The organism is Arthrobacter humicola (assembly GCF_022803015.1).
Taxonomy (GTDB): Bacteria; Actinomycetota; Actinomycetes; order Actinomycetales; family Micrococcaceae; genus Arthrobacter; species Arthrobacter humicola_A.
In genome coordinates this window covers 1-115343 of record NZ_JAFKON010000007.1, presented here as the reverse complement: position 1 = coordinate 115343, position 115343 = coordinate 1, and the positions used below count along the sequence as shown (strand labels likewise).

Sequence of the window (115343 nt, the reverse complement as noted above, 5' to 3'; positions counted from 1 at the left end):
CAGTTGGGTTGCCGACGCGCTGAGCTGGCTCGCGTTCAGATGCAGTGCGCCGCTGAACGGCACAAACGGCAGGGGAACGGTGAGGCGGACGGTGACTGTCACCGCCGAGCCGGGAGCCAGGCAATCGGCAGGCTCGCAGCGGGTGTCGACGGTGGCGTTTCCCGCCGGCTGGCCGTAATCGGCGAGCGCCAGCAGCACGGCTTGCTCTGCCGCTGCCCGGCCGCTTGCCGCGTCCGGCTGGGCCACGTAGACCTTGGCGGCCTGGTCGGCGGCGCCCACGACTGCGAACGACCCGCCCTGGATCTGGCCCACGGTGATGATGAAGTACACCAGCGGCACCATCAGCAGCGCGGACAAGAAGACGAACTCGACCACGGCACTCCCCTGTTCCGGTGAGGCGGCGTGCTCCGGCCATTCAACGCTGGATTGCCGCATGGCCCTTCACCTCCAAGAGCGCCCGGGGACCGATGAAGCCGATGACCGGCAGGGGTGCCCGGACGGTCACCTCGAGTGTGCGGATGCCCTGGAACGTCGATTCGCTTGTCCCCACATCCCGCGCGAAATCCGCGTTGAGCGCCGCCGTGATCAGCTGGACAGTCCGTTCCTTGGCGTCCCCGTCGTTGCGGTCGGCCAACGTGCCGTATCTGGCGCCCGAGGCGGCGGCGTCGATCAGCGTATTCCGGACGTGAAGTACCAGGGTGAGCTGCACGATCGCGAGGAAGAGCAAGGTGAGCAACGCACCGATCAGCACGAAGTCCACCACTGCAGCGCCCCGCTCTACGCCTTTGCGGTTTTCCCCGCTATCGATCTGGCGCCCGGTCCCCCCGCCCTGGGCTGCCATTGCCTACTGTCCGACCTTGTCCATGGCCTGGTTGAAGAGTCCCTCAAGCGCAGGACCGGCGAGGGCGAGAAGGGCGGCCACGAGGACTGCCGACATGAGGGTGATCATGACCCAGCCGGGGACGTCCCCGCGCTGGGGATGGGCGGTACCCACGTCAGAGTGGTCCCCCGCCCGCGCTTGCGACGGAGCAGACCACCAAGTCAACATGCTGAGCGCGCAGGCCGCCACTGCAGCCCGGGTTCCGAAGTTCTTCATCGTGTCCTCTTTCCTGGTTCTCTGGTTCTCTGTTTGCTGGTTTTCTGTTGTTCCGGAGTCCTGTTTTTGGATCTGATGGTTCGTGACGTGTCGCCGGCAGATCGTGCACCGTGTGCCCCTGGCTGGCCGGCCGGCTGCAGGGCGTCCTTCGTATCCTGTTCCCTCCTCGTACGACTTTTCTTGAGTCCTGCCCGTGCCGGCCGGTGGGCAGCCGCCGGCTGTCCGTCGTCGTCGTTCGCCAGGTACCTAGAGTCCGAGACTGATGGCGGCCAGACCGGGGAAGACGGCGAAGATGACCGTGAGCGGAAGGACGCCAAAGACCAGCGGCACCATCATGCCGATTTCCTTCTTGCCGGCGGACTCCATGAGCTCCCTCTTGGCTGTGTCCCGGACATCCTGTGCCTGCGCCCGGAGGACGTCGGCGAGGGGTGTTCCACGTTCGACGGCCACGATCATCCCGTCCACGAAACGGAGCAACGGTCCTTGATCAGTCCTGGACGAGAACTCGTGGAGGGCCTCCACGAGGGGCTTGCCGGACCTGGTCTCGGCGAGGACACGGCCGAATTCCTGCGAGAGCTCACCCCGCGCGCTGCGGCAGACCCTGTCCAGGGCACCGGTGGCACTTTCGCCGGCGCTGACGGCCAGGGCCATGAGTTCGGCGATGCTCGGAAACTCCGCCATCATCCGCGCCTCCCGTTTCTTGATGTGCGCGCCCAACAGGTAGTCCCGGAGCAGGAACCCGCCGACGGCGCTGCCCACGACGGCCACGACGGCGACGAACGGGCTGAAGCGGCCGATCGAGCAGGCGAGCGCCACAACGCCGACGGCGAGGACGAAGCCGCCGGCCGCCCAGAGGAGTTGCTCAGCCCGGAAGTCCAAGGCTGTTTTGGCGCTGCCGGCGCGGGCGAGCCTGCGGTTTAACGCCGTCGCGCCAAGGTTGATCCGGCCCAGGGACCTGGCACCGTCTCGGAACGCCGGGCGGAGGATCCGTTCGAGCGGCCCAAACGGTGTGACATTCCGCGGGACGGTGCGCAAAAGCCGGGATTCGAGGTTGTGGGTTCTCAGCTGCGGTTCGATACGTTCGACGAACGTCGTTGGGCGCATAAAGGGGAGCCGGACGAGGAACAGCCACAGGCCCGCCCCGAGCACGGCCCCGCACACCGTGGCGCCGGCCATCAGGCCGGTCATCGGAGGACCCGCTGTTCTTCCGGCAGCGCCCCGATACGCAGCATGATGGCGTAGGACAGCAGGGAGACGGCAAGGCCGCCCAAAAGGACGGCAGCGCCGAGCGGGGTGTTATACGCCATCACAGCCTCAGGACGGCTGGCCAGCAACACCAGGACAATCCAGGGCGCAGCGACGGCGAGGCGTGCGGCGTTGACGGTCCAGGATTGCCTTGCCTCCAGCTCACTCCGGGTCCTGGCGCTTTCCCGCAGGAACTCCGCGAGGGTGCCCAGCAGCCTCCCGAGGTCCGAACCGCCCACCTCCCGGGTGAGCCGGAGGGCCTCGACGATCCGGTCCGCCACGGGATCGGCCAGACGGTCCTTGAGCCGGGTGAGTGAGGGATCGAACTGGCCTCCCGACCGGTAGTCGGAGCCAAAGTCCACAAACACGTGGCGAAGCTCCACGGGGCCCTTGTCGCCCAGCTGGATAAGAGCCTCTGGCAGCGACAGGCCGGCCCTGATGGCTGAGCGCAAATGATCAACGACGTCGGGCCAGAGCTGGCGGAGGACAGCCGTGCGCTTTCTGGCACGCCACCGGACCATCGCCATCGGCAGCCAGCCGCCAAAGAGGCCAAAGCATCCCGAGATCGGCCATGACCCGGTAACTGCGAAGAACGCGAGCGTTGTGAAGGCCCCGAGTCCAAGGCACGAGGCGAGCAGCCCTGCCGCGCTGACCTTTTCGATGCCCGCCGACCGCAGGAGGTCCTCAAGCCGGCTGGTCCGGGGCCTGCGCCGCCCGCTCTCAGGCGTCTCCCACGCGGACCACCAGATCAGCAGGAGGCCGGCGCCGCCCAGCATCCCGACCAGCGGCGCCATCACCGCTGCTCCAGCAGCGCAGCGACGTCGTACCCGGATCGGGCAAACTTTTCCGCGGCGGGCATGGAGTTGGCCTTGGGCAGAAGCTGCCCGTCCGACATCGTGAACACCATGGATGACTCGATGATCCCGTTTTCCACCCGGCGGCCCAGGGACAGGATCTCGGTGACCTGTCGCCGCCCGCTGGTGTGCCTGCTGCAATGGACCACCAGATCGATGCAGGACGCGACGGTGGGCACTACGAACGCGCTGGAGATGTTGTCGCCGGCGAGCAGCGGCAGCGTGCAGATTTTCGTCACGGCATCATGGGCGGAGTTCGCATGCACGGTGCACATTCCGGGAAGGCCGGAATTCAAAGCGATGAGCATGTCCAGGCTCTCGGCCTCCCGGACTTCCCCGACCACCATCCGGTCCGGCCGCATGCGCAGGGCCTCCTTGACCAGGCGGCGCAGCGGAATCTCCCCCTGCCCCTCCAGGTTCGGCTGACGGCACTGAAGACCGACGACGTCGCGGAGCGGCAACTGCAGTTCAAAGATTTCCTCCACCGTGATGACCCGTTCGCGGGTGCCGATGCTGGCGGCGAGGCAGTTGAGCATGGTGGTTTTGCCCGCCTGGGTGGCGCCCGAGACCAGGATGTTGAGGCCGCTGGCGACGGCCGCGCCGAGGAACCTGGCCGCCTGCGGGGTGAGCGTTCCCAGCTCCACCAGGTGCTCGAGCCGGCTGGCTTTGACGACGAACTTGCGGATGTTGATTGCCCAGTGACGCCGGGTGACGTCCGGGATCACGACGTGCAGCCTGGAGCCGTCCGGGAGCGCCGCGTCCACGAACGGCGAGGACATGTCCAGGCGCCGGCCTGAGCTCTTCAACATCCGTTCCACAAGGTCCCGGACTTGCTGGTCCGTCAGCGAAACGGAGGTCAGTTCCGATTCGCCGTTGCGCGCCACATAGATTTCATTCGGCGCATTGAGCCAGATTTCCTCGATGCCCGGATCGTCGAGGAGAGGCTGGAGCGCACCAAAGCCCGCCACAGCGTCGAAGACGAATCTCCGGGCCGACTCCAACGGGCCCAGCGGGGGCAGCGGCGCCAGGAGGGCCCGTTCGTCGTAGTCGCTGACAGCCGCCTCGACCAGGCGCCGGACTTCGCCGGACTCCCGCAGGGGGTCAAGGCCCCGCCGGCGGATCAGCTCACGGACCTCGTCCTCAACAATGCGTACAGCCTCCACCTGGACCCCCATATGACTGCCGCCCCGGTGCCGGCGCGATGGGGTTAAAACTAGGGGCGGGCAACCGGTCCGGCAAGGGGTGCCGTGGGTGCATGTGGATAACCGCTTGGTTTCAACATGACAACTTTCACTTTGGTAACTCTTGAATCACTGGTCTCAGATGTCGGCCGATGTTAGGGTGAGCGCGTTAAGTCAGACATTCTCTCAGCCCGGCCAGCTCTCTTCGTAGCCCCTCGGGCGCGAGACCGTGTGGCGCGGCTCCCACAGCGTGCCATTGCCCCGGAGCGGAACATGAAGCGCACCCTTTATCCCCCCACCAGCCACCGATGCCGCCGGGCAGGGGCCATTCTCCTCGCCGCCACCCTGCTGGCCATCACCGGCGTTCCGTCGCCGGCAACCGCCGTCGAGCAGCCGGCCACGCCCCCGGCGTCTGCCACCCCTTCTGCCAGCCCGTCGCCGACGGCCACGAGCACCGTGCCGGCGGCATCCGCAACGGCCCGCCCGGCCCCCACGGCACCTGCACCGGCCGCCCCGGCGCCGGCACCGACCGCAACGCAGGCAGCGACCGCAACCCAGGCGGCGGCACAGTCCGCGGCGCCGGCAGGCGGCGTCAAGGACCGGGCGGCCATGGCCGCGGCGGTCGGCCCCGGTGGCGCCGAGATGGGCCAGCGCTCCGCCCGGGTCAGCGTTCCGTCGCCACTTCTGAAGGCGACCACCGAGTCCGCCGCCATTGAATCGCTCACCACGCAGGGCACGTGGTCGCCGTCGTACGGGGTCAAAGGCCTGGACGTCAGCGGCCACCAGACCAGCGTCAACTGGCAAAGCCAGTGGAACATGGGGGCCCGCTTCGCCTACGTCAAGGCCAGCGAAGGAAACTACTTCACCAATGATTCCTTCGGCGCCCAGTACGACGGCGCCCGCAGCGTCGGGATGATCCGGGGCGCCTACCACTTCGCGATCCCGAACTGGTCATCGGGAGCCGACCAGGCACGCTTCTTCGTCCAGAACGGCGGCGGCTGGAGTGCCGACGGCCGGACCATGCCCCCGGTCCTCGACTTCGAATTCAACCCTTACGCCGGCCGAACCATCAACGGCTTCTACTTCGGCAACACCTGCTACGGCATGTCCCCTTCGCAGCTGACGTCCTGGGTGCGCGACTTCGGGAACACCATGCGGGCCCTCACGGGCCGCCTTCCCGTCATCTACACCAACACGTCGTGGTGGAACCAGTGCACGGCCAACGCGGCGGGCTTCGGCGACTACCCGCTGTGGGTCGCGTCCTACCCGCTCTCCGCCACGGACAACGCCGGGCCCGTCCCCTCCAGCTGGAGCGTTTTCAGCATGTGGCAATACAGCAGCACCGGGCCGTTCGTGGGTGACTCCAATATCTGGAACGGCGACTATGCCTCACTCCAGCGCTTCGCCGGGACGCCGCTGCCCACCGGGTCCTTCGACGACCTCTCCGTAACCCGCGACGGCGCCGCGGTCTCCCTGCGCGCCCGGGGCTGGTCGGCAGACCTGGCGAGGACGTCGTCCTCGATCCAGACCCACATTTACGTGACTGATCCGTCCGGGACCACGAAGGGCTACGCCTGGCAGGCCAACCAGCCCCGGCCCGATGTTGACCAGGCCCTCGGCTACGGTCCGTTGCACGGCTTCGACGGCACGGTCCGGATCACGGCTTCGGGCACGTACAAGGTCTGTGCCTACGCCATCGGGTCCTTCGGCAACACACTCCTGGACTGCAAGTCCATCCGGGCCACCGGGGTGGAGGCACCGACGGGGTCCTTCGACAGCTTCGGCCAGGTCCGCACGGCAGACAAGGTCACCCTGCAGCTCAAGGGCTGGGCAGCCGACCTCGCCAACCCCTCGGCCTCCAGCTATGCCGACGCCTACGTCACCGACCCGGCCGGGAAAACCACCGGGTACCGGATGACGGCCAACGTCGCACGGAAGGATGTCGCGGACGCGACGGGCCTGGGGCTGGCCCACGGCTTCGACTACCAGGTCAAAGCCACCGTTCCGGGATCGTACCGTGCGTGCGTCTACGGGATCGGGCGAAACGCCAACGTGCTGCTGTCCTGCAAGACCACAAACGTCGAGGCCAACCCCGCACCCTTCGGCTCCTACGATTCGGTGTCCCTCACCCAGGCGCCCAACGCCGCGAACTTCCAGGTGAGCGGGTGGGCACTGGATCCGGTGCAGCCAGGCAAGAGCGTGCCCGTGCACGTCTACGTCCAGTCGCCGAACGGAACCAACCCCGGCTACGCCTTCACCGCGAACCGCCCGCGTCCGGACGTCAACGCCGCGCTGCAGACGGTCGGTGACCACGGATTCCAGGTCTCGGTCCCGCTGACCCGGGCCGGGAAGTACACCGTGTGCGCCTATGCCATCGGCATCGCCCCGGTCACGGCCGGCAACACCCTGCTGGGCTGCAAGTCCATCAGCGCGGCCCCGACCCCCGCCACCATGGGTTACCTGGATGCGGCCTCGATCCAGGTCGCCAGCGGCAAAGCCTCCATCAAGGCCTCCGGCTGGACCCTGGATCCGTCCTTCCCCGCCTCATCGATCCCGGACCACGTCTACGTGACCTCGCCTGACGGGATCCGGAAGGGGTACGCCTTCATGGCCGACCAGAAGCGCCCGGACGTCAACCGGGCCCTCGACACGGTCGGAAACCACGGCTTCACGTCATCGGTCCCCATCACCCAGCGCGGCCAGTACCGGGTGTGCGCCTACGGCGTCGCGGTCTCGATGCTGAGCCTGAACAATTCCCTGCTGGGGTGCCAAACGCTCACCTATTAGCGGCCCTGGCTGACGCCGGACCACGCACAACGCAGACCGGCCCCCGCACATGCGGGGGCCGGTCTGCGTTGTGGTGCCTGGGGCTGACCGTTAAGGACCGTTAAATCAGGAACCGAGGTAGTCGCTCAGCCGCTCCGCCGCGGAAGGAACGGTGAACCCGGTCGCCTTGATCTTGTCCAGGTTAAGGGCGCTGTTCAGCGGCCGCGGCGAGACGGCCTTGCCCTTGAAGTACTCCTCGGTGCTCACACCGGTCACGGCCTCCCGCGGCTTTCCGGAGAGTTCGTAGACGTCCGCGGCGATGTCCGCCCAGGACTGCTGCTCGCCGTCGTTGCTGAGGTTGTAGACGCCGTACTCGGCGCCCGATTCCAGCAGGTGCCGGATGCCGGCGGCGATGTCTTCGGTGAAGCTCAGCCGCCCGATCTGGTCATCAACCACCGACGGTTCGATGCCGCGCTCGGCCAGCGAGGCCATGGTGCGGACAAAGTTGTTGCCCTCGCCGATCACCCAGCTCGTGCGCACAATGTAGTGCCGGGGCACCACACTGACGACGGCGTCGCCCGCGGCTTTGGTCTGGCCGTAGACGCCCAGCGGCGCCACCGGCTCCGATTCGTCGTGCGTGGCGCGCGTGCCGTCGAAGACATAGTCCGAGGACACGTGCACCAGGGTGAGGTCGTGTTCGACGGCGGTGCGGGCCAGCCGCGTCACGGCCGTGACGTTGACCGCCCAGGCGGCCGCGCGGCCCTCGGCCGACTCGGCAGCATCCACGGCGGTGTAGGCCGCGGTGTTGATGATCGTGGAGTAGTTCTTCCAGTTCCGTCCGGCGAAGGCCTCCTCGCTGCCGAGGTCAAACTCGTCCCGGCCGGCAAACTCAACGGACGGGTCGCCGTCGTACTGCCGGCGCAGCGCCTTGCCGAGCTGGCCGTTGGCGCCGACCACGAGGACCTTCTTCGGCGGCATCGGCGTGACGTCCGCCAGGCGCGGGTGCGCCTTGTCCTTGTCCGAGAGCTCGGCCTGGCCCAGCGGCACCGGCCAGCTGATGGCCGCGGTCTCGTCGGCGAGGTTCAGGAACGTGTACTGGCCCTGGGCGTCGGCGGACCAGTGGTCGTTGACGAGGTACGTGTAGGCGGTGTTGTCCTCCAGCGTCTGGAAGGCGTTCCCCACCCCGCGGGGAATGAAGATGGCCTGGCTGGGGTCCATCTCGGCGGTGAACACGGCGCCGAAGGTCGGGCCTTCGCGCAGGTCCACCCAGGCGCCGAAAATCCTGCCGGTGGCCACGGAGATGAACTTGTCCCACGGCTCGGCATGGATGCCGCGGGTGGTGCCGGCGGATTCGTTGAACGAGATGTTGTTCTGCACCGGACGGAAGTCGGGCAGGCCAAGCGCCACCATCTTTTCCCGCTGCCAGTTCTCCTTGAACCAGCCCCGGTTGTCACCGTGGACCGGAAGGTCGTAGAGGACGACGCCGGGGATCGGGGTTTCGTGCGCTGTGAGCTTCTTCGAGAACTCGATCGACATAATCTACTGGCCTTGTTCCTTGTACTTCGCTTCCGTGGCGGCCTTCTGGGGCCGCCACCAGTCCTCGTTGTTCCGGTACCAGGCGATGGTGTCTTCGATGCCGGCCTCGAAGTTGGAGAACTGCGGCTTCCAGCCGAGTTCCTCGCGCAGCTTGGAGGAGTCGATGGCGTACCGCATGTCGTGGCCGGGCCGGTCCACCACGTGCTCGTACGCGTCCGGCGCCTGGCCCATGTGCTTGAGGATCAGTTCGACGACGTCCTTGTTGTTCTTCTCGCCGTCGGCGCCGATCAGGTAGGTCTCCCCGATCCGGCCCCCGGCGATGATCGCCAGGACAGCGGACGAGTGGTCGTTGGCGTGGATCCAGTCACGGACGTTCTCGCCCTTGCCGTACAGCTTGGGACGGATGCCGTCGATCACGTTGGTGATCTGGCGCGGGATGAACTTCTCCACATGCTGGTACGGACCGTAGTTGTTGGAGCAGTTGCTGATGGTTGCCTGCAGGCCGAAGGACCGCACCCAGGCGCGGACCAGCAGATCCGAGCCCGCTTTGGTGGAGGAATACGGGCTGGAGGGGTTGTAGGGCGTGCTCTCGGTGAACCGCTCCGGGTCATCGAGTTCGAGATCGCCGTAGACCTCGTCGGTGGAGATGTGGTGGAAGCGCTTGTTGTGCTTCCGTGCGGCCTCGATCAGGGTGTAGGTCCCGATGATGTTGGTGTCCAGGAACGGGCGCGGATCGTGCAGCGAGTTGTCGTTGTGGGATTCCGCGGCGTAGTGCACCACGACGTCGGACCCGGCAACCAGGCGCTCCACCACGGCGGCGTCGCAGATGTCGCCCTGCACCAGCGTGAACCGGTCTGCAGGCAGGCCCGCCAGCGACTCCACATTGCCCGCGTAGGTGAGCTTGTCGAGGACCGTGACGTGGTGGTCGGTGTTCTCCAGTACGTAGTGGACGAAATTGGAGCCGATGAAGCCGGCGCCGCCGGTGACGAGGAGTTTCTGCATGAGGCCAGCTTACCGAAAGGCCGTTGCCTGCTCAGACCCGCCGGCGGGTCCTCCGGAGGGCTTCGACCATGAGCCGGACCAGCATCACGCGGGCCGCGACGATCTTCGGCAGCGACCGCAGGCCGGCCGGCGTCTGGTTCGATTCGTGGATCCGGCGGTAAATGGTCGACTCGTCAAGGTGGGTTATCGATCCGGCGACATTGCCGCAGATGGCCAGCCAGAGATCGTGTGATTCCCGGACGTAAGCAGGAATCGGGGTGAAGCAGCGGGCAGCCTCCCGGCGGAAGGCCATGCCGCAGCCGTAGTACGCCCGGTACCCGATCAGGATGGCGAACAAGTTTGCCACGTGCCGCCGCGAGTCCGCGGACTTCAGCCGCGGAATCCAGGGCCGGTTTCCGCCGCCCAGCATGTCGAAATTGCTGGCGACCACCATAGAACCGGACAAGGCAGCGAGCATCAGCTCCAGCCGGCCCGGAATCCAGACATCGTCCTGGTCGGACAGGAACACGTACTCCCCCCGGCTCAGCCGGATCGCTTCCTCGAAGCTGCGCACGTACCCCCGGTTGACAGGCGAGCGGACGAGCCGGATCCGCGGATCCTCGATCCCCTCCACGATCGCGGCAGTCTCGTCGGGGGACGCATCATCGACCACGACGAGCTCGTCGTCGGGACCCAACTCGGCGAGGATGGACGCTATCTGCTCCCGGACAAAGGCCGCACCCTTGTAGGTGGCCATGCACACGCTGGCCCTGATCTTCGGCACGCCGGGGCCATTCTCGTCGTTCATGCGAACCACTCTAGGCGACTCCCGGGCCAGGGGCCGGTGCGGGGCAATCGCGTATCATCGTTAGGTCAAGCCCCCCCAGCACGAGGACCGTACCGCATGAGACCCGTTCTGTTCAGGCTTGCAGGCTTCACCCTGTTGCCGCTGCTGGCGCTGGTCCTGCCGTTCCTGCTCCTCCCGGTCGTTTCGCGGGTGGTGGGGGCCGCCGGCTGGTCCAGCATCACCTCCGGCCAAGCCATTGGCATCTTTGCGTCGACCATCATTCTCTGGAGCTGGAACATCTCGGGCCCGGTCGAGATTGCCCGTGCCGGCGCCTTCCCGCTGCGGGCGGCACTTTATTCCAGGAGCGTCCGTTCCCGGATCCTGCTCGCGGTCCTCGTCCTGCCCGTCATGAGCGTGATCGTCGCGCTCGTGGCCCGGGAGGGTTTCCGCCTCGATGCCATCACCATGGCCTGGGCCACGGCGCTGACCGGTTTCTCGCCCGCGTGGTACGGCATCGGCACCGGCCAGCCCCGGATCCTCGCCGTCTACGACACCCTCCCCCGCTTCTTTGCGGCCATCATCAGCGCCCCGGTCATCCTGCTCACCGGACAAGTCTGGACGTACGGGCTGGTCTCGGTCCTTACGACGCTCGTGGCATTGATCGCATTCCACCGCCGGTTCGGCGAACCCCGGACCTGGCTGCCCCGGAGCCCGCGGACCGTCGTGCGGGAGATCGTGCCCACCGCGGGCACGGCCGGCATCAACTTCACGGGAAGCGCCTACGGCTCGTCCCCGGTTCCGATCGCCACCGCGACGGTGCCATCGGCCGCTGCCACGGCCGGTTTCGCCTCGGCGGACGCCATCTACCGCCTGGGGCTCTTCACGATTGTGGCGCTCGGCAACACGTTCCAGGGCTGGACCCTGGAACACGATGCCGCCAACCCGCGCCGCCGCCACTTCGCGGCCATGGCTGCCCACGCGGCCCTGGGGCTCGCGGGCGGGATCTTCCTCACACTGTTCGGCCCGTGGGTCTCCGGCGTGATGTTCGGCGAAGCTGTCCGCGCGGACACCCTGACCTGCCTGTTCTACGGGGTGTCCTTCTTCTTCATCTCTTCATCAACGCCCCTGATCCGGAATGTGCTGATCCCCGCCCAGCGCCAGAAGTCGGTGCTGATGTGGACCGCGGTTTCCGCCGTCGTCGGCGTGCTGCTCATGGTGGCGGCCGGGCTGGCGGCCAACGTTCCCGGCATCGCCCTGGGCATGGCCGTGAGCGAGGCCCTCCTGTTCCTGGGCCTGCTGCGCCCTTCCCTCCGGATCCTGCCCGCGGGCGCCCGCGGCCGGGGCCGGAAGGTAGGATCAGCAGCGTGATCGCCAGATGCCCACGGCCGGTCGCCGCCGTCATCACCGCATTCCCCCGGATGATCACGAATCCCGAACTGGACGCCGCCCACTCCGTCAGCCGCCTCCGCGCCGTTGATATATTGGAGAACTATGAAAATTCTTGACTCGACCCGTGTGCTGGTCATAATGCCGGCGTGGAACGAAGCCGAGTCCGTGGGGAATACCGTCCGGGAAGTGCTGAGCGTCGGCCGGCCCTACGATGTCCTGGTGGTCAATGATGGCTCTGCGGATGCCACCGCCGCGGTCGCGAAAGACGCTGGCGCCACCGTCCTGACACTGCCGTTCAACCTGGGGGTCGGCGGTGCCATGAGGGCAGGCTTCAAGTACGCCCAGCGCCTCGGTTACCAGCGCGTGATCCAGGTGGACGCCGACGGACAGCACGATCCCCGCAATATCCACGAGGTCCTGGCAGGCCTGGAGCACGCGGACATCTCCATCGGTGCCCGCTTTGCCGACCGCGGCGATTATTCGGTCAGCGGCCCGCGCAAGTGGGCCATGCAGCTCCTCGCCAAGGTCATCTCAGGACTGGCCAAGACCCGGCTCACGGACGTGACCAGCGGCTTCCGGGCCGCGAACGGGCGCGCCATCAACCAGTATCTGGACCACTACCCTGCGGAGTATCTGGGTGACACCATCGACTCCCTGGTGGTGGCGATCCGCTCCGGCTGCCGGGTGACCCAGGTCCCGGTGGAAATGCGCCCGCGCCAAGGCGGGACTCCCAGCCACAACCCCGTCAAGTCCGCCGTCTACCTGGGCCGGTCCGTCTTCGCCCTCATGTTCGCGCTGACCCGTAAGCGGTCCACCATTTCCGACCCCGCGCTGGCCCCCAAAGGAGCCGTCTAATGGGCAACTGGCCCGCCTTTTTCCTTGCCCTGGCGATCGTCGGCGTCGTCTTCGAGATGCTCCGCCGAAAGAAGCTTCGCGAGAAATACGCAGCACTCTGGCTCTTCGTGGGCATCGGCACGCTGGTTCTGGCCGCGTTTCCGAGCCTGCTGACGATCGTGGCCGAACGCGTCGGCGTCCAGCTGCCGTCCAATCTGCTGTTCATCATCAGCATCCTGCTGCTGCTCGGTGTCTGCCTGCACTTGTCCTGGGAGCTGTCCGTGGTCGAGGACGAGACCCGCACCCTCGCGGAGGAAGTGGCCATCCTCCGGACCATGGTCGAGGACATGTCCTCCCGGGACGGCGACGCTCCGGCGACGCCGACGACGAAGTAGGAGGCCCCGGTGGCACTGGACATCTTTATCCCCTATTGGGGCGACGTTAACTACATGAAACTGGCCGTCGACAGCGTCCTGGCCCAGACCAGCCCGGACTGGCGCCTGACGGTGGTTGACGACGCCTACCCGGGCGACGACGTCAGACGCTACGTCGAGGCCGCGGACGATCCCCGGATCACGTATATCCGCAAGGATAAGAACGAGGGCATCACCGAGAACTTCAGGACCTGCGTCTCGCTGGCCAGCCAGGACGTCCTGGTGGTCATGGGATGCGACGACCTTCTGCTGCCGAACTTCGTGGACGTCGTGCTGCGCGCCCACGCCGAATTCCCCGACGCCTGGATTATCCAGCCCGGCGTCCAGATCATCGACGAGGACGGCAAACCCTCCGTTCCCCTGGTGGACATCGTCAAGCAGCGGCTGGTCAAACCGCGCGGCACCGGGTCCCGGCTCGTGGGCGGCGAGCGGCTGGCGGTCAGCCTCCTGCACGGCGACTGGCTCTACTGGCCCTCCCTGGCCTTCCGCCGCGACCGGATCCGGGACTACGACTTCCGTGACGGTTTCCCCGTCATCCAGGATCTCGCCCTCGTCATGGACATGGTGCTTGGCGGGGCCGAGCTGCTGATCGTCCCGGATATCTGCTTCGAATACCGCCGGCACACTCACAGCGCGTCGTCCGCGAAACTCGTCGACGGGTCCCGGTTCGTCGGTGAACGCGACTTCTTCGACCTGGCCGCGGCGCTGTGCACGGCGAAGGGCTGGCGCAAGGCGGCCCGGGCCGCCCGGCTGCGGCTCACGTCCCGGGCGCACGCACTCCTGATCCTCGCCGGCACGCTCCGGCAAAGTGCCTCCGGAACGCTCGGCATCCTCCTGCGGCATTCCTTCGGAAAGTGAGCGAACCCCACGTGACCGGCGAATCCCCCGTCCCTGCCACGGGCGCCACCGGCGTCACCGGCGTCGTCACCGCGTTCCGGCCGACGGCTGCGCTGATCGGCAACGTCGAATCGCTGCGGGAGCAGGTGGACGCCGTCGTGGTGGTTGACGACGGCGGCGGCCCCGGCTTCGAGCCGATCTTCGCCGCGCTGGCCGCGGCCGGCGCAGAAGTGGTGCGCCTCCCGGAGAACGCCGGTATCGGCGCCGCCCTGAACGCCGGCATCCGCACGGCACGCCGGCACGGCAACCCGGAATACGTCCTGACCGTGGACCAGGACTCCCTGCTGCCCGCCGGTTATGTGCAGGCGCTGCGCCGTGCCGCCGCGGACGCGCGGGCCGCCGGCGTCGAACCCGGCCTCATCTCCCCGTCCAGGATCCACGGAAACCCGGTGCTGCGCGCCGGGACCCGGAACGGCGTCGCCCTGGGCCGGGAGCCGATCCAGTCGGGCCTCCTGATCCCGGCCGGCACGCTGGACGTCCTTGGCGGGTTCTGGGAAGAGCTCTTCATCGACCTGGTCGACACCGAGTACTATTACCGCGCACTCGCCGCGGGCCTGCCCACCGTCCTCGCGGCGGCGGAGTTCGACCACTCCCTGGGAACGATGGTGGAGGCCAAGGTGTTTGGCCGGCCAGTCCCGGCGGGCGGCCGCCCGCTGCAGGTTCGCACCGCCGCGACCTGGCGCTACTACTACATCTTCAGGAACCGCCTCGTCACGGGCCGCCGGTACGCGGTCCGGTATCCCGCCTGGGTGGCTGGCGGGATATGGGGCGATCTGCGGCACCTGCTGATCGTGACCCTGCTGGCGCCCGGCCGCACCGCCCGGCTCGGCTCGGCGCTCCGCGGCACCGCCGACGGCCTCCGCGGCCGGACCGGGCGCCGGCACTCGGCCTGACACCACCGGGCACGCGGGCCAGCAGGCCGTCCACGGGTTTGGCCGAGTGCAGACCGGTAGGAGAGGATGTATACCATGCGCGGAATAATTCTTGCCGGTGGGACCGGCTCTCGTCTCCATCCCATCACCCACGGCATCAGCAAGCAGCTCGTCCCGGTATACGACAAGCCGATGATCTACTACCCGCTGTCGACGCTGATCCTGGCCGGCATCCGGGACATCCTGATCATCACCACCCCGCATGACGCCGAGCAGTTCAAGCGCCTCCTCGGCGACGGTTCGCAGTTCGGCGTCAACCTCAGCTACGTCCAGCAGGCCTCCCCCGACGGCCTGGCGCAGGCCTTCATCCTCGGCGAGGAGCACATCGGCAACGAGACCGTTGCCCTGGTGCTGGGTGACAACATCTTCTACGGCCAGGGGATGGGCACCCAGCTGCGCAAGCATGAAAACATCGACGGCGGCGCCGTCTTCGGCTACTGGGTCAAGAACCCCAAAGCCTACGGTGTCGTGGAGTTCGACGACGCCGGCCAGGCCGTCTCGCTGGAGGAAAAGCCGGAGCGGCCCAAGTCCCACTACGCCGTGCCCGGCCTGTACTTCTACGACAACGACGTCGTCGGGATCGCCAAGGACCTGAAGCCCTCGCCCCGCGGCGAGCTGGAAATCACCGACGTCAACCGGACCTACCTCGAGAGGGGCAAGCTCCGCGTCGAAATCCTGCCCCGCGGCACGGCCTGGCTGGACACCGGAACCTTCGATGACCTCAACGACGCGTCGAACTTCATCCGGACGGTCGAGAACCGGCAGGGCCTGAAGATCGGCGCCCCGGAGGAGATCGCCTGGCGCCAGGGCTTCCTGAGCGACGATGAACTCCGCCAGCGCGCCGAGCCGCTGGTCAAGAGCGGGTACGGCGCGTACCTCCTCGAACTCCTGGAGCCGTAACCCTTCATGTGGATGTCCGTCTTACCGCAGGTCCTGATCGCCTGCGCTGTCCTGGTCCTGCCCGGGCTGATCATCTCCGTTGCACTGCGATTCAGGGGCTTCAGCGCCCTGGCGCTTGCCCCCGCTTTGAGCGTGGGTGTTGTGGTCATCACCTCCACGTTGGCCCCGTTCCTGAAGGTGAGGTTCGGGCTGCTCCCCGTGGCCGTGGTGGCGGTGGCTCTGTCCCTGCTCGGTTTGTGGGCGGCGCGGTTCCGTCCCTCCGGCCCGGCCGCAACCGGTCTGAATCCGTTGCGGGTGCCGGACGTCCGCGGCGACCTCGCGGCGCTGGCCGGAGCCGTCATCGCCGGCGGGCTCCTCGCCGTCCACACCGTCCATCTGATCGGCAGCCCGCAGGCAATTTCCCAGACTTATGACGCCGTCTTCCACCTGAATTCGGTCAGGTTTGCCCTGGATACCGGCCAGGCGTCGTCATTGACCCTGGGTGCGATGACCGGCGGCGGGGCCTACCCGGCCGGCTGGAACGCTGTAGCCACCCTCGTCGCCATGGCAACGGGCGCGAGCGTCCCGCTCGCCGTCAATATCACCAGCATCGTCCTTGCGGCCGTGTTCTGGCCGTTGGGATGCCTCCTGTTGGCGCGGTCAGTGGTGGGAGGACGCCCGGCCGCGCTGGTCGCCGCAGGCATTGCGGCGGCGTCGCTGGGTGCCTTCCCCCTGCTCATGATGGACTTTGGGGTCCTGTATCCCAACCTGCTGGCCATTAGCGTGTTGCCCTCCAGCGTCGCCCTGGCAGCGGCGTGTGCCGGGTTGACGCCCGGACTTGTCCGCCGCGATCTCGCCTCGATACTTGCCCTGCTGCTGGCGCTCACCGGCCTGATTGTCGCCCATCCCACGACGTTCATGGCCTGGCTGACGTGGACGCTGCCCATGGTGGTGACGCTGGTGTGGCGCTCTGCCGCCGCCCTTCGGCGGAAGCAGGCCCGCGCCCGCTCGTACGTCTTGAGGCTGGCGTTGCCGGTCGCCGGGTACGCCGTCGCATTCGACCTGCTGTGGACCAATCTGCGCCCACCCCCCGAGGCTTCGTTCTGGGGCCCGTACCAGAGCATTCCTAAGGCCATTGGCGAAGCCGTCACCATCTCCCCCGATGGCCTGGCACTGGCCTGGCTCGTCGCCCCCCTGGTATTCCTCGGCCTCTGGGCGTGCTTCCAGGACCGCTGGCAGCGCGTGTGGATCGCTGCCGTCTTCGCCTTGTTCACCTATCTGTTCGTTGTGGTCTCCGGCTTTACCAAGTCAGAAACCCGGGACGTCCTCACCGGCGTCTGGTACAACGACAGCTACCGGATTGCCGCCCTGCTGCCGCTGGTTGCGGTCCTGCTGGTCGCCGTCGGCATTGACTGGGCAGGGCGCCGCGTCCTGGCGATGCGCGGCCGGTCCAAGGCCCTCGCGGTGGCCCTTGACGGCTCTCCGCGCTGGGGGCGCGCCGGAACCGCGGCCTACCGGACCGTAGGCATCGCCGCCGTCGTGCTGGCCGCTATCGCCCTGGGACAGCAGGGCGGCCTGGAGTTGGAGGTTGAGCAGGGCTCGAGGAACTACAGGCTCGCCGCCGATTCGCCGCTGGTCTCCACCGACGAGCTCCAGCTCATGAAGCGCCTGCCCCAGACTGTCCCCGATAATGCCCTGCTGATCGACAATCCCTATACCGGTGCGGCGCTGTCCTACGCGCTGGGTGAGCGGAAGTCGGCCCAGCTGCATGTCATGAGCTACGTCTCCCCGGATGTGAAGCGGATCTACGATTCGATGGGCAACGTGACGACGGACGCCAGCGTCTGCCAGGCAGTCCGCGCGGCGAATGCCTTCTACATCCTGGACTTCGGTCCGGTCGAAGTCCACGGCGGAGACCACACTCCCCCCGGGCTGCGCAACCTCGCAGCGAACCCCGGCGTGCAGCTCATTGACAGCCAGGGCGAGGCGAAGCTCTACAAGGTCACCGCCTGCGGGAACTGAACCCCCGGCGTGCCGCAGGCTGCGGGGCAAGGTGCCGCAGCCTGCAGCGGCACCTTGCCCGAAGGCTGCTCCGGTCCCTGGGCCGTGGGCCCGCGGCCCGCGGGACAGGTTCCGCAGCCGCTGCCTAAAAGCTGAGCTGCCGGGCCAGCGCCGGTGCCAGCGTCTTGGCGAAGGTGTTGGTCATATGGTTGTCCCGGTATACGAGCACGTTGCCGATCACGGCCGGGCAGATCCCCTGCCGGCAAAAATAGGCGGACATATCCAGAACCTCGACGCCGGGCACCCGCGCTCCGGCCAGCTGCAGGGGGTCTGCGGCGGTGCCGGCGTCGGATACGGTGAACTGGCACGCGGGCGAGCCCGGTCCATTGGCCTGGACGCAGTCCGGTACCGAAAATTCCGGATACGGCGTGTCGGGCACGACGGCCACACGGATCCCGGCTTCCCGGAGCGGCTTCAGGAGCTGGACATAGCCGTTGACGAGTTCTTCCGGGCTGGCCCACGTCCATTTGAGGGCTTCGCGGTAGCCGGCCGGCGCCATTCCCGATACCACCACCAACTGTGGACGCAGCGTCAGGATGCGCTGCAACGTGGCTTTGTTCTGTTCGGAGCAACCGCGGTACACAGTGGTGCCATTGGCGGCCGGCGCTGCCGTGAAGGGGCATCCGTTCCGGACCATGGCCTGTACTGTCCAGCCCCCGCCTGCGCCGGCAATCACGAGCGGATCCACATACTGCGCGGCGTGTGAGTCCCCGACGACGACCACCGTCTGGGTGGCGTCCGGCGCGCCGAAAACGCATTGGTCAACCCCGGTGACGGCCGGGTTGAACTTTCCGCACGTCTCCGTCCAGGTCAGTGGCACATCCTTCACGGCGACGGCGGGATCGGGCCGGACGGGCAGGCCGTCGGGGACGGCGGCGGGCCGGACGGGATCAAACGCCGTCGCGCCGGGATAGTCGCGCAGGTTCATGGCCGCGTTCAGCTGCTGCGACTTGGCTTCCACGACGCCCCACGGCACCGCCGCTGCCAGCGTCGACGCCACGATCAGTCCTGCTGCCAGGACGAAGGCATTCCGGCGCAGCAATCCCCACCGTCCAGGCGGCGATCCTTGGGCGGATGGGGTTCCGTGCCGGAACTTCTGCTCGACGAGGTGGTAGGAGGCGACCGCCAGGGCCAGGCTGATGGCCACCATGGCGGTTCCCTGGATGACGCCCGGAACCCGCCCGAGGTGGAAGACGTAGATCACGACGACGGGCCAATGCCACAGGTACAGGGAATATGAGAGATCGCCGATGTAGGTCACTGGCCGCAGGCTGAGGACCCGGCTTGCCGAGTAACCGGCAGGGCTGCCCGGAGTGGCCGGTTCGGCCGCCGGCGAACCGGCGGCGAGCAGCAGCAATGTCCCCGCGACGGGCAGGAGGGCGATGCTGCCCGGGAAGTCCATCGCAACGGAGAGTGCCATCGCGGAAAAGACGATCACACCAAGGCCGATCCAACCCGAAAGCCACGCCCGCACCGGGCCCAGGCACAATTTGGGAATCAGCAAGGCGCCGATGCCCCCGGCGCCCAGCTCCCAGATCCGCGTGGTGGTCGCAAAGTACGCCATGTCGTGCTGGGAGGACGAGAAGGCGACGCTGTGGACGAAGGACGCCAGCGACACCACCGCCAGGATCCACAAGGAGACGGTTTCGATCCGTAAGCGCCGTTTCACAGTGACGGCCACTCCCGCCAGCAGGATGACGGGAATGATCAGGTAGAACTGCTCTTCCACGGCCAGGGACCAGAAGTGCTGCACCGGAGACACCAGGGCGGTCGCCGCGGCGTAACTGTCCACGCTGAAGGCCTGGTTCCAGTTCTGCACTTGCAGGGCGGACATGATGACGTCCAGGGAAATGGACTGCCAACGGTTCTGCGGCAGCAGGACCACGGCGCCCAGCATGGTCGCCAGCAGAACCGTGGTGGCAGCCGGCAACAGGCGCCTGATCCGTTTCGCGTAGAAATTAGAGAGCCGGATGTGTCCGGTACGCGCCAGTTCCTGGACGAGCGATCCCACGATCAGGAAGCCGGAGATGACGAAAAAGACGTCGACCCCGACAAAACCGCCGGGGAGAATACCGGGCCAGACGTGATAGATGATCACCATGCCCACCGCCAGGGTGCGCAGCCCCTGGATGTCCAGTCGCCGGCCGTTCCTTCCCGCGCTGGTAACACCCTTGTTGCTGGCGGGTCTGGGCCGCTCGGGGGAGCCCTGGGGCTGGGGCAGGACAGCCGCCGACGGCTCAGAGGTCACGGTTCTCTTTCGGTTTTCAAACAACGTCATCGTTAATTTGCACTGGGTGCGCTTGCCCGGAACCTGTTGGGACCATGTCCAGTGGACATGGTCCCAACAGATGCGCTGCCGTTACCGGTTGCGGTACCGCCTACGCCCGGAGGCGGGCAACGGCCTCATGAATAGGTCCGTCGAATAATACGTTGCCATGCTCGAGATAGACACCCCGGGAACAGATGCGCGACACCAGGTCAAGGTCGTGGCTGACAACCACCAGCGTCTTGCCCTGCTGGGCCAGTTCCTGAATCTTGGCTATGCACTTGCGCTGGAACGGCTCATCACCGACGGCGAGGATTTCGTCGATCAGGAAGACCTCGGGATCAGTGTGGACTGCCACGGAAAACGCCAGGCGCAGGTACATGCCGGACGAATAGAACTTGACTTCCGTGTCGATGAATTCGCCGATCTCGGAGAATTCGATGATCGCGTCGAAGCGTTCGTTGATCTGCTTCTCCGTCATCCCCAGGATCGCTCCATTGAGGTACACATTGTCGCGGCCGGACAGGTCAGGATGGAAACCCGCCCCGACCTCGATCAGCCCGGCCACGCGGCCGCGTGTATAGACGCTGCCGGAATCCGGGAGCATCACGCCGGAGATGTGCTTGAGCAGGGTGGACTTGCCGGAGCCGTTGAGGCCGAGCAGCGCCACGGTCTCCCCCGTCTCCACCATCAGGGAGACGTCCTTCAGGGCGTGGAACTTCTTGGAAAGATCACCCTTGCGGCCCTTCACGAGCCAGACAACCGCCTCCTTGATGGAACGGGTGTGGCGGAGCACGAACTCCTTGCTGACATTGGACACTTCAATCGCGTTGGCCATTTAGAGCTCCTGGGCAAAGCGGCCTTCAAGCCGCCGAAAAGTTAGCTGTCCCAGTGCCAGGACCACCAGCGAGATGATCATGCCGACCGGCAGCCACAGGCTGAACAGGTTCGGCGGCATCGCGGCGGAACCGTCAGTTGTGGGGTACCAGAAGGCATAGTGGAACAACTCGACGCCGACCGTGATGGGGTTTGCCTGGTAGAGGGCGAAGAGCCCGGGTCCCAGCTTTGCTTCCACCATGGTCCAGGAGTACATGACGGGCGATGCCCAGGTCGCCACCATCAGGAGCATGTCAACGAGGTTTTCCGAATCACGGAAGTACACGTTGGCGGCCCCGAACAACAGCCCGAGCCCGGTGGCCAGGAAGCCAACAATGGCGAATCCGCCTACCGCCGCCAGGAGCTGGAAGGCGTCCGGGTGCCACCCGGCGACGACGCATCCGATCACCAGGACAACGAGCTGGGGGAAGAAATGCACGGCCGAGACCCAGACCGACGCCACCGGAAACAGCTCCCGGGGAAGATAGATCTTCTTAATCAGGTTGCCGTTGTTCACGATCGATCGCGCGGAGTTCCCGAGGGCTTCAGAGAAGAAGTTGATCAGCACGATTCCGGAGAAGAGATACACGGCATAGTTCGAGAGGCCGTCCGGGTTCCGTGCACTGCGTTCCAGGCCCAGGAAGACGCCCAGGGCCACATAGAACACGAGGAACTGCACAGCGGGCTTCACATAGGACCAGAGGAGTCCCAGAACGGAGCCGCGGTAGCGGACTTTCAGTTCCTTGCGGACCAGCAGTTTCAGCAGAAAACTGGACTGGCGAAGATCCCGAAATCCACCACCGAGCCCCGGGCGGGTCAATTCCCCGGAAATCGTGGTTGTCACGCTATTTCACTTCGCTCTGGGTGTGTTCTTCGAAGATCTTCTTCCAGGAATCCAGGGACGTGAGCTCCGGCATCGCCGCCTTGTACTGCTTGCTCAGCGACTGCCAGTCCTTGAGCAGGGCAGCGTGCAGGCGGCTGCTCTCGGTGAGCATTTCCCTCACGCGCTTGGGGTCCCGCTTGTACCAGGAAGCGCCGGTTCCCTCGGCGTTGGAGACGATGGCGCTGTCGAACTGCGCGATCCGCCACCAGCGGTTGTCCTGGTGCGCAATGTTGGTCTGCGGGCGTTCCGCACTCGTCTTGGTGACCGGGCGGAACAACTGGCGTGCGACCGTCTTGGCGGCCCAGGGAAGGAGGGTGACCCTGGACGGCTGCGACACGCCGTGCCCGCGGCGCGGCGGCTTGTCCATCTTGGGCGTCGGGAAATCGTCCGCGTCGGCCTGGAAAATCGAGTCCGAGTAGCCGGCCATCATCTTCCGGATCTCGGGCAGCTTCGAGGGCAGCAGGTCCGGCAGGTCGGTCGGGCCCTTGAGGACATCCTCAAGCGCCCAGCCGCGGCCGTGCGCGGTCGCGTACTGCATCGACACGAGGTGCTTGATGTCCGCATACTGCGATTCGCGCACCACGCGGCCGCCGTGCTCGTAGGGGCTGTGCAGCAACGCCGCCACGATCCGGTTGCGGGCGTGGAAGTAGGCCTGCCAGCCCACGAGGTCGTCCTTGTCGATCCAGGAAACATGCCATACGGCCGAACCCGGCAGGGAAACTGTCGGGAAGCCGTGCGCCTTGGCGCGCAGCCCGTATTCCGAGTCGTCCCACTTGATGAAGAGCGGAAGCGAGAGGCCGATTTCCCGGATAACCGAGGTCGGGATCAGACACATCCACCAGCCGTTGTAGTCCACATCGCAGCGGCGATGCAGCCAGGAGGTCTGGCGCAGGTTCGAGGACAGGAAATCATGCCCAAGGACCATGTCCTCGCTCGGCAATGACGGCTGGAAGCGGTAGGGGTTGACCACCTCGCCGAACGTGTGGAGAACCGTCCGGTTGTAGAGGTCGAACATGTGGCCGCCGACGATCGTCGGCGTCTTGCAGCGGTCCGCGAACGTGAGCAGGCGGATGATGCTTTCAGGCTCAACCACGATGTCGTCGTCCATGAGCAGGACGTAGTCACTGCCGTTTTCGACGGCCTCGAACATGCCCCGGGCAAAGCCGCCGGAGCCGCCGAGGTTCGACTGGTTGATGATCCGCAGCTTGCCGCCAAGAGATTCACGGACTTCGGCGAAACCGTCCGCGTCCTCAACCTTCTGCGTGCCCTGGTCAACCAGCAGGATCTCCTGGACATGCTTGAGGGCATCGGGGTTCTCGGCCAGCAGCCGAAGATTGTTGAGGCAGAAGTCGGTCTTGTTCAGCGTCGTGATCTGCAAGGTGACAGACCCGGGCGTGCTCTCAACAGCGGGGCCCTGCCATTCGGCGTCGACCATGACAAGCGGTTCGGAGCCCGCCACGAGGTCGAACCAGTACCAGCCGCCGTCGCCGAAGGGCGCAAGGGACAGCTCAAAGGTGTTCTCCGCCGAGCCCTCGACGCGCCGCGTGTCGACGCGCTGCAGGGACCCGCGGGCGTTGGACTTGTAGACGATGACGGATCCGGCGCCCTGGGTGCGGACCTGAAGCCGGACCTTGTCCACCGACGTCCAGCGCCGCCAGTAGCTCGCCGGGAAGGCGTTGAAGTAGCTGCCGAACGATACCCGCTCCCCCGAACGGACCTTGGTGGAGCTGCGGGACAGGAAGTCTTCAACGTGGGCTTCCTTGGTGGAGCTGCTGAAGGACTGTGCCCGGGCCTTCTTGCCGTCGCCGCTGCCGACCGTAGGAAGCTGGATGCCGGTCGCGGTACCCATGTCCATGTACAGGGGAACCGTGTCCATCTGGCTGGCGTTGGGCAGGATGACCCGCTGCAGGGTGTCCCACTGCTGGGCGGAATCTACCTGGTTGTCGGTTGCGGCGCTCATGCGTCCACTCCTCCGCTTTCAATCTTTGCGCCGCCTTCGAAATGCGGGCGGATCTTGTTGTCGAACATGGTCAGGGCCGAGCCGATCGCCATGTGCATGTCCAGGTACTTATAGGTACCAAGGCGGCCGCCGAAGAGGACATCCTGCTCGGCCGCGGCCAGGTCGCGGTACTTCAGGAGCCGATCGCGGTCCGTAGGCGTGTTGATCGGGTAGTAGGGCTCGTCGCCCTTCTCCGCGGCACGGGAGAACTCGCGCATAATGACGGTCTTCTCCGTCTGGTAGTCGCGCTCCGGGTGGAAATGGCGCGGCTCGATAATGCGGGTGTACGCAACGTCTTCGTCGTTGTAGTTCACTACCGACGTGCCCTGGAAGTCCCCGACGTCGAGCACTTCTTCTTCGAAGTCGATGGTGCGCCAGGACAGATCGCCTTCGGCGTAGTCGAAGTAGCGGTCAACAGGCCCGGTGTAGACGACCGGGACGTTGCCGACCACCTTGCCCTTGCTGTACTCGTGGGACTCATCGAAGAAGTCCGTGTTGAGCCGCACCTCGATGTTGGGGTGTTCGGCCATCTTCTCGATCCACGCCGTGTAGCCGTTGGTCGGAAGGCCCTCGTACTTGTCGTTGAAGTACCGGTTGTCGTAGTTGTAGCGCACCGGAAGGCGGGAGATGATGCCCGCGGGCAGGTCCTTCGGATCCGTCTGCCACTGCTTGCCGGTGTAGTGCTTGATGAACGCCTCGTAGAGCGGGCGGCCGATCAGCTGGATGCCCTTGTCGTTCAGGTTCTGCGGATCGGTGCCGGCCAGTTCGCCGGCCTGCTCCTTGATCAGTTCCTGGGCCTGCCCGGGGGTGAGGTTGGCCCGGAAGAACTGGTTGATCGTGGCCAGGTTGATGGGCAGGGAGTAGACCTCGCCCTTGTGCACGCCGTAGACCTTGTGGACGTAGTTCGTGAACGTCGTGAAGCGGTTCACGTACTCCCACACGCGGTCGTTGGACGTGTGGAAGAGGTGGGCACCGTAGCGGTGCACCTCAATGCCGGTCTGCTCTTCCTTTTCGCTGTAGGCGTTGCCGCCAATGTGGTGCCGGCGGTCGATGACGACTACCTTCAAGCCCAGCTCAGTGGCGGCCTGTTCTGCGATTGTCAGGCCGAAAAAGCCCGACCCTACGATGACGAGGTCAGCGGTCACAAACTCTCCTGGTTCGAATGCGGGCAGCGCAATGTTGTGCATTGTCTGCTGGTCTAGCCTACCTGAGACCCTGTGGGTACCGGCGAATCGCGGCTGGCCCAGCGATCAGATGCCACCCCCGTCACGGGTCCGGGAGCCCCGCATGGCGGGGGCAGCGGCGCCGCTCCGAAGCGTTTTCCACATGGATCATTTTCCCCGGCACTGCCGGGCCGGAGTCTCCCTACTGTGGAACCGGACCCGTGGAACAGGACCCGTGGAACCGGACGGCCGCTCGGAAAGGATGCCGCGGATGATTTACCACTGCACTCTCGCGCCCAGCAGCCTGATGCAGCGCGCCCCCGCAGCCGGTACGACGCCGGACGGGCAGCTCATTGAGCTCTCCGTCGAGGTCCCCGACCCGTGCCCGGGCGCGGACCTGGAGGCTGCCGTCGCCCGGCGCTACGGGACCGGTGAGCTGTCGGTCCGGGGAGCTCCGGTCGCCGTCATGACCGTTGGCGTGCCTCCCCTGGTCCAGGGTGCTGTGCTGGTTGAGGGTGCTGGGCTCGTGACGGGATCGGGCGCGGCATTCCGCTCCGGGCCGGGCCAACGGCACGCTGCCACGTTGCTGCTCGCCGTGGACAGCGGTCCCGGCGCGGGCACGCTTGTCGCCCTGCGGCGGGGAAGGTTCCGGATCGGACGCGCCGGCACCGAGGTCGTGATCCCTGATGCCGCGCTCTCCCGGGAGCACGCGCGCCTGGACGTGGCGGACTCGGACGTCACGATCATGGACCTCGGCAGTGCGAACGGCACCAGCGTCGATGGCCGGAGCGTGCGAAAGGCCCCGGTGACCACGGCGTCCTCGATCCGCTGCGGCGACTCCACTATCTCGCTCCGGCTCTGGCCATCGGGTGTGCCCCGTGCTGCCCCGGACGCCGTGACGTCGCTGGCAGGCTCCAGCGTGGCCGCGCCGCTGGTCGTCCGCGGCACCGCCGCCCCAGGCCACCGGGCCGCCATGGCGCTGGCCGCGGTGTTGCCGCTCCTGGTCGGCGTCGGCCTGGCATTTCTCACCGGCATGTGGATGTTCTTGGCCTTCACCGCAGTCTCTGGCGTGTCCGTCCTGGTCCCGTTTCTTTCGGGCCGCCGCCAGCGCCGCGAGTTCCAGGCCGCTGTGGCGGGGGCCGCCCTGCAGGACAGGGAACGACGCCGGCACGCCGCACCCTCCGCGGCTGACCTGACCATTGGTTGCGCGGCTGCGGTGCCCCCCACAGCCCGTGCGCCTGGCGGGGAGCCGCCGGACATCTGCCTGCGGCTCGGGCTGGCGGAACAGAGCGCGAACATCCGGCCCGAACCACCCGACGCCGGCTTTCGGCCACCGCCGCTCGGCCAGGTGCCCCTGACCTTGGACCCGGTCCCGGCGGTGTTGACCGTCCACGGCCCCGCGCCCGCGACGGCCGGACTGATGCGCTCGTTCATCCTGCAACTGGCCGCCTATCCCCTGGCGGAGAGCACCCGACTGCTGTTGCATGGCCCGGCGGACACGGTGCCGTTGCCGGCGCGCTTCCTGCCCGGCGTCACACTGTCCGCGAACGACGCCACCACTGCGGCCGTGCTGGCCGGCGATCCCGGCGGCCCCGGCGGTTCAGGCGGCCCCGGCAGTCCCGGCAGTCCCGGCGGCCCCGGCGGCCCTGGCGGTCCCGGCGATCCAGGCGGACCAGGCGATCCAGGCGGACCAGGCGGTCCTCCGGTTCATGGCGAAGGATTCGACCGCGGTGTCCTCATTCTTTGGAACACTCCGGCGCAGTCAGGTGCCGCGCCCGGTCCGGGCGCTGCTGGAGCCGGCCCGCCATTCAGGGCAATGGCGGCGGCGCACGGATGGAGGGTGATCGAGTGCTCGCCGGAGCCCGGTTCCGGCGTACACCCTGGCATTGTCCTCGGCCGGCGCGGCGCCCTGATCAGGCCTGGGTCCCCGCCCGTGGACTTCGTGCCGGATCTGGTCCCGGCCGAGGTCTTTGACCGCTTTTGCCGTGGGTTCAGTGCCGCACGGCGTACGCCGGCGACTCCCCCGCCGGTCATCCCGCATCATTGCAGCCTGTCAGACGTCCTTCCCCTCGCTGCACAGGACATTTCCCGGCGCTGGTCCCGGAGCGGCGCGGAGGCCGGGCTGGGTACGCCCGTCGGCGCAGCGGTCCGGGGTGCCGTGCGGATCGACCTGAAGGCTGACGGTCCGCACTTCCTGGTCGCGGGGACCACGGGTTCCGGAAAGTCGGAGTTCTTGCGGACTCTTGCCGCCGGCCTCGCGGCCAGCCATCCGCCGGACCGGGTCAACCTGCTCTTCATAGATTTCAAGGGCGGCTCCGGCTTGGGCCCACTCACCGGCCTCCCGCACTGCGTCGGCATGCTGACCGATCTGGGCGCTGCGCAGGTAGAGCGCACATTGGTTTCCCTGCGGGCCGAGGTCCGCAGGAGGGAGGAACTGCTCGCCCGGGCCAATGCCCCGGATCTCGCGGCCTACGAGGCGTCACCGGCCGCCGGACCGCCAGTCCCCTCTCTGGTCATCATCGTTGACGAGTTCAGGATCCTGGTGGACGAAGCGCCCGGCGCCCTCGCCGAGCTTATGAGAATTGCCGCCATCGGCCGGTCACTGGGGATACACCTCATCATGGCCACCCAGCGCCCGCAGGGAGCCCTGAACGCCGACATCAGGGCCAACGTCACCACATGCATCGCGCTCCGGGTCCAGTCCGGCCCCGAATCCTATGACGTGATGGGCTCCGGGCTCGCGGCCGCGATTCCCATCGCACGCCCCGGGCGGGCATTCCTGATCCGCGGTGCGCAAGCTCCGGAGGAATTCCAGACGGCCACCCTGACGCCCCGGGCCGACCCGCGGTCACCCGGGACGGTCACGGTTCGCACGGCCACGGACGAGCTGACCCGGCCACCGGCAGCCGCCGGTTTCCGGGCCGACGGCTCCACCGGACGCGAAGCAGACGACGGCGCGGTCCTGGCACCGCTTCCGGCTCCGGCCCTGACTCCGGCCTTGGCTCCGGCGCAGGGTGCGGCGGCGCTGATCGACGCCGCTGCGGCCGTGTGGCAGGGTCTCGGCACACGAAGGCCCCGTCGGCCGGTGGCAGATCCGCTGCCCGCCCTGCTGCCGCACCCAGGTTCCGGGCCCGCTGGGCGGTACATAGTCCGGCTGGGGCGGGTGGACCTGCCGGAACTCCAACGCGTCACGGAGCTGGGCTGGAGTCCCGCCGGCCATGGGCATCTGGGCCTTGTCGGCGCTGAAACCCGCGCCGGGGACCGAATATTGGCCCTCGCAGTTGAGCAGCTTCTGGCCGGCAGGGTGGAGTCGCACCTGTACATACTTGACGCCGCCGGCGCCTTCAGCGGCACCGCAGCGGAATCCCGGGTCGGCGCCGTAGCCGGCCTGCACGAAGTGCGCCGGGCTGCCAGGGTGCTGCGGCGGGTCGCCGAAGAAGCCACGTCACGGCTGGGTGCCCCTGCGGGCCGGCCGCGGCCCGGGCTGGTTCTGGTGGTCAGCGGCTGGGGCGCCTGGGTTTCGGCATTCCGGTCCGGGCCGCTGGCCTGGGCAGAAGACCTCGTTCACGACATCGTGCGGGACGGTTCCCTGGCAGGGATCACTGTCCTCGTCTCCGGCGGGCGTGAGCTGGTGACCGCGAGGTTCTTCGCTGGCCTGCCCAACCGGATTTTCTTCCCTTTAGGCTCTACCGACGAAGGCCGCCTCGCATGGCCGCGGCTTCCGGCGCTGGAACCGGTCCCCGGCCGCGTGGCCGTGTTCGGCGCCTTCGTTCCCACGCCTCTTGCGACCGGGCACGCCGCCCAGCTGTTCGAACCAGCGGCCGCTGGCGGGCCGCGTCCCACGAGTGGGGCCGTGTCGACGAGGCCCTTCCGGGTGGACGCGCTGCCCGGGTCGGTGACCGTGGACGAGGTGCTGGCCCGGTGCGGCTCCGGTCCAGGGCGGAGGACTCGTGGGCCTGCTGCCGGGCCCGGCGCCATGCCCGGCCCGGCGGATGTCCCGGTCCCGGCGGTTGCTTTGGTCCTCGGGGTCGGCGGCGACGAACTGCGGCCGCAGGGGATTCAGTTGCCCTCCGGCGGCGTTCTCGCGGTCCTCGGCGGCCCCGGCTCGGGAAAAAGCACGCTGCTGGCTGCACTGCCGGGGATGAATCCTGCTTGCGCCTGGCTCGCGCCACGGCCGGGAACCGCATCCGGCCAGTACTGGTCCGGGCTCCACGCCAGCGCACTCGCGGGCACCTTGGACCGGACAGCGATTGCGCTCGCAGACGACGCCGATCTGCTCTCACCCGAGGCCAACAGGGCCTTGACGTCCCTGAACAGCCTGGGCTGGAGGGTGATCCTCACCGCGGGATTTGGCCCGGGCTTTGGGCAACGGGTGGATCTCGCTGCCATCGCGCGCGGCCAGGGGCGGGCGGTCCTGATACGTCCGCGGGGGTTCATGGACAGTGAGCCGTTCGGGGTCCGGTTCGAACCGGAGCACAGTCCTCCGCCGGGACGCGCCGTCGTCATTTCCGACGGCCGCGCGACGCCGGTCCAGCTGGCCGCGCTCCGCCCGGCCGTCCGCCCGGAACTCCTCCGCGCCGACGGCGGCCCGGACCACATCTCCCCCGGGCGGCACGCCGCACGGGACGGACCTCTACAGGGCGGGAGGGGCTCCGGCTGCCCGTGAGGCGAACGCTATGACCCGCTTGTCGAACAGAAGCACGATCGCCGTCACAGCGGGGACCAGCATGGTCAGTCCGGCCAACGGATAGCCGCCGGTCAGGGTGGGGAAGCCAATGGTCAGCACGAAGATTTGGGCCACGAGGGCACCGGCCCGCGGCCAGCGGAACCCCCGCAGCAGGAAGCGGGCGACGGCAAAGAGCCACACGGAGAAGGCCAGCAGCAGGCAGAGCGTAAAGAGGGCACCCCAAAAAGAGAGTACCGGCGCCCCGGTCAGAAGCTGTGTCCCGTACCAGACGGCCGCCACGAGCAGCGCCGTGGCTTCCAGTGCCACGACCACGGCGATGACAACAATTCCCCGGGGCCGCACAGGGCCACCGCCAGGGGCTACGCCCGGATTCGGCAGCGAATTTGCTTCAGGAGGCCCGCCGGCATTTTCAGGGAGACTCTCACCGGGGGTTTCGCGGGGATTCTCACCGGGGTATTCGCCGGCATTTTCACGGGGATCTTCAGGGTTCACAGGGGGCCTTGACACACTGGCACACTACCGGACATAGTCGACTAGATGTGAGGACGCCGCCACTGAATGTGATGCATCGCTCACGGTCTCGAGGCATCTTGGCCTCTATTACCCCTTGTTTACACAGCGTTAACATGACACGCTTAATCCAGATGACCGAGGGGGCCCCAATGGGCCCTTTTCTTATGAAGCCTCTAGTGAATAATTTCACAAAGGCATTTAACGAGTTCCCAGGAATGGAGTGACTGATCAGCATGGATTGGCGTAACCGCGCAGCCTGCCTTGACAAGGACCCGGAGCTGTTCTTCCCCGTAGGAAACACCGGCCCTGCCCTCCTGCAGATCGAGGAAGCGAAAAGTGTTTGCCGGCGCTGCCCGGTCGTGGACACCTGCCTGCAGTGGGCGTTGGAGTCCGGCCAGGATGCCGGAGTGTGGGGCGGCATGAGCGAGGACGAGCGCCGCGCCCTCAAGCGCCGCGCAGCAAGGGCACGGCGCGCCTCCTGATTCTGCTGCCCAAGCACCGATAGCTACGGTGCCGGCAACGATCGCACGACCCTGCAGCAATGGCCGCGGACCCACAGGTCCGCGGCCATTGCCCGTTTAAGCCGGTGCGCCCGGCATCAGTGCCCCCGGCGTCAGGCTGTCAGCGCGGCGTCAGGCTCAGGACAATCTGGACGGCGGTTCCCCCGCCGTCCCTTCCCTGCCAGTGGATGGTGCCACCAAGTTCACTCATGACCAGCGTGCGGACAATCTGCAGGCCCAGGCCCTCGACATACGGCGTGTCCGGCAGTCCGACGCCGTCGTCCTCCACCGTCACGGTAAGAAGTTCATCCCCGTCCTCGCTCTCCGACCGGTCGGCGACGAGCCAGACGGTACCGGTGCGCCCCTCCAGCCCGTGCTCGACGGCGTTCGTGACCAGCTCGTTGATGACCAGGGCCAACGGGGTGGCGAAGTCGCTCGGCAGTTCGCCGAAGAGGCCGGAACGCTGTGTCTTGACCTGCTGCGAGGGCGAGGCGACCTCGGCAGAGAGCCTGAACTGGCGGCCGATGAGTTCGTCAAAATCGACGCTCTGGGTCAGGCCCTGCGAGAGCGTCTCATGCACGAGGGCAATGGTCGCCACCCGTCGCATGGCCTGCTCGAGCCCCTGTTTGGCCTCGTCGCTGACCATGCGCCGCGACTGCATCCGCAAGAGGGCGGCGACAGTCTGCAGATTGTTCTTCACCCGGTGATGGATTTCGCGGATCGTGGCGTCCTTGGTGACCAGCTCCATCTCCCGGCGGCGCAGCTCCGAGACGTCCCGGCACAAGACCAGGGCGCCGAACCGCTGCTGCTCGTCGCGCAGCGGGATCGCGCGCAGCGAAAGACTCACGCCGCGTGACTCGATTTCACTGCGCCACGGCATCCGGCCCGTGACGACGAGCGGCAGGGTTTCATCGACCATGCGCCGGTCCCGCAGAAGCCCGGCGGTGACCTCGGCGAGGGACCGGCCCTCGAGGGACTCGCCGTCGCCGAGGCGGCGGAACGCGGAGACCCCGTTGGGGCTGGCATACTGCACGATCCCCTCGGCGTCGAGCCTGATCAAACCGTCACCCACACGGGGCGCGCCGCGGCGCGAGCCTGTGGGCGACGCGAAGTCCGGCCACAGGCCCAGGGTGCCCATGCGCAGCAAATCGTAGGCGCATTGCCGGTAGGTGAGCTCGAGCCGGGACGGCATCCGCGAACTCGACAGGTCCATATGGGAGGTCACGATCGCCAGGGTGCGGCCGTTGCGGACCATCGGGACCGCCTCGACCCGCAGGGCCATGTCGCTGCTCCAGTTGGTCTCGTTGGAGCGTTCGATCGCGCGGCTCTCCCACGCCTTGTCGACCAGCGGCTGCAGGTCCGACCGGATCCCCTCCCCCACGAAGTCGGCGTGGAACACCGTGTGCGTGGTGGAGGGGCGGACGTGGGCCAGTGCCACATAGCCGAACTCCGGGTGCGGAAACCACAGGGCCAGGTCGGCGAACGCGAGGTCGGCGACCATCTGCCAGTCGCCGACCAGGAGATGCAGCCATTCGGCATCCCCCGGGCCAAAATCAGCATGTTCCCTGATTGGGTCCGTAAAGATTGCCACAGCACCTCCATTTGCGACGCCAGGGACGGCTGCCCCTTAGCGTCGGACGATTGACCTCAAGAGCCTCAATGCTACCGACAGTGAGGCCATGTCGTCCGCCTCGAGCGCATTGACCTCGTCAAACATTGACTTCGCCCGGCCCAGCTGCTCCGCGTTCTGGCCCTCCCAGACAGCAAGACGCTCCTCGGCGGGAGTCCCGGCCGGGGTGCACTCCAGCACGGCCGTCGTCATGTCCGAGACGGTGGAGTAGAGGTCATCGCGAAGGGCTGCGCGGGCCAGGGCCTGCCAGCGGTCCTCCCTCGGCAGCTTGGTGATGCGTTCGAGCAGGGAATCTGCATGGAAGCGGTTGAAGACCGTGTAGTACACGTGGGCAATATCGGCCACGGATTCCTTGCTGCCGTGGACGATCTTGGCGATGTCCAGGAGCACGAAGCTCTCGAACAGTTCCGCCCAGCGGTGGGCCAGGTCTTCCGGAAGGTCCCAGCTGCGCGCCTTCTCCAGCCATTCGGCCACGCGGGCGCGGTCGTCGCCCCGGAGGTAGTCGAGCAGCCGGGCCCGCATGGGATCCATCAGCGGCTTGAATTCGGCCACGATCTCGGCGATCGGACGGGACGCCGAGCCTTGGCCGAGGAGCCACCGGACGGCGCGGTCCAGCAGCCGCCGGATGTCCAGGTGGACGGTGCTCCAGTGTTCAGTCGGGAACGACGCCGGCAGTTCGTTGAGTTCCTTGACCATGATGTCCAGCTCGTAGACCTCGCGGAGGGCCACGAACGCCTTGGCGACGGCGGCCTCCGTGGCCGAGGTTTCCTCGATGGCACGGAAGGCGAAGGTGATGCCGCCGAGGTTGATCATGTCGTTGGCAACCACGGTCGCGATGATCTCCCGACGCAGCGGGTGGGTGTCCAGTTCGGCGTCGAACCTCTCCCGCAGCTGCTCCGGGAAGTAGGCCCGCAGCGTCATGCGGAACCACGGGTCATCGGCGAGGTCGCTGTCGCGCAAAGCCGTGGCAAGTTCGATCTTGGCGTAGGCGGCCAGGACCGACAGCTCCGGAGAGGTCAGCCCCTGGCCCTGTTCCAGGCGCTCGCGCAGCGTGTCCGTGGTGGGCAGGGCCTCGAGGTCCCGCTTGAGGTCCGCCGACTTTTCCAGCCAGTCCATGAGCCGTTCGTAGCTCGGGCTCCATTCGGAGACACGCATCCGGTCGTTGAGGAGCAGGATGTTCTGGTCGATGTTGTCCTCAAGCACCAGCCGGCCGACCTCGTCGGTCATCGAGGCCAGGAAGTCCGCACGCTCGGCGGGCTCAAGCTTGCCTGCCGCTACCATCCGGTCCACGAAGATCTTGATGTTGACCTCGTGGTCCGAGCAGTCGACGCCGGCCGAGTTGTCGATCGCGTCCGTGTTGAGGATGACGCCCTGCAGCGCGGCCTCGATGCGTCCGCGCTGGGTCATCCCCAGGTTTCCGCCCTCCCCAACCACCTTGACCCGCAGTTCGCGGCCGTCAACGCGGATGGAGTCATTGGCCTTGTCGCCGACCTCGGCATTCGTTTCGGTGCTGGCCTTGACGTAGGTGCCGATGCCGCCGTTGTAAAGCAGATCGGCCGGGGCTAGGAGGATGGCGCGCAGGAGCTCCGGCGGGCTCAGTTCCGTGGTGCCCTCCGGGAGGCCGAGGGCGGTACGGACCTGCGCGGACACGGGGATCGACTTGGCCTGCCGGGCAAAGACGCCGCCGCCTTCGCTGATGAGCGACTTGTCGTAGTCATCCCAGGAGGACCGGGGCAGTTCAAAGAGCCTCTGGCGTTCCGCGTAGGACGTTGCCTCGTTAGGGGTGGGGTCGAGGAAGATGTGCCGGTGGTCGAAGGCAGCCAGCAGGCGGATGTGCTTGGAGAGCAGCATGCCGTTGCCGAACACGTCGCCGGACATGTCACCGACGCCCACCACGGTGAAGGGCTCGGCCTGGGTGTCGAGGTCCAGTTCGCTGAAGTGGCGCTTGACCGACTCCCACGCGCCGCGGGCGGTGATGCCCATGGCCTTGTGGTCGTAGCCGACGGAGCCGCCGGAGGCGAAGGCGTCCCCGAGCCAGAAGCCGTATTCGCCGGCCAGACCGTTGGCGATGTCGGAGAAGGACGCCGTCCCCTTGTCGGCCGCGACCACAAGGTAGGAATCGTCGTCGTCATGGCGCACGACGTCGGCCGGGGGCCGGACGGTTTCGCCCTCGGGCGTCACGATCAGGTTGTCCGTGATGTCCAGGAGTCCGCGGATGAACGTTTTGTAGCTCTCAACACCTTCGGCCATCCAGGCGCTGCGGTCTGCCGCGGGGTCCGGGAGCTGCTTGGCGTAGAAGCCGCCCTTGGCGCCCGTCGGAACAATGACGGCGTTCTTGACGGTCTGCGCCTTCACCAGGCCCAGGATTTCCGTGCGGAAGTCCTCGCGCCGGTCCGACCAGCGCAGGCCGCCGCGGGCCACCTTGCCGAAGCGCAGGTGCACGCCCTCGACCCGGGGAGAGTAGACCCAGATCTCGAACATCGGCCGCGGGAAGGGCAGGCCCTCGATCAGGGACGGATCCAGTTTGAAGCTCATGTGGGGCTTGTTCTGGAAGTAGTTCGTGCGGAGCGTGGCCTGGATCAGGTTCTTGAACGTGCGCAGCAGGCGGTCGGCATCGAGGGTCGCGACCTGCTCGATCGCTGCATCCAGTCCGGCGAGGACCTCTACCTCCCTGAGCACGCGGCCGGAGTCACTGAGCGCCGGGTCGAACCGGGCAGTGAACAGGGCGCTGAGTCCCCGGGTGACGTCCGGGTTCGCCAGCAGGGTGTCAGCCAGGAACCCGAAGGAGTTGGTGTTGCCCATTTGCCGCATGTACTTGGCGTAAGCGCGCAGTACGACAACCTGGCGCCAGTGCATGCCCTCCCGCAGTACCAGCCGGTCGAAGCTGTCGGATTCCACGGCGCCGGTCACGGCGGCGCCGAAGAACTCGCCCAGCAACTGTCCGGTGGCCTGGGGATCCACGCCGGCGGGGTACTTGAGGCCGAGGTCGTAGAGGAAGAAGTCCCGGTGATCCGCGGTCTCGATCTCGAACGGGCGCTCGTCCAGGACCTCGAGCCCGAGGTTGTGGAAGTACGGCAGGATCTGGCTCAGGCTCTTCGGCTCCAGCATGTAGAGCTTGACCCGGGCGTCCTCTTCCAGTGTGGCTCCGGCGCCGTCGGGGAGGTACACGTGGACGCCGGGGTGCTCCTTGACGGCTTCGCCGGCCCGTTCGGCCGCGGCACCGTACTTTTCGAAGCGGTCGATGTCCTGCAGCGCGTCTTCGATCTCGTAGTCCACCCGGTACCCGGCCGGGAACGCCTCGGCCCAGACCGCTGCCAGTTCCTTGGCGCCGTCGCCGCGGGCGCGCAGAACTTCGGAAATGCCTTCGCCCCAGGAACGGGCGGCCCGGACCAGGCGCTTCTCCAGTTCGTCGCTGTTGACGTTGCTGACGTCGGCGTCCTTGGGCAGCCGGATCCGGAAGAAGAGGCGGGCCAGAGCGGACTCTGTCATGCGCGCCTCGTAGTCGATGGAGACGGCGTTGAAGGTCTCCCGCAGTTCCTGCTCAATGCGCAGGCGGACGTTGGTGGTGTAGCGGTCGCGGGGCAGGTAGACGACGGCGGACATGAAGCGGCCGTAGATGTCGGGGCGGAGGAAGAGCCGCGTCCGGCGGCGTTCCTGCAGCCGCTGGATGCCGGTGGCGATGGCGGCGAGGTCCGGGATTTCGATCTGGAAGAGCTCATCGCGCGGATAGGTTTCAAGGATGCCGAGGAGGTCCTTGCCCGAGTGCGAGTCCGGCGGGAAGCCGGCGTCGCTGAGAACAGCGGCGACTTTCTCCCGGACTACGGGGATATCGCGGACGGAACCGGCGTAGGCGGTCGTGGCGAACAGGCCGATGAAGCGGCGTTCGCCGTTGACGTTGCCGGCGGCGTCGAAGCTTTTAACGCCGATGTAATCCAGGTACGCCGGGCGGTGCACGGTAGAGCGGGAGTTCGCCTTCGTGATCACGAGCGCGCGCTTCTCGCGGGCCTTCTTCCTGCCGGCCTCGGTGAGGTGCTGGACCTGGCGGGTGTCCGCACCGGCGCGGAGCAGGCCGAGGCCGCTTTCCTCGCGCAGTTCCAGGACATCCTCGCCGGATTCGTTGACGAGGTCGTATTCGCGGTAACCGAGGAAGGTGAAGTTCCCGTCATCGAGCCAGCGGAGCAGGTCCTGGGCCTGGCGCAGCTCGGCAATCTGCGCTCGGTTGGCCACCCGGTCCAGATCCGCGGAAATTTCAAGGGCTTTCGTGCGCATCTTCGGCCAGTCTTCGACGGCGGCGCGGACGTCGCCAAGCACGCGGGAGATTCCCTTGACCAGCTCCGCGCGCTTCTCCTCGTCGACGAGGTCGATCTCGACGGCGATCCAGGATTCCATGTGCGAGGCGTTGTCGCCCTCGGCGATCAGGTGGGAGAGGTTCGGCATGGCCGCCGTGTCACCGCTGGAGATGCCCAGGTGGGAGGGGACGCGGGCCACCTTGACGAGGTTGCCGGTCTCCCGGTTGCGGGTCACTACGAAAAGTGGGTGCAGCACGAGGTGGATGGGCGCGTTCTGCCGGACCAGTTCGGCGTTGACGGAGTCCACGAGGAAGGGCATATCGTCGGTGACGATGTACAGGACGCTGCAGTCTGCCTCGTCACGAAGGGCGATGTTTGCGATGCCTGGCTTCCGCGTCGCCGCGATTTGGCGGTGGGTTTCGGTCCTTGCCGTCAGGACTTCCTGGGGATAGGCCCGGAAATCCTCCTCCGCGAGGTGCTCGTAGTAATCCCCGAGGTAGCTTTCGCTGCTACCGATCGAGACGGGCTGATCCTCCACGCTGGACCCAGACGACATCGAAACGCCTCCATAAAAGAAGTTCACAGCCGCCTCTTTGCGGCCCTTACGTTGACCCTAACCCTTTGCCCGGCGTCGTGCTGTAGAAGAAAAGACAAAGGATTTCTTATTTCGCTGGGCAGGTGCACAAACCAAAATGGCGATCGCGTGCCTCAACTCGGATTCAGGGGCGGATTCGAGCAAAAGTGCCCCGGACAGGAGGGCGGCGTCGCTCGCCGCGGGGTCGGAGGGCAGGAACGCCGACAACGGCGCCGAGGGGCCGTACCGCTCCCAGGCGGCCCGCAGCTGGCGCTCGGGCGAGCGCCCAACCGCGGAGGTCCTGACCTTGTTCAGGACCACTTGCGGCGCCGCCTGCGGGACGGCCGCCTGAAGCTCGGCGAGGCCGCGGACGAGCCTCGGCACCCCGATGGAGTCCGCCGCCCCGACGGCAAAGACCGTGTCGGCCAGCTCCAGGCTTCGCAGGGTCGCGGCGTTTCGGTGCGGCGCGCCACTGTCAAAGCCAAGCTCGTCATCGGCTTCGAGGCAGAAGCCGGTGTCCACGACAGTGACATCCGCAATCTCCCGGGCCCGCTCCAGCACCAGCGTGAGGGCCGCGGCGCGCAGTTCCGTCCAGCGGTCCGCCCGCGTAATCCCGGTGAGCACCCGCAGCGCGCCGGCCTTGGTCGGCACGGTCGTGGCGATCCTGAGCAGGGCCTCGGCGTCAAGCAAGCCCTGGTCTGCCAGCCGGCAGGCCTGGGCCAGCCCGGCGGCCTCGTCAAGCAGACCCAGGAGGGCGGCCACGCTGGCACCATAGCTGTCGGCGTCGACCAGCAGCACGGAATGGCCTTCCGCGGCCAGCTCCCCGGCGATGTTGGCGGCCACCAGGGTCCGGCCCGGCGCCCCGGCCGGACCCCAGACCGCAATGATCCGGCCCTTCGCGCCTGGGCTTGCGGTGACGGTTTGCGCCCCGGAAGACCGCGGCACCTGCCCTGCGGCGGCGACGGACGCGGCGCTGTCACCCGCGGCCGGCCCCGGCCCCGCTCCGGTGCCACTGAGCTGCGCCACCGCTGCGGAAATCCGCGCCGCCAGGGCCGCGGCGTCAACGGCCCGGGCTTCCGCTGCCACGCCAATGGTCCGCAGGCGGACAGTTTCCTCCGGATTGTCGGTCAAGGCGATGACGACGACGCCGACGGCGGACAGCCGGTCCACCAGCGAGGCCGTCAGCTCTTCGCTGCCGGCCGCTACGACGGCGGCGCGGGCCAACCCGCTCTGGCAGGCGGCCAGCAGTTCCGCCAGCTCGCTGCACCGCCGGACAACGGACACGGGCCCGTGCAGCCGCTCCAGTCCGCCGACCAGGTCATCGCGGGAGTCCCCCACAGTCACCACGGGAATGCTCATCGCGAGGTACCGCCCGGGTTCCACACGACCGCGATCTTTGCTTTGTTGGCCTGGGCCCCCAGCAACTTGGGCATCTGGGCGTCGGGGACGAGCACCATGACCACCGTGGAACGGGAGGAGCCCAGGGCTGTGCTGCCCGGGGTGATCTGGGCAATTTCGGCGCCGGAGAGGAGCAGGGAGGGCTCGCTGAAGCCGTTGCGGGTATCCGGCAAGGCCACCCAGACATCCACGCGCGAGCCCGCCACGGCCTGGGCGGGAAGGGTCTCCTCGACGGTGACGGAAACGGGCTTGCGGTCCAGCCCGTCGAGCTGCCCGACACTCTCACGCGGCAGCAGCTGGTCCTTGCCGATCCGCTGCACGGCCACAAGTCCGGCATCCAGGCCGGACTCCGGGGTCAGGTATCGCTGTTCCACCTCGCCGAGCCGCACCTTGACCCGGTGCAGCTTGTCGGTTGTCAGCGTCTCACCGACGGCGATCGGCTCCCGCGCTGCGTACGCTTCCGTGGTCTGGTCCGCGGCACCGACCAGCGAGACCACGCCGACCACGGATGCCAGGACCAGCAGGATTCCGACGAGGAGCCGGGGGTCTTTCCAGGACGGCCTTTTCAAACGGGCCCCTTCGGCTGCCGCGCTTCCACTCATGCGTCCGCTCCCCCTGTCGTCGCCGTCCATTCCCGGATGCCGGGCACCCCCATTGTTGCGCCCGGGCCGCCCGGGTGGAAGATCCGGGGCCAAACAGGCACAAACTGTGGATAACGGCACCAGTAGGCCCCAACGGTGGCAAAATGGATTCATGCCCCGATTCCTGACTCTCGCTGACGTTGCCGAGCAGCTCCAGATCAACTCTCCGGCCGCCTACGCGCTCGTTCGCAGCGGCGAGCTGAAGGCAATCCAGGTGGGCGGACGCGGCCAGTGGCGCGTCGAGGAAAAGATGCTCGAGCAGTACATCCAGGAGCGCTATGCCGAGGCCAGCCGCATGATCGAAGAGGCCAAGGCGAAGTCCGCCGGAAGCTGAACCCGGCGGGCTGATTAGCCGCCCGCGGCAGCAACGGACCTGATGCCCGCGAGGGCGCCGAAGGGGATGGCAATCACCTGCCGGGCGTTCGCTGGAGGCCGTTCCCGGCCGTCCCGTGTCACGGCCAGGTCCAGGAAGTCCCTGCCGACCGTGTCAATGATGCCGTGGAGCCCCGCGTCTGCCCTCCCGTGACCGGCAAATATCGTCACCCGTGCACGGTTCCTGGCGAGTCCCCGGAGGGCGCTGCCCAAACCGAGCCGCCGGCGGACGATTGACGGTTCGGAGACCGCCACCCGCGAAAGACCCCCGTAGTGCGCGGCCGCGGCGTAGGGAATGAGTACCTGATGTTTGGGCTCATCAAGGACCAGGGCCTCGCTGCCCGCGTGGCTCAGCACTCCCTCGAACGCCCGCCCCGAGGACAAATGCACGCGGATACTGAGCCCGAGGGACCCGCGGAGCCGGTCCGCGAGCTGCACTCCCGCAGAGTCCACGAGTGCACGCTCGGCTATTTCAGCCTCTAATTCCAGCCGCTGGCGGGCGGCCAACTGTGCCTCCATGTCCTCAAACAACGCGTCCCACCGCATGGCGCCAGCGTAGGCGGCCCTCCCGCACTGGTCAATCCGAGGCCTCCCCTATCCACAGGCTCCGGCTGCGTCTAGACAAACCGAGCACAACAGGATCAGACTTCGTTAAACAGACTACAAAGTTATCAAATGACATCAAACACCATCAAACGATATTAATTTCGACTGGAGGAACAACCCATGGACCGGACAGCGACGCCGCAACCCGGGGACCGGCCCCTGCCCGTCCCCCTGCCGAGACAAACAGTTCGGGCCGACGCCGCCATGGCCGCCGCCATCCTGCTGCTCGGGATCTTCCTCGCAGCTACGGGAAGTTTCCTGATTCAGCGCTGGCAGTCCGGCTCGGCACACCGGCAGTCGCTGTCCTTCGAGGACCAGCTCGGGATCGTGGCAAATACGTCCGGGCTGATTGTCATCACCTGGTGGGTGATGTCGCTCGCTTTCGCCGTCGCGGCGGCACTGCTGGACCGCCTCGGCAGGACGCGCGCGGCGGCCGCCACGGCCCGGTTCAGCCCGGCGTTCATGCGGCGGCTGGTGCTCGCCGCCGTCGGACTGCAGCTGCTGACGGCGCCGCTGGCCAGCGCGGCCACTGCGCCTGGCGGGTCCGGACCGGAAAGACCCGGTCCGGCAGCGGTATCGGCATCCTGGACTCCGTCACCCGGGGAGGCCTTGGCACCTGAGCCACAAGGGCCGGGAGCCGGTTCCGCGCTGGATCCGCGGTGGAAGCCGCTGAGCCCGATCGTGGATGCCGGGCCCCTGGCCGCACGCCATGTGCGCACACAGGACTTCCCCGGCGCCCGCAGGGAGGTCACGGTCCGGTCCGGCGATTCGCTGTGGAGCATCGCCGCGGCGGCGCTGGGGCCGTTGGCTTCCGACGCCGACATCGCCAGAGAGTGGCCCCGGCTCTATGCGGGCAACCGCGACGCTATCGGAGCCGACCCGCACTTCCTGCGGCCCGGACAGGTCCTGGTCCTCCCGCCGCCGCGCTAGGGGGCCGCCGCACCACACGCCGGGCCGCAACTCCGGCCCCACCCCGGCCCACCGAAGGCCACAGGACAAGCCGGTCGGAAGATTCGCCCGGTTCCAGCCACCCGCATCAGCCGCAAGCCACCCGCACCAGCCATCAGCAAAGGAACCGACATGAACGCAGTCACCGGGATCCGCTCAGCCGCGGCGACCCCCGTCCCGCACGCCCCCGCCCTCCGGGTTGTGTCCGGCACGGCAACACCACAGGCCAACCACGCCACTGCGGCCCCACCGCCGCTGCGCGTTGTTGACGAGGCCCGCGAGATTTGTGCGATTTCCCGGAGCACCGTGCAGGCGGCGATCGAAGTGCTGGCCGGGACGAGGCCCGCACAGCAGCTCTCCCGGCGCCTGGACCCGCGCTGCCTGGCGGCCCTGCAGCACCGAGCCGCATTGACCCGCCGGGTTGCCTCCGGCAGCTCGCCAACGGCAGGCAGGCTGCACCGCAACCCGTCCGTCAGGTCCGTCCGGGCCTGCCGCGTGTCAGATGACGTCTACGAGGCCAGCGCGGTGGTGGTCGAGGAATCACGGGTTCGCGCGGTCGCGCTGCGGCTGGAGCGCGGCACGGCGGCCTGGCGCGTCACCGTGCTGGAGATTGGCTGAACGGCACGGCCGCAGGCACAAAACAGGCAGAGAGTCCGCACAAAACAAGCAGGGAGTCCGCAGAAAGCCGGCAAAAGAGAAAAGAGAGGCAGAGAACCGGCAGAAGCCAGTAGCCGGCCGAAGGCAGGAACCTGCGGAACCGGGCCCGGTCTGCAAGGGAATGCCCGGCATGTAAGGGAAAGGAGGCGCAAACACGGGAGGACCGGAGCAAATGCTCCGGTCCTCCCGTGTTGGCTTCGTGCCTAGCGCCGCTTCTTCTTCGCAGCGCGGCGGCCGATGTCCTGCGCCGCGGCCTTGGCCGGGTTTCCCGAACGTCCGGAGACCTTCGCCTCGATCCGGGTCTGGGCGGCACCGTCCTCGCCAGGGGCGGTGTACTGCAGCTGCGCGGGTTTCTCCGGGGCTTCGAGCCCGGCAGCATGGATCTGCGGCTCGTGGTGTTCGGTGTGCTGGCCCTCGGCGTCCGCCACCACAACGTCTTCGGCCGGCGTCACTTCGACGTCGAGGTTGAACAGGAAGCCGACGCTCTCCTCGCGGATGGCCTCCATCATGGCTTGGAACATGATAAAGCCCTCGCGCTGGTACTCGACCAGAGGGTCACGCTGGGCCATGGCGCGCAGCCCGATGCCCTCCTTGAGGTAGTCCATCTCGTAGAGGTGTTCCTGCCACTTGCGCCCGATGACGGAAAGGACCACCCGGCGCTCGAGTTCGCGCATGCTCTCGGAGCCAATCGCCTGCTCCCTGGCCTGGTAGACCAGACGGGCATCGGAAAGGATCTCTTCCCGGAGGAACTCGGTCGTGATCCGGGACTTGCCGCCGGCCTCGTCAATGACGTCGCGCGGGGTGAAGCTCACGGGGTACAGGGTCTTGAGGTTGGACCACAGGAGGTTGAAGTCCCAGTCATCGCCGGTGCCCTCGGCTGTGGCTTCGTCGATGAAGGCGTTGATGGTGTCTTCCAGGAAGTACTGGACCTTCTCGTGGAGGTCATCGCCTTCGAGGATGCGGCGCCGGTCACCGTAGATCGCCTCGCGCTGGCGGTTCAGGACGTCGTCGTACTTCAGCACGTTCTTGCGCTGTTCGGCGTTGCGGCCTTCCACCTGGCCCTGGGCCGAGGCGATGGCACGCGAGACGAGCTTGGATTCGAGTGCGACGTCGTCGGGCACCGAGCTGTTCATGAGCCGCTCGGCCGCGCCGGAGTTGAACAGGCGCATCAGGTCATCGGTCAGGGAGAGGTAGAACCGGGACTCGCCGGGGTCGCCCTGGCGTCCGGAACGGCCGCGGAGCTGGTTGTCGATGCGGCGGGACTCGTGCCGTTCGGTGCCGAGCACGTAGAGTCCGCCCAGGTTCAGGACTTCCTCATGTTCGTCCTTGACGGACTGCTTGGCGGATTCGAACACCTCGGGCCACGCGGCCTCGTATTCCTCGGAGTTCTCCTCCGGGTCCAGGCCGCGCTTGGCCATTTCGGCGACGGCGGTGAATTCCGCGTTGCCGCCGAGCATGATGTCGGTACCGCGGCCGGCCATGTTGGTCGCGACCGTGACGGCGGCCTTGCGGCCTGCCTGGGCCACGATGGACGCTTCACGGGCATGGTTCTTGGCGTTCAGGACCTCGTGCCGGACGCCTTCCTTGGCCAGCAGCCGGGAGAGGTATTCGCTCTTCTCGACGCTGGTGGTGCCGACGAGGACAGGCTGGCCGTTTTCGTGGCGTTCGGCGATGTCCTTGACGACTGCGTCGAATTTGACGGTCTCGTTCTTGTAGACGAGGTCGGCCTGGTCGATCCGTGTCATGTCGCGGTTGGTCGGGATGGCGACGACGCCGAGCTTGTAGGTGCTCATGAACTCGGCGGCCTCAGTCTCGGCCGTGCCGGTCATGCCCGCAAGCTTGTCGTACATGCGGAAGTAGTTCTGCAGCGTCACGGTGGCGAGCGTCTGGTTCTCGGCCTTGATCTCGACGCCTTCCTTGGCTTCGATGGCCTGGTGCATGCCTTCGTTGTAGCGGCGGCCGGCGAGAATGCGGCCGGTGTGCTCATCGACGATCAGCACCTCGCCGTCGAGGATGACATAGTCCTTGTCGCGCTTGAACAGCTCCTTGGCCTTGATGGCGTTGTTCAGGAAGCCGATCAGGGGCGTGTTGGCGGACTCGTAGAGGTTGTGGATGCCGAGGTAGTCCTCGACCTTTTCAATGCCGGCCTCGAGGACACCGACGGTGCGCTTCTTCTCATCGACTTCGTAGTCGGTCTCGGCCTGCAGGCGTGTGACCACCTTGGCGAATTCGCTGTACCAGCGGTTGGTGTCCCCCTGGGCCGGACCGGAGATGATGAGCGGCGTGCGGGCCTCGTCGATGAGGATCGAGTCCACTTCGTCGACGATGGCGAAATGGTGGCCGCGCTGGACCAGTTCCGAGCTGTCCCACGCCATGTTGTCGCGCAGGTAGTCGAAGCCGAATTCGTTGTTCGTTCCGTACGTGATGTCCGCGGCGTACTGTTCGCGGCGCAGCGCAGGGTCCTGGTTGGACAGGATGCAGCCGCTGGTGAGGCCGAGGAAGCGGTAGACGCGGCCCATGAGGTCTGACTGGTATTCGGCGAGGTAGTCGTTCACGGTGACGACGTGGACGCCCTTGCCGGTGAGGGCGTTGAGGTAGGCCGGAGCGGTGGCCACCAGGGTCTTGCCTTCACCGGTCTTCATTTCCGCGATGTTGCCCAGGTGCAGGGCGGCGCCGCCCATGAGCTGGACATCGAAGTGGCGCATGCCGAGGGTACGGGACGAGGCCTCGCGCACGGCCGCGAACGCTTCGGGCAGCAGATCGTCGAGCTTCTCGCCGGCCTGGTGGCGTTCGCGCAGCCGGTCAGTTTCTTCACGGAGCTCGGCGTCCGTGAAGGTCTGGAAGGAGCTCTCCAGGGCATTGATGGAATCGGCATAGTTCCGCAGTTGCCGCAGGGTTTTTTTGTCACCCGTGCGGAGAAGTTTTTCGATAAGTGATGCCACGTGAAGTTGCTCCCAGTCTCAAGCTGCCGAATTCTGGCGTGTTTAGTCTACGGGAGAGACGCAAGGCCGGTGGCGCCTGTTCCCTCACAGCGGATAGTGCGGTTTACCGGGCAGCCACGGCTTCGGCGAGCGCCGGTGCAAGGTTCCCCATTGGCGAGACAACTACGTCGTCCAGTCCCAGCCACTCTGCCATGAGCTGCAGTTCCGCGGCGAGTTCGACGGCGGTGTCCTCCGGCGCGCCGGGTTCGGCATGGGCGGCCCTGGCCAGGAGCCGCCCGCCGGCCCGGTCCGCTTTGAGGTCGACCCGTGCGACGATCGCGTCGCGGAGCAGGAACGGCAGGACGTAGTAGCCGTACTTCCGCTTCGGCTCGGGAGTGTAGATCTCGATCCGGTAGTGGAACCCGAAGAGCTCCTCGAGCCTCCGGCGTTCGAACACGAGGGAGTCGAAGGGGCTCAGGAGCGCCCGTCCGGTGGCCGAGCGCGGCAGTTTCGCCTCCACGTGGCGGTACAGGGGCCGGTCCCAGCCGGATACCGTGACCGGCTGCAGCCGGCCGCTGTCCACGAGGTTCCGGACGGCGACGGCGGCGTCCTTCTGCGGTGTCCGGAAATAGTCGGCGAAGCATCGCACAGTCCCGATACCGTGGGCCTGTGCCGCGGCGTCGATCAGCCGGTCCATGGCCGCGGCCGCATCCGGTTCGGGTGCCGCCGCCTCCTTGCCCGGTCCGGGGAGCACCCGGGCGGTGAGGGCGTAGCGCCGTTCGAAGGAGTCGGTCCGCGAGGATGCGGACACAAGTCCCTCTTCGAAGAGATGTTCCAGCACCCTTTTGACGGCGTTCCAGTTCCAGCCCCAGTTGTCCCGCTGCTGGTCTTCCACGTGCCCGAGCCGGGCTGTCAGTTCGGCGGCGGTCAGCGGCTTCCCGACGGCCAGGGTGTCCAGGACTTTGGCCGCCACCCCGTTGCGCAGTTCGGGGTCCATCGCGTGCGCGCCCACCCATTTGCGGCTCTGCCACTGCACGAGATCGTGGAAGTGGTCCGGGCGGATGAAGCAGGCTTCGTGGGCCCAGTACTCCATCATCCGGCGCGGGTGGGTCCCCGCCATGCGCGCCAGGATAGTGCGGTCGTAGTTGCCGAGCCGGGAGAAGAAGGGCAGGAAGTGGCTGCGGGACACCACATTGACGGAGTCGATCTGAACCAGGTGCAGCCGGGCAAAGGTACGGCCCACCGCCCGTGCACTCACGGGTCCGGTGGGCCGTTCCTTCTCCAGTCCCTGGGCTGCCAACGCGATCCGCCGTGCCTGTGCCAGGCTCAGCGATGCTTGCACGTTAGTCCCTTCGTCGGAAAAGTCTGCACCAGCTTATGCGCTGGCGGGCTCATCCTCTGAACGGTAGGCCAGGATTTTGTCTTCCAGACTCGAATGTCCGGGCTCGCACGTCTGGTCCAGGGAGATGACCCCGTAGGTCCAGCCGTCACGGCGGTAGACGACCGACGGCGCCTTGGTCTCCTTGTCCACGAAAAGATAGAAGTCGTGACCCACAAGTTCCATGTTGTCGACGGCGTCATCGAGGGTGAGCTGGGACGCGGCGAACACCTTCCGGCGGATCAGTACAGGCGAGTCGCCGGCCGGAATGTCGTTCTCGACCTCATACGGCGACTTCTCTGCCGCCGTCGCCTGGGTCTCCTGCTGCTGCGCCGCCTCCACATAGAGGGGTTCGCTGGGGCTGGCCGGCTCCAGGGCTGCCGTCGCCTCGGTGACGGACTTCGGGGTATGCCGGCCGTGGTGGACCTTTCTGCGGTCCCTGGCCCTGCGCAGGCGTTCAAGAAGCTTGTTGTAAGCGAGATCGAACGCGGCGAACTTGTCGGCGGCACTCGCTTCAGCGCGGATTACTGGGCCGCGTCCCAGGACTGTCAACTCAACCGTGAGCGATTCGGCGGTCTGGCGGGCTTTGGTCTCTTTGGTGACCTTCGCGTCTACCCTCTGGACCTTGTCTCCCAACGACGCGATCTTTGAGATCTTGTCGTCGGCATATTCGCGGAACCGGTCTGAGACCGTCAAGTTGCGTCCGCTGATCATGAACTCCATGGTGCCCTCCAAATGACTTCGGTGACACGACGGCGGTACTTCCCGGGGGCCGATCTGACTGACAGTCGAGCCCCTTTCCGAGCCGCTATCGACAGGTACATCTGTTCTTGGTACCCATGTTCGACGTTAGTTCATAGACACCTGTTATTCATCCTTTTACGGTTTATTTTTTTAGCTCCCACCGATCATCCGCGCCGCCGCGGGGGTGGCGGCGCGGACATCGGTGGCGGCCGGCGGGCGTGTCGCGGCCAGCACAACGGCGCCGCTGACAATGGCCCCCGCGGCCCGGAGCGCACGGGCCGCCTCCGCCAGGGTGGCGCCGGTGGTCAGCACGTCATCGACGATGATGCAGGCACGTCCTTCGACCCGCGCAGGCCACGGACCGGACCTGGCCCGCATGGATCCGCGCACGCGCCGGGCGCGCTCACCCCGGCCCAGTCCCTTCTGTCCGCCGGACAGGGAGCCGGCCCCTGTGGGGCCGTCCCGCAACCGGCCCCACAGGGGCAAAGCCGGGGGTTTCGTGTTCCGCGCGGGCGGCACGGATTTCCGCAGCGCGTCCGCGACGGTGAGCCCTGGGATTTCATCGCCGCGGACGAGCCGACGGAGCAGGACATGGACGGGGCTGAAGCCCCGCCTGCGGTAAGCGGCGGCGTTCGTGGGTACGGGGACGAGGACGAGTCCCTGCCCGGGCCCGGACGCGGCGTGGAGGGCGCGCGCCAGGCCCCGGGCCAGTTCGGCGCCCAGCCGGGCCTGCCCATGGCTTTTGAAGGACAGCAGGCACTGCGCCAGCTCGGCCCGGTATGCGCCAGCCGCCACCACGGGCAGCAGCACGGAGCCGTCCATGTCAATCAGGGCCGGAGCCTGGGCCTCTGCCCGGAACGGCCTGAGCGTCAACAGGCGCAGCTTACGGGAGCACGCGCCGCAGAGTGCCGAGTCCTCCGCCCCGCAGCAGACGCAGTCCACTGGAATGGCCAGGGCGAGCACCTCAGCCGCCGCTTCGGCTGTCCGGTCGCCCAGCCTCGCCAGCGGCCGCGCGTAGCTCCCGCGGTGTCTCGCCGCCCTGGCCGTGGCCGGGGCAAGGTCAGGGTCCGCTGCCGGGACCGGGGTGGTGTGGCTGCCCATCCTCCGATCCTGGACCGGGTGCGCCCCCGGTAGTAACCCGGCGTGCCGCTATGTGGACAACACCATGGCCGGAACCTTCACCGGACCCGGGTGACGGCGGCACCGCCGTCGTCCGAGGGGGCGCCGGTCAGCCCGGGAACGAGGGGGCGCCGGTCAGCCGTCGTCCGAGGGAGCGCCGGTCAGCCGGGGAACGAGGGGTCGATGGGGCCCTTGAGCTGCGGTGACCAGCCGTTGCCCAGCCGCTGGAAGATCCCTTCGGCGGATTGGCCGTAGATCTCGGCCGGTCCGTTGCCTGCGCTGAGGGCCGTCAGCCCGGGCCACGGCGCCAGCTGCTGCGGCTGCGCCGAGGTCAGCGACAACAGCTCGGGGGTGACGGCATCGCTGGCGGAGGCCTTCATGACCGCGACGGTGGTGTCATCCACCCAGACCCCTTGGTCCGGATCCTGGGGAGTCAGGAGGGTCAGGGGCACGGTCAGGTCCCTCGGGGTGCCGTCCGCGTTCCGGATGATCCCGGTGATCTGGACCTTGCTCTTGCCGTTCTGCTGCGAAATGACGAGGGCCCGCGTGCCGTCCCGGGAAATCCGGAACTCCTTCACCGTCCGGCCCGAGAGCCATCCCGGCGACAGGGTCACGGTGGGTACGCTGGCGGTCTCCGCCACACCGACCGGCCGGTAGGCCACCACCTCGGTGGCGCCGCCGGCACCCGGCCCGGCGGTCCAGACCCAGTCATAGCGGCCGAACGAAGGCCGGGACAGCGCGGCCCGCGTGGTCAGCGCCCGGGCGGGCTGGCCCGGAACGATCGAGTACAGCGTGGTGCGGGCGGCGTTGAGGAACGCGGCGGCCTGCGACTCGGTGGACTCCGCAGGCGCCCGGGGTGAGAGGGCTGCGACGGACCGGACGTCCGGGAGCGGTGAAATCCTGTTGTTTTCGTACCGGACCAGGTCATTGTTGCTGACGGCGATCTGGTAGGCGGGGACGCTTTCGTCCTGGACCGGAGGCAGGACCGTGCCGTTGTCCTCGACGCGCACCAGGTCCTGATTGGCCCGGAGCTCAACGTTGATCACATCCGGCTGGCTGCGGAACGTCAGGGCAAGCTGCGTCTGCATCCGCAGCCGGTCCTCGTTGGAGGCCTCGACCAGGTCCTTGGCGGTGAGATCCACCTGCGCGGCGCCGGATACCACGGGCACTGATTCGCGGGCCAGCTTGATGCCTGAAGGGAACGCGCTGACGACGGCGCCCTTGAGGTAGGGGGCGGGTCCGCCCAGGAGCGCGCTCGTCATGGCTTTGACGGTCTTCTTGCGGATGAACCACCGGACGTCGGGCACCGCGTAGGTGAACGTGGGGTCGTAGAAGTAGATCGGGAACGCGCCGTAAATGACCTTGAACGTTTCTTCCGGAATGGCCGTGCCGTCCGGAAGATCGGAGATTCGCCACTCGCCGTCCACCTGGGTCACGGTGACGGGTATGTTTTCGGTGGTGCCCTCGGGAAGCTGCGTGGCCACGCCGTCGGCGTCCACCGAATAGGCGAGGTCGAGCTGGTAGTTGAAGACATTTTCGACGCCGGTGGCCACCACCGTGGCCTTGCGGAACACGAGCGCCCGCTGGTCCGGCTTCCACGTCACCGACGAACCCTGGGTGAGGTACTGCCGGGCCACGGCGTAGTCGTCCTCGTAGCCGCTGCCGGCGAGGTAGAAGTCTTCGATCACCGCTTCGGGTCCGGCGCCGGGACGCGGCGCGGCCGGAAAGAAGACCGGGGCGTTGGGGTTTCCCGCACTCTCGTCCGTGCTCTTGCCTACCGGCCCCGAGCGCGGAATCTGGGCGCACGAGGTCAACAGAAGCAGGATGAGCGCCAGCAGCGCGGCCCCCACGCGGGTAAACCGGCCCGAAACCCCACTCATGCCCTGCCCTCCGTCCCGGTCCCCCGGGGGCCGGCCGAGCCGCCGTCCGGGATAGCCCCGCCGGCGGCACCGCTGCCGCCGTCGTCAGAAAAGTCGTCATCGAAGCCGTCTGAGAATCCGTCTGCGGAACCCTCAACACCGGTCCCGCGGCCCGCGGTCCGGAGCGGGTCCAGCAACACCACGGTGCGCTGGCGGCCTGCCTCGGGGAGCCCGACGTTGACCGGTTCGAGCTGGAGCGGGGACCTGGTGATCGGCTCGTCGCGGCGCAGGGGAAGGGTCAGGCGGAAGTTCGACCCTTGTCCCTTGCTCCCCCAGGCCTGCAGCCAGCCGTCGTGGAGCTTGGTGTCCTCGGCGGCAATGGACAGTCCCAGCCCGCTGCCGCCCGTGGTGCGGGCCCGGGCCGGATCGGCGCGCCAGAAGCGGTCGAAGACGCGCGCCGCCTCAGCCGGGGTCATACCGATTCCGTGATCCCGTACGGCCACGGCCACGGCGGTGCCGCTGGCGGCCACGGAAACGTTGACCGGTCGGCCCTCGCCGTGTTCGAGGGCGTTCAGGATCAGGTTGCGCAGGATCCGGTCGATCCTGCGGTCGTCCATGTCGACAATGACGCTGCCGGCCGGGGCGTTGAGGGTGACGGCGGACCCGTATTCGGCCGCGACGGGCGCCACCCCCTCGATGACATGCGCGACAAGCTGGACGATGTCGGTGGGCTCGGCGTCCAGGGTGGCGGCACCGGCGTCAAAGCGGGAGATTTCCAGCAGGTCCGCCAGGAGCGACTGGAAGCGTTCCACCTGGTTGTAGAGCAGCTCCGCGGAGCGCTTGTTGATGGGGTCGAAGTCCTCGCGGGCGTCATAAAGGACTTCGGCGGCCATGCGCACCGTGGTGAGCGGGGTGCGGAGCTCGTGGGAGACATCGGAGACGAACCGCTGCTGCATCTGGGACAGCGTGGCCAGCTGGGTGATTTGTTCCTGGAGGCTTGCGGCCATGTGGTTGAACGAGGCGCCCAGGCGGGCAACCTCGTCCTCGCCTTTGACCACCATGCGCTCCTGCAGCTGGCCGGCGGCGAGCTTCTCGGAGACGACGGCGGCATGGCTGACCGGGCTGACCACGTTGCGGGTCACATACCAGGCGACGCCGCCGATCATGAGCACCAGCAGCGCGCCGCCGGCCAGCAGGACATTCTGGATCTCGTCGAGGGTCTTCTGCGCCGTGTTGAGGTCGTAGATGAGGTAGAGCTCATAGACGGTGCCGTTGAAGGTCACCTTGTTGCCGACGGCGATGCCGGGCCGGTCTTCGGTCCCTACCGGGAACTGGGTGGACGCCCAGTACTGGTCCTTGCCCGACTCCTGCACAGCCTTGCGCAGGTCCGGGGGGATGACGCCGATGGTGAGTTGGTCCGAGGCCCGGGATTCAACCCAACGGTTGCGGGGCTTGGTCTGCTCCGGCATGGCCTCGAAGACGTAGCGCCGCTGGATCACGGATCCGCGGCCTTCGACCGCGTTCAGGGTGTCATAGACCAGGGTGATGACGCTCGACTGGTCGGTGACCTGGGCACCGTCGAACGTGTCCTGGACCTGCTTGACGTTGTACCGCGTCTCCGATTCGGCCTGGGCGAGCCGCTCCTGGAACAGGTTGTTGGCGATCTGGTTGGACAGGTAGGCGCCCACCACCGCGAACGAGCCCATGGCAAGCATCAGCGTGGTCAGGACCGTCCGGAACTGCAGCGAACGCCGCCACTTCCGCTGTACAGCCCGGAGCAGGTACAGGATGCCGGGCCACAGGCGCTGCATCCCCGTGCGGACCAGCCGCGCGACCCGGACGCCAACGATCCTCGCGCGTTTGGCCCACAAGCGGGTCCGGAAGGCCAGACGCCGCCACGGGCCCGGCCCGCCGCGGGGCGTTTCGGGCGCGCGGGGCACGGACGTCTCTGGCGATGACGCCGCAGATGACTCGGCCGGCGACGCGGATAACTCGGCCGATGACGCCACGGACGACTCAGCCGGCGACGCGGCTGACTCGGCCGATGGTGCGGCTGACTCGGCCGGTGCCGCGGTATCCGTTGCTATGGACTGCCGGACACTGCGGTCCGCAGGCTCAGGAACCTGCTTTATAGCCGACACCACGGACCGTCAATACAACTTCGGGGGCTTCCGGGTCGCGTTCGATCTTGGACCTCAACCGCTGGACATGGACATTGACCAGCCGGGTGTCGGCGGCGTGCCGGTAGCCCCAGACCTGCTCCAGGAGCAGTTCGCGCGTGAACACCTGCCACGGCTTGCGGGCCAGGGCGACGAGGAGGTCGAATTCCAGCGGCGTCAAGGAGATCCGGTCGTTGCCGCGGCTGACCAGGTGGCCGGCCACGTCGATCGTGACATCGGCGATCCGCAGGGTTTCCGGTGCCTTTTGGTCACCCGGGCGGAGCCTGGCCCGGACCCGGGCGACGAGCTCGGCGGGTTTGAACGGCTTGGGCACATAGTCATCGGCACCGGACTCGAGGCCGCGGACCACATCCGAAGTATCCGCCTTGGCCGTGAGCATCACGATCGGGACGTCGGACTCGGCACGGACCTGGCGGCAGACCTCAATGCCGTCCATCCCCGGAAGCATGAGGTCGAGCAGGACGAGGTCGGGCTTGGAGGAGCGGAACACGTCCAGCGCCTGTGCGCCGTCCGCGCAGAAGACGGGTTCGAAGCCGTCATTGCGCAGCACAATACCGATCATCTCGGCCAGAGCCTCGTCATCATCCACTACCAGAATGCGTGCCTTCATAGTTATATATTCCCCCATTGAATTGGCTTTGTCGTATCGGGCGGCCCACCGGCATGGTGGAACCGGGCCTGCCACCGCCGCCGGAACCGGCCCGGAACCGGCCCGGAACCGCGCCGATGCATGGGACGCTGTGACAATTGCCGCGTTGTCCTGCATGCTGTGGACAGGCCCAGTGAACCGGCCCGGACCGCAGGAGGAACCCGTGAACACCCCGATCTACCAGCGAGCCCTGGGCAGCGACTTTGCCCGACTGCAGCCGGAGCTTCAAGAATACTTTGCTTTGGCACCGGGATCCGGCCACTACGGCGTCGGCGAGGGGGTGTTCGACGTCGTCGGCTGCCGGCAGGCCTGGCTGCGTCCCCTGCTGCGGCTCACCACCGGCGAGCAGGCCTTCTTCCCCGAGTACGGCGAGGGCGTCCGCTTCCGGATCGAGAACCACGCCCACCTGGACCCGTTCGGCAGGTCCAGCCTGACGGCCCGCCGGGAAATCTTCTTCCCGGGCACCACCCGGCTGTTCCAGGACACGACCAGCTTTGATGACGGCGGGCCTGATAACGGCGGGCGTGGGCCCGGGCTCGTGGATTACGTGGGCCGGCACCGGCGGCTCGTCACCGACCTCAATCTCAGCGTCACGCCGGAGGGCCGGCTGCGCGGCGTGTCCGAGGCGTCGCGGCTGTTCCTGGGACCGCTCCGGGTTCCGCTGCCGGCGGCCCTCGACGCCAAGGCCTACGCCGAGCAGTGGTGGGAGCCGCAGCACGGCGGCAGGCACCGGATCCAGGTCAAGGTGATCCAGCCCCAGCTTGGTCTGGTGCTGGTCTACGCCGGCCATTTCGACTACCGGCTCGAGCCCTACCCCGGCGGTATTGCGGCGCCGGGCTACCTGCCAGGGCACGCCCGACCGGACGCCTGGGAAAGCAGGGTCTGACCGGGGCCCGCAGGGGCACAGCGGGGGCACCGCGGGCCCGGTTGCGCCCCGGCCGCCGGCGGCCGAAGGTGCCGCGCTAGCCGAGGGCGAGCTGGTTGAGCCCGTCCGCCACCTGGGTCAGCCGGGTCAGGACCGCCGCCGCAGTCGCGGGTGAGTGCCGCGCCAGGCCCTCCGACGGCGTGACCCGGAGCGCCCCCAGCGTGGACGCGGGCAGACCCAGCTGCCGCCATGGGCGCCAGACGTTTTCCACGACGTCGCGGACCCTTGGCAGCGACGCGGCAGGATCAGCCACGTCCAGCGCGCCGGCCCAGAGCCGCTTGCCGGCCTCCACCGCGCCGGCGAGTTGTTCCCACTGGCGCGAGGTCAGGGCCCGAAGCGGCACGGCGATTCCATCCGCGCCTGCCGCCAGGATCCGCTCGAACGGCGCCTCGACCTCGGAGACGGCCACAACGGTCTCGACGGCGCCCGCGGCCCGGAGCGCGTCGATCACCAATTGCCAGGACTCGGTCACTTCCCGGCCCGGCACCGAACGCAGGGTCCGGTAACCGCTGGCGGTGGGAATGGTGCCGGCCAGCACCGACGCAATTTCAGGTTCATCAATCTGGACGACGATCCGGGCACCGGGGGCAGCCGCCGCCACCCGCTTGAGGTAGCCTTCCACGCCCGCTGCGAGCGAATCCGCGATGTCCCGGCGGGCACCGTAGTCGATCAGGGCCCGCTCGCCGTTGTGCAGGTGCAGCCCGGCGGCAAGGCTGAGCGGCCCGCGCAGCTGGATCTTGATATCGTCCGACGGTACTTCCTCGACGCCGATCACGTCCGCCAGGATGTTGATGTCGGTGGACAGGGCCGACTTGGCCCGCTGCAGGTCCTTGCCGGGCCGGTCCACGAACCGCCATCCATGCGGCTGGACGTCGACAGCTAGTTCCACGAGCAAAGAGGCGGTCCGGCCCAGGGAATCGGAGCCGACGCCGCGATCGGGAAGCTCGGCGAGGAACGGCAGGTGCGGGCTGCCCAGTTCACCGCGGATGATCCGGGCGGCCTCGGCCGGGTCCTCGCCCGGCCAGGGGCCAAGGGCGGTCGCGGTCACCTGGCCCGGTGCGGGCGCGTCTGGTGCTGCCATGGCTAGGCGTCTGCGGCGCGGGCGGCGTCCGCGGAGCCGGAGGCCTGGGCGGCCTGGTGGTCCTCGGCGATGGCCTCGTGGTGGCGGATGACCTCGCCGATGATGAAGTTCAGGAATTTCTCCGCGAAGGCCGGGTCCAAGTGGGCTTCGGCGGCGAGGTGCCGCAGCCGGGCGATCTGCGCCGTTTCGCGGCCCGGGTCCCCGGCGGGAAGTTGGTGCGCGGCCTTGAGGAAGCCGACCTTCTGGGTGGCTTTGAAGCGTTCGGCGAGGAGGAAGACCAAGGTGGCATCGATGTTGTCGATGCTGGAGCGGATTGACAGCAACTCCGCCATGACCGCGGGATCCACGGAACCGGCCAGGGAGCTTGCCGCCGGGTCGTAGGAATCGGTTTCGGGAAGAGTGGGGTTCTGCTCGGTCATTGACCCAGTCTAGGGGTTCGGCGGCCAATGCCTTCCGCTGTTAAGCACCGTTGCAGGCACCCGCGGAGACACCAATGGGCATGCACACCGTTCGTGGTGAACGGTGGGCATGCCCATTGGCTGTGGCCCTGCCGGAGCCCAGGCCGGCGCAGGATCGGGCCGCGCCGCATCGGGCAGGTGCCCGTTCCGGCGGTTAGCTGTGGAGCACGGCCTTGAACGCCTCGCGGCGCCTGGCCTGTTCGTCGGGGTCGGGAACAGGCAGGGAGGCGATGAGTTTCTTCGTGTAGTCGTGCTGCGGGTTGCCCATCACCTGGTTGCCGAGGCCCTGCTCCACCATCTTGCCCTTGTAGAGCACGCCGACCCAGTGGGCGAGCATGTCCACCACGGCGAGGTCGTGGCTGATGAACAGGCACGCGAAGCCGAACTCCTGCTGGATCTCCTTGAACAGCTCCAGCACAACGGCCTGCACGGACACGTCCAGGGCCGAGGTCGGCTCGTCGGCGATGAGCAGCTTCGGGTTCAGGATGAGCGCCCGCGCCAGCGAGGCGCGCTGGCGCTGCCCGCCGGAGAGTTCGTGCGGGAACCGGTCAGCGTACGACGCCGGCAGCTGCACGGACTCGAGCAGTTCGCCGACCTTCTTGCGTGCCTCGGCCGCGGTCGGGTTGGAGTGGATGATCAGCGGTTCCGCCACGCAGTCGCCGATGGTCAGCTGCGGGTTGAACGAGGCCGCCGGGTCCTGGAACACGAAGCCGATCTCCTTGCGGAGCGGCTTGAAGGTGCGCTCCTTGAAGTTCAGCATCTCGTAGCCCAGCACATTCAGGCTGCCGCCCGTGGTGCGGTTCAGGCCGGCGATTGCCCGGCCGATGGTGGTTTTGCCGGAGCCGGACTCCCCCACGAGGCCGAAGACTTCGCCTTCGGACACGGTGAAGCTGACGCCGTCGACGGCCTTGAACGCCGGGCTGCCGAGCCGCCCCGGATACTCGATGGTCAGGTTCTTTGCCTCGACCAGCACTTTGCCGCCCTGGTGGGCGCGTTCGACCATGCCCTCCGAGGCGGAGTTGCGGCCCAGGTGCGGGACGGCGGCGAGGAGCTTCTTGGTGTAGTCCTCCCTGGGCTCGGCGAACAGCACCCTTGAGGATGCCTCCTCCACGACGTCGCCCTGGTACATGACCACGACGCGGTCGGCGAGGTCGGCGACGACGCCCATGTTGTGCGTAATCAGCACGATGGAGGTCCCGTAGTTGTCGCGCAAGTCCCGCAGCAGTTCAAGGATCTCGGCCTGCACGGTGACATCCAGGGCGGTCGTGGGCTCGTCGGCCACGATGAGGCCAGGGTTCAGGGCCAGCGCCGCGGCAATCACGACGCGCTGTTTCTGGCCGCCCGAGAACTGGTGCGGATAGTAGTTGACCCGCGTTTCCGGGTCCGGGATGCCAACTTTGCGGAGGGCGTCAATTGCCCGCACCTTGGCCTCCTTGGCCGAGACCTTGCTGCGGCCGCCGCTGCCGGCGTGTGCGCGGATGCCCTCGGCAATCTGCCACCCCACGGTGAAGACCGGGTTGAGGGCGGTGGATGGCTCCTGGAACACCATGGCCACGTCGCGGCCCCGGATCTCCCGCAGCTTGGCTTCGCTGACGCTGATGACGTTGTTGCCGTTGATCAGGACAGCGCCTTGGCTGATGGCAGTCTCCGGCAGAAGTCCCAGGATGGTCTTGGCCGTCACGGTCTTGCCGGATCCCGACTCGCCAACAATGGCGACGACTTCGCCGGGGTTGACCTGGAGGCTCACGTCCTTGACGGCATACACATCCCCGGCGTCGGTGGCGAAGGTGACTTTGAGCCGGTCGATGTCAAGGACCGGGCCTGCGCCTGCGCCGGGCTTGTCGATGTTGGTGGTCATGGAAGTCTCACTTCTGCTTCTGCTTCGGGTGCGGCTTGGGTGCCGGCGGTGGAGTCTGGTCCGCCCTTGCCTGCCACGGCCTTCTTGCGGCCCCGCAGGCGGGGATCGTTGAGGTCGTTGATGCTCTCACCGACGAGGGTCAGCCCAAGCACGGTCAGGACGATCGCCGTACCGGGGTAGACACCGGTCCACCAGATGCCCGAGGAGGCATCTGCAATGGCCTTGTTCAGGTCATAGCCCCACTCGGCGGCGGAGGTCGGTTCGATGCCGAACCCCAGGAAGCCGAGGCCCGCCAGGGTCAGGATGGCCTCGGACGCGTTCAGTGTGAAAATCAGCGGCAGCGTGCGGGTTGCGTTCTTGAAGATGTGCCGGCCCATGATGCGGATGCTGGAGGCACCCACCACCTTGGCTGATTCGACGTACGGCTCCGCCTTCAGCCGGATGGTTTCGGCACGGATGACCCGGAAGTACTGCGGGACGAACACCACCGAGATGGAGATGGAGCAGGCGACAATGCCTCCCCAGAAACTGGACTGCCCGTGGCTGATGACGATTGACATCACGATGGCCAGGAGCAGTGACGGGAAAGCGTAGATCGCATCGGCGATCACCACGAACACCCGGTCCAGCCAGCCGCCGAAGTAGCCGCTGACGAGGCCGAGGGCTACGCCGAGGAAGATCGACATCGCGACGGCCACGATGATCACCACGGCGGCCGTCTGGGCACCCCAGAGCACCCGGGAATAGACGTCATAGCCACCAACCGTGGTGCCCCAGATGTGGGCCGGGCTGGGGGGCTGCTGTGTCGGGAAGGGACCGGCGGCGTCGCTGAGCTGGGCAAACCCGTAGGGCGCGATCCACGGCGCAAACACGGCGACGAGCAGGAAGAGGGCGGCCAGCACCATGCCCGTGACGAGCATGCCGCGTTGCAGCCCGACGCTCGAGCGGAAATGCGAGATCACCGGCAGCCGGTAAATGAGGGGCTGCTTGCGCCCGCTTACTTTGGTTGCATTCATGGCTAGTACCTCACTCGCGGGTCGATCAGGGCTGCGACGACGTCCACGATGAAGTTCGTGACGGCAACGATGACCGCCAGCATCACGACGATTCCCTGGACGGCGACGAAGTCGCGGGCGTTCAGGTATTGCACCAGCTGGTAGCCGAGGCCCTTCCACTCGAAGGTGGACTCCGTGAGGACGGCGCCGCCGAGCAGGAGGGCAATCTGGAGCCCCATGACAGTGATGATCGGGATGAGGGCAGGCTTGTAGGCATGCTTGGTCACGAGCCGGTAATTACTGACGCCACGGGACCTGCCGGCCTCGACGTAATCCTTGCCGAGCGTGCCGATGACGTTGGTGCGGACCAGCCGCAGGAAGACCCCTGCCGTCAGCAGCCCGAGGGTGAGTGCGGGGAGAACCGAATGGGCCGCGACATCGCCGAACGCGGCCATGTTGCCGCTGCGCAAGGCATCGAGCCAGTAGATCCCGGTCGGTGCGGCCAGGCTTCCCATGGCCAGTTCGGTCCTGGTGGAGGCCCGTCCTGCGACGGGCAGCCAGCCCAGCCAGACGGAGAAGGCCAGCTTCATCAGCAGGCCGGCGAAGAACACCGGGGTCGCGTAGCAGAGGATGGCGAAGAACCGCAGGAATGCGTCCGGGGCCTTGTCGCGCCGGTAGGCCGCGATCAGCCCGAGCGGGATGCCGACCAACAGCGCCACGATAAGGGCATTGATGGCCAGTTCCAGGGTTGCCGTGCCAAACGTGATGATCATTTCGACCACAGGGCGGCGGTCCGTGATGGTGGTGCCGAAGTTGCCGGTCGCCACCTGGCCAACGTATTCGAGGTACTGCACGAGGATCGGGCGGTCGTAGCCGGCGTCGTGGATGCGCTGCGCGAGCGCCTCCGGCGGAAGCCTGCCGCCCTGGGCTGCAGTGATGGGGTCGCCGATGACCCGCATCAGGAAGAAGACCAAAGTCACCAGAATGAAAATGGTCGGAATGATCAGGAAGAACCGGATCAGGATGTAGGTCCCCAAGCCCCCACCCGAGGATTTTTTCTTGGACGGAAGAAGTCCGTCGGCGTCGTTTAGCGGCGCCTCAGTCAATGTTGTCATTGGTACCTAAGATTGTGCTGTCGCGGCCTTGGGCGGGCCGGCGTGAACTGCAGGATGCGGCAATGACCAGCAAAGGCGGGGCGCCTCGAGGGCGCCCCGCCTCGCAGGCTGGTCAGGACAGCAGGGCTGCAGCCTTACTTGGAAATAGTTCCCAAACGGAACTTGAAGGAGGCATCGAGGGTGGAATCGACACCCTTGACACCGCTGCCGGAAATGGCAACCTGCGCGCCCTGGAGCAACGGAAGCGTGGAGATGTCCTTGGCGAGGGCATTCTGCGCATCCTTGATCGTGGACTCGCGTTCAGTCTTATCGACGGTGGTGAGCTGCTTGCTGATCAGGTCGTTGACGGTGGGGTTGTTGTAGTGGTTCTTCAGGAAGCCGCCCTCCGGGAAGAACGGGGTCAGGTAGTTGTCGGCGTCACTGAAGTCGGGGAACCAGCCAAACTGGAACAGCGGGTATTCGTCGGCGCGGCTGGCCTTGCTGTAGGTGACCCATTCCGTGGACTGCAGGTTGACCTTGAACAAACCGGACTTCTCCAGCTGGTCCTTGATCATGGCGTACTCATCGCCGGAGGACTTGCCGTAGTGGTCCGGGTTGTACTGAAGGTTCATCGAGACAGGGGTCGTCACACCGGCGTCGGCCAGGACCTTCTTGGCCTTGTCCAGGCTCGGCTTGCCGGCGTCGCCGTAAGCGTCCTTGAACGATTCGTTGGCGCCCAGGAAGCCGTTGGGAACGTTGGAGTACAGCGGCAGGTAGGTGCCCTTGTAGACCTGGTCCGCGATGGACCGCCGGTCAACGAGGTTCGCGATGGCCTGGCGGACGGCGAGCGCCTTGGCCGGATCGGCGTCGGCAGCCTTGGCACCGAACGGCATCGTGTCGAAGTTGAACGTGATGTAGCGGATTTCGCCGCCGGGGCCAACGTTGACCTTGACCTTGGAGTCCTTCTTGAGGTCATCGACGTCGGTGGCGCTCAGGCTGCGGTTCGCGACGTCGATGTTGCCCTGCTGGATGTCCAGCTTCATGTTGGTGGGGTCGGCGTAGTACTTGATCGTGGCGGCGTCGTTGGCCGGCTTGCCGAGAACCCCCTGGTAGTCAGGGAATGCCTTGAAGCTGACCAGCTCGTTCTTCTTGTACGTGTCGATCACGTACTGGCCGTAGAACGCCTTGGCCTTGACGATCGAGTCGTCGTCAAGCAGTTTGTCGGCCGGGAAGACTTCATCGTCTACGATCGGCGCGGCGGGGCTGCTGAGGATCTGAGCGAAGGTCTGGTCGTTCGCCTGCTTCAGCTTGAAGACCACGGTGTTGGCATCGGGGGCGGTGATGCTTTCGATGTTGGTCAGCAGGCTCGCGGGACCGGCGGGATCGTTGATCTTGGTCTGCCGGTCGAAGGAGAACTTGACGTCCTTGGAGTCGAGCGTGTGGCCGTTGGCCCACTTGAGGCCCGGCTTGAGCTTGACCGTGTACTCGTTCGGCGAGGTGAAGGACGCGGACTCGGCCAGGTCCGGCACGGGATCTGCGCTGCCGGGCTTCGAGTTGAGGAGGAAGGAGTAGATCTGGTTCATCACCATGAACGAACCGTTGTCATACGCGCCCGCCGGATCCAAGGCAGTGACCTTGTCCGTGGTGCCGTAGGCGATCGGACCGCTCGCTGCGGCTGATGACCCGCCAGCGCCCCCGGTCGGCCCTGTGCAGGCCGTCAGTGCAAAGGCGGAAACCCCGGCCAGCGCGATGACGCTGTGCCAGGCCTTTTTGTTCATTGCCATCTGTGAACTTTCTGTTCGATGCGTTCTAGCGCAGCCCGAAGTGAAACGACTGACTCGTCGGGCGGCACGCTTTGCTGATTCCTAGATTCAACCAGACGATCATTCGGTGAAACGTTGCATTTTGTGAGTTGAGACACAAAATTTACACGATTCGAAGGTTTCTCTCATTTTCTGCAGGATTCCGCCCGGATCTTCGGCAGGGTCCTGCGCATCCGGGCGCCGTGGACGGCCGGGTAGTCTGACGACGACGGAGGGTACAGACGACGAAGGGCCCCGCCAACTGGCGGGACCCTTTGCTGGAGTCGGTGGGGCGGGCGGCTAGAGCGCGGCCCTCTGCAGCGAGCGCGCGGCATCGATCGTGGCCTGGCCGAGCACGCGGCTGCCCTGGTAGAGCACCACCGTCTGGCCGGGGGCCACGCCGCGCAGGGGCTCGGTGAGGGTGACCACAAGCTCGTTGTCCGCCATGTGTGCGCGGGCAGGGACGGGGTCGCCGTGGGCGCGGACCTGGGCGTAGCAGTCAAACTCTTCGCCGGTCGCCACCTCGGCGATGGGCAGCCCCGCCCAGGAGACCTTGATGCCTCGGATTTCGTCGATGGCGAGCAGGGCCTCCGGTCCCACCACCACCTTGTTCTCCTTGGGCCGGATCTCCAGCACGAACCTCGGCTTGCCGTCCGCGGCCGGGGTGCCGAGCTTCAGCCCGCGGCGCTGGCCCACGGTGAACGCGTTGGCGCCCGGGTGCTCGCCGACCTTCGCGCCGGATTCGTCCACGATGTCCCCCGTGGTCATTTCAATCTTCTCGGCGAGCCAGCCGGCGGTGTCGCCGTCGGGAATGAAACAGATGTCGTGGCTGTCCGGCTTGTTCGCCACTGAGAGGCCGCGGCGCTCCGCCTCCGCGCGGACCTCGGCCTTGGACGGCGTCTCGGCCAGCGGGAACATCGAGTGCTTGAGCTGTTCGTGGGTCAGCACCCCCAGCACATAGCTCTGGTCCTTGGCCCAGTCCGCAGCGCGGTGCAGTTCGGGGTTGCCGTCCGCGTCCGTGATGACCTTCGCGTAGTGGCCGGTGCACACGGCATCGAAGCCCAGGGCGATGGCCTTCTCCAGCAGGGCGGCGAACTTGATCCGCTCGTTGCAGCGCATGCAGGGATTGGGGGTGCGGCCTGCGGCGTACTCATCGATGAAGTCCTGGACGACATCTTCCTTGAACCGTTCGGAAAAGTCCCAGACGTAGTACGGGATCCCGAGGATGTCGCACGCACGCCAGGCGTCGCGGGAGTCCTCGATCGTGCAGCAGCCGCGGCTGCCGGTTCGCAGGGTGCCCGGCATCCGGGACAGCGCGAGGTGGACGCCGACGACGTCGTGCCCCGCCTCGACGGCGCGGGCGGCGGCAACGGCGGAATCGACGCCGCCACTCATGGCTGCAAGAACTCGCATACTGGCTTTCTCTAGGGTTCGGGGGGTCACAGGCTCCAGGGCTGCTGTTCGCAGCTGCGGTGCTGCCGGGCTTTCACTGCTGGGTTGAACCGCAGTGCTACTGCTGGTCCCTGGAAATAGCACAATGCCTGCCCCGCCATTCTATCGCCACGCCGATTCCTCCCCAAAAGGCCTTGACGGGACCGCCTCCCCCTTCTAGCGTCAGGACAAGCGGTTTTAGAAAACGGAAGCGCGCCGACGCGGGAATCGAGCGGACATGGCTGTCGGGAACATCGTGATCGTGGGCGGCGGGCTGGCCGGCGCCACCGCCGCCAAAACATTGCGGGCGGAGGGTTTCAGCGGTCCGGTGGTGCTGGTGGCCGCCGAGTCCCACCAGCCGTACCTGCGCCCGCCGCTGTCCAAGGAGTACCTGCTGGGCAAGGCCGGCGACGACGCCCTGCCGGTGGTGCCCGAGGACTGGTACGACGCGAACGACGTCGACCTCCGGCTCGGCGTCCAGGTCACGGCGCTGGACCCGGCTGCCCGCGCCGTGGTTCTGGATGACGGGCGGCGGCTGGAGTACGGCTCACTCCTGCTTGCCACGGGAGCGCGGCCCAGGACCATCCCGCTGCCCGGCAGCGGGCTCGAGGGCGTCAGCACGTTCCGGACGGTCGAAGACAGCCGGCGTCTGCACGCCCGCCTCGCCGGCGGCGGTTTGCACGTGGTCATGGTCGGGTCCGGCTGGATCGGGATGGAACTGGCCGCTGCCGCCAGCACCTTTGGAAACACCGTCACCCTGATGGGGCTGGAGGACGTGCCGCTGGGCGCGGCGATTGGCCCGGACCTGGGCGGCTTCTTCCGCGGGCTGCACGAGGCCCACGGGGTACGGTTCAGGCTTCCGGCGTCCGCTGCCGAGATTCAGGGGTGGTTTGGACGGGCGACGGCGGTGGTCACCGACTCGGGCGAAGTCCTGCCCGCCGACCTCGTGGTCATCGCCGTCGGCGTTGTGCCGGAGGTCGGTCTGGCCGAGGCGGCCGGGCTCGGGATCCGCAACGGCATCCTCACCGACGCGTCGCTGCGGACCTCGGCGCCCGGGATCTTCGCCGCCGGCGACGTCGCCAACGCCCTGCACCCGTTCACCGGGGAACACCACCGCAGCGAGCATTGGTCCAATGCCCTGAATGGCGGCAAGGTGGCAGCCAAGGCGATGCTCGGCCTCGACGCCACGCTGGACAGCATCCCGTACTTCTACACGGACCAGTACGACGTCAGCATGGAGTACTCGGGCTTCCCGACGCTCGTTGCCGGCCCGCCGGTCATCCGCGGCTCGCTTGCGGACAAGGAGTTCATTGCCTTCTGGCAGCGAGAAGGCCAGGTGATCGCCGGAATGAATGTCAACTGGCCCCGGGCCGCCAAGCCGCAGAAGGCGATCAAGGCGCTCATCAATGCCCGCACCGCCGTGAGCCCGGGCCTGCTTGCCGACTCCTCGGTACCCCTGGATCAGCTCCTGGATTAGCTACTGGATCAGCTCCTGGATTAGCTCCCTGCGGGGGCTTGACGGGCGGCCTCGCGCGCGACCGTTCCGGCGGTCTGGATGCTGGACTCGTGCCCGGCCATGCCGGCCTGTCGGGCCCGGGCGTAGGCGCCCGGCAACGCCGCGAGGAGGGCATCGACGTCGGCGTCGGTTGAGGAATGCCCGAGCGTAAAGCGCTGCGCCCCCCTCGCCGTGTCCTCGTCCAGGCCCATCGCCAGCAGCACATGGGAGGGCCTCGGAACACCTGCGGTGCAGGCGGAGCCCGTGGAGGATTCGACGCCGGCGAGGTCCAGCAGGAACAGCAGCGAGTCCCCTTCGCAGCCGGGGAACGTGAAATGCGCATTGCCGGGCAACCGCCCGGGGCCCGGGGCGCCCCGCAGGACGGCTTCGGGGACGGCCGCACGGACCCCCTCGATCAGCCGGTCGCGAAGGGCCGCGATCCTGGCGGCTTCCTTGGGGAGTCCCGCGGCAACGGCGTCGGCGGCCGCGGCAAACGCGGCGATCGAGGCGGTGTCCAGCGTCCCGGAGCGGACGTCGCGTTCCTGCCCGCCGCCATGCTGGACCGGGGTCAGCTTCACCGCCCGGCCCAGGATCAGCGCGCCCACGCCGACCGGTCCGCCGATCTTGTGCCCGGAGACGGACATGGCGTCCAGGCCCGTCCCGCGGAAGTCAACGGGCAGGGAGCCGAAGGCCTGGACGGCGTCGGAGTGGACGGGTACGCCGGCGGCGTGTGCCAGTTCCACAACCCGGGCGACGGGCTGGATGGTGCCGACCTCGTTGTTGGCCCACATGAGGCTCACCAGTGCGATCGAGCCCGGATCCCGGGACAGCTCGGCTTCGAGCACGGCCAGGTCCACGACGCCCGCGTCATCCACGGGGAGCCAGCACACTTCGGCGCCTTCATGCCGTTCGAGCCATTCGACGGTGTCCAGCACCGCGTGGTGTTCGACGGCGGAACAGAGGATACGGGTCCGCGCCGGGTCCTCGGCACGGCGGGCCCAGTACAGGCCCTTGACCGCCAGGTTGTCCGCCTCGGTCCCGCCGGAGGTGAAGATGACCTCCGAGGGATGGGCGCCGGCGGCCGCAGCGAGCACTTCCCGCGCGTCCTCCACGGAGCGCCGGGCACGGCGGCCCGATCCATGCAGCGAGGACGGGTTGCCGGTCCGGGCCAGTTCGCGCGTCAGTGCGGCCAGCGCTTCCGGGGCGAGGGTGGTGGTGGCGGCGTGATCGAGGTAGGCAGGCACAGCCCAATTCTACCTGCGCGCGCCCGGGCCGCCGCGGCGCCAGGGCGAAGGCACAGTGTCAGGGCAAAGGCACGGTGTCAGGGCGAAGGCACCAGCCTGAGGCACAGTGAAGAGCCCGGTGACGGGCACGGGGCTGGTGTACATTCAAGCGGTGAAAGCGCCCCTCTGCCTTGTGCTGGCCACCTTGTTCTGGTCCGGCAATTTCGTCGTCGGACAGGCCGCCAGAGCCTCCATGACCCCGTTGGACCTGACCTTCTGGCGCTGGAGCCTGGCCGCCGTGCCGCTGCTGGTCCTGGCCCACCTCATCGAACGGCCCGACTGGGGTGCGGTGCTGCGCCGCTGGCCCGTGCTTCTGCTGCTGAGTGTCCTGGGCATGAGCGGCTACACGCTGCTGCTCTACGGCGCGCTCGGATTCACGTCCGCGATGAACGCCTCGCTGGTGACGGCCGCAAACCCGGCCCTCATTGTGGTCATGGCGATCGTCCTGCTCGGTGAGAAGACCACACGGCTGGGCTGGCTCGGCATCTGCCTGGGCCTGCTGGGTGTGCTGCTGGTCCTGACCCAGGGCGAGCTGGCCCGCGTGGTCAGCCTCGCCATCAACACCGGTGAGCTCATGATGATCGGCGCGATCATCGTCTGGGGCTTCTACACCATCGTTGCCCGCCGGCTGGCCGTGCCGCCCATCGCGGCCACAGCGGTGCAGGTGGTGATCGCAACCGTGACGCTGGCGCCGTTTGCACTCGCCATGAACGTGCGTTTTCCCGACACCGCGGCCGAAGGCTGGTCGATGGCGTATATCGCCCTGTTCCCGTCCCTTGGTTCCTATCTCCTCTGGAATCTGGCGCTGAAAACCACCCCGTCCGGGACCGCCGGAAACTACCTCAACCTGATGGTGGTCTTCACCGCGATCATCACCGTGCTGCTCGGGACCCCGCTCACCCTCGTGCAGATCCTGGGCGGCCTCCTGGTGATCGCCGGCGTGCTGCTGACCGGAATCAAGGGCCAGGCCCGCAACGCCGGCCACCCCAGCGGCAGGGCCCAAACCGGACCGGCCGCCGCCGCTTCAGGCAGGCAGGGTCACTCAGGCAGCCCGGTCACGATGGAAGAATACGGGCACAGCACTGCCCGGGCCGCGCGCCGCCGTGCTCCCTGAGATCTTCAATGGCGAGCGCTTCGATCCGGCCCGGTTCGATCCCCAGGGCCATTGAGGCCCCGCCGAGAAAAGCTCCGTTCATGGCACACACCACGTCTGCGTGCCCGGCGGCGAGGCGATGGAACGGGCAGTTCAGCAGCACCAGTCCCCCGCCGCCGTCGTCCGCCGGGCAGTAGCCCTGCCCCGCCAGGAAGTCCGCGAACGGGCCGGCGCCATCGGGGCTGCCGGCGGAGTCCGCAGGCCCCGCCCCGGTGGCCCCCGCCGGCTCGCGGCCGGCTGCGCGGGCTGCCGACTCACCCGCTGACTGCCCCCTGGCGCGGGCAGCCCGAAGAAGGGCCTCCCGCGGCGAACCGCCGCCGCTGGTTGCGTCCTCGATCGCGGACACCAGCAGCTCGGCGGCGAGATCATAGTGGCGGTCGGGCACCGAGGCCGCGACCTCATCCACGGCGGCCCGGTACAGCTTGGCGGGCCGGCCGGACCCCGGCCCCTCCCGCCCTCCGAGCTTGCGGAACTCCACGGCCAGCAGCCCGTCTTTCACGAGCCGGTCCAGATGGAACGAGGCAGTGCTCCGCGCCAGGCCCACAGCCTGCGCGGCATCGTCCCGGCCAACGGCATCTGCCGCTGAGGCGACGAAATCAAACAGCCTCCTGCGGCTCTCGTCTCCCAGCGACGCGACCGCCGCCAGCCTGTGGTTCCACGGAAGCTTGGTCATGACACAAGAATATCTCTAAAAACAAGAATCATTGCTTAATCCCCGTGGGGCCCTCTAAAATCGAGATATCCACTTTTAGAAGGAGCGATGCCATGAAAGTTTCCCCAGCCCCCGCCACTCCCGCACAGCAGCTCACGGCGGACCGTCAGGCCTTCCTGCTGCTGCGGACCGTCTTTACCGTTGCGCCGATCCTGTTCGGCCTGGACAAGTTCACAAACCTCTTGACCGACTGGACGATGTATCTGGCGCCCGTGGTGACCCAGGTGGTCCCGCTGCCGGCCCAGACGATCATGTACATCGTTGGCGTGGTGGAAATCGTCGCCGGCGTGGCGGTGGCGCTGCGTCCGCGCTTCGGATCGGCGCTCGTGGCCGCCTGGCTGCTGGGCATCATCATCAACCTGATCATCCTCGGCGGCTTCTACGATGTCGCTCTGCGTGACTTCGGGCTGCTCGTGGGTGCCCTGGCACTGAACAGGCTGTCCCCGCGCAGGGCCGTGCCGGCCGCTACGCCAGGCAGCTAGGCCAGACGGCGGGTCCCGGCAGCTGGTCCCGGCAACTGGGCGAAGACGCCAGGCCACGCCACTACGCCAGAACGCAGACGGCCCGCGGAACGACTTCAATGGTCATCGGGAGCGCCCCGATCCGCTCGCCGTCGGCGTAGGCCACGATATTGCCGGCGGACAGTTCCACGGTGCGGACCCGGCGAAGCCGCACAGCGGGGTGGCCCACGTGCTTGCCGGCAAAGACCTTCGGGAACACGGCCAGCAGCCGGGTCCGGGACAGCCGGTTGACAATGAAGAGGTCCAGGTAGCCGTCATCAAGGGCGGCTCCCGGGACGATCCTCATCCCGCCGCCGATCGACTGGCCGTTGGCGACGGAAATCAGCATGGCGCCCTGCTGCCACTGCTCGCCGTCGGCCGTCACCGTGTAATCGATGGCCCAGAACGACGCCAGTTCCCGAAGCATGGGGAGCTGGTAGCGGATCTTGCCGCTCGGCCAGCGCCAGCCATTGGCCCGCTCATTGACGGCGGCATCGAACCCGGCCGAGACCACGCCCGCAAACAAGCGGGAGGATCCTCCGGCGGTGATCCTGCCGGCGTCAATCGTCCCGGCGGGAATGATGCCCAGCGGAACCCGACGGCGGGCGCCGGGACCTGCACCTGCACCCCGGCTGCGCGGAAGTACGCCGCCGCGTCCTTGCCGGCGTGCCGCGCCCGGCCAAAGGATGCGCGCGGGTTGACGGCGACGGCGACGGCGATCAGCATGCGCTGAATTATGCCAGCCGGCGGGAACCATCCCTGTGTACGCACTCGTTATTCCTCCAGCCGGTTAAACTGGGCACGCCGGACGCCCACGAACGGTCCGGCATTCCCACCGCCGGTACCATCAACGAAAAGGATCTCTGTTTGACGCAGGGCAGCAGCTCGCATTACCAGGTCCTCGGGATCCCCGTGACGGCGACGGAGAAAGACATCAAAGTCGCGTACCGCAAGGCCGCCCGGACCGCCCACCCGGACCACGGCGGCGACCCTGCAGCGTTTAGGCGCGTCACGCTCGCCTACGAGACCCTCATCGACACCAAGCGCCGCGCGGACTACGACCGCTCCTACGGCAGTGCATCCGGCGGCGTGTATTCGTCTCCCGCCGGCGATGAGGGCGCCCACTTCGACGCGCCCGCCGCGGGCAGCCGGGCCTCCGCCAACGTGCGCCGGCCGAACACGCCGCGGAATACGGCCGCAGATCCACCCGTCTACGTTCCCCCGTTCGAGCAGTTTGACGGTGGGTCGGCGGTGCCGCTGATTCCCGCCAGCGTGGCCCGGCAGCAGGTCCACGGTATGCCCCGCAAGCGCGGCATCTTCGGCGCCGAAGCCCGGATCCAACGCGAGATGCGCACCGTGCAGCTGATCAGCAGGCAGATCCTGACCACCATCCCGGCGGCGCGCCTTGTCAACGGGCTGCAGTCCCCGGCGGACAACAGCCACATCGACCACGCGGTCCTTGCCGGGTACCGTCTAGCGATCGTCGGATCCATGCTCCTGCCGCCGGGTGCCTATGCATGGAACGGCAGCACGTTGACCCACGGCGGACGCTCCGTCGCCCCGCCTCAGCTGGGCCACATCGTGCGCCGGATGCAGGACATATTTCCCGAGCTCAATGTCACCGGCTGGATTGTCGTCCACAGCACGGACGGCAATCTGCATCAACCGGTCATCGACCGGCACCGCCGCGCCCCCGGCGGCCAGGGAAGCGGGTACGGGGAAGGCTCGGGCCTTGTCGAGGTGGTCAACGCCGCGGGCCTGGCCCGCGGCCTGAAGTTGTTCCTCGGCTCGGGACCGGCGCCCAACACCGTCAACGTTCCCGTACTGGCCCGCCTGCTGCGCGGAATGCACTAGATTCCGCCCGGGCGCTCCCCTGCGCCCCGGGGACGGAAGGCCCGAGGCGCGTTCGACGCCGGCGGCTCGCTAGGATGGGACGGTGTTCCGCATCCTCTTCCACACCCCAGAAATCCCCGGCAATACGGGAAACGCCATCAGGCTGGCTGCCATCACGGGGGCCGAACTGCATCTGGTGGAGCCCCTGGGCTTTGACTTTTCCGACGCCAAACTCCGGCGGGCGGGCCTTGACTACCACGACCTCGCCGTCGTGACCGTCCACCCGGACATCGACGCGGCGTGGGCCGCTCTCGAGCCGGAACGGGTATTTGCCTTTACCTCCGACGGCGAGACCACGTACACAGACATCCGCTACCGTGCCGGCGACGTCCTCCTGTTTGGGCCTGAATCCGTAGGCCTGCCCGAGGAAGTCAAAAACAGTCCCCGGGTGACGTCCCGGTTGCGCCTGCCGATGCTCCCAGCCCTCCGGTCACTGAACCTGGCCAACGCGGCATCCATCGCCGTCTACGAGGCGTGGCGCCAGAACGGGTTCGCCGGGGCCGAGTTGTAGCGGTCCGCCGCGCAGGCCCGCCAGGACGTGCGTTGGCCACCTGGGCGGCCCGCGGGAAAGAATTCCCGCGCAGCGCGCCCATCCAGGTGCCGGGCCGCACCGAATCACTTCTGAAGGCGGACACCAATCCGCCCACTCACATTGTGTCTACCGGGCATTGTGCGGAGAAACGGAAGGGAGCGAGGAGCGGCAGGTGAAAACAGTACATCTGGACAGATCCTCTGTCCGCTTAGCAGGGGCCGGCCCCTCGCCGCATGCCGCACCGATTGGCCCGCGTTGGGCTGCAAGCGCCCTATGCTTGGGAGTGATGGAAACTCCGAATGCCCCGAACCCCGAGGCCGCCGCACCGGCGGACACCTCAGCCGACATCAACGGCCGGCTCAGCAGCCTGCTGGCACTGATTGCCCAGGGCGACCAGACGGCGTTCGCGGAATTTTACAGCCTCACCTCCAGGCGCGTCTTCGGCATGGCACGCCGGGTCCTGATCGATACCGAACTCAGTGAGGACACCACCCAGGAAGTCTTCCTCCAGGTGTGGCAGAACGCCGCCAAATTCAATCCCGCCGCCGGCAGTCCGCTCGCCTGGCTCATGACGATCTCGCACCGGCGCGCCGTTGACAAGGTACGGTCCTCGCAGTCCGCCACCGACCGCGAAGCCAGATACGGTGCCAGCAGCCAGGAGATCGACCACGATTCCGTCTCGGACGAAGTCGGCAGCCGGCTCGAGGCCGAGGCCGTGGTCCGGTGCATGGAGACGCTGACCGATACGCAGCAGGAGTCCGTCCGGCTGGCGTACTACGGCGGCCTCACCTACCGGGAAGTGGCCGAGCGGCTGAATGCCGCGGTACCTACCATCAAGTCCCGCATCCGCGATGGACTCATCCGACTGAAGACCTGCTTGGGGGTGAGCTGAATTGACCGATATGAACGCACATGAGAACAACAACCGCCTCCCCGGCGGCTTCACCGCCGAGATCGCCACCGACCTGTCGTCCGGCCGCGTGGTGGACCTTGCCGAGGTCTATGCCCTCAACGCCGTGGACGACGCCGAACGTGCCTCAATCGAGCAGTTCCTCGCCTCCGCACCGGCAGCAGACAGGGCTGCCTTCAACGAGCGGGTCCGGCAGGCCCGGGAGACCCTGGCCACCAGCTTCACCGCAGAGGAAGAGCCTCCGCCCGGGCTGCTGGACCGGATCATGTCATCCTTGCCTGCGCAGGCCGCAGCGCAGGCCGCAGCGCAGTCCCCCGCCGCAGTGCCGCTTCCCGGCACGGGTCCGCAGGCGACGCCGGTGCTGCCGCATCCGGTACGCGACGGCTCCGCGCTGCCCGCCACCGACGAACTCGGCGCGGCCCGCCAGCGCAGGGAAGAGCGCCGGCGGCCGCAGGGCATGCGGAACTGGCTTATTGGCGTCGCCGCAGCAGCCGTGATCGCCCTGGGCGGTGTGGGCGTCGGAGCCTACGTGGCCAACCAGAACGATCCCCTAAATCAGGTAATGCAGGCCAGCGACGTCCGCCAGGCCACCGTCGACGTCAACGGCGGCGGCACCGCCACCGTGTCGATTTCCCCGTCCAAGGATGCCGCCGTCGTCAAAATGAACGGCGTCCCGGCCCCGCCCGTGGGCAAGGTCTACCAGATGTGGCTGATCCCCAAGGACGGCTCGGCCCCGGTCTCGCAGGGCCTCATGGACGCTGAAGCCCTGTCCAAGCCCGCGGTGGTCAAGGGCATCGGTTCCGCGGCCGCGCTGGGCATCACCGTGGAGCCCGAAGGCGGATCCGCGTCACCTACCCTGCCGACCGTCGCCGCCGCACCGCTGGACGCCTAGCCACCCGCAGGACACAGCAGGCCACCCGCACGCGCAAAGCCGCCCGGGCCTTGGCTCCTTCCGTAGAAGGACTCAAGGCCCGGGCGGCTTTGTGTTGTGACCGGCGGACGGACCGACCGGCGGACGTCCCGCCGGGCCGGCTTCCCGCCCGGCTAAATGACCAGCGAGAGCAGCATGACCAGGCCGAAGCTCACCACGGAGATCAGCGTTTCCATGACGGACCAGGTCTTGAAGGTCTGGCCCACCGTGAGTCCGAACAGCTCCTTGACCAGCCAGAACCCGGCGTCGTTCACGTGCGAGAAGAACAGCGAGCCCGCCCCGATCGCGAGGGCCAGGAGGGCGGCGTGCGTCGGCGACAGCGAACTGGCCAGCGGTGCCACGATGCCGGCGGCCGTCACGGTGGCGACGGTGGCCGAGCCTGTCGCCAGGCGCAGGGCAACGGCCACGATGAAGCCGAGCACCAGCACGGACATGTTGGTCCCCTCGGCCCAGGCCTTCACGGAGTCTCCCACGCCGGCACCAATCAGCGTCTGCTTGAAGCCGCCGCCTGCGCCGACAATCAGGATGATCCCCGCGATCGGGCCCAGGCTGGCAGCGATCTTGCTCGTAATCTTGGCGCCGTTGAGGCCCACGGCGTAGCCGAAGGTCACCATGGCCAGCAGGACGGCCAGGGTCATCGCCACCAGCGGCTGCCCGACGAAGTCGAAGAACATCCGGATCGCGGGGGCCGTCTTGGGGTCCGGCCAGATGATGTCCACAACTGCCCTGAGCAGCATGAGGACCACCGGGAAGAGGATGGTCATCAGCGTGACGGTGAAGTTCGGCGGGCGCTTGACGCCCTCCATGTCCGCGCCGTGCACGGTGTCGACGCCGCCGGCGACGGCGGGGGCACCCACCGGGACCCACCGGGCCGCCAAACGGGAGAAGAGCGGGCCGCAGATAATCACCGTGGGGACGGCGATGAGGATGCCGAGGGCCAGGGTGGTGCCCAGTTCAGCCTTGACGGCGCTGATTGCGATCAGCGGTCCCGGGTGCGGCGGCACCAGCCCGTGCAGCACGGACAGGCCGGCCAGCGCCGGGATGGCGATGCGCATCAGGGGCATCTTGGAGCGCTGCGTGACCAGGACGATCACCGGCAGCAGCAGGACGAGCCCGATCTCGAAGAACATCGGCAGGCCGATGATCACGGCTACGAGCGTGATGGACCAGACCAGCTTGTTTCCGGTGGCCTTTGCCAGGAGGGTGTCGACCACTCGGTTGGCGCCGCCGGAGTCCGCGAGCAGCTTGCCCAGCATCGCGCCGAGGGCGACCAGCAGACCGACTTCCTTCAGGACGCCGCCCACGCCGTCCTCGAAGTTGATGATCACCTTGGCCGGTTCCACACCGGCGGCGAGGCCGACGAATCCTGACCCCAGAATCAGGGCCAGGAAGGGGTGGAACTTGAATTTGGCGATCAGGACCACGAGCAGGGCGATGCCCAGACCCGCGATGATCAGTAGTTGGGTATTGACGCCGGTCCCGGCCTCAACGGCAGCCGGAAGCTGCATTGCTATCAGTGATTTCACAAAAAATTCCTTGGTCGCGGCGAAACGCGGGAAGGCTCAGGGCCTGGCGTCGGCGGCGTCGAGATTAAGTCGGGTGATGATTTCCTGTGCTTCTTCCGCCGGCGTTGCGGAGACGGACAGGGAGATGAAGTTTTCGTCTGCCGTGGGGGCTTCGAGCGCGTCGAACTGGGACTCCAGCAGGGCCGGGGGCATGAAGTGCCCGTGGCGGGAGGCCAGCCGGTCGGAGATCTTGTCCCGTGATCCCTCGAGGAACACGAAAACCACCCCTTCGCCGCGCAGGACGTCCCGGTAGCGCTTCTTCAGCGCCGAACAGGTCACGACGCCGGGATTCCCGGCGCCGGTGTGGGCCCGGATCCAGTCGGCAATGCTTTCGAGCCAGGGCCACCGGTCCTCGTCGGTCAGCGGCTGTCCTGCGTGCATCTTTGCCACGTTTGATTCGGGGTGCAGGTCGTCGCCTTCGGCGAGGTCCCAGCCCAGCCTGCCGGCCAGAAGTCCCGCGACAGTTGATTTGCCGGATCCGGAGACGCCCATGATCACAAGAACGGGGTGTTGCGCAGTCTTCGCCATCAAAGTCTGCCTTCCGTCAAATAAATATGATTTAAACAGAGGCCAGCATATGGCAGAGGTTGTGCTGCAGCAACACTAGAAACCGGCGATGGTCCCCTGGCCGTTGACTGTTACGACATGGAAGGCCTCGGCGCTGCGGCCGGCGGGAAGTCCGGCGCGGGCCCCGGTGCCGAGCATGAGGCCGCGGACCGTGCGCTCCATGGCGTCGACGTCGGGATGCTGGCTGACGTGGATGTGGATGGCGGCCAGCTTGCTCTCCACATGCCCGGTGACGTCCACGAAGTGGTTTTCGCGCTCTTCCGGCCCGGCGAAGAGCCACAGCCAGGGCAATTTGTAGGCCTCCAGCCCGGATTCGGCCAGTTCCGGGTACGCGAACGGGTTTTCCAGCGCGGGGTACACGGCACGGGTCACCGCCTCACCCACGGCCAGATGATCCGGATGGCTCTTCTGGATCCGGTTCCAGTTGCGCTCCGGATGCATGGAGAGCACGACGTCGGGCCGGAGCTGCCGGATCAGGCGCACCACCTCGCGCATCACCTCATGCGAGGGTCCGAGGTAGCCGTCACGCTGGTGCAGGTAATGGATGTCCGTGACGCCGACCAGGGCGGCGGCGCGCTGCTGCTCCGCGACCCGCAGCCGCACAATTTCCTCGCGCTGCTCCGGATCAAAGCCGCCGGCGTCGCCGTCGGTCATGATGCAGTAGCTGACCTGAACTCCGGCGGCGGTCCAGGCTGCAACCGTGCCGGCTGCGCCGAAATCGATGTCGTCCGGGTGGGCCGTGAAACAAAGCACCCGTTCAATCCGGGTGGTCTCCGGGTCGAACGGGCTTTGTGCCGGGACGGCGGTGGTGCTCATGCGGTCAGCCTCTGCGCTTCTTGATTTCGGCGGTGGCCTGCGGCAGGACCTGGAAGAGGTCGCCTACAATGCCGAAGTCCGCGATCTCGAAAACCGGCGATTCGGCGTCCTTGTTCACGGCCACGATCACCTTCGCGGTCTGCATGCCTGCCTTCTGCTGGATGGCGCCGGAAATGCCCGCGGAGATGTAGAGCTGCGGGGCGACGGTCTTGCCTGTCTGGCCGATCTGCGCGTCGTGGCCGATCCAGCCGGCGTCCGTGGCAGCCCGCGAGGCTCCGATGGCCGCGCCGAGGGCGTCGGCGAGTTCCTCCAGGGGACCAAAGTTGCCGTCCACGCCACGGCCGCCGGCCACGACGATCCGCGCCTCGGACAGATCGGGGCGTCCGCTGGCAGGCTTATCGGTGCGCGCCGTAACCCGGGCGGCAGCCGCGGTCACGTCAGGGACCTGGACAGTGATGCTCTCCGGCGCCGTGCCGGTGACCGCGGGCTCGGGCGTGATGCTGTTGGGCTTCACGGTCAGCACGGAAACGGGTGTCACCGCCTTCGCGGCGCTGGTGTAGGACCCGGCCAGGACCGACTTGTGCGCCGTTCCGTCGGGGTCCACGGCCACGACGTCGGTGATGACGCCGGCGCCGAGCCTGATGCCGAGCCGGGCGGCAATTTCCTTGCCCTCGGCCGAGTTCTCGGCCAGGACCACGCCCGCACCGGCGGCGGCCGCGGCCGCGGCCAGGAACGCCGCCTTGGGTCCGACGAGGTAGTCGTCGAGGTCCGTGGCGGACGGGCGGTACAGTGCCTGGGCGCCGTACGCGGCCAGGGTCGAGGCGGCGTCGTCGTGCAGTTCGCCGTTGACGGCGGCGACAGTCTCGCCCAGGGACCGGGCGATGGTGAGCAGTTCCAGGCTCGACTTCTTCAGCGCCGCACCGGGGTTGTCGATGAAAACGAGTACTTTTGCCATGTTCGGATAATCCCCTTTAGAGCAGCTTCTGGGCGGCCAGGAACTCGACCAGCTGGATGCCGGCGTCGCCTTCGTCGGTGATGATGGTGCCGGCCGTCCGCGGCGGCCGGGCCTCTGCGGTCTCGACGGCGGTCCAGGAACCGGACTGGCCCACCTGGGCCGCGTCCACGCCGATGTCGGCAAGGCTCAAGGTGGTGATGGTTTTCTTCTTCGCCGCCATGATGCCCTTGAAGTTCGGGTACCGCGGATCATTGATCTGGTCGGTGACGGAAACGACGGCCGGCAGTGTGGCCTCGATGGTGTCCGCGTGGGTGTCGCCGTCGCGGCGGGCGGTGAGCTTGCCGGCGTCGAGCTCCAGGGACGCGGCGAAGGTTACCTGTGGGAGGCCCAGCCGCTCGGCGAGCTGTGCCGGGACCAGCGAGGTCTCGCCGTCCGTGGAGGCCATCCCGGTGAGGATGAGGTCCGCGGGGACGTCCGCGCCCAGGTGGCGGATCGCGGCGGACAGCGCCAGCGACGTGGCCGCGGCATCCGAACCGGCCAGGGCCTCATCGCTGAGGTGCACGCCTTCCGTGGCGCCGATCTGGAGGGACTTCTTCACCGCATTTACTGCCCCGGCCGGACCCATGCTCAGCGCAATGACCTTGTTGCCGGCCGCCTCTCCGCCGCGGGCCTCGGTCAGCTGCAGCGCAGCTTCCAGTGCGTATTCATCCAGTTCGGACAGGATGCTTTCGGAGCGGTCCACCGTGTTGGCCTCACCTGTGAGGTGGCGGTCGAACTGCGCATCCGGGACGTGCTTGACCAGCACAATGATTTTCAGAGTTTCTTCCACTGTGTCTACAGCAGCCTTCCATGCGGGTGGACAGCCGCCCCTGACGGGGTCATGGCCACGGAATGCCCGGCAGCCGGGCTGTTCCTAGCTAACCATATAGCCGCCGGGCAGCGCGGCCAGGGTTAAGGTCTGTGTCAGTGAACTGGCCCGGGACGGCAAAGGCCGGGCCGCACCTTTGCGGTGCCGCCCGGCCTGTTTGCTGCTGCCTTGATTTACAGCTGCGCTGTTTGCTTTCGCCCAGCTCTACTGCTCGGCTGCGGCCCCGAGCGTCACGTCGACGTCCTTGAGCTGGCCGCCGCGCAGCACCGTCACCTTGACCGTGGCCCCGGCGGCCTGTTCCCGCACCGCCGCGGTGAGCTGGTTGGGATCGCTGATGGTCAGGTTCTGGAACTTCGTCACGACGTCGCCGACCTTGATGCCGGCCTTGTCTGCGGCCGAGCCGGACTCGACGGTCGCGACCTCCGCGCCCACCGAGAACCCGGAGGAGGACGAGCCTGCGGCCTTGGGCTTCACGCTGACGCCGAACTGCCCGTGGGTGGCTTTGCCGGCGCTGATGATCTCCTGGGCCACGCGCTTGGCGTTGTTGATGGGGATGCTGAAGCCCACGCCGATGTTGCCGCTGCTGCTTCCGCTGGCCGCGTCGCCGCCGGCGGAGGCGATCGCGACGTTGACGCCGATGATTTCGCCCTTGGTGTTCACCAGCGCGCCGCCGGAGTTACCCGGGTTGATGGCCGCGTCCGTCTGGATGACGTTGATCGAGATGGATCCCTGATCCGCGGTGCTCGGAGTCTCGCCGCCGCCGGGGGGCGCGAACTGGAAGCCCTGGTCACCGCCCTGGGAGTTGTCCGCACCGCCCTTCGGCGCAGCCGAGGATGCCACGCTGATGGTCCGGTTCAGGGTTGAGACGATGCCGTCGGTGACTGTGCCGGTGAGTCCCAGCGGCGATCCAATGGCGACGGCAGTGTCACCGACGTTCAGCTTGCCCGAGTCACCGAGAGTTGCCGGGACCAGTCCCGAGGGGTTGTCGATCTTGATCACGGCGAGGTCGGAAAGCGGGTCGGTACCGACGATCTTCGCGGAGTAGACCTTGCCGTCGCTCGTCCGAACCTCCATGGTGGCGTTCGCGGCCTTGCCGTCGAGCGTCACCACGTGGGTGTTGGTCAGCACATGGCCCTGGGTGTCGAGGATGATCCCGCTGCCGGTGCCGCCGTCGCTGCCGCTGGTCGCTTTGATGGTCACCACACTGGGGGAAGCCTTGAGGGCGGCGGCGCTGATGGCGTTGACATCTTCCCTGTTGTTGACGATCACCGGACCGGCCTGGCTCGTGTTGCTCGCGGCGGACGGGGAAAGGCGGTCGCCCAGCAGTGCGTTGCTGCCGGCCACCACGCCGCCGCCGATCAGGCCGGCGGCCACGATGCTGGCCACGAGGGTGGGGACGCCGAATGCCGCCTTGCGCTTGGGGGCGTGCGCCGGGTCGTTCGCAAAGCCGGGGCCGGAAGGGTAGGACGGGCCCGGCTGCGGCTGGCCGCCGTAAGGGTTGGCGCCGTAGTGGGACTGGCCGTACTGGGTTTGCTGCGACTGGCCGTACGGGGTTTGCTGGGACTGGCCATAGGGCGGGTGGCCGGGCTGGGCGGGCTGGCCCTGGCCGGCCTGGGAGAACCCGCCGTACGGGCCGGTCTGCTGGGCCGGGGCGCCGATCTGCTGGGTATCCGCGGCGGAGGGCTGGTGCTGCTGGTACACCGGACGCGGTGCGCCGTCCTCGGCGCGGTCCAGCCGGAGGGTCGGGCTCTCGGGCGCCGGGCTTCCGACTGCTGAGGTTTCGGACGTCGTGCTTTCGGATGCCGGATTTCCCGGTGCCGCCTCAGGCGCGCGGCCGGCATGCGGCTGCTCCGGCGAGCCCTCCCGCACTCCCGCCGGTTCCTGGTTCTGTTGTGTCGGCTCCGGTGACACACCCGGCACTGGGTTCTCAGTCATGAGACTTCCTTTCGTCCTCGTCTGCCTATAACTATGAACGCTCAGGCTGACACTAGAGCGGACATTTGCTGGGAGGTTCCTGAACGGACAGTTTGCGGCCTGCGGGCCCGTGTTTCCCAGTTTAAGCCCGTTTCGCTGGTGGCATATTCCCCTAGGTGGACTGCCTTTTGGGTGCACCATAGAATCAAATGGAAATGCCACAGCGACCTGCGGCTTTACATCTGCGTGGGGGCGCTGCTGCTTTCTGTGACGGCTGGTTCGACCGAACCGGTCCCAGAAGTGCTGAAGGGTTGCACATGCGGTCTAAGTTGAATCGTTTCCTCGCCGTCTTTGGCGTCGCTGGATTGCTGGCGCTCCCCGCCGCTCCGGCCCTGGCCGAAGATCCGGTGGCCATTCCGTCCGGGCAGAACATCGTGGACAGCGCGAACGTGCTCGGCAGCCGCAAGGCCGAAGTCCAGGACGCCATCCAGAAGCTCCTCAAGGACCACAAGTACAACCTCTACGTCATCACGGCAAAGACGTTCGAGAATCCTGCCGACCCCGCGGGGTGGGCCCAGGCCGTCGCGACCAACAAGGGTATGGGCAAGGCCGACGTCATCCTGACCATGTCCGACGACGGCAAGTACTACTTCTCCCCTGCCAGGGCCAGCGCGATCTATCCCAAGACCGACAGCATCGTCCAGAACGCCATCGTGCCGAACCTGGCCGGCGGAAAGCGCGACTTCGCCCAGGCCGCCATTGATACGGCCGCTGCGGTGGGCGACGCGGCCGGCGGCGGCAGCGGAACGGTGCCCTCCGGCGCCGGGGCGGGCAGCGCCGTCCTCGTCGGAGTCGGCGTCGTGGCCGTGGGCGGTGCGGGAACGTACCTGTACCTGCGCAGCCGCCGGAAGAAGGCCCTGCAAAGTTCGGGGGCGTCAGCCGGGGCCCAGGGCGGGCAGCCGGACCCGCTGGCAGGGCTCAGCGTGGCCGAGCTGCGCCGGAAGAGCGATTCGCTGCTGATCGAGGCCGATGACGCCATCAAGTCCAGCGAGCAGGAGCTGGGATTCGCCCAGGCCCAATACGGGGACGCCGCGGTGGGCAATTTCACCAAGGCTTTGCAGGAGGCCAAGGGCCACATGACGGAATCGTTCAAGCTGCAGCAGCAACTTGACGACCACATTCCCGACACCGAGGAGCAGCAACGGAGCTGGCTCGTTGAAATCATCGGCCGCTCCGAAGCCGCGCTGGCATCGCTGCAGGAACAGAAAGCCGATTTCGACTCCCTCCGGGAGCTGGAAAAGAACGCCCCGCAGGCCCTCGCCGCCGTCGGCGCCGGCGCCGCGGACGCCCAGGCAAAGCTTGCCGCCGCCGAACAGTCGCTGACCGATCTGCGGGCCAAGTACGCCGAGAGCGCCCTGGTCCAGGTCGCGGACAACATCAAACAGGCCAAGGAACGTCTCGACTTCGTGCAGAATGCCTCCACGGCGGCGCAGGAAAAGCTCGCCGCGGGTGAAAGCAGCCTCGCCGCGGTCGCCGTCCGCGCCGCCGAGGAAAGCCTGCACCAGACGAACGTGCTGATCGGCGCCATCACCAAGGTGGCCGGCAGCCTCGACGAGGCACGCAACAGCCTGGAAGCCGCCGTCGTCGATACCGCGCAGGACCTGGCCCAGGCGAAGGCGATGATCCAGTCCGGCGCCCATCCGGAACTTGCCGGCCCCGTGGCTGCGGCGGAAGCCGCGCTCGCCCAGGTCAAAACGGAAATCCAGGGCGGCAAGATTGATCCGATCGCGACGCTGGAACGGGTCGTCACGGCCCACCAGGCACTCGACCAGTCCCTGGCCGGAATCCGCGACCAGCAGGACCAGGCGCGCCGGGCCCAAGCCTCACTGCAGCAGAGCATCATGTCGGCCCAGGCCCAGATCAGCGCGACGTCGGACTACATCACCGCCCGCCGCGGCGGCGTAGGCACCGATGCGCGCACACGCCTGGCGGAAGCCCAGCGGAACCTGGACTATGCGCTCTCCATTTCCCGCACCGACCCCGTCACGGCCTTGCAGTACGCACAGCAGGCCTACGCGCTGGCGGCACAGGCCGCGCAGCTGGCCCAGTCCGACGTCGACCAATTCGGCGGCTACGCCAACCAGGGCCAAGGCTACGGCCGGGGCGGCATGTTCGGCGGCAGCGGCGGGGGCGGCCTCGGCGGCGCGATCCTCGGCGGAATCCTCATCAATTCGATCCTCCACGGCGGAGGCGGCGGAGGCTGGGGCGGCGGCGGAGGCGGCTGGGGCGGCGGAGGCGGGGATGACTCCGGCGGCGGCTGGGGCGGCGGCGACTTTGGCGGCGGCGGAGACTTCGGCGGCGGGGACTCCGGCAGTTTCTAGCCTGTTCGCCACCCCCGCAGGGGACAAAGTGGGAAGCAGCAGCAGGAAACTTTACAGACCACGCGCCGGCCGCAAGGACCCGGACAGCGGATAGATGCGATACATCATCGATCACTGGAATCAGTGAGACAACGGAGCAGGACGAAAGGTAACACCATGGTTAAGCAGTCCATTTTCGGCCGCATGGCGCAGCTGGCGAAGGCAAACATCAATTCGCTGCTGGACCAGGCCGAAGATCCGCAGAAAATGCTGGACCAGATGGTCCGTGACTACACGAACAACATCGCGGAGGCGGAGTCCGCCGTGGCCCAGACCATCGGCAACCTGCGGATGCTCCAGGACGACTACAACGAGGACGTCCGCAACGCCCAGGACTGGGGCAGAAAGGCCCTCGCAGCCTCGCGCAAGGCCGACGAATACCGGGCGAAGGGTGACGTCGGCGATGCCGAGAAGTTCGACAACCTGGCCAAGGTGGCCCTGCAGCGCCAGATGGGTTCCGAGAACGAGGCCAAGGCCGCGGAGCCGAGCATCGCGTCCCAGACCGAGGTGGTGGACAAGCTCAAGCACGGCCTGGACCAGATGAAGGGCAAGCTCAACGACCTGACCAGCAAGCGCAATGAGCTGGTGGCCCGGTCCAAGACCGTGCAGGCCCAGAGCCAGGTCCACGACGCCCTCAAGAGCATCAACATTATGGACCCCACCTCCGAGGTGGGCCGCTTCGAACAGAAGATCCGCCGCGAGGAAGCCAAGGTCCGCGGCCAGCAGGAGCTCGCCGAGTCGAGCCTGGACGCCCAGTTCAATTCGCTGGAAGATCTTGGCGAGCAGACCGAGATCGAAGCCCGGCTGGCAGCGCTGAAGTCCGGCGGCTCCCCCGCTGCCATCGGCACCGGCGAAAAGAGCGCCGAGTCCGGTTCCACGGTCGAGGAGGCCGACTTCGACAAGCTCTGACGCACCGGTCCGGCGCTTCCGCGGGACTGCTGCACGCTTCACGTCCGGGTCCGGGCCCCGGCGGCCGAACCTGACACCTCAGGATCGCCCGCCGGGGCCCGGCCTTCGTTGTGCCCTGCATGGCCCCATGTCTCACCGCACCGACGCCTCCGGCGGGCGCGCGTGTACCGTGGATCCATGTCTGCGACCCTTGTGTGGCTCCGTGATGACCTCCGGCTGGATGACAATCCTGCTCTGGCGGAGGCCGCTGCCCTGCACCAACCCCTGACCGTCGTCTATGTCCTGGATGAGGAGTCACCCGGCATCCGGCCGCTGGGCGGCGCGGTGAAGTGGTGGCTCCACCATTCCCTGGCCGGCCTGGCCGCCGCGCTGGAGGCCACTGGCTCGCGGCTGGTGCTCCGCCGAGGCCCCGCCGCCCGGGTCATCCAGGACCTCGCGGTGGAAACGTCGGCAGACGCCCTGCTGTGGAACCGCCGCTACGGCGGCCCTGAACGCGCCGTCGACGCCGGCCTAAAGAGCTGGGCCGGCGGGGAGGGCCTCAACGCCACGAGCTTCCAGGCGAACCTCATGTTCGAGCCGTGGACCGTGCGCACCGGCAGCGGGGGCCCCTACAAGGTCTTCACGCCGTTCTGGAAGGCCTGCCTGGCCGGTGCCGAGCCCCGGCAGCCGCTGGCGGCTCCGGACCAGCTGCCGGGCCCTGCACGCACCCGCAGCGGCGGCCTGCCGGCGAGCGAAACGCTCGAAAGCTGGGGCCTGCTCCCCCGGAGCCCGGACTGGAGCCCGGGGCTGGCCGACACCTGGACGCCAGGAGAAGCCGGCGCCCTCAGCCGCCTCGAGGACTTCGTGGACGGCCCGGCCGCAGAGTACGGCACCGGCCGCGACGTCCCGGGCGTCGAGGGCACCAGCCGGCTCTCCCCGCATCTGCGCTTTGGCGAAATCAGCCCTTTCCGGATCTGGCACACGCTGCGCCACAGCTTTGCGGCGGGGGCGCCGGCCGACGTCGGGATCTTCCGTTCCGAACTTGGCTGGCGGGAATTCTGCTGGCAGCTGCTGTACGAGAATCCGGATCTGGCGACACGGAACTACCGGCCGGAGTTCGACCGCTTTCAATGGCAGCCGGCGTCGGGCGACGAGCTCCAGGCCTGGCAGCAGGGCCGTACGGGCTACCCGATGGTGGACGCGGGCATGCGCCAGCTCTGGCAGACGGGCTGGATGCACAACCGCGTGCGGATGGCGGCCGCGTCCTTCCTGGTAAAGAACCTGCTGGCCGACTGGCGGCTGGGCGAGGCCTGGTTCTGGGACACGCTGGTGGACGCCGATGCCGCGAGCAATCCGGCCAACTGGCAGTGGGTGGCGGGCTCGGGTGCCGACGCGTCGCCGTACTTCCGGATCTTCAACCCGGTCACGCAGAGCAAGAAGTTCGACGCCGCCGGTCGTTACCTGCGCGGGTACATTCCCGAGCTCGCCGCGCTGGACGACAAAACCGTCCACGAGCCCTGGAAGGCCGACAGCGCCGCCCCCGGCTACCCCGCACCGATCGTGGACCTTGCAGAGTCCCGGGCGCGGGCGCTGGCAACCTATCAGCGGCTCAAGGACGGCTGAGAGCCGGCACAGGGGCGCCGCCGGCGTTGCCCGCCACCGCGGACTTAAAGCGAAAGGTCCGGAACACTGTTTCCAGTGTTCCGGACCTTTTCTCCAGTTGCGGGGACAGGATTTGAACCTGTGACCTCTGGGTTATGAGCCCAGCGAGCTACCGAACTGCTCCACCCCGCGTCGCTTGATCAACTCTACCCTAGTTTCCGGACCGCCCTGACCACGTGCCCAGTCCGGCCCAGCTGGCGTCCAGTCCGGCCCATCCAGGTCGATGGACTGCGGGCCGGGCCGCTCGAGGGGGCGCCCCTTTTGTCCTATGACCGGTTTCCCGGTTTCCGGCTTCCGGACCGTCCCCAGCGGCTTAAAGCAAAAGGTCCGGAACACTGTTTCCAGTGTTCCGGACCCTTTCTCCAGTTGCGGGGACAGGATTTGAACCTGTGACCTCTGGGTTATGAGCCCAGCGAGCTACCGAACTGCTCCACCCCGCGTCGCAAGATCAACTCTACCTGCCGGTGAACTTGAGGCCAAATCGAGGCGACGTGATGTGCATCTCGCCGTCCGCGAGAGCGTCCGCCCGGGCCTCCCGGGCCCGGCCGGCCAAGGCCGCACAGGGATCGAATCCGGTCCGTCTACGCCACAGGCCGGGTTTGCCCCTCCGGAGGGGCAAACCCGGCCTGTCGCACCGTTCACAGCCTGCGCAGCGTTAGCCGCCCGCCGTCGCCGACGGAGAGGGCGACGGCGTGGCGGTGCCCGCCGGCGCCGCAGGTGTTTCCAGCTTCGCTTCGGCCTCGAGCGCCTTCTGCAAGGCAGCGTTCAGCTTCTTTTGCTGCTCTCCATAGGTCGCGAAGTCGCCCTTCGCGAGGGCGTCCTGGCCGGCCTTGATCGCCGCATTGGCCTCGTCCAGCGCGGCCTTCAGGTCTGCCTTCGCATCGGTAGTCCCAGGCGGCGGAGTGGCCCCACCTGGCGTGGCGGGCGTGGCCGGTGTTTGTCCCTTGTTCGCCGAGTCACCTGCTGCGGCACCGGAATTTCCGCCGAAGAGCTGGTTCAAGGCCTCGTCCAGCGTGGGCGCGAACCCGATCTTGTCGCCGAACGCCACCAGGACCCGCTGCAGCGTCGGGTAGGAGGTCTCCCCCGTGGAGCGAAGATAGACGGGCTGGACGTACGCCATGCCGCCACCGACCGGCAGGGTCAGGAGGTTGCCGTTGAGCACCGCCGACGCACCCTGGCGCAACAGGTTAAGGGCCTGCGAAACGGTGGGGTCGGAGTTGAATTTGTTCTGCGCCTGGCCAGGTCCGGGGACCTGGGTCTCCGGCGGGATCTGCAAGAGCCTCAGCTGGCCGTAGCTGTCCGCTTTGACGCCCTTCTGGTTGCCGGCGTCGGAGTCCGCGGCCAGGAAGCCGTAGAGCACGTTGCGGGCGTTGCCGTTGACCACCTGCGGGATGAACGACGAGGTCAGCTGGAACGCCGGCTTGTCCTGGTCGGGCATCTTCAGCGACATATAGTACGGCGGCTGTTTGACTTCGTCCTTGACGGTGGGGTCGTTGGGAACGGACCAGGCGTCAATGTTGGTGTAGAAGCTGTCCGGGTTGGTCACGTGGTAGCGGCCCAGAAGCTCGCGCTGGACCTTGAACAGGTCCTCCGGGTAGCGCACGTGGCTCATGAGCGCACCGGACATCTCCGAATACGGCTTCACCGACGTCGGGAAGATCTTCTGCCAGGCCTTCAGGACCGGATCCTGGTCGTCCCAGGCATACAGCGTCACGGAACCGTCATAGGCGTCCACGGTGGCCTTGACCGAGTTGCGGATGTAGTTCACCGAGCTGTTGGGCAGGGCTACTGTCCGGTTCGCGGCGGTCTGTGAGTCGGCCGTGGCGGCCGAGAGCTGCTCCTGCTGGGAGTACGGGAAGTACGGGCTGGTGGTGTACCCGTCCACGATCCATTTCACCCTGCCGTCGACGACGGCGGGGTACGGATTGCCGTCAACAGTCAGGTAGGGCGCCACCTTTTCGACGCGGTCCCGCGGGTTGCGGTCGTAGAGGATCTGGGACTCGGCGTTCACGCCGTCGGAAAGCAGCAGGTCCGAGGACTGGAACTTGATCGCGTAAAGGATCTTGTTGAAGAAGCTGCCCACATTCGGGCCGCCGTTCCCGGTGAAGGTGTACTGCGTCTCGCCGTCGCCTTCCTTGGCCGCGGGCCGGTCCTGCTCACGGTGCGGTGCACCATCCGGGGCGCCTACGATCGAGTAGTCGGGCGAGTCCTGGCCGAAGTAGACGCGGGGCTGATAGGTCGAATCGTTGCCGAGCGCGCCGGTGGACGGGATGCCCGCCTGCAGGAAGTCCGGCTTGCCGTCCACGGTGAACTTGTTGCCCTTGGCGGCGACGACGCCGTAGCCGTGGGTGTAGACCACGTGCCGGTTCAGCCAGGACTGCTGGTTCGTGGCGAGCCCGTCCGGGTTGAGTTCGCGGACGGCGATGACCGTGTCCTGGATCTTGCCGTCGATCTCGTAGCGGTCCACGTTCAGGGCGCTGGGGAACTGGTAGTAGGGCCGGTACTGTTCGAGCTGCGAGAACGCATCCGAGATCAGGTTCGGGTCCAGCAGCCGGATGTTGGCGGTGGTCTGCGCATCGGGGGCCAGCGCGCCGGTGGTGGCGTTGGTGGTGGCGTTGTACCGCTTTTCCTGGACCTTATCCAGGCCGTAGGCCGCACGGGTCATCGCGATGTTCCTCTTGATGTATTCGTTCTCCAGCGTCTGCTCCGAGGGCCGGACCTGGAACTGCTGGATGACCCACGGGTAGACGCCGCCGGCCAGGATGGCCGTGATGATGAGCATGGCGGTGCCGATCACCGGCAGCCGCCATTTGCCGATGACCGCGGCGACGATGAACAGCACGGCGACGATGGCAGCGGCCACGGCGAGGATGGCCTTGGTCGGAATGACGGCGTTCACGTCCGTGTACAGCGCACCGGCCCAGCGCCCGCCGTTGTTCTGCACCGTGGAGTAGCGGTCCAGCCAAAAGTTGAGGCCCATCAGCACCAGGAAGGCGGCGCCCGTGACAGCCAGGTGGATCTGCGCGGCGCGGCTGGTGAAGATCCCGCGTTCCATGATCCGGATGCTGCCGTAGAGGTAGTGGGTGAGGATGCCGGCAAGGCCAGCGATCACCGTGACGCTGATGAGGAACCCGGTGACGAAGCCGAGGAAGGGAAGGGTCATGAGGTAGAAGCTGATGTCGAGCCCGAACTGCGGATCGTTCTGGCCGAATGGCTCCTGGTTCAGGAACAGGAGGACTTTCTGCCACTGGCTGGCCGCGGCGCTGCCGGCGAACAGGCCAAAGAGGATGGGAAGCCCCACCATCACGACGCGGCGGATCGGTTCGAGCTGCGCCTGGTAGCGGTTGAGGTTGTCCCGGATTTCCGAATCGGGGGCGTACACCGGCCGCGCATGGTAGGCAATCCTGATGGCGAAGAAGACGGCCAGGAACATGACAGCGAAACCTGTCAGGAAGATCACGATCCTGGCCAGGTTCTCGGTCAGGAACACTTCGAAGTAGCCGAGCTGCTGGTACCAGAGGACATCCGTCCAGACATTGGCGAAGAAGATGAATCCGACCACGATCAGGGCCACGATGATCAGCGTCGGCGTCAGGGCGCCGCGTCGTGTCTGGGGTCTTCCGGGCGGGACAGTGCTGGCGGGACGGGACAAACTCGGTACCTCATAGCTGGTCGTCTACTGCTGGTTTTTAGTTATCAGTCGCTGCTGTGGCTCAGTCTGGCGACCAAGTGCCGGTGTTGCAGGTTGATGCATTCTAACGGCCGTCACCGCCGTTCCGTCAGGGCCCTGCAGCAGGGTCCCGGCGGGACGGCGCGGCCGTCAATTAGTGCCACGATTGGGGCCGGCGCTTAGTTCCGCGGCCAGTCTAGTTGTTGGTGCAGACCGGCAGGCCCGATGTGTCGCCGCCTGACGCCGCCAGTTCAACTGCCTTGCGGGCCTCGGTGAGGTTCTCGACCCGGACCACCTGCAGGCCGTCGGGGATGTGGCCCAGGACGTCTTCGCAGTTGGCCGCCGGGGCCAGGAACAGCGTGGCCCCGCCGGACCGCGCCCCCTGCATCTTCTGGGCGATCCCGCCGATGGGTCCTACGGCACCGTCCGGGGTGATGGTTCCGGTTCCGGCGATGTGCCTGCCGCCGGTCAGGTCCCCGGGAGTGACGGTGTCAATGATGCCAAGCGCGAACATCATGCCCGCACTGGGGCCACCGACCTTGTCGAGCGAGATGGTGACATCAAACGGGAAGGTGAACTTGTACTGCAGCAAGACACCGAGGATGTAGCGGCCCGCACTGTTTTTGGCCGGCGTGATGGTGACTGGCACCCGGGCGCCGGCGCGTTCCACGATGACCTTGGCGGGCTTGCCGTTGCCGGCGGCCAGTTCAGCCTGGACCACGCCGAGCGCAGTGATGGGCTTGTCATTGATGGAGACAAGTTCGTCCCCTGCCTGCAGCAGTCCCTTCGAGGCGGAGTCGTCCGGGAGCCCGGCCACCTGCATTTTCTGCCCGAACGGAATCTTCAGTTCCTTCAGTGCCGAGGCGATGGCGTTCTCCTGGGAGGTGGTCATCGCGGTGGCGCTCTCCTGCTGGGACTGTTCCTTGGTGACGCCGGTGGGGAACAGCAGTTCCTGGGGGTAGACGGCCTTGGTCCCGTTCAGCCATGCCGAGAACGCCTCGAAGACGCTGACCGAACCGTTGGGACCGCCGTCGACATAGACAGTGGTCAGGTCCAGGCTGCCCTTGGCGGGAAACGACTCATGGCCGCTGACGCTGATCACCGGTTTGCCGTTATCCTGGCCGATGGTGTTGAAGGTGGGGCCGGGAGACTCGATCACGTAGGGCACGGGAAGACTCACCGCGGTGATGCCCAGCGCGGCGGCAAGCAGCCCCGAGACAAGCATGGCTGAAGACCGGTTGTTGCGCGGGCGCCGCACGCCGGCGCCAGCCAGTCGCGCCCTCCTGCCCCGGGCAGGGCCGGCCGCTGGGTCGCTGGCGGGCTGCTCACCGTGGGTGATTGTCATTGAACGACCTCTCCGTGCCGGCACGAGGGGCTGCGGCCCTGCCAGGACAAGCCCGAGAGGCCACCGCGACCACGCACCAGGGCCGCAGCCTAACCCGAGGCTGCCGCGTGCAAATATTCCAACTTCCAAGCCTACGCGCTCGGGACCCCGGACGGCTCTTTGCCTACAGCGAACGTGGCGCGGTTTCGGCAGACAGCCCCTCTTGCACAGGGGTACCGTGAAGTTGAGAAGCAGCCACACCGACGATCGGCGGGATCATGACCTCCAACCCACTCAATCCGTCCAATGGCGACGAGGAACCCAAGGATCCCTTGGCCGAAATGCTCAAAAACCTGATGGGCGGGCAGGGCATGGGCAATATCGACCCCGCCGAGCTCGCCAAGGCGGCAGGCCTCCCGGACGATCCAAACCTCCTGGCCCAGATGTTCTCCCAGGTGCAGGCGATGATGAGCGCCCCCTCGGAGGGGCCCGTCAATTGGCAGCTGGCACATGACAACGCCCGGCGCGTCGCCGCCAGCGGATCCGACCCCTCGGTCACGGCGCATCAGTCGCGGGAGGTCGACGAGGCCCTTCGGCTGGCCGAACTGTGGCTCGACCAGGTCACCGGGCTTCCGGCCACGGGACTGATCGGCCGGGCGTGGTCCCGCGCCGAATGGGTCGAGGAAACCCTTGGGACGTGGAAGCGGCTGACCGAGCCCGTGGCCAACAGCATTGCCAATGCGCTCTCGGCCGCCATGACCGAGCAGATGCCCGAGGAAATGAAGTCCATGATGGGCGGCGCCTCCTCGATGATCCAGAACATGGGCGGGGCGATCTTCGGCATGCAGCTCGGCCAGGCGATCGGCGCGCTCTCGGCCGAAGTGGTCAGCTCGACGGACATTGGCGTGCCCCTCGCAGACCTTGAAATGGCGCTTCTGCCGGCCAACGTGGAGAAATTCGGTGAGGGCCTCAGCCTGCCGGAGAACGACATCCGCCTGTTCCTGGCCGTGCGCGAGGCGGCACACGCCCGCCTCTTCGTCCAGGTCCCCTGGCTGCGCGGGCACCTGCTCGGCGCTATCGAGGCCTACGCCCGCGGCATCCACATCGACACGTCCAAGATCGAAGAACTGGCACGCGAGATCGATCCCAGCAACCCCGAGGGCATCCAGGAGGCGCTCTCGCAGGGTGTCTTCATGCCGCAGCGGACTCCCGCCCAGGAGCAGGCCCTCGAAAAGCTGGAGACCGCGCTGGCCCTGGTGGAGGGCTGGGTGGACGAACTCACCTGGGGTGCGACCGAGAAGATGTTGCCGTCCGCCGCCGCACTGCGCGAAACCGTCCGGCGGCGCCGGGCCACCGGGGGCCCCGCGGAGCACGCGTTCTCCTCCCTCGTGGGACTCGAACTGCGGCCGCGCCGGCTCCGCGAGGCTGCCACACTGTGGGCCTTGCTCAAGGAAGAGCGTGGGGTCGACGGCCGCGACGCCGTTTGGCAGCATCCCGATCTGCTTCCCACGGCAGAGGACCTGGAAGATCCGCAAGGCTTCAGCGAACGCCGCAAACTCGCCGAAGCCAGCGACAGCGAAGTGGATGACGCCCTGCAGAAACTGCTTAGCGGAGGGTTCGACGAGCCGGCCGGCGCCGACGCAACGGACACCGAGGGCACTCCGGATTCAGAGGGCCCGGCGGATTCAGAGGGCACCGCGGATTCAGAGGGCACGGACGAACCGGCGGCCAAGGACGACGACCGTCAGGACGGCGGACCGGACGACGGCGGCACGCCCAAGGCCTAGCCGAACGCTAGTCGGCCCCGGCCGGGATTTCGGTTCCGTCCGGGGCTTCGTCGTATCCGCCGTCGGGCGCCAGGCCGCGTGAGGTCGCGAACGAGACCCCTTCCAGGAAGGCCTTGGCGCGCTCAGTCTCCGGGTACGCCGTCAGCAACCGCCAGAAGGCGGCATCGTGGCCGGCCACCAGGAGGTGGGCCAGTTCGTGAAGCAGCACGTAGTCGATCACCCACTGCGGCATGGGCTGCAGCTTCGCCGAGAGCCGGATGGTGCCTTCGGACGGCGTCGCGGAACCCCAGCGCGAATTCTGGTTGGTGACCCAGCGGACCGAGGAGGGCACCGCCCTGCCGCCCAGGTACTTCGCCGACAGATCCGCGGCGTGGGCGGCAAGGTCGGCATCGCTGCGGGGGCGGCGCCGGCCGGAACCCCGCGCCGCCCGGTCCCCTTGGCGCCGGAGTTTTTCCAGCATGCGATGGACCCACTCCCGTTCCTGCGCCCTGCTGAAGGACGCGGGGATGGCGACGACGGCGGTGCCGTCCTCCCAGAACGCGGCGACCGTGCGGCGTCGGCGCGCAGAGCGGCGGACCACGACCGGGGCGCCGTCGGCGGTGGTCAGCGGAATGGCAGCCGGAACTGAACCGGGCGTCACTGAACTCCCCGGCTTCACTGAACCGTGCTTTCGGCCAGGACTGTCAGAACGGCCTCGCCGTACTTCTCCAGTTTGGATGGACCCACGCCGGCGAGTTTGGCCAACTGCTCCAGCGACTCGGGGCGTGCCTCGGCGATGGCGGTCAGGGTGGCATCGGTGAACACGACGAATGCCGGGACGTCCGCCTCAAGGGCCACGTCCTTCCGCCACTGCCTGAGCGCGTCGAACGTCTGTTCCTCGTAACTGGGCGGGCACTGGTTGCAGCGGCCCACCTTGCGCTCCGCGCCGCTGGAGAGCATGCTGCCGCAGACCCTGCACGACGCCGGAACGGCCGCCTTCCGGCGCGGCGCCGGGCCCTTGCCCCGCAGGTGGGAGCTGGCCACCGAGTCGGGGCGCAGGCCGTCCAGGAAGCGCGAGGGCTTGCGGTTGGCGCGTCCGCCGGGTGTCCGGGCAGTGGACCAGGACAGGGACAGGTGTTCGCGGGCGCGGGTGATCCCGACGTACAGGAGCCGGCGTTCCTCGTCCACCGCTTCCGGAGTGTCCGCGAACGAGATCGGCACGAGGCCCTCACTCAGCCCGACCAGGAACACGGCGTCCCATTCCAGGCCCTTGGCGGCGTGCAGCGATGCCAGGGTAACGCCCTGCACGGTCGGTGCGTGCTGGGCCAGGGACCGTTCCTGGAGCTCGTTGACAAAGTCCGGGAGCGAGAACTGCGGGCCCCTGCTGATCACGAGTTCGTCGGCCAGCGCCACGAGGGCGGCCAGCGATTCCCAGCGCTCCCGGAGAGCGCCGCCGCTGTGCGGCGCCGCGTCCGTGTAGCCCAGGGAGGCGACGATGTCCCGGACCAGCTGCCCGAGCGGCTCGGGCGTGGCGGTTTCAGCCACCGCCCGGGTCGCGGCCCGGAGCTGCAGGATGGCGTCCCGGACCTCCTTCCGCGCGAAGAACCGCTCACCGCCGCGCAGCTGGTAGCCGATCCCCGCCGAGGCCAGCGCCTGTTCGTAGGCTTCGGACTGCCCGTTGGTGCGGAAGAGCACGGCGACCTGGCTCGCCGGAGTTCCGGCATCGAGGAGCTCGCGGATCCGCGCGGCGACAGTGGCGGCCTCCGCCTCGTCATCCGAGCATTCGGTGAACCGCGGCACCGGGCCCGCCGGCCGCTGCGCCACGAGCTGCAAAGGTGTGGCCCAGGCGGCGTCCGCCACCGGTCCGCCGCTGCGCCGGCCGGCGAGGAGGTCGTTGGCGAGCCTGACTACCTGGGGAGTGGACCGGTAGTCCCGGATCAGCTTAACGACGTGGGCCTCGGGATACATCGCTTTGAACCCGAGCAGGTGCTTCGGGGAGGCGCCGGTGAAGGAGTAGATGGTCTGGCTGGCGTCGCCCACGACGCAGAGCTCGTGGCGTCCGCCGAGCCACAGCTCCAGGAGCCGCTGCTGCAGCGGCGAGACGTCCTGGTACTCGTCGACGACGAAATGCCGGTACTGTTCCCGGACGGTCGCTGCCACCTTTGGGTCCTCCTGCAGGATCCCCACGGTGATCAGCAGCACGTCCTCGAAGTCGATGACGTTGCGGTCGGTCTTGACGTCCTCATAGGACTGGAAGACCCGTGCCACGGCCGTCAGGTCGAAGCCGCCCGGATTGCCACGGCCCTGGGCGTTCTCCAGATAGTTCGCCGGGGTCAGCATGGATACCTTGGCCCACTCGATTTCGGAGGCGAGGTCCCGGATGGAGGCGCGGTCCGTGCTGAGCCGGAGCCGCCGCGCGGCCTCGGCAATCATTTGCGCCTTGTGGTCCAGCAGGTTGGGCAAGGTGCCGCCGACCGCCTGCGGCCAGAAGAACTGCAACTGGCGCAGCGCCGCGGCGTGGAAGGTGCGGGCCTGAACATTGCCGACGCCGAGGTCACGGAGCCGGCTGCGCATCTCGGCGGCAGCCCGGGCCGTGAAGGTGACAGCGAGGAGCCGTTGTGGGCTGTACACCCCTGAGTGCACGCCGTAGGCGATCCGGTGCGTAATGGCGCGGGTCTTGCCGGTCCCGGCACCGGCCAGGACACACATGGGCCCCTGGAGGGTGCTGGCGACCTCGCGCTGCTCGGCGTCGAGGCCGCCGAGGATCCGTTCCTCCAGCGAACGGCCGTCAGGTTCGGGGGCATCGCCCGACGTCGTGCCGACCGACGGTTCCCCGCCGGGGATGGTGCTGAAGTTCAATTTCTCTGTGGTCACTTTGCTGCTCAGTCGGTAGTCGGTGTCCTGCGGACAGGGGCAGGCGGTGTCAGCCTGTATACGGCAGTGTCAGGCGCTGTCCGCGGCGTCCTGAATGACGCCGCCGTACCAGTGTTCAATAAGGGACCGGGCGATGGAGAGCCTGCTGGAAATGACGATCTCGCCGCTGAGGACGGCGTCCTGCAGTTCGCTCCGGCTGAACCACCGTGCCCTGGTGACCTCGACGCCGTCGGGCCGGGCTTCGGTGTCCGGCGTGGTGGCCGTGAAGCCGAGCATCAGGGAGGCGGGAAACGGCCAGGACTGCGATCCAAGGTACTGGGACGCGGTGACGCGGACCCCGACTTCCTCGCCGATTTCGCGCTGCACGGCCTGTTCGAGGGACTCCCCCGGTTCGACGAAGCCGGCGAGGGTCGAATAGTTCCGGGCGTCGAGCGGTCCGCCTCCGCCCAACAGCAGCCTCCCGTCGGGGCCCACCACGGTGACGATGATGGCCGGATCCGTCCGGGGGAAGTGCTCGGAGTTATCGGCCGGGCAGCGCCGGACCCAGCCACCGGCTTCCGGCTGCGTGGGAGTGCCACAGCGCGGGCAGTGCGTGTGGGTGGAGTGCCAGTTGGCGATGGCGCTGGCTTCGATGAACAACGCCGTGTCCGTGGCGTTCAGGCGTGCCGCGACTTCGCGGAAACCCACCCACTGCGCATCGCTGGGAACGCCGGCCACGTGAGCCTCAAATTCCTCGGCCTGCACTTCGAACTGAAGCGGGAGGACAAAGAGGACAAGCTCAGTGCCGGCGTCGAGGTCCGAACCGGCCAGGGCGGAACCGAGGTAAATCACGTGTTCGGGAGCGTACGGGGTGTCGGCCAGGTGCCCGGAGAGCTCGGCCGCGTTGAGGAGCACGAGGCTGTTGCCGCTGACGAGGGCCTGCCGGCCGGAGAGCACCACGGCTTGCGCCGCGCCTGAACCGACCAGCTCCGCGAGCATTCCGGGTTTCGCCCGCGCCGCGGATCCGCGGTCGATTAGGGCCGGGCGCACGGGAAGGACCGTCTCCATGAGGTGGTTTGCCGGCAGGAGATGCACCGGCGGGGCCGCACCGTCGGGTGCCGGGGATTCGGAGGGTGTTTGCTGTGATGCCGATGAAGATGCCGCTGACTCCGCAAGACTCATACACCCACCGTACTGACTCGGGCAGACAATTGACATTTGCCGACCATGCCGCCGGGCGCTCCACAGCGTGTGCGGAACAGGCCGCTTGCCCCGGATTCAGCGCCTATTTCCCTCCGATTTGTCCCCGATCTCAAGACTCGCCGCAGTGCATCGCCGACTTGGGCGCCGCTCAATCTACCGTGGAAGGGTGAGAAGGAAACCAATCGAACTGGCAGCTGTAGCAACGGCGGCGGTACCCGGCCTGACCCCGACCGCCGTCAGCTCTGCGCCGGACGATCCGGCGGACTTCGACGCGGCCCTCCTGCTGGACTCTGAGGGCAAGCGTTGGCGCGTCCGCTCCCCCCGGCATGCCGAAGCGAGCGCCCGGCTGGAAACCGAATTCCTGGTACTGCGGGCCTTCGCTCCCGGCATCCGGGCCGAGCTCCCGTTCCTCATGCCCACCGTGGCGGGAACGGTCCGCCAAGGCCAGCTCAGCACTTTTGTCTATTCGCACCTGGCCGGCGCCACCCGCTCCCTGGACGAGCTCAGCAACGGCTCTCCCGCGCTGGCCCGCGAAATCGGGGCGGCCCTGGCAGCGATCCATGACCTCCCGCGGTCAATCGTGAGCAACGCCGATCTGCCCAGCTATACGCCCAACGAATTCCGCCAGCGGCGCCTTAACGAACTGGACCAGGCGGCCACGACCGGAAAAATCCCGCCGCTGCTGCTGCGGCGCTGGGAACACGCCATGGAAGACGTCTCGCTCTGGCGCTTCAATCCCTGCGTCGTTCACGGCGACCTCCACGAGGACAACCTGCTGGTCGAGGGTGAGCGTGTGACCGCAGTGACGGGCTGGACCGACTTGCGCATCGGTGACCCGGCGGACGACATGGCCTGGCTGGTCGCCTCCAACGAACAGGACTTTGTGAACGCGGTCCTGGATCACTACACCTCCAGCCGGCGCGACGCGCCCGATGCGCACCTGTTGCGGCGGGCCGCGCTCTCTGCCGAATTCGCCCTGGCGCAGTATCTGGTCAAGGGCATGGCCGCCGGCAACCAGGAAATGGTCGACGAGGCGGAATCCATGCTCGCCACACTGGCGGAGGACGTGGCGGAACACGGCGGCCAGCCGATCAGCGTGGAACCGCTGCCGCAGCCGGTCGCGGCACCCGACCCCGGCACAGAACAAGCCATTGCCGACGCCGGTGCTCATGTCGATGCGCCGACGGTCCCGGCCGCGCCGGCCCCTGCGGCCAACGGGACGGCGCCCGCCGTCAGCAAGGTCACGCTGCTGCCTATGGAGCCGGTCCCGGGCAGCGCTTCGGCTGATGGTGCCACTGCCGGCATCAGTGCCATGCCCGCTGTGCACGTCACGCCTATCCCCCGCGAAACGGGCGCCGACGAACCGGCGGCTGTCCCCCAGCCCGTCGCAGAAACAGCCACAGCCGCTGGGGCAGGCGACCCGGCAAGCGCCGAGCCGGGCGCCGGTAAGGCCGCAGGTGCGCCCGCCGACATCACCGCAATCCCCGGTGCCGCCAAGTCCTCCACGTCCTCCGAGTCCTCCAGCGCTGATGCCGCGCTGGACGGCGCCCCGCAGGCGGCGGCCCCCGACACGGACGCCGGAAAGGTCAGTGAGGCCGGTGACAGTGACGCCGGGGCAGCGGTTCCCGCCGGTAACGACACGTCGACGCAATCGATCGCCGTCGTCCAGCCCGGCTCTGTCGTACATCCCGAGACCGCTGTGCAGCGCGACTCCCCTGTACAGCCCGAGACCGCTGCGGAGCCCGGATCCGGTGACAACACGTCAACCGCCGCGATCACGGTGGTCGACTCCGCGTCCCGCTAGCGCCGGCTGCCGGCCGGTTCAGGTGTACTGCCCCGCCGGCTCGTTCGGCGGGCTTTCTCCGGCCGGATGACATCCGCTAGGCGCCGCTGTGCGTCGCCGTCCTCCCCAGCGCCGCCGCCACGATTTCCTCAAGCTTTTCCGCTGATCCGAGGTCATGGGGGCGGACCACCTGGTTGTCGGCCACGTAGTAGAAAGCGGCCCGGACGTCCTCCAACGGGACCCCCTTGAGCCGGGCCCAGGCCAGCCGGTAGACGGCGAGCTGGACTGCCTTGACCTTCAATTGGGCCGCCGAGGGGCGGCGGCCGGTCTTCCAGTCCACAAGATCCCAGCGGCCGTCGGCGTCGCGGAACACGGCGTCGATCCTGCCCCGGACCACGACGTCGCCGATCCGTGTCTCGACCGGGACCTCGACGTGGGCGGGGGCGCGGTGGGCCCACTCGGACTGACGGAAAGTTTCCACCATGGAATCCAGGCCGTAGGCCTCGTCGATGTGGTCGTCGGCGCCGGCGGCCTCACCCAGGTCCAGCATCCCGGCGGCGCCGAAGTATTCCTCCACCCAGGCGTGGAAGGCCGTGCCCTTGCGGGCCGACATCCCCGGTTCGCGCGGTATCGGCCGGCGCAGCCGGGCCACAACGGAGCCTGGGTCATCTTCCAGGTCCACGAGAGTCGACGCCGAGATGTGCCCGGGCAGATGCACATCCTGTACCACCGAACGCCGGGACCGGCGTTCCAGCAAAGTGGCCGCCTCCTGCGCCCACCCGGCGGCAGGACCGCGCAGGACGGGACGTTTTCCGGCCTCCGCGCCATCCGGGCCGGCGTCCATTGCCCGCAGGACGCGGGCCGCTGCGGATTCCATGGCCGCCCGCCGGCCCGGGACAAGCCGCAGCCGTTTTCCCGTCCGGGGGTCATGCGGGCCCTCCAGCGGATCATAGGGCCAGGCGGCGACTTCGAGTTCAGAGGTCAGGGGGCTTTCGGCCGGCAGCGCGTCCTCGGTGACGGACAGCGGATGGATTTCGGCCGAGCCGTTGGCGGTGAGGCCCTCGAGCCCGGCAAGGAAGGGAGACATCTCCGCCAAACCCGCCCGGGACCCCACCCACGCCGCACTCGATAGCCAGAGCACGTGTTTGGCACGGGTGTACGCCACGTAGGCCAGGCGCCGTTCCTCGGCCTCGCCGTGCGCCTGGACGGCAGACTTGAACTCCTTCTCGGCGTCGAGCCAGCCTTTTTGGTCCGGCTGGTCCAGGTCCCATTGGGGCAAATCGGTGCGATCGCCGCGCAACGGCCACGGCAGTGCCGCACTGCCGCTGCTCCACCGCGAGTCACGGCTGCTGGGGAACGCCCCGGAATTGAGCCCGGGAACGAACACGACGTCCCATTCCAGCCCCTTGGAGGCATGCACGGTCAGCAGCTGGACGGCCTCGTGGTTCACCTCCGGCGCTGCGGCATCCAGACCGTTTTCCTCGGCCGCCGCGGCTTCCAGCCATGCAAGGAACGCCAGGACGTCGACCCGCTGCGAGGTGTGCAGGAACCCGGCCGCCGCGTCCTGGAAGGCGTCCAGATTGCGGCGGGCCTGATGGATACTGATCCCCGGCCGCGCCGCAACTTCGATGTCCAGGAGCATCGCCCGTTCGACCTCGCCGAGCAAAGTGGTGAGGTCGTCCCCCATGTAGCTGCGCAACTGCCGGAGCTCGTCCGAGAGCCGCTGCAGACGGTCCCGGGCCTCCTGGCTCAGTCTGCGTCCGTGCGCCGAGGTCCAGCCGTCGCGGGGCAGCCAGTCCAGGGCCTCGACCAGGCTGGCGGCGTCCGTGATGTCGCCTTCAATCACTGCGTCGTCAGTATCGTCTACGGCACCCCCGGCGTCTCCGGCACCCTGTCCGGCGTCGCCGGCGTCCAGGCCGCCGGGGTGGCCCCGACGGCGGGCCAGGAAACTTGACCAGTCCCGCAGGGCCATCAGGTCCGCCGGGCCGATCCGCCACCGCGCGCCGGCCAGCAGGCGCATGAGGGAGTCCGAGCGGCCCGGGTCGGCCAAAACCCGGAGCGTAGCGACAAGATCGATGATTTCCGGCGTGTCCAACAGCCCGCCGAGCCCAACGATTTCATAGGGAATGCCCCGGACTTCGAACTCGCGGCGAATGCATTCCATCTGTGCCCGGCGCCGGCACAGGACAGCCATGGCCGGCGGAACCGGGTCGGCGGAGTGCGCGGCGTCGAAGTCCGTTACGCGAAATTTCAGCACATCGCCGGCGATCGCCGCAGCCTCGGATTCGTCCGTGGCGAACCGTCCCATCACCACCCTGCCGTCCACCGCGGCCGGGCTGGGCTGCAGTGGCGGGACCTCGACGGCGTCGGCGCTTTCCCGGGCCCCGGCGGCCCCGAGGTTCGCCGCCGCCTTGCTCAGCGGCGCCGAAATGAGGTTGGCCGTGGCCAGGATGTTGCGTCCGTTGCGCCACGCTGTAGTCAAGTAGGAGGTGGGCGCCACGGCAAAGCGCCGGGCCTGCCCGCTGCCCCGGCCCCCCTCGCCGCCGTGGGGGGTGTCGGTGCCTTCGCCGCTGACGAGGATCGGGAATTCGCGGACGAAATGGAAGAGTTGCCCGGCGGACGCTCCCCGGAATCCGTAGATGGACTGGTTCGGGTCCCCCACCGCGGTAACCGCATGGCCGTCGCCGAAGAGCCGGGAGAACAGCACCAACTGGGCGTGCGAGGTGTCCTGGAACTCATCGAGCAGCACCACCTTGTAACGCTGGCGCTCCGTTTGGGCGGCGACCGGAATCTCACTGGCCACCCGCGCCGCCAGGGCCACCAGGTCACCGAAGTCCAGGGCGCCGCGGGCGCGCTTCGCCTCGGAATAGCGGCCCACCATGTCCGCGACGCTGGCCCGCGTGCGAAGCATCGCGCTGAGCTCGCCCGCAGCCTGGGTGGGGTTCTTCTTGGCTTCTGCGACATACGGGAGCGACTCGAACTCGGCGACCCGCTCCAAGAGCCAGCCACGGACCTGGGTCGGGTCCTGCAAATGCTCGGAGCACTCTCCCGCCAGCTGGATCACGGCCTTGACGAGCGTCGATTTGGCGGACCGGAAGTGTTCGTAGTCCCCGTCAAAGGCTTCCACCACCTCGCTGGCGAGCTGGAACGACTGGGCGCCGCCGAGCAGCACGACGTCGCGTTCGACACCGAGGCGGAGACCGTAGTCGGACACAATGCCGCTCGCATACGAGTGGTAGGTGGAGACCTTGGGTTCAAGCGCATCCGCGCTCAGCAGCCCGGCAGGGAAGAGCGTGTTCCCGGTGTCGGCCGCCGCGATGCGCGCCAGGGCGGCCAGCTTGGCCCGGATCCGCGAGGCGAGTTCACCGGCGGCCTTGCGGGTGAAGGTGACGCCGAGGACTTCCTCCGGCCGGACCCAGCCGTTGGCGACGAGCCACACCACCCGGTCCGCCATGGTTGCGGTCTTCCCCGACCCCGCCCCGGCGATCACGAGCCGCGGCGTGAGGGGCGAGGAAATGATCAGGGACTGTTCGGCCGTGGGGCTGTTCCCCTCCCCCAGCAGTGCCGACAGCTCTTCCGGGCTGAACCGTGGCTCGGGAAGGGGCGCGGGAAGGGGAGCCGGTGCCGGATGCGGGTCGGTCGGGCCGCTTGCCGGCGCCTCGGGGCTCATTCAGTAACCTGCTTTCCCCGCACGCACAGCGGGCACACTTCAGGGAGCCGGCAGCCGTGGCCGCCGTGGCCTCCCTTGGACGGATCGTGGCGGGCCTGGAAAACGCTCCCGGACATTACGCGGGCGGCGTCGCCGACCATCTCCAGTGCCCAGTTGTCCTGCGGATCCAGCGGTGCCTGGGCCTGGATGCCGGGGCTCTTGGTGGTGGTGCCCAGCTGGGCCAGGACGGCGCCGCCCGGCAGCGGCGGCGGACCGTCGTCGGGACCCGCGAAGCCGCCGGCCAGCACGGCGGCCTGATAGGCGCCCAGCTGCGGGTGCCGGTCCAGATCCGCTTTGCCGGGCTGGCGTTTGCCGGTCTTGAGGTCGATGATCACCAGCCTGCCCTCGGCGTCGATCTCGAGCCGGTCGACCTGACCCCTGAGCACGGCGGGCCGCGCCGGACCGGTGCTTCCGCCGTCGCCGGGATCGGATCCGGCCTGTGTGGAAGCGGCCTCCGCCGGAACGTCCGGCAGCTTCACCTCAAAGTCCTGTTCGACGCCGATCAGGCTTCGGCCCTCGCTGCGCATCACGAGGACATACTGGGCGAGCTTGCGGACCATGGACTCGGCTCGCTGGAAGTCCAGTTTGCCTTCCCAGTTGTCCTTCATCCCCAGCGTGGGCCAGCGCCGGACGAGTTCGGCGACATATTCGCTTCCCGAGGCGTCCGGGAGGTCCTGCGCAATGGCGTGGACCAGCGTTCCGAGGCTGCGGGCAAAATCGGTTGCGGCTTCACCGCCGGCGGCTTGGACAAACCAGTCCAGCGGAGATTTCTGCACGGTTTCGACCTTCGAGGGCGACACGAACACGGTACCGCCCGGCGGAACCACCGCCTCCTCCGAGGACAACTCCGCCAGCCCCCACCAGCTCGCGGGGTGCGCGCCCGGAACCGGCGGCTGGGCCGTGGCCAGGCCCCCCAGCACGGCAGCGGCTTCCGCCGATTCGGCCGCCCTCGGGTCGAGCTGGGCGTACTGCCGCAGTTCCGCGACCAGCGCCCGGAGGGTCAGCGGACGCTCGACCGGGGTAAAGCCCCGGCGGTCCTGCCCGGGCCGCAACGGCGCCACATAGTCCAGGAACGAGGACGGCTGCTCGTCCTCCGAGGACACCGCCGTGCAGATCAGCACCTCCCGGGCGCGGGACACTGCCGTGGAAAAGCTCCGGAGCTCGTCATAGCGTATTTCGCGCAGCCGGCTCTGCGGATCCAGTCGCAGGGCATACTCCACGCCGTGCTCGACGGCGTCGGCGAACAACGTGCTGCCGAGCAGCTCGCCGCGCAACCGGGTGTTGGGCCACACGCCTTCCTGAAGTCCGGGCACAATTACCACCGGCCATTCGCGGCCGGCCGCGCTGGCAGGGGTCATGAGCTCCACCGCGTCTTCCAGCTGCGCCCGGGCGGCCAGGGTATCCATGGGAAGTTCCTGGCTGAGCAGGTATTCAAGGAACTGCTCCGGGCCGGAACCGGGCAGCTGGTCCACAAAGCGTTCCGCGGTATGGAACAGCGCCATCATGGCATCAAGGTCACGGTCGGCCCGGGCACCGGCTGATCCTCCGGCGAGGGCGGCGTCGGTCCAGCGCGAGGCCAGGCCGGTGGAATGCCAGAGCGCCCAGAGTACCGTCTCGGCGTTGCCTCCGGGGGCACCGGCGGCGTCCCGGCCCGCTGCGATCATCCGGGCAATCCGGCGGGCCGAGTGACCCTCGATGCCCAGCGTTGCGAGCGCTCCCGGCTCCAGCAGGGCTTCGACCAGGAGCGCGTCGCTGGTGCGTCCGCCGCCGCCCAGGAGTTCCTCCCGGCGCAGCGACTGCCGCAGCCTCCGCAGTTCAATCGCGGTGGCGCCGCCTATCCGGGACGTCAGCAAGGACACCGCTGACTCGGGTGTGAGCACGGCAGGGTCCAGGGCCACCGCATAGGCATCGAGCAGCGGACGGACCGCGACCTCGTCCCGGACTGCGGATTCGGCGACGGGGATCCGGACCGGGATCCCCTGGCCGGCCAGGTACCGCTGCAACTGGCTGAGCTGGCCGCCGTTGCGCACGATCACGGCGATGTCCCCGAGTTCCCGGGCGTCGTTCAGCTGGGCTTCGAGGATCCGCTGGGCCACATACCGCAGCTCGTGGACCGGGGACGGCAACAGGTGGGCCTCGACCGTCCCCGCGCGGGCGCCGGCGGCTCTGTCCGGTGTCGGGACTGGTCGCCCGTCCGGCGCCGGCACTGGTCCGGGCTGTTCAAGCCGGCGGGCGGACTGCCCTCCGGACCTGCGGGAGATGCGCCCGGCCACTGACAGCCATGCCTCTGCCACGGCCGGGTCCTGCCGATGCGCCGTCCACAGGGGTCGTTCCAGGATCGTCCCGTCAGGGGCCAGGAGGCCGGGAAGCTCCGCCACGAGATCGGGGCGTGCCCCGCGGAAGCCCTGAACCACGGTGTCCGGCGAGGCGGTGATGATGGCATCCTTGCCGGCGGCGATGTCGGCGAGCAATTCGAAGACCGCCGGGTTCGCCTCCTGGATGTCATCCACGAGAATCAGCTGCAGGCGGTCGCGTTCGGCGGCGAGGAAATCGGGTGAGTCCTGGAAGATCTGGCGCGCGGCAGTGATGATGCCGGCGGGGTCGAAGGCCTCGGGCATGCGGAGGTCCAGGACATCACGGTACTCGGAGTACAGGGCGGCCGCCGGAATCCAGTCCGGCCGGTTGCACTGCCTGGCCAAGGCTACAAGGTCCTCGGCGGTCCGCCCGGATTCGATGATCCGGTCAAAGAGCTGGCGCACTTCCTGCCGGAAACCGCGGGTCTGCAGGGCGGCGCCCAGGTCCTCGGGCCAGGGCAGCTCGAGGCCGGGCAGCGCATGGCCCTCCAGCAGTTCCTTGATGATCAGGTCCTGTTCCGGGCCGGAGAGCAGCTTCGGTTGGCGCGGAAGCGGCAGGAGGCCTTCGGCCTTGGCACGGCGGATCAGATCGAAGGCATATGACGCCCAGGTCCGTGCCGGCGTCGTGCTCAGGCTCCGGTCCAGGCGGGCCGTGAACCGGTCGCGGAGCGTATCCGCGGCGAGCCGCCCGGGAGCCAGGATGAGCATCCGCTCCGGATCCAGGCCATCGCGCAGGGTGCGGCGGACGGCAGCCTCGACAAGGACCGTCGACTTGCCGGTGCCGGGCGCGCCGGGCACCAGGACGGGGCCGGAGCCGGGCGGGACCTCGACGGCGGCGAGCTGGTCCGGTGACAGCACCGGCACCGCGCTGTGCTGGGTCCGGGGCGGCAACAGGCGCAGCCCCGCTCCCGTTGCGCGCCCCGCCCCGGGAAGGGGACGGGACCCGGACCGCTGCAGGCTTGGTTCGAGGTGGCTGGGGGTACTCACACAGTCATTTCATCATCGGGTACCGACAATTTATGCGACTCCCGCTCGAGCCGCTCCGCGATGGCATCGATCCGGTCGAAATCGGCGTCGGTGGGCGCCCACCGGCCGGAGGCCAGGTCAACACGCCAGCGCCCCTCGCCGGTCCGGCGGAAGTCCTCGTAGCGGCCCAGCAGCGGCGTCCCCTCCTGCAGATAAAGGCCCAATGCCTCGTGCTCCAGGCCGGGCGGGGCGTCCCCGCTGGATTTCAGGACGCGCCACCAGGGCACGCTGCTGCCATAGTGGCTCATGACCGATCCGACCTGGCGCGGGCCGCCGGCGCCGAGGAGTTCCGCAACGTCGCCATAGGCCACCGCCGTGCCGGCCGGGATCAACGCCACGAGCTCCAGAACCGCCTCCACATACTCCGTCCGCATCGGTCCAGCCTAGCCGTTCCGGACTCCGGAACCGTGCCCGGGCGGCACACGGGCACGGCGGTCAGGAACTGTCAGTGGCAGCAGTTACGGTTGAAGCATGAGCACTTGGAACACCCTCCCCCGCGCAGCCTTCGACCTCGAAACGACCGGGCGGAACTCCCGCGCGGCGCGGATTGTCACAGCATCCATCACCGTGGTGGACTCCGACGGCGGGATCGTCCAGGAACACGAGTGGCTCGCCGACCCCGGCGTTGAGATTCCCACCGAGGCCAGCGACATCCACGGCGTCACCACCGAGAAGGCCCGCAGCGAAGGCCGCCCCGCCGCGGAAGTGACGCGGGAGGTCGCAGCCGTGCTTCAGGAGCTCTTCGACACGGGTGTTCCGGTCATCGCCTTCAACGCCAGCTACGACTTCACGGTGCTCGCCGCCGAGTCGGCCCGCTACGGCGTCCCGCAGTTGAGCCGCTTCCCCGTGCTGGATCCGTACGTCATGAACAAACAGGTGGACCGGTACCGCAAGGGCAAGCGCACGCTCACCGCCTTGTGCGAGGAGTACGGCGTCAATCTGGACAACGCGCACACCTCGGCTGCCGATGCCCTGGCAACCCTTCGGATGCTCGATGCCATGGCCGGAAAATTCCCCAAGCTCAGGATGCCGGCGGGCAACCTGCACCAGCTCCAGGTCGAATGGGCCTCTGCCCAGGCCGCGGACTTCCAAAGCTACCTGCGCAAGACGAAGCCGGCCGCCGTGATCGAAGGCGACTGGCCCGTCCTGCCTCCCGAGGATGCCAGCCGGGGCGACTTCTAGGATTTCGGAACGGCGGGATTCCGGACGCCTGGGCGCCGGCGCGGGAACACTTCTTAAAACGAAACGTTCGCCGGCGGAACGGCTTAACTAGTCCGCCGCTGCGCGCAAATCCAGTGATTGCGACGGAGGTCACACCGCCCGGGGCTTCCACTTGCCGCCTGCTCCGGCGCCGATGATTCCGCGCTACCCCGCCAGCACTATCAGGATCGCCGCCGATCACACATGAACCTGAAGATAGTTCGCAGAACGCACACGTCAGCTCTGATCTGTTCGGATTGAATGGGCGTCCACGTCGGATGACACAATTATCTTTCGCGGCGTGTCTGCTCCACCCGGCGCCCAAGCCAGCGGCCGGGGGCCGGGGGCCCGATGAGCCTCCCGCGACCCACTGAATTTCAGACGAAAGTGATTGCGTGATGAAAAGCAAAGCCTTGAAGTGGCTGACCACCGTTCCCGTGGCCATCGCCGTGGCGGTTTCCCTTGCAGCCTGCGGCGGCGGTTCGGCCCAGTCAACGGCGTCACCGACGGATGCCCTCCAGGGCAGCGACCAGAAGTCCTTGGACAAGTACACCACCAAGGACGTCACTCCCCTGGACAAGATTGACAAGTCCAAGCTCGGCCTGATCAGCGAGGGAACCCTGACTGTGGGCACCCTTTCGGACGCCCCGCCGAACATCTACATCGATAAGTCGGGCAAGTTCACCGGCTACGACAACGAGCTCCTGCGCGCCATTGCGGACAAGCTGGGCCTCAAGGTGGAGTTCAAGGCGACCGGCTTCGCCTCGCTGCTCGCCCAGGTCCAGAATAAGCAGTTCGACCTCGGGTCCTCCTCGATCTCCACCACCGACGCGCGCCGTAAGACCGTCGGCTTCACGAACGGTTACGACTTCGGCTACATGGCCGTCGTCGCCAAGAAGGACTCCAACATCAAGGGGTTCAAGGACCTGACCAAGGACACCCGCATCGCCGTGGTCCAGGGCACGGTGCAGGATGACTACGTCACCAACACCCTCCAGATCGAACCCGTCCGCTTCGAGGACTACAACACCGCCTACGCCAACTTGAAGAACGGTCAGGTTGACGCCTGGGTCGCTCCGTCCCAGCAGGCCACCGGCCAGGTCAAGGAAGGCGACGGCACGGTCATTGCCGAGTCGGTTGTGAACACCCAGAACTTCACCGCGTACGCCGTGAACAAGGAAAACCAGCCGCTCATTGACGCGCTGAACTCCGGCCTCGACGCCGTGATTGCTGACGGCACCTGGTCCAAGTTGACCAAGGAATGGTACCCGGACCGCGAGACCCCGGCCACGTGGTCCCCGGGCTCCAAGGCCGTCACCGTTCCGAAGTCCTAGTCCATGGATGCACTCGATCAACTCGTAAAGACCTTCTTTGACTGGGAGGCGATGGCAGCCGTCCTGCCGAACATGATTATGTTCGGCCTGCCCAACACCCTGATCCTGGCGGTTTCCTCGGGCGTGCTCGGGTGCATCCTGGGCATGGTCCTGGCCGTCATGGGCACGTCCCGCCTGACGCCGCTGCGGTGGCTCTCCCGGATCTACACGGACATCTTCCGCGGCGTTCCGGCTATTGTCATCATCCTCCTCATCGGCCTCGGGCTCGGACCCATAGTCCGGGTAGCGACCGGATCCACGAACCCGTTCCCGCTGGCCATCTTCGCCCTGACGCTCATGGCGGCGGCCTACATCGGCGAGATTTTCCGCTCGGGCATCCAGAGCGTGGAAAAGGGCCAGCTGGAGGCGTCCCGGGCCCTGGGCTTCAGCTATGGTTCGTCTATGCGCCTCGTGGTGATTCCACAGGGGGTCCGGCGCGTGCTCCCGGCCCTGGTCAACCAGTTCATCGCGCTGATCAAGGACTCGTCCCTGATCTATCTGCTGGGCCTGATCGCCAGCCAGCGCGAGATCTTCCGGATCGGTAACGACGCCGCCGCCAATACGGGAAACCTCTCGCCTCTGGTTGCCGCGGCGTTCATGTACCTCATCCTGACGGTTCCGCTCACCCACTTGGTCAACTACATCGACAAGCGCCTGCGCACCGGCCGTCCGGAGAAGCGTCAGCCTGACGACGCCGCAGCCTTGATCGGGAAGGGAGCACAGCCATGAGCGAATTCGCCTCTGGCTCGCTGACCGGCAAGAACCTGCACTTGTCCTTCGGCACGAACCATGTCCTCCGCGGCATCGACCTTCATGTCGAGAAGGGCACCACCGCCTCGGTGATCGGGCCCTCCGGCTCAGGGAAGTCCACGCTGCTGCGTGTCATGAACCGCCTGATCGAACCGGACCAGGGCGACATCCTGCTCGATGGCCGCTCGGTCCTGAAGGACAACCCGGACGAGCTGCGCCAGCGGATCGGGATGGTGTTCCAGCAGTTCAACCTGTTCCCGCACAAGACCGTGGTGGACAACGTCTCGCTGGCGCTGCGGAAGCTGCGCAAGCTGCCGGCCGAGCAGGCCCGGGCCGAGGCACTCGAGCAGCTCGACCTGGTGGGGCTCAAGCACAAGGCCGACGCCCGTCCTGCCAACCTCTCCGGCGGCCAGCAGCAGCGTGTCGCCATTGCCCGCGCCCTGGCCATGAAGCCGGAGGTGATGTTCTTTGATGAGGCCACCTCCGCCCTCGACCCCGAGCTCGTCAAGGGTGTGCTGGCGCTGATGGCCGACCTCGCCAAGGGCGGCATGACCATGGTGGTGGTGACCCACGAGATGGGCTTCTCCCGCAATGTCTCGGACACCGTGACGTTCATGGACGCCGGCGTCGTCGTCGAGTCCGGTCCCCCGGAACAGATCTTTACCAGCCCGCGGACCGAGCGGCTGCAGGGGTTCCTCGCGGACGTTCTGTAGTTCGCGCCAGAGTCCCGGCAGCTTAAATGACTGATGGCACCCGCAGCGGCGGGTGCCATCAGTCATTTAAGGGCTAAGGCTATGGCTTGGCGCCGGCGGCCGCCTTCGCCGCGGCCGGCAGGGCGTCGAAGATCCGGTTCATCGCGGTGTCGTCGTGCGCGGCGGAGAGGAACCAGGCTTCGAAGACCGACGGCGGCAGGTAGACGCCGGAGTCCAGCATGGAGTGGAAGAACGGGGCGTAGCGGAACACTTCCTGGCCCTGGGCGTCCTCGTAGTTGTGGACCCCCCGGGCGCCCGTGCCGAAGGCCACGGAGAACAGGTTGCCTGCGCGCTGGATGGAGTGGTCCACACCGGCCGCATCGAGTGCGGAGGACAGCGCCGCGGAGAGTTCCAGCGAGCGGGCATCCACGAACGAATAGACCTCGGGGGTGGCGTGCGTGAGGGTCGCGACCCCGGCGGCCATGGCCACCGGGTTACCGCTCAGCGTCCCGGCCTGGTAGACGGGGCCCAGGGGCGCCAGGTAGTCCATGACCTCCGCGCGTCCGGCGAGGGCCGCCGTCGGCATGCCTCCACCAATCACCTTCCCAAACGTCAGCAGGTCCGGGGTCCACGGCTGGGCGGCACCGGCGGCGCCGCCGGTGAGGCCCCAGTAGCCGGAGTAGCCGGTGCGGAATCCGGTCAGGACCTCGTCGAGGATCAGCAGGGCGCCGTGTTCGCGGGTGATCCGGGAAAGGCCTGCGTTGAAGCCGTCGCCGGGGGTGACCACGCCCATGTTGGCGGGAGCGGCTTCGGTGATGACGGCGGCAATGCTGTCACCGTGCTTGGCGAAGGCGGCTTCGACGGCGCCGAGGTCGTTGTAGGGCAGCACGAGCGTCTCGGCGGCGGTCGCGGCGGTGACCCCGGCTGAGCCGGGCAGCGCGAGGGTCGCCAGGCCGGAGCCTGCGGCGGCGAGGAGGCCGTCGAGGTGGCCGTGGTAGCAGCCGGCGAACTTGATGATCAGGTTGCGGCCGGTGAAGCCGCGGGCGAGCCGGACGGCCGTCATGGTCGCCTCGGTGCCGGTGGAGACCATCCGGACGCGCTCGGCAGCCGGGACGCGCTCCTTGACGATTGCGGCAAGGTTGGCCTCGTCCGGTGTGGAAGCGCCGAAGGAGAGACCGCGGTCGACGGCTGCGTGCACGGCTGCCAGGACCTCCGGGTGGGCGTGCCCCAGCAGCGCCGGGCCCCAGGAGCAGACGAGGTCGACGTAGTCGGCACCGTCGGCGTCGGTCAGGTAGGCACCCTTGGCGGACACCATGAACCGCGGCGTCCCGCCCACAGAGCCGAAGGCGCGCACGGGCGAGTTCACCCCGCCCGGCATCAGCTGGCGGGCACGGTCAAAGAGTTCCTCGTTGCGAGGCATGCTGGAAGTCATGGTTCCTATTCTTTCAGTTCGCGGCGAGGTCAGTTCGCGGCCAGTTCAGTTGGCGCTAAGCAAGGCGGCCACGCGGGGCGCCACTTCGGTGCCGAACAGTTCAATGGAGCGCATCATGGCCGTGTGCGGCAGGGTGCCGTTGCTGTACTTGAGGTCAAAGCGGTCCACCCCCAGGTTCTTTTTGAGCAGGGCAATCTTCGCAGCCACGGTTTCCGGTGACCCGACATAGAGGGCTCCCTCGGGCGTACACATCGCGTCAAACTCGCCACGGCTGGCCGGACCCCAGCCGCGTTCGGCCCCGATCCGGTTCCGCTGCTCTAGCCAGTGCGGGAAGAACTCCTCGCGGGCGTCCTCATCCGTGGCGGCAACGTGGCCGGGCGAATGCGTGGCCATCTGCTGCATCGGGTGCCCGTACTTGGCCATGGCCTCACGGTAGAGGTTGGCCAGGGGCGCGAAAGACCGCGGCTGGCCGCCAATGATCGCGAAAATGATCGGGTAGCCGTACTCGGCGCAGCGCAGCACCGACTCGGGCGTGCCGCCGACGCCGATCCAGGTCGGCAGCAGGTGGTGTTCCAGCGGCGGGTAGACGCTCAGGCCGCTGATGGCCGGCCGGGTGCGTCCCTCCCAGTGGACCGGTTTCTGCGCCCGGACCTTGTCGAAGAGCTCGAGCTTTTCCTCGAACAGGACCTCGTAGTCCGCCAGGTCCAGGCCGAACAGCGGGAAAGACTCGATGAAGGACCCGCGGCCCAGCATGACCTCTGCCCGGCCCCCGGAGATGGCGTCCACGGTGGCGAAGCGCTGGAACACCCGTATCGGGTCATCGGAGCTGAGCACTGTCACAGCCGAGCCGAGCCGGATGTTCTTGGTGCGGGCGGCCGCCGCGGCCAGGAATACCTCCGGGGCGGAGACCGCGAAGTCGCGGCGGTGGTGCTCCCCCACCGCGAAGGCGTGCAGGCCGATCTGGTCCGCGAGTTCGGCCTGTTCCAGGAGCTGGCGCAGCACCTGGGCGTGCGGGACGGGATGGCCGTCCGGGAAGACCCCGACGTCGCCGAAGGTGTTCAGGCCTAGGAGGATGCGGTTGGGCCCCACCGGCGCGGTGGGTATGGAATTGAGCGGGGCGTCCGCGGATTCGGGGGCCGTGTTCATCGGGTTTCCTTCAGCCAGCCGGCGAGCTCGCTCGCCCAGTAGGTCAGCACCATGTTGGCGCCGGCGCGCTTGATGCCCAGGACGGACTCAGTGATGGCGGCCCGGCGGTCGATCCAGCCGTTTGCGGCGGCGGCCTCGATCATCGAGTACTCGCCGGAAATCTGGTAGGCGGCCACGGGGACCGGGCTCATGGCGGCGACGTCGGCGAGGATGTCCAGGTAGCTCATGGCAGGCTTCACCATGACCATGTCGGCGCCTTCGGCCAGGTCCAGGTCCACCTCGAGGATGGCCTCCCGGCGGTTGGCGGCGTCCATCTGGTAGGTGCGGCGGTCGCCGGTCAGCTGCGAGTCGACGGCCTCGCGGAACGGGCCGTAGAACGCGGAGGCATATTTCGCGGCGTAGGCCACGATGGCGGTGTTGGCGTGGCCGGCGTCCTCGAGGGCCTGCCGGATCACGGCGACCTGGCCGTCCATCATGCCCGACGGGCCCAGGACGTGGGCGCCGGCGTCGGCCTGGGCAACCGCCATCTGGCCGTAGATTTCCAGGGTGGCATCGTTGTCGACGTAGCCGTTGGCGTCCAGGACACCGCAGTGGCCGTGGTCGGTGAATTCGTCCAGGCACACGTCGCTCATGACCACGAGGTCGTCGCCGACCTCGGCGCGGACGTCCCGGATGGCTTTGTTCAGCACGCCGTCGGGGTCCAGCGACGCCGTCCCGCGCGCGTCCCGGACGGCGGGGACGCCGAACAGCATGATGCCGCCGACGCCCAGCCGGACAGCCTCGGCCGCCGCACGCCTGAGCGAATCGGTGGTGTGCTGCTGCACGCCGGGCATCGAGGCGATCGGGTTGGGCTCACTCAGGCCTTCGCGGATGAAGGCCGGCAGGATGAGCTCCGAGGCTGAGAGCCGGTGTTCGGCCGTCAGCCGGCGCATGGCCGGGGTGGTGCGGAGCCGGCGGGGGCGGTGGGTCGGGAAGCTCATATGGTGTCCTTTGCTGAGGGCTCTGCGGCTGACGGATGCGATGGGGGCTGCTGGTGGTCAAGGGACCGCACGACGGCGGCAACCAGGCCGGACGCCGTCGGCTCTTCGGCGACGGCGTCGACGCTGAGTCCGAGGGAGGCCGCCTCGGCCGCCGTCGAGCGTCCGATGGCGACGAAACGGCAGGTGCCCAGCGGGCCGAGGTCCGCGTGGATGCGGCGGGCGGCGCTCGGGGAGGCGGCGACGACGGCGTGCAGCCGACCGGCCCCGATTTCGGCTTTCGCCTCGGCCGTGGTGAGCACGGTGGGCGGCGCGTCCTGCCCGGCCGGACTGATCCCCTGCGACAAGGTCGCCTGCGGCGGGGCCGGTGGGAATGCGGGCAGCGCCCGCCGCGGATCGGCAGGATAGTCGACGGTGTTGTACGCGGTGACGGTCTGGACGGCCGCGCCGCGGGCCTCGAGGCCCTTGCGCAGCCGCGGGTCCGCTATGTCCGCCTGGGGCAGGAGCACGCTGCCCTGGTTCGCGGGCCAGATGTCGAGCAGGCCCGTGCCGGATTGCTGGCCCGTGGGTGCAAGGTCGACGCTGATGCCCCGGGACTCCAGCTCACGGCGGGTCGCCGGGCCGATCGTGGCCACGAGGATGCTGCCGGGCAGCCAGTTGCTGAGGGAGGCGCCGCGTTCGGCGGCTTTCGCCTCCAGTGCCTGGACCGTGGTCACGCTGCTGATCACGAGCCACGTGTAGGCCCCGGCGCCGAGGGCGTCGAAGGCGACGTCGAGGGAGTGCTGGTCGTTGGCCTGCTCAAAGTCAATCAGCGGGAGCAGCAACGGCTCGGCGCCGGCACGGCGGAGGGCCGTGACGAGTTCCCCCGCGCGGTCCGGGCTGCGGGCAACCAACACGCGGGCGCCCTCCGGCACCCTCATGCCGGTTGGGCCGCCCGTGTGGTTGCGGTCGCTGTGGGGTGCCATGAAGTGGTGGATCCGCGGTTCAGGAAGCTGCCAGGTCCGCGATGTCCGCGGCGCCTCGGGCCAGCAGCACTTCCGCCAGCTCGATCCCGAGCAGCGTTGCCCCGACCTCGGTGAGGCCGTCAGTGGCTTTCTTGTCGCGGACGGTTGCCGTGCCGTCGACGGCGCAGACCACCGCTTCGAGGTACAGCATGCTGCCCTTGCGGTAGGCGTAGGCGCCCACCGGGGCGGCGCATCCGGCCTCCAGCCGGGCCAGCAAAGCCCGTTCGGCCGTGACGGCGAGCCGGGTGTCCGGATCATCGAGGGCCGCGAGGGCCTGCGCCAGCACGCCCTGGGAGCCTTCCGTGGACCCGGCCCTGCGGGGAGCGTCGGCGGTCCGGCATTCGATCGCCAAGGCACCCTGCCCGGCGGCCGGCAGCATAATGTCCGTCTCAAGGTATTCGCTGACCGCGTCGAGCCGGCCAATCCGGTGCAGTCCGGCGGCTGCGAGAACGACGGCGTCGAGGTCGTTCGACTTGCCGTCAACGACGGCATCGTTCGTGTTGCCCGGCAGCCCGGGAACGCGTCCCAGCCGGGTGTCCACGTTGCCGCGGATGTCGCGGATGTCCAGGTCCGGACGCACGGCGCGGAGCTGGGCCGCGCGGCGCGGGGAGCCGGTGCCGACGCTCGCGCCGCTCGGCAGGTCCGCGAGCTTCAGTCCGTCGCGGGCGCACAGCACGTCCCGGACGTCGACGCGTTGGGGTGTGGCCGCGAGGCTCAGGCCGAGGGCCGGACCGGTCGGGAGGTCTTTGAGCGAATGCACGGCGATATCGCAGGTGTCCTGCAGCAAGGCCTCGCGGAGCGCGGCGACGAAGACGCCGGTACCGCCCATCTGGGACAGCGAGCCTTTGAGGACGTCGCCGTCGGTCCGGATATGGACCAGCTCCACGGGGAACCCGCCGATGGCGGCCAGCTGGTCCGCGGTCTGCTGGGTCTGGGTCAGGGCGAGTTTGCTGGCGCGCGTGCCGATCCGGACGCTCATGCGGTCCCCTCGCCCGCCGCCGCAGCAGCCGCGGCTGCCCTTCCCGCCGCCGCGGGGGCGGCCGGGTAGGGATCGTGTCCGGTCCCGACGGTGGTGTCGGCTCCGGCGATGGTGGGCTTTTCGCCGCGGAAGTTAGCGCAGCAGCCGGGACGGCAGACGTCGTACCAGGGGCCGAGCTTGGTCAGGTGCGGCCGCTCGGCAATGTTGTTCGCGACAGTCCGCTCGCAGATGAGGTCGACAAGCCCGGCGACAAACTTGCGGTGCGTTCCGGGCGTGGGGACACGGGTTGCGGCCAGTTCCAGCCGGGCGCAGGTCTCAAGCGCCTCGGTGTCCAGGTCCCAGACCACTTCCATGTGGTCGCTGACAAAGCCCAGCGGCACAATCACGATGCCCTTGACGCCCTGGCGCGCGAGCTCCTCGATGGCGTCGTTGATGTCCGGCTCGAGCCACGGCACGTGCGGGGCGCCGGAGCGGGACTGGTAGACGAGGGACCAGGGTGCGGTCAGGCCGGTCGCGTCTTCCACCCGGCGGATGATCTCGGTGCCGGAGGCCAGGTGCTGTGCGGCGTAGGCGGAGTCTTCCTCAAAAGTGCGCGGCTCACCCTCGGACCGGCCGGCGGCCTCGGCGTCGCGGGTCGGGATGGAGTGCGTCGCGAACAGGATGTGCACGGGGGCGTCCGGGGTGCCGGCCGCGGCCAGCTGGGCACGGACGTCGGCGAGGCCGGCGGCGGTTCCCTCGATGAAGGGCTCCACGAACCCGGGGTGGTCGAAATACTGGCGCACCTTGTCGACCTCGAGCTTGCCGTCGAGCCCGGTTTCGGTCAGCGCCATGCCGATGTCCTCGCGGTACTGGCGGCAGCTGGAGTAACAGGAGTAGGCACTCGTGGTGAGCATGAGCACCTTGCGGTGGCCGGCGTCGTAGATCTCCTGCAGGGTCTGCGGGATGTACGGGTCCCAGTTGCGGTTGCCCCAGAACACCGGCAGCGCGATGCCGCGGGCTGCAAGTTCGGCCTCGAGGCCGGCCTTGAGCTGACGGTTCTGTCCGTTGATGGGGCTGATGCCGCCGTTGGCGCGGTAGTGGTGCGAGACCTCTTCGAGCCGTTCGTCGGGGATGCCGCGGCCGCGGGTGACGTTGCGGAGGAACGGGATGACGTCCTCCTGGCCTTCAGGCCCGCCGAACGAGGCGAGGAGCACGGCGTCGTACTCCTTGGGGGCCATCCGGCCGGCCTCGGTGACGGTGTTCACGGCGGTTACCGAAGCGGCGGATTCCTGCGGATCGATCGGGCTCATGCCAGGACCTCGGCGATCTCGGCGGCGGTGACGCGGCGGCCGGTGTAGAAGGGGATTTCCTCGCGGACGTGGTGCCGGGCTTCGGTGGCGCGCAGGTGGCGCATCAGGTCCACGAGGTCCACGAGCTCGGGGGCTTCCAGTCCGAGGATCCATTCCCAGTCGCCGAGGGCGAAGGAGGAGACGGTGTTGGAGATGACCTGGGGGAAGTCGCGGCCCAGCATGCCGTGGTCGCGGAGCATGGCGCCGCGCTCGGCGTCCGGGAGCAGGTACCACTCGTAGGAGCGGACGAAGGGGTAGACGCAGAGCCATTCCGCCGGTTCCACGCCGCGGGAAAACGCCGGGGTGTGGTTCTTGGCGAACTCGGCCTCCCGGTGCACGCCCATGGCGGACCAGACGATCTCGGTGCCGGCGAACAGCTTGCTGCGCCGAATGTCCCGCACTGCCCGCTGCAGCGCTTCCGGCCGGGGACCGTGCAGCCAAACCATGATGTCCGCGTCGGCCCGCATCGCCGAGACGTCGTAGCTGCCGCGGTGGACAACTCCGGCGTCGGCGAGGGTATTCATCAGGGCCTCGAAGTCCTCAGCGGCATCGGCGCCGCGCAGGATGTCCGCTGACCGCTTGAATACGGTCCAAAGGGTGAAGAACTGCTCAGTTGAATCTTCGGGCGCCGATGCCCCGGCGACTGATTCTCCGGGGGCTGACATTCCGGTTTTAGTGACAGATTCGGCAGAAGTGTGGCTCATGCATACCAGTCTGCCTCCTCTCCCCAGCTAAGTCGAAAAAAAGCACTTCTACAACGCGTAGAAGTGCTTTATTTCACATGCGGGGCGCGGGAGGCGGGGGCGTGTCCGTGGGAGGCGGGTCCTGTCAGCTCCGGCGCATCCGGAGGACCGCGGCGCCGGCGCCGAGCGAGAGCGCCACCAGGCCGATGCCCCAGCCGACCAGCGGGGACAGGCCGGCCGGTTCCAACGTCGAGGTTGCCTCGAGGGAGGAGTTGCCGGAGTGGCCCTTGGCCGGAGCCGGTGCCTGGGTCCAGCCGGCTGTGTTTGAACCCGTCGGGGACGGCTGCGGTGTGGCCGACTTCGAGGCCGACGTCTGCGCGCCGGCACCGTTGCTCGTGGCCGGCACCGCGGTGCCGGACTGTGGATCGGCGGCCGGGTCGGCGGCCGCGCTGCCCGGCGCCGGCCGCTCTGGGGCCTGCCCGGTGGGGGCAGACCCTGTCTCTTATACACATCTCCGAGCCCAAGAGACCATTAAAAAAAAAAAATCAACAGTACATCGTGAGCAGCATGAATGGCTGAGGGGTGGAAAGATTCGCTCGAGCGAAGCAGTAGATACGCAACGATCAGTCGACAATATAACTAGTGCAAAGAGATGCGAC

89 protein-coding genes and 2 tRNA genes (1 of these 91 running past the window's edge) are annotated in these 115343 nt (G+C 67.7%); 30 read left to right on the top strand and 61 right to left on the bottom strand.

Annotated elements, in window-relative coordinates; all coding sequences use genetic code 11:
• The 6 genes from ARTB_RS14590 to ARTB_RS14565 form a co-directional block, all read right to left on the bottom strand.
• A protein-coding gene (locus ARTB_RS14590; protein WP_243181218.1) for a hypothetical protein crosses the window boundary here: on the bottom strand, positions 1-435 show its 5' portion. Its footprint begins 18 nt before the window's first position; 435 of the gene's 453 nt are visible here — the first part of the coding sequence; the start codon lies at positions 433-435; its stop codon lies off the left edge, out of view.
• Complete coding sequence (locus ARTB_RS14585; RefSeq protein ID WP_084475966.1) at positions 416-841, bottom strand: TadE family protein; 426 nt, start codon at positions 839-841, stop codon at positions 416-418. Before ARTB_RS14585 ends, ARTB_RS14590 begins: the two co-directional genes overlap by 20 nt.
• 3 nt (positions 842-844) lie before the next feature.
• Entirely contained in the window at positions 845-1096 is a 252-nt protein-coding gene (locus tag ARTB_RS14580) for a hypothetical protein (protein WP_243181217.1), read from the bottom strand.
• 246 nt (positions 1097-1342) lie between these two features.
• Positions 1343-2284 (bottom strand): type II secretion system F family protein, encoded by a 942-nt coding sequence (locus ARTB_RS14575; protein WP_243181216.1) that lies wholly within the window; start codon positions 2282-2284, stop codon positions 1343-1345.
• A complete protein-coding gene (locus ARTB_RS14570) occupies positions 2281-3135 on the bottom strand; it encodes a type II secretion system F family protein (RefSeq protein ID WP_243181215.1) in 855 nt (284 codons plus the stop codon). Before ARTB_RS14570 ends, ARTB_RS14575 begins: the two co-directional genes overlap by 4 nt.
• Positions 3135-4358 (bottom strand): CpaF family protein, encoded by a 1224-nt coding sequence (locus ARTB_RS14565; protein WP_243181214.1) that lies wholly within the window; start codon positions 4356-4358, stop codon positions 3135-3137. The genes ARTB_RS14570 and ARTB_RS14565 overlap by 1 nt, the downstream gene beginning before the upstream one ends.
• A gap of 291 nt (positions 4359-4649) precedes the next feature.
• On the opposite strand from ARTB_RS14565, the gene ARTB_RS14560 reads away from it, so the two are divergent.
• Entirely contained in the window at positions 4650-7163 is a 2514-nt protein-coding gene (locus ARTB_RS14560) for a lysozyme (protein ID WP_243181213.1), read from the top strand.
• A gap of 105 nt (positions 7164-7268) precedes the next feature.
• Here the strand turns inward: ARTB_RS14560 and ARTB_RS14555 are convergent, their stop codons facing one another.
• Genes ARTB_RS14555 through ARTB_RS14545 form a run of 3 tightly spaced genes read right to left on the bottom strand, consistent with a single transcriptional unit; the run spans position 7269 to position 10467 of the window.
• Positions 7269-8678 carry a sugar nucleotide-binding protein gene (locus tag ARTB_RS14555; RefSeq protein WP_243181212.1) on the bottom strand — a complete coding sequence of 470 codons (1410 nt, stop codon included), beginning with the start codon at positions 8676-8678 and terminating at the stop codon, positions 7269-7271.
• 3 nt (positions 8679-8681) lie between these two features.
• The gene (rfbB, locus tag ARTB_RS14550) at positions 8682-9680 is read right to left on the bottom strand and encodes a dTDP-glucose 4,6-dehydratase (RefSeq protein WP_243181211.1); all 999 of its coding nucleotides are present in this window, start codon (positions 9678-9680) and stop codon (positions 8682-8684) included.
• 31 nt (positions 9681-9711) lie between these two features.
• On the bottom strand, positions 9712-10467 hold the full coding sequence (locus tag ARTB_RS14545; RefSeq protein ID WP_243181210.1) for a glycosyltransferase family 2 protein: 756 nt from the start codon (positions 10465-10467) through the stop codon (positions 9712-9714).
• A gap of 96 nt (positions 10468-10563) precedes the next feature.
• Here ARTB_RS14545 and ARTB_RS14540 point away from each other — a divergent pair, with 96 nt between their 5' ends.
• The 7 genes from ARTB_RS14540 to ARTB_RS14510 all read left to right on the top strand — a co-directional run bounded on the left by ARTB_RS14540 (position 10564) and on the right by ARTB_RS14510 (position 17833).
• Positions 10564-11814, top strand: a complete 1251-nt coding sequence (locus ARTB_RS14540; RefSeq protein WP_243181209.1) for a polysaccharide biosynthesis protein — start codon at positions 10564-10566, stop codon at positions 11812-11814.
• Positions 11815-11937: 123 nt separating this feature from the next.
• Positions 11938-12690, top strand: coding sequence for a glycosyltransferase family 2 protein (locus tag ARTB_RS14535; RefSeq protein ID WP_243181208.1), 753 nt, complete (start codon positions 11938-11940; stop codon positions 12688-12690).
• Entirely contained in the window at positions 12690-13064 is a 375-nt protein-coding gene (locus ARTB_RS14530; RefSeq protein WP_043435190.1) for a DUF2304 domain-containing protein, read from the top strand. Before ARTB_RS14535 ends, ARTB_RS14530 begins: the two co-directional genes overlap by 1 nt.
• A gap of 9 nt (positions 13065-13073) precedes the next feature.
• Positions 13074-13961, top strand: a complete 888-nt coding sequence (locus tag ARTB_RS14525; RefSeq protein ID WP_223916130.1) for a glycosyltransferase — start codon at positions 13074-13076, stop codon at positions 13959-13961.
• Positions 13958-14893, top strand: coding sequence for a glycosyltransferase (locus ARTB_RS14520; RefSeq protein WP_243181207.1), 936 nt, complete (start codon positions 13958-13960; stop codon positions 14891-14893). Before ARTB_RS14525 ends, ARTB_RS14520 begins: the two co-directional genes overlap by 4 nt.
• A 75-nt stretch (positions 14894-14968) precedes the next feature.
• On the top strand, positions 14969-15832 hold the full coding sequence (rfbA, locus tag ARTB_RS14515) for a glucose-1-phosphate thymidylyltransferase RfbA (RefSeq protein WP_243181206.1): 864 nt from the start codon (positions 14969-14971) through the stop codon (positions 15830-15832).
• 12 nt (positions 15833-15844) lie between these two features.
• Positions 15845-17833, top strand: coding sequence for a DUF6541 family protein (locus tag ARTB_RS14510; protein ID WP_243181205.1), 1989 nt, complete (start codon positions 15845-15847; stop codon positions 17831-17833).
• 124 nt (positions 17834-17957) lie between these two features.
• Here ARTB_RS14510 and ARTB_RS14505 read toward each other — a convergent pair whose 3' ends face one another.
• The 5 genes from ARTB_RS14505 to glf all read right to left on the bottom strand — a co-directional run bounded on the left by ARTB_RS14505 (position 17958) and on the right by glf (position 25041).
• A complete protein-coding gene (locus tag ARTB_RS14505) occupies positions 17958-20120 on the bottom strand; it encodes an acyltransferase family protein (protein WP_243181204.1) in 2163 nt (720 codons plus the stop codon).
• A 130-nt stretch (positions 20121-20250) separates the two neighbouring features.
• The gene (locus ARTB_RS14500) at positions 20251-20976 is read right to left on the bottom strand and encodes an ABC transporter ATP-binding protein (protein ID WP_243181203.1); all 726 of its coding nucleotides are present in this window, start codon (positions 20974-20976) and stop codon (positions 20251-20253) included.
• Positions 20977-21858: an ABC transporter permease gene (locus ARTB_RS14495; protein WP_223916140.1), complete on the bottom strand. Its 882-nt coding sequence runs from the start codon at positions 21856-21858 to the stop codon at positions 20977-20979.
• Between the two features lies 1 nt (position 21859).
• Positions 21860-23857, bottom strand: a complete 1998-nt coding sequence (locus ARTB_RS14490; RefSeq protein ID WP_243181202.1) for a glycosyltransferase — start codon at positions 23855-23857, stop codon at positions 21860-21862.
• Complete coding sequence (gene glf, locus ARTB_RS14485) at positions 23854-25041, bottom strand: UDP-galactopyranose mutase (RefSeq protein ID WP_028276014.1); 1188 nt, start codon at positions 25039-25041, stop codon at positions 23854-23856. The genes ARTB_RS14490 and glf overlap by 4 nt, the downstream gene beginning before the upstream one ends.
• Before the next feature lie 289 nt (positions 25042-25330).
• Here glf and ARTB_RS14480 point away from each other — a divergent pair, with 289 nt between their 5' ends.
• Complete coding sequence (locus ARTB_RS14480; protein WP_243181201.1) at positions 25331-29725, top strand: FtsK/SpoIIIE domain-containing protein; 4395 nt, start codon at positions 25331-25333, stop codon at positions 29723-29725.
• Here the strand turns inward: ARTB_RS14480 and ARTB_RS14475 are convergent.
• Complete coding sequence (locus ARTB_RS14475) at positions 29693-30088, bottom strand: hypothetical protein (RefSeq protein WP_243181200.1); 396 nt, start codon at positions 30086-30088, stop codon at positions 29693-29695. The two genes, ARTB_RS14480 and ARTB_RS14475, sit on opposite strands and share 33 nt — an antisense overlap.
• A gap of 404 nt (positions 30089-30492) precedes the next feature.
• Between ARTB_RS14475 and ARTB_RS14470 the strand changes: the two genes are divergently transcribed.
• Positions 30493-30741 (top strand): WhiB family transcriptional regulator, encoded by a 249-nt coding sequence (locus tag ARTB_RS14470; protein ID WP_003804966.1) that lies wholly within the window; start codon positions 30493-30495, stop codon positions 30739-30741.
• Between the two features lie 139 nt (positions 30742-30880).
• On the opposite strand, the gene ARTB_RS14465 is transcribed toward ARTB_RS14470, so the two are convergent.
• From ARTB_RS14465 to ARTB_RS14450, 4 genes are read right to left on the bottom strand one after another with little or no spacing between them, the layout of a single operon-like run.
• Entirely contained in the window at positions 30881-32350 is a 1470-nt protein-coding gene (locus ARTB_RS14465) for a sensor histidine kinase (RefSeq protein ID WP_079552959.1), read from the bottom strand.
• Positions 32351-32386: 36 nt separating this feature from the next.
• Positions 32387-37234, bottom strand: a complete 4848-nt coding sequence (locus tag ARTB_RS14460) for an NAD-glutamate dehydrogenase (RefSeq protein ID WP_243181199.1) — start codon at positions 37232-37234, stop codon at positions 32387-32389.
• A 57-nt stretch (positions 37235-37291) separates the two neighbouring features.
• A complete protein-coding gene (locus ARTB_RS14455) occupies positions 37292-38611 on the bottom strand; it encodes an AAA family ATPase (RefSeq protein WP_243181319.1) in 1320 nt (439 codons plus the stop codon).
• The gene (locus ARTB_RS14450) at positions 38608-39252 is read right to left on the bottom strand and encodes a hypothetical protein (protein WP_243181198.1); all 645 of its coding nucleotides are present in this window, start codon (positions 39250-39252) and stop codon (positions 38608-38610) included. Before ARTB_RS14450 ends, ARTB_RS14455 begins: the two co-directional genes overlap by 4 nt.
• A 151-nt stretch (positions 39253-39403) precedes the next feature.
• Here ARTB_RS14450 and ARTB_RS14445 point away from each other — a divergent pair, with 151 nt between their 5' ends.
• Positions 39404-39625: a helix-turn-helix domain-containing protein gene (locus ARTB_RS14445; protein ID WP_018775212.1), complete on the top strand. Its 222-nt coding sequence runs from the start codon at positions 39404-39406 to the stop codon at positions 39623-39625.
• Positions 39626-39639: 14 nt separating this feature from the next.
• Here ARTB_RS14445 and ARTB_RS14440 read toward each other — a convergent pair whose 3' ends face one another.
• Positions 39640-40209, bottom strand: a complete 570-nt coding sequence (locus ARTB_RS14440) for a hypothetical protein (protein WP_243181197.1) — start codon at positions 40207-40209, stop codon at positions 39640-39642.
• Between the two features lie 180 nt (positions 40210-40389).
• On the opposite strand from ARTB_RS14440, the gene ARTB_RS14435 reads away from it, so the two are divergent.
• On the top strand, positions 40390-41199 hold the full coding sequence (locus tag ARTB_RS14435) for a LysM peptidoglycan-binding domain-containing protein (RefSeq protein WP_243181196.1): 810 nt from the start codon (positions 40390-40392) through the stop codon (positions 41197-41199).
• Between the two features lie 150 nt (positions 41200-41349).
• Entirely contained in the window at positions 41350-41835 is a 486-nt protein-coding gene (locus tag ARTB_RS14430; RefSeq protein ID WP_243181195.1) for an Rv3235 family protein, read from the top strand.
• A 242-nt stretch (positions 41836-42077) separates the two neighbouring features.
• Here the strand turns inward: ARTB_RS14430 and secA are convergent, their stop codons facing one another.
• The 7 genes from secA to mtrA form a co-directional block, all read right to left on the bottom strand.
• Positions 42078-44816 (bottom strand): preprotein translocase subunit SecA, encoded by a 2739-nt coding sequence (gene secA, locus ARTB_RS14425; protein WP_028276005.1) that lies wholly within the window; start codon positions 44814-44816, stop codon positions 42078-42080.
• 103 nt (positions 44817-44919) lie between these two features.
• Positions 44920-46137 carry a winged helix-turn-helix domain-containing protein gene (locus tag ARTB_RS14420; protein ID WP_243181194.1) on the bottom strand — a complete coding sequence of 406 codons (1218 nt, stop codon included), beginning with the start codon at positions 46135-46137 and terminating at the stop codon, positions 44920-44922.
• A 33-nt stretch (positions 46138-46170) separates the two neighbouring features.
• Positions 46171-46896, bottom strand: a complete 726-nt coding sequence (gene hpf, locus ARTB_RS14415) for a ribosome hibernation-promoting factor, HPF/YfiA family (protein ID WP_028276003.1) — start codon at positions 46894-46896, stop codon at positions 46171-46173.
• Positions 46897-47067: 171 nt separating this feature from the next.
• Positions 47068-48018, bottom strand: a complete 951-nt coding sequence (locus ARTB_RS14410; protein WP_243181193.1) for a ComF family protein — start codon at positions 48016-48018, stop codon at positions 47068-47070.
• Positions 48019-48197: 179 nt separating this feature from the next.
• Positions 48198-49916 (bottom strand): LpqB family beta-propeller domain-containing protein, encoded by a 1719-nt coding sequence (locus ARTB_RS14405; protein ID WP_243181192.1) that lies wholly within the window; start codon positions 49914-49916, stop codon positions 48198-48200.
• Entirely contained in the window at positions 49913-51706 is a 1794-nt protein-coding gene (gene mtrB, locus ARTB_RS14400) for an MtrAB system histidine kinase MtrB (RefSeq protein ID WP_439954137.1), read from the bottom strand. Before mtrB ends, ARTB_RS14405 begins: the two co-directional genes overlap by 4 nt.
• 304 nt (positions 51707-52010) lie before the next feature.
• A complete protein-coding gene (mtrA, locus tag ARTB_RS14395) occupies positions 52011-52685 on the bottom strand; it encodes an MtrAB system response regulator MtrA (RefSeq protein ID WP_026538469.1) in 675 nt (224 codons plus the stop codon).
• A 202-nt stretch (positions 52686-52887) separates the two neighbouring features.
• Between mtrA and ARTB_RS14390 the strand changes: the two genes are divergently transcribed.
• Positions 52888-53610: a DUF4166 domain-containing protein gene (locus ARTB_RS14390; protein WP_243181190.1), complete on the top strand. Its 723-nt coding sequence runs from the start codon at positions 52888-52890 to the stop codon at positions 53608-53610.
• Between the two features lie 76 nt (positions 53611-53686).
• Here ARTB_RS14390 and ARTB_RS14385 read toward each other — a convergent pair whose 3' ends face one another.
• From ARTB_RS14385 to mnmA, 7 genes are all read right to left on the bottom strand, one after another.
• The gene (locus tag ARTB_RS14385; RefSeq protein WP_243181189.1) at positions 53687-54730 is read right to left on the bottom strand and encodes a hypothetical protein; all 1044 of its coding nucleotides are present in this window, start codon (positions 54728-54730) and stop codon (positions 53687-53689) included.
• A 2-nt stretch (positions 54731-54732) separates the two neighbouring features.
• Positions 54733-55149: a chorismate mutase gene (locus ARTB_RS14380; protein WP_230011813.1), complete on the bottom strand. Its 417-nt coding sequence runs from the start codon at positions 55147-55149 to the stop codon at positions 54733-54735.
• 193 nt (positions 55150-55342) lie between these two features.
• Positions 55343-57046 carry an ABC transporter ATP-binding protein gene (locus ARTB_RS14375; RefSeq protein ID WP_243181188.1) on the bottom strand — a complete coding sequence of 568 codons (1704 nt, stop codon included), beginning with the start codon at positions 57044-57046 and terminating at the stop codon, positions 55343-55345.
• Entirely contained in the window at positions 57043-58062 is a 1020-nt protein-coding gene (locus ARTB_RS14370) for an ABC transporter permease (RefSeq protein ID WP_028275996.1), read from the bottom strand. Before ARTB_RS14370 ends, ARTB_RS14375 begins: the two co-directional genes overlap by 4 nt.
• A 2-nt stretch (positions 58063-58064) precedes the next feature.
• Complete coding sequence (locus tag ARTB_RS14365; RefSeq protein ID WP_028275995.1) at positions 58065-59156, bottom strand: ABC transporter permease; 1092 nt, start codon at positions 59154-59156, stop codon at positions 58065-58067.
• Positions 59157-59290: 134 nt separating this feature from the next.
• On the bottom strand, positions 59291-60919 hold the full coding sequence (locus tag ARTB_RS14360; RefSeq protein WP_243181187.1) for an ABC transporter substrate-binding protein: 1629 nt from the start codon (positions 60917-60919) through the stop codon (positions 59291-59293).
• A gap of 318 nt (positions 60920-61237) precedes the next feature.
• A complete protein-coding gene (gene mnmA, locus ARTB_RS14355) occupies positions 61238-62350 on the bottom strand; it encodes a tRNA 2-thiouridine(34) synthase MnmA (protein WP_243181186.1) in 1113 nt (370 codons plus the stop codon).
• A gap of 256 nt (positions 62351-62606) precedes the next feature.
• Between mnmA and ARTB_RS14350 the strand changes: the two genes are divergently transcribed.
• Entirely contained in the window at positions 62607-63845 is a 1239-nt protein-coding gene (locus ARTB_RS14350) for an NAD(P)/FAD-dependent oxidoreductase (protein ID WP_243181185.1), read from the top strand.
• A 20-nt stretch (positions 63846-63865) separates the two neighbouring features.
• Here ARTB_RS14350 and ARTB_RS14345 read toward each other — a convergent pair whose 3' ends face one another.
• A complete protein-coding gene (locus ARTB_RS14345; RefSeq protein WP_243181184.1) occupies positions 63866-65107 on the bottom strand; it encodes a cysteine desulfurase family protein in 1242 nt (413 codons plus the stop codon).
• Positions 65108-65258: 151 nt separating this feature from the next.
• Between ARTB_RS14345 and ARTB_RS14340 the strand changes: the two genes are divergently transcribed.
• Positions 65259-66260, top strand: a complete 1002-nt coding sequence (locus tag ARTB_RS14340; protein ID WP_243181183.1) for a DMT family transporter — start codon at positions 65259-65261, stop codon at positions 66258-66260.
• Here the strand turns inward: ARTB_RS14340 and ARTB_RS14335 are convergent.
• Positions 66202-66972 carry a helix-turn-helix transcriptional regulator gene (locus ARTB_RS14335; RefSeq protein WP_243181182.1) on the bottom strand — a complete coding sequence of 257 codons (771 nt, stop codon included), beginning with the start codon at positions 66970-66972 and terminating at the stop codon, positions 66202-66204. The genes ARTB_RS14340 and ARTB_RS14335 overlap by 59 nt on opposite strands.
• A gap of 92 nt (positions 66973-67064) precedes the next feature.
• On the opposite strand from ARTB_RS14335, the gene ARTB_RS14330 reads away from it, so the two are divergent.
• Positions 67065-67493, top strand: coding sequence for a hypothetical protein (locus tag ARTB_RS14330; RefSeq protein ID WP_243181181.1), 429 nt, complete (start codon positions 67065-67067; stop codon positions 67491-67493).
• 61 nt (positions 67494-67554) lie between these two features.
• Here the strand turns inward: ARTB_RS14330 and ARTB_RS14325 are convergent, their stop codons facing one another.
• Positions 67555-68037 (bottom strand): hypothetical protein, encoded by a 483-nt coding sequence (locus ARTB_RS14325; protein WP_243181180.1) that lies wholly within the window; start codon positions 68035-68037, stop codon positions 67555-67557.
• Between the two features lie 341 nt (positions 68038-68378).
• Between ARTB_RS14325 and ARTB_RS14320 the strand changes: the two genes are divergently transcribed.
• The 4 genes from ARTB_RS14320 (at position 68379) to ARTB_RS14305 (ending at position 71738) form a co-directional block, all read left to right on the top strand.
• Positions 68379-69365, top strand: a complete 987-nt coding sequence (locus ARTB_RS14320) for a J domain-containing protein (RefSeq protein WP_243181179.1) — start codon at positions 68379-68381, stop codon at positions 69363-69365.
• Positions 69366-69447: 82 nt separating this feature from the next.
• Positions 69448-69915 carry a tRNA (cytidine(34)-2'-O)-methyltransferase gene (locus ARTB_RS14315; RefSeq protein WP_243181178.1) on the top strand — a complete coding sequence of 156 codons (468 nt, stop codon included), beginning with the start codon at positions 69448-69450 and terminating at the stop codon, positions 69913-69915.
• Between the two features lie 307 nt (positions 69916-70222).
• The gene (gene sigK, locus ARTB_RS14310) at positions 70223-70828 is read left to right on the top strand and encodes an ECF RNA polymerase sigma factor SigK (protein ID WP_223913940.1); all 606 of its coding nucleotides are present in this window, start codon (positions 70223-70225) and stop codon (positions 70826-70828) included.
• A 10-nt stretch (positions 70829-70838) separates the two neighbouring features.
• Entirely contained in the window at positions 70839-71738 is a 900-nt protein-coding gene (locus ARTB_RS14305) for an anti-sigma factor (RefSeq protein ID WP_243181177.1), read from the top strand.
• 152 nt (positions 71739-71890) lie between these two features.
• On the opposite strand, the gene ARTB_RS14300 is transcribed toward ARTB_RS14305, so the two are convergent.
• The 6 genes from ARTB_RS14300 to ARTB_RS14275 form a co-directional block, all read right to left on the bottom strand.
• Positions 71891-73285: a GntT/GntP/DsdX family permease gene (locus ARTB_RS14300; RefSeq protein WP_028277967.1), complete on the bottom strand. Its 1395-nt coding sequence runs from the start codon at positions 73283-73285 to the stop codon at positions 71891-71893.
• Between the two features lie 54 nt (positions 73286-73339).
• On the bottom strand, positions 73340-73870 hold the full coding sequence (locus ARTB_RS14295; RefSeq protein ID WP_028277966.1) for a gluconokinase: 531 nt from the start codon (positions 73868-73870) through the stop codon (positions 73340-73342).
• Between the two features lie 75 nt (positions 73871-73945).
• Positions 73946-74725 (bottom strand): PIG-L deacetylase family protein, encoded by a 780-nt coding sequence (locus ARTB_RS14290; RefSeq protein ID WP_243181176.1) that lies wholly within the window; start codon positions 74723-74725, stop codon positions 73946-73948.
• 4 nt (positions 74726-74729) lie between these two features.
• The gene (locus ARTB_RS14285; protein ID WP_223913937.1) at positions 74730-75680 is read right to left on the bottom strand and encodes an electron transfer flavoprotein subunit alpha/FixB family protein; all 951 of its coding nucleotides are present in this window, start codon (positions 75678-75680) and stop codon (positions 74730-74732) included.
• A 16-nt stretch (positions 75681-75696) separates the two neighbouring features.
• Positions 75697-76497, bottom strand: a complete 801-nt coding sequence (locus ARTB_RS14280) for an electron transfer flavoprotein subunit beta/FixA family protein (protein WP_243181318.1) — start codon at positions 76495-76497, stop codon at positions 75697-75699.
• Positions 76498-76752: 255 nt separating this feature from the next.
• The gene (locus ARTB_RS14275) at positions 76753-78483 is read right to left on the bottom strand and encodes a S1C family serine protease (RefSeq protein WP_243181175.1); all 1731 of its coding nucleotides are present in this window, start codon (positions 78481-78483) and stop codon (positions 76753-76755) included.
• 296 nt (positions 78484-78779) lie between these two features.
• Here ARTB_RS14275 and ARTB_RS14270 point away from each other — a divergent pair, with 296 nt between their 5' ends.
• From ARTB_RS14270 to ARTB_RS14260, 3 genes are all read left to right on the top strand, one after another.
• Positions 78780-80843, top strand: a complete 2064-nt coding sequence (locus ARTB_RS14270) for a TPM domain-containing protein (protein WP_243181174.1) — start codon at positions 78780-78782, stop codon at positions 80841-80843.
• 156 nt (positions 80844-80999) lie between these two features.
• Positions 81000-81791: a PspA/IM30 family protein gene (locus ARTB_RS14265; protein ID WP_243181173.1), complete on the top strand. Its 792-nt coding sequence runs from the start codon at positions 81000-81002 to the stop codon at positions 81789-81791.
• 177 nt (positions 81792-81968) lie between these two features.
• Positions 81969-83393: a cryptochrome/photolyase family protein gene (locus tag ARTB_RS14260; protein ID WP_243181172.1), complete on the top strand. Its 1425-nt coding sequence runs from the start codon at positions 81969-81971 to the stop codon at positions 83391-83393.
• A 97-nt stretch (positions 83394-83490) separates the two neighbouring features.
• Here ARTB_RS14260 and ARTB_RS14255 read toward each other — a convergent pair.
• The 4 genes from ARTB_RS14255 to ARTB_RS14240 form a co-directional block, all read right to left on the bottom strand.
• Positions 83491-83564, bottom strand: a tRNA-Met gene (locus ARTB_RS14255).
• Between the two features lie 234 nt (positions 83565-83798).
• A tRNA-Met gene (locus ARTB_RS14250) sits at positions 83799-83872 on the bottom strand.
• 215 nt (positions 83873-84087) lie between these two features.
• Positions 84088-87084 (bottom strand): UPF0182 family membrane protein, encoded by a 2997-nt coding sequence (locus ARTB_RS14245; RefSeq protein WP_243181171.1) that lies wholly within the window; start codon positions 87082-87084, stop codon positions 84088-84090.
• Positions 87085-87298: 214 nt separating this feature from the next.
• Positions 87299-88447 carry a YlbL family protein gene (locus ARTB_RS14240; RefSeq protein WP_243181170.1) on the bottom strand — a complete coding sequence of 383 codons (1149 nt, stop codon included), beginning with the start codon at positions 88445-88447 and terminating at the stop codon, positions 87299-87301.
• Positions 88448-88704: 257 nt separating this feature from the next.
• Here ARTB_RS14240 and ARTB_RS14235 point away from each other — a divergent pair, with 257 nt between their 5' ends.
• Entirely contained in the window at positions 88705-90213 is a 1509-nt protein-coding gene (locus tag ARTB_RS14235; RefSeq protein ID WP_243181169.1) for a zinc-dependent metalloprotease, read from the top strand.
• Between the two features lie 7 nt (positions 90214-90220).
• Here ARTB_RS14235 and ARTB_RS14230 read toward each other — a convergent pair whose 3' ends face one another.
• From ARTB_RS14230 to nudC, 3 genes are all read right to left on the bottom strand, one after another.
• On the bottom strand, positions 90221-90853 hold the full coding sequence (locus ARTB_RS14230; RefSeq protein WP_243181168.1) for a M48 metallopeptidase family protein: 633 nt from the start codon (positions 90851-90853) through the stop codon (positions 90221-90223).
• Between the two features lie 14 nt (positions 90854-90867).
• Positions 90868-92970, bottom strand: a complete 2103-nt coding sequence (locus ARTB_RS14225) for an ATP-dependent DNA helicase UvrD2 (RefSeq protein WP_243181317.1) — start codon at positions 92968-92970, stop codon at positions 90868-90870.
• A gap of 165 nt (positions 92971-93135) precedes the next feature.
• A complete protein-coding gene (gene nudC / locus ARTB_RS14220; protein WP_243181167.1) occupies positions 93136-94227 on the bottom strand; it encodes an NAD(+) diphosphatase in 1092 nt (363 codons plus the stop codon).
• 187 nt (positions 94228-94414) lie between these two features.
• Here nudC and ARTB_RS14215 point away from each other — a divergent pair, with 187 nt between their 5' ends.
• Entirely contained in the window at positions 94415-96052 is a 1638-nt protein-coding gene (locus ARTB_RS14215; RefSeq protein WP_439954133.1) for a macrolide 2'-phosphotransferase, read from the top strand.
• 76 nt (positions 96053-96128) lie between these two features.
• On the opposite strand, the gene ARTB_RS14210 is transcribed toward ARTB_RS14215, so the two are convergent.
• From ARTB_RS14210 to ARTB_RS14200, 3 genes are read right to left on the bottom strand one after another with little or no spacing between them, the layout of a single operon-like run.
• Positions 96129-99701: an ATP-dependent helicase gene (locus tag ARTB_RS14210; protein WP_243181166.1), complete on the bottom strand. Its 3573-nt coding sequence runs from the start codon at positions 99699-99701 to the stop codon at positions 96129-96131.
• Positions 99698-103051 carry an ATP-dependent helicase gene (locus tag ARTB_RS14205; RefSeq protein WP_439954136.1) on the bottom strand — a complete coding sequence of 1118 codons (3354 nt, stop codon included), beginning with the start codon at positions 103049-103051 and terminating at the stop codon, positions 99698-99700. The genes ARTB_RS14210 and ARTB_RS14205 overlap by 4 nt, the downstream gene beginning before the upstream one ends.
• 26 nt (positions 103052-103077) lie before the next feature.
• Positions 103078-103494 (bottom strand): MGMT family protein, encoded by a 417-nt coding sequence (locus ARTB_RS14200; protein ID WP_028277185.1) that lies wholly within the window; start codon positions 103492-103494, stop codon positions 103078-103080.
• A 97-nt stretch (positions 103495-103591) separates the two neighbouring features.
• On the opposite strand from ARTB_RS14200, the gene ARTB_RS14195 reads away from it, so the two are divergent.
• The 4 genes from ARTB_RS14195 to ARTB_RS14180 all read left to right on the top strand — a co-directional run bounded on the left by ARTB_RS14195 (position 103592) and on the right by ARTB_RS14180 (position 107156).
• On the top strand, positions 103592-104302 hold the full coding sequence (locus ARTB_RS14195; RefSeq protein ID WP_028277186.1) for a 3'-5' exonuclease: 711 nt from the start codon (positions 103592-103594) through the stop codon (positions 104300-104302).
• Between the two features lie 416 nt (positions 104303-104718).
• Complete coding sequence (locus ARTB_RS14190; protein WP_028277187.1) at positions 104719-105654, top strand: ABC transporter substrate-binding protein; 936 nt, start codon at positions 104719-104721, stop codon at positions 105652-105654.
• Positions 105655-105657: 3 nt separating this feature from the next.
• Positions 105658-106422: an amino acid ABC transporter permease gene (locus tag ARTB_RS14185; protein WP_028277188.1), complete on the top strand. Its 765-nt coding sequence runs from the start codon at positions 105658-105660 to the stop codon at positions 106420-106422.
• Positions 106419-107156, top strand: coding sequence for an amino acid ABC transporter ATP-binding protein (locus tag ARTB_RS14180; RefSeq protein WP_028277189.1), 738 nt, complete (start codon positions 106419-106421; stop codon positions 107154-107156). Before ARTB_RS14185 ends, ARTB_RS14180 begins: the two co-directional genes overlap by 4 nt.
• Before the next feature lie 79 nt (positions 107157-107235).
• Here the strand turns inward: ARTB_RS14180 and hemL are convergent, their stop codons facing one another.
• The 8 genes from hemL to ARTB_RS14140 form a co-directional block, all read right to left on the bottom strand.
• The gene (gene hemL / locus ARTB_RS14175; protein WP_243181165.1) at positions 107236-108567 is read right to left on the bottom strand and encodes a glutamate-1-semialdehyde 2,1-aminomutase; all 1332 of its coding nucleotides are present in this window, start codon (positions 108565-108567) and stop codon (positions 107236-107238) included.
• Between the two features lie 45 nt (positions 108568-108612).
• The gene (locus ARTB_RS14170; protein WP_243181164.1) at positions 108613-109713 is read right to left on the bottom strand and encodes an LLM class flavin-dependent oxidoreductase; all 1101 of its coding nucleotides are present in this window, start codon (positions 109711-109713) and stop codon (positions 108613-108615) included.
• Positions 109710-110693: a porphobilinogen synthase gene (hemB, locus tag ARTB_RS14165; protein WP_243181163.1), complete on the bottom strand. Its 984-nt coding sequence runs from the start codon at positions 110691-110693 to the stop codon at positions 109710-109712. The genes ARTB_RS14170 and hemB overlap by 4 nt, the downstream gene beginning before the upstream one ends.
• Positions 110690-111655 carry a uroporphyrinogen-III synthase gene (locus ARTB_RS14160; RefSeq protein ID WP_243181162.1) on the bottom strand — a complete coding sequence of 322 codons (966 nt, stop codon included), beginning with the start codon at positions 111653-111655 and terminating at the stop codon, positions 110690-110692. Before ARTB_RS14160 ends, hemB begins: the two co-directional genes overlap by 4 nt.
• Positions 111656-111674: 19 nt before the next feature.
• Positions 111675-112673 carry a hydroxymethylbilane synthase gene (gene hemC / locus ARTB_RS14155; RefSeq protein ID WP_243181161.1) on the bottom strand — a complete coding sequence of 333 codons (999 nt, stop codon included), beginning with the start codon at positions 112671-112673 and terminating at the stop codon, positions 111675-111677.
• Complete coding sequence (locus ARTB_RS14150; protein ID WP_243181160.1) at positions 112670-113962, bottom strand: ferrochelatase; 1293 nt, start codon at positions 113960-113962, stop codon at positions 112670-112672. Before ARTB_RS14150 ends, hemC begins: the two co-directional genes overlap by 4 nt.
• Positions 113959-114705 (bottom strand): hydrogen peroxide-dependent heme synthase, encoded by a 747-nt coding sequence (gene hemQ / locus ARTB_RS14145; RefSeq protein ID WP_243181159.1) that lies wholly within the window; start codon positions 114703-114705, stop codon positions 113959-113961. The genes ARTB_RS14150 and hemQ overlap by 4 nt, the downstream gene beginning before the upstream one ends.
• Positions 114706-114829: 124 nt before the next feature.
• Positions 114830-115090: a hypothetical protein gene (locus tag ARTB_RS14140; RefSeq protein ID WP_243181158.1), complete on the bottom strand. Its 261-nt coding sequence runs from the start codon at positions 115088-115090 to the stop codon at positions 114830-114832.
• Between the last annotated feature and the right edge of the window lie 253 nt (positions 115091-115343).

What these genes read in the sequence shown, in the direction of transcription:
- ARTB_RS14195 (WP_028277186.1), top strand. Translation starts at nt 103,592, where the DNA reads ATGAGCACTTGGAACACCCTCCCCCGCGCAGCCTTCGACCTCGAAACG.
- ARTB_RS14300 (WP_028277967.1), bottom strand. Translation starts at nt 73,285, where the DNA reads ATGCAGCTTCCGGCTGCCGTTGAGGCCGGGACCGGCGTCAATACCCAA.
- ARTB_RS14535 (WP_243181208.1), top strand. Translation starts at nt 11,938, where the DNA reads ATGAAAATTCTTGACTCGACCCGTGTGCTGGTCATAATGCCGGCGTGG.
- ARTB_RS14585 (WP_084475966.1), bottom strand. Translation starts at nt 841, where the DNA reads ATGGCAGCCCAGGGCGGGGGGACCGGGCGCCAGATCGATAGCGGGGAA.
- rfbA (WP_243181206.1), top strand. Translation starts at nt 14,969, where the DNA reads ATGCGCGGAATAATTCTTGCCGGTGGGACCGGCTCTCGTCTCCATCCC.
- mtrB (WP_439954137.1), bottom strand. Translation starts at nt 51,706, where the DNA reads ATGCAGCGCCTGTGGCCCGGCATCCTGTACCTGCTCCGGGCTGTACAG.
- ARTB_RS14335 (WP_243181182.1), bottom strand. Translation starts at nt 66,972, where the DNA reads ATGACCAAGCTTCCGTGGAACCACAGGCTGGCGGCGGTCGCGTCGCTG.
- ARTB_RS14480 (WP_243181201.1), top strand. Translation starts at nt 25,331, where the DNA reads ATGATTTACCACTGCACTCTCGCGCCCAGCAGCCTGATGCAGCGCGCC.
- hpf (WP_028276003.1), bottom strand. Translation starts at nt 46,896, where the DNA reads ATGGAGTTCATGATCAGCGGACGCAACTTGACGGTCTCAGACCGGTTC.
- ARTB_RS14510 (WP_243181205.1), top strand. Translation starts at nt 15,845, where the DNA reads ATGTCCGTCTTACCGCAGGTCCTGATCGCCTGCGCTGTCCTGGTCCTG.
- ARTB_RS14575 (WP_243181216.1), bottom strand. Translation starts at nt 2,284, where the DNA reads ATGACCGGCCTGATGGCCGGCGCCACGGTGTGCGGGGCCGTGCTCGGG.
- ARTB_RS14455 (WP_243181319.1), bottom strand. Translation starts at nt 38,611, where the DNA reads ATGAGCATTCCCGTGGTGACTGTGGGGGACTCCCGCGATGACCTGGTC.
- ARTB_RS14305 (WP_243181177.1), top strand. Translation starts at nt 70,839, where the DNA reads ATGAACGCACATGAGAACAACAACCGCCTCCCCGGCGGCTTCACCGCC.
- ARTB_RS14375 (WP_243181188.1), bottom strand. Translation starts at nt 57,046, where the DNA reads ATGACCACCAACATCGACAAGCCCGGCGCAGGCGCAGGCCCGGTCCTT.
- ARTB_RS14275 (WP_243181175.1), bottom strand. Translation starts at nt 78,483, where the DNA reads ATGACTGAGAACCCAGTGCCGGGTGTGTCACCGGAGCCGACACAACAG.
- ARTB_RS14210 (WP_243181166.1), bottom strand. Translation starts at nt 99,701, where the DNA reads ATGAGCCCCGAGGCGCCGGCAAGCGGCCCGACCGACCCGCATCCGGCA.
- ARTB_RS14545 (WP_243181210.1), bottom strand. Translation starts at nt 10,467, where the DNA reads ATGAACGACGAGAATGGCCCCGGCGTGCCGAAGATCAGGGCCAGCGTG.
- ARTB_RS14350 (WP_243181185.1), top strand. Translation starts at nt 62,607, where the DNA reads ATGGCTGTCGGGAACATCGTGATCGTGGGCGGCGGGCTGGCCGGCGCC.
- ARTB_RS14265 (WP_243181173.1), top strand. Translation starts at nt 81,000, where the DNA reads ATGGTTAAGCAGTCCATTTTCGGCCGCATGGCGCAGCTGGCGAAGGCA.
- ARTB_RS14430 (WP_243181195.1), top strand. Translation starts at nt 41,350, where the DNA reads ATGAACGCAGTCACCGGGATCCGCTCAGCCGCGGCGACCCCCGTCCCG.
- ARTB_RS14560 (WP_243181213.1), top strand. Translation starts at nt 4,650, where the DNA reads ATGAAGCGCACCCTTTATCCCCCCACCAGCCACCGATGCCGCCGGGCA.
- ARTB_RS14180 (WP_028277189.1), top strand. Translation starts at nt 106,419, where the DNA reads ATGAGCGAATTCGCCTCTGGCTCGCTGACCGGCAAGAACCTGCACTTG.
- ARTB_RS14295 (WP_028277966.1), bottom strand. Translation starts at nt 73,870, where the DNA reads ATGGCGAAGACTGCGCAACACCCCGTTCTTGTGATCATGGGCGTCTCC.
- ARTB_RS14435 (WP_243181196.1), top strand. Translation starts at nt 40,390, where the DNA reads ATGGACCGGACAGCGACGCCGCAACCCGGGGACCGGCCCCTGCCCGTC.
- sigK (WP_223913940.1), top strand. Translation starts at nt 70,223, where the DNA reads ATGGAAACTCCGAATGCCCCGAACCCCGAGGCCGCCGCACCGGCGGAC.
- ARTB_RS14365 (WP_028275995.1), bottom strand. Translation starts at nt 59,156, where the DNA reads ATGACAACATTGACTGAGGCGCCGCTAAACGACGCCGACGGACTTCTT.
- ARTB_RS14235 (WP_243181169.1), top strand. Translation starts at nt 88,705, where the DNA reads ATGACCTCCAACCCACTCAATCCGTCCAATGGCGACGAGGAACCCAAG.
- hemC (WP_243181161.1), bottom strand. Translation starts at nt 112,673, where the DNA reads ATGAGCGTCCGGATCGGCACGCGCGCCAGCAAACTCGCCCTGACCCAG.
- nudC (WP_243181167.1), bottom strand. Translation starts at nt 94,227, where the DNA reads ATGAGTCTTGCGGAGTCAGCGGCATCTTCATCGGCATCACAGCAAACA.
- ARTB_RS14170 (WP_243181164.1), bottom strand. Translation starts at nt 109,713, where the DNA reads ATGAACACGGCCCCCGAATCCGCGGACGCCCCGCTCAATTCCATACCC.
- ARTB_RS14360 (WP_243181187.1), bottom strand. Translation starts at nt 60,919, where the DNA reads ATGGCAATGAACAAAAAGGCCTGGCACAGCGTCATCGCGCTGGCCGGG.
- mnmA (WP_243181186.1), bottom strand. Translation starts at nt 62,350, where the DNA reads ATGCGAGTTCTTGCAGCCATGAGTGGCGGCGTCGATTCCGCCGTTGCC.
- ARTB_RS14580 (WP_243181217.1), bottom strand. Translation starts at nt 1,096, where the DNA reads ATGAAGAACTTCGGAACCCGGGCTGCAGTGGCGGCCTGCGCGCTCAGC.
- ARTB_RS14500 (WP_243181203.1), bottom strand. Translation starts at nt 20,976, where the DNA reads ATGGCCAACGCGATTGAAGTGTCCAATGTCAGCAAGGAGTTCGTGCTC.
- ARTB_RS14160 (WP_243181162.1), bottom strand. Translation starts at nt 111,655, where the DNA reads ATGGCACCCCACAGCGACCGCAACCACACGGGCGGCCCAACCGGCATG.
- ARTB_RS14490 (WP_243181202.1), bottom strand. Translation starts at nt 23,857, where the DNA reads ATGAGCGCCGCAACCGACAACCAGGTAGATTCCGCCCAGCAGTGGGAC.
- ARTB_RS14270 (WP_243181174.1), top strand. Translation starts at nt 78,780, where the DNA reads ATGCGGTCTAAGTTGAATCGTTTCCTCGCCGTCTTTGGCGTCGCTGGA.
- ARTB_RS14450 (WP_243181198.1), bottom strand. Translation starts at nt 39,252, where the DNA reads ATGAGTGGAAGCGCGGCAGCCGAAGGGGCCCGTTTGAAAAGGCCGTCC.
- hemB (WP_243181163.1), bottom strand. Translation starts at nt 110,693, where the DNA reads ATGAGCTTCCCGACCCACCGCCCCCGCCGGCTCCGCACCACCCCGGCC.
- ARTB_RS14150 (WP_243181160.1), bottom strand. Translation starts at nt 113,962, where the DNA reads ATGAGCCCGATCGATCCGCAGGAATCCGCCGCTTCGGTAACCGCCGTG.
- ARTB_RS14370 (WP_028275996.1), bottom strand. Translation starts at nt 58,062, where the DNA reads ATGAATGCAACCAAAGTAAGCGGGCGCAAGCAGCCCCTCATTTACCGG.
- ARTB_RS14385 (WP_243181189.1), bottom strand. Translation starts at nt 54,730, where the DNA reads ATGGCAGCACCAGACGCGCCCGCACCGGGCCAGGTGACCGCGACCGCC.
- ARTB_RS14260 (WP_243181172.1), top strand. Translation starts at nt 81,969, where the DNA reads ATGTCTGCGACCCTTGTGTGGCTCCGTGATGACCTCCGGCTGGATGAC.
- ARTB_RS14445 (WP_018775212.1), top strand. Translation starts at nt 39,404, where the DNA reads ATGCCCCGATTCCTGACTCTCGCTGACGTTGCCGAGCAGCTCCAGATC.
- ARTB_RS14290 (WP_243181176.1), bottom strand. Translation starts at nt 74,725, where the DNA reads ATGAGCACCACCGCCGTCCCGGCACAAAGCCCGTTCGACCCGGAGACC.
- rfbB (WP_243181211.1), bottom strand. Translation starts at nt 9,680, where the DNA reads ATGCAGAAACTCCTCGTCACCGGCGGCGCCGGCTTCATCGGCTCCAAT.
- ARTB_RS14555 (WP_243181212.1), bottom strand. Translation starts at nt 8,678, where the DNA reads ATGTCGATCGAGTTCTCGAAGAAGCTCACAGCGCACGAAACCCCGATC.
- hemL (WP_243181165.1), bottom strand. Translation starts at nt 108,567, where the DNA reads ATGACTTCCAGCATGCCTCGCAACGAGGAACTCTTTGACCGTGCCCGC.
- hemQ (WP_243181159.1), bottom strand. Translation starts at nt 114,705, where the DNA reads ATGAGCCACACTTCTGCCGAATCTGTCACTAAAACCGGAATGTCAGCC.
- ARTB_RS14285 (WP_223913937.1), bottom strand. Translation starts at nt 75,680, where the DNA reads ATGGCAAAAGTACTCGTTTTCATCGACAACCCCGGTGCGGCGCTGAAG.
- ARTB_RS14530 (WP_043435190.1), top strand. Translation starts at nt 12,690, where the DNA reads ATGGGCAACTGGCCCGCCTTTTTCCTTGCCCTGGCGATCGTCGGCGTC.
- ARTB_RS14460 (WP_243181199.1), bottom strand. Translation starts at nt 37,234, where the DNA reads ATGTCGTCTGGGTCCAGCGTGGAGGATCAGCCCGTCTCGATCGGTAGC.
- ARTB_RS14200 (WP_028277185.1), bottom strand. Translation starts at nt 103,494, where the DNA reads ATGCGGACGGAGTATGTGGAGGCGGTTCTGGAGCTCGTGGCGTTGATC.
- ARTB_RS14330 (WP_243181181.1), top strand. Translation starts at nt 67,065, where the DNA reads ATGAAAGTTTCCCCAGCCCCCGCCACTCCCGCACAGCAGCTCACGGCG.
- ARTB_RS14240 (WP_243181170.1), bottom strand. Translation starts at nt 88,447, where the DNA reads ATGACAATCACCCACGGTGAGCAGCCCGCCAGCGACCCAGCGGCCGGC.
- ARTB_RS14440 (WP_243181197.1), bottom strand. Translation starts at nt 40,209, where the DNA reads ATGCGGTGGGACGCGTTGTTTGAGGACATGGAGGCACAGTTGGCCGCC.
- ARTB_RS14570 (WP_243181215.1), bottom strand. Translation starts at nt 3,135, where the DNA reads ATGGCGCCGCTGGTCGGGATGCTGGGCGGCGCCGGCCTCCTGCTGATC.
- ARTB_RS14470 (WP_003804966.1), top strand. Translation starts at nt 30,493, where the DNA reads ATGGATTGGCGTAACCGCGCAGCCTGCCTTGACAAGGACCCGGAGCTG.
- ARTB_RS14185 (WP_028277188.1), top strand. Translation starts at nt 105,658, where the DNA reads ATGGATGCACTCGATCAACTCGTAAAGACCTTCTTTGACTGGGAGGCG.
- ARTB_RS14410 (WP_243181193.1), bottom strand. Translation starts at nt 48,018, where the DNA reads ATGGGCAGCCACACCACCCCGGTCCCGGCAGCGGACCCTGACCTTGCC.
- mtrA (WP_026538469.1), bottom strand. Translation starts at nt 52,685, where the DNA reads ATGAAGGCACGCATTCTGGTAGTGGATGATGACGAGGCTCTGGCCGAG.
- ARTB_RS14405 (WP_243181192.1), bottom strand. Translation starts at nt 49,916, where the DNA reads ATGAGTGGGGTTTCGGGCCGGTTTACCCGCGTGGGGGCCGCGCTGCTG.
- ARTB_RS14540 (WP_243181209.1), top strand. Translation starts at nt 10,564, where the DNA reads ATGAGACCCGTTCTGTTCAGGCTTGCAGGCTTCACCCTGTTGCCGCTG.
- ARTB_RS14190 (WP_028277187.1), top strand. Translation starts at nt 104,719, where the DNA reads ATGAAAAGCAAAGCCTTGAAGTGGCTGACCACCGTTCCCGTGGCCATC.
- ARTB_RS14380 (WP_230011813.1), bottom strand. Translation starts at nt 55,149, where the DNA reads ATGACCGAGCAGAACCCCACTCTTCCCGAAACCGATTCCTACGACCCG.